Raw genomic sequence first — 111,997 nt, 5'->3', positions numbered from 1 at the left:
GGCGGTGGCCAGCATGACGGCCACCGTGTCCTTCATGTCGATCGCGCCGCGGCCCCACAGGTAGCCGTCCCGGATCTCACCGGAGAACGGGGGCACCTGCCACTCGGAGGCGTCGGCGGGCACGACGTCCAGATGGCCGTGGACCATCAGGGCGCCGCGCTCCGGATCGCGGCCGGCGATCCGGGCGATGACACTGGCCCGGCCCGGGGCGGACTCGATCAGCTCCGAGTCGATGCCCACCTCGGCGAGGCGGCCCACCACCCAGTCGGCACTCGCACGCTCGTTGCTGGTGGGGTTGGAGGTGTCGAACCTGATCAGTTCGGCGCAGAGGTCGATGACCTCGGCCTGGGCCTCGTCTGAGGCGGGGACCAGGGCGGCGGTGGGTTCGGGGGTGCTCATGCTGCTCCCACAGGGGTGGTGGCGGGGGCGTCGGGGACCGCGTTGTCCTCGTCGTCCTCGGTGGTGGAGGTGCCGTACGGCTTCACCCAGCCCAGCAGGCCGAGGACGCAGTACAGGACGAATGCGGTGGCCAGCGAGTTCAGGGCCGGTATGCCGCCGTCGTAGAACTTGCCGACGCAGAAGGCCACGATCCAGATGACGATGGACATCGGCACCCAGGTCGGCGAGGACTTCGGCAGGGTCTCGGCCTCGCGGGTGTCGTCCAGCGGCTTGCGCATCCGCTTCACGACCCAGTACTCGGCCACGATGATGCCGCCGATCGGCGGGATCGCGACGCCGAGGATGGTGAGGAACTCGGTGAAGTGGGTCATGATCCCGACCGCGGACAGGAGCGTGCCCGCGATGCCGAGGACGATGGTGACGGCGCCGCGGTGGATCCGCTTGCCGAAGACGACCTGGAAGAAGTTGACGACGCCGAGCGAGGATCCGTACAGGTTCCAGTCGTTGATCTTCGCCGTGGACATCAGGACCACGATGACGCCGAAGGCACCCGAGGTGGAGAGCACGATGTGCGAGACCTCGTTGCTCTTGACCAGGTGGCCCAGGAGCACGCCGGTCATGCCGACGATGTACTCGGAGAGGATCATCGAGGAGGCGCTCTGCACGAAGACGTGCGAGCCCTTCTTGTTGTAGCGGGTCATCTCCGGCGCGACGATGGCGCCGGTCATGAAGCCGCCCGCGATGGCGGTGGCGGCGACCGCGAGGGGAATCGTCTGGCCGGGCGGCGGCGAGTTGATCAGGTCACTGAGGGAGTGGTCCTTCAGCGTCGTGATGACCGACCACGCGACCATCGCGAAGAAGAGCGGGGTGACGATCTTCGCGAAGACGGCCATGTACTTGAAGCCGAAGATCACCAGGGCGGTGATGGCGATGCCGGCTATCACGCACCACATCCAGGACGGTCCGCCGACCAGCGCCGAGACGCTGTTGCCGAAGATCGTGTTCTGGACGCCGAACCAGCCGACCAGGCTGACCGCGATGACGAAGCTGACCAGCGCGGAACCGTTGCGGCCGAAGCCCACCCAGCGGGTCAGCATCGGGGTCGCGAGACCCTCGCGCATACCGGCCAGGCCGATCGCGAAGATCACGATCTCCAGGATGACCGCGCCGAGCGTGAAGGCGAGGAAGGCGTTCCCGAAGGTCATGCCGACGCCGATGGTGGCGCCGAGCGTGAACTGCGAGATCGACCCGGACTGGGCCAGCCACTGGAGCAGCATGGACCAGAAGCCGAACCGCTTGTCGCGCGGGACGCGCGAGAGCGAGTAGTCGTCGCTGCCGATGCTCTTGGTCTCGTTGACCGCGGCGTCGGCCGGAGGGGCGGCAGCCATCAGGACTCCTGGGGTGTGCGGCCGAGGGTCTGCAGGTGAGACAGCGACCCGTAGCGGTTGACGAGGTTGTCGAACTCCACCGCGTCGTGGAAGTCCAGGTGGCCCGCGCCGTAGGCCTTGGCGACCTCCACGGCGTAGCGGGCGGCGGACGCGATGTCGCTCTCATGACTCGCGCCCGTCTGGCAGCCCGGCACCGCGGCGGCCGAGGTGACCGCCAGACCGACCACGGGAGCGGCCGTGGCGGTGGAGGGCTGGAGGATCGAATTGATGTGGTGTGCACCATTACCGTACGGCGTGATGTCCTGTGTGGTCACCGGGTACGTGACCAACGGCTCACCGGTCACCACGGCCAGCAGCTCCCCGAGCTGCTCGCTCACCCGGAGCACCCAGCCCTCCTTGACGGTGGGCGACAGGGCGAGGCCCTTGTGGTTGATGATGCGGTTGCCCTTGGTGGTGTCGATGGAGAGCACGGCCTCCATGGCGTCCGTCACCTCGTGGCGGTTCATGGTGGCGATGTCCACGGGCGAGCCCATGAACGGCACCGGGTCGTGCGGCTCGGTCGGCGCGTTCGGGCAGATGTGGGTGGCGACGATCACATCGCCGGGCAGCACATCGCCGCGGCGGCGCATGTCGAGCAGCTTCGCGGCGGTGGCGACGGCGGAGACCGCCCCGTCGGCGTCGGAGACCAGGCCGGTCACCTCGGGCCGGGCGCCGATGCCGCCGAGCCGGCCGACCACACCCAGGGTGCGGGCGGTGCCCCCGGCCGTGCGCCCCCGGGAGCCGGGGATGCGGACCATCACGAAGTCCGTCGAGCCGCGCTCGCCGGTGACCGTGGTGACCTCCGCCGACGAGCCCTCGGCCCCCGCCGCGGCGTCGAGGTACTCGACGACCGTCTTGCCATTGGCCTGCGGGTCGTCGAGGAGGTCGACGATGTCCAGTACGTACTTCAACATGGGGGGCCTTTCTCGCGCATCCATCACACCCGTCCGGCGCCCGGCAGGGAGTAGGACGCCGGACGGGGTGCTGAGAGCAGATTCGGGATCCGATAGCGTTGAGCGCAACCATTTCCCGTTATTTGCAACTCGGGTCTGAAGGGTGAGATGACGATGGCGGACTTCGATCTGGACCGGCGGACGCCCGCCGGAGCCCTGCAAACCGTCGACCGGGCGCTTCTCGTGCTGCTCGCGTTCGAGCGGACCAGGCCCGACTGGGGCGTCACCGAGGTCGCCGAGGAGTTCGGCTGGGACACCTCGGTGGCCCAGCGGCTGCTCGCCACCCTCGCGGGCCGCGGCTTCCTGGTCTCCGACCCGGCCACCCGCCGCTACCGCATCGGCCCCGCCGTGCTGCGTCTGGGCAGGCTCTGGGAGCGCTCCGGATCGCTGGAGCTGCTCGCCGGGCCGGTCCTGGAGGAGCTGCGCCGGGTCACCGGCGACACCGTGCTGTTCTGCCTGCCGGACAGCTTCCACATGCGGTGCGTGGCGGCCGAGGAGGGCGAGACCGGGCCGCTGCGCTACTACCCCCTGGTCGGCGAGCTCTACCCGGCGCACGCCGGGGCGACCAGTAAGTCGTTCTACGCCTACCTGCCGGACGAGCAGCGCCACCGGCTCTTCCGGGGACGCCCGATGGCCCGGTTCACGGACCGGACGGTGACCGATCCGGACCTGCTGGAGCGGGAGCTGCTGAAGGTGCGTGCCCAGGGGTACGCCTGGACGGTCGGCGAGTACGACACCGGCATCGCGACCCTCGCCGTACCGGTCTTCCTCGGGCGCGAGCCGTACGGAAGCCTCAGCCTGGGCGGCGCGGAGGCGCGGTTCGAGGGGGCGCCGGAGAACCGGATCGACGCGCTGCGCAAGGCGGCCGACATGCTGGAGAGGCGCCTCACCCACCCGCCGCAACGCCCCAAGCCCCGGTCCCGCCGCACCAGCTGACCGGCGATCGGGCCCCGCTCCACCCGCACGACCTGAACCGAAGAGAACCCAAGAGGAACCCCGTGAATCTGCTCCTGCTCTCCAACTCCACCCAGCACGGCTGCGGTTACCTGGAACACGCCCTCGACACGGTGCAGGCGTTCCTGCCCTCCGGCGCCAGGCTGGCCTTCGTGCCGTACGCGCTCGCGGACTACACGACGTACACCGCGCGGGTCCAGGGCGCCCTGGAGCCGGCCGGCATCAGCGTCCGCGGTGTCCACGAGAACGCCGACCCGGTCGCCGAACTCGCCGCGTCCGACGCCGTGTTCATCGGCGGCGGCAACTCCTTCCGGCTGCTGAGCGCGCTCTACCGGACCGGGCTGCGCGACGCCGTGATCGAGGCGGTGCGCGACGGACTGCCGTACATGGGGGCCAGCGCCGGCACGAACATGGCGTCGCCCACCCTGCGCACCACGAACGACATGCCGATCGTGCAGCCGCCGTCCTTCGAGACGCTCGGCCTCGTCCCGTTCCAGATCAACCCGCACTACCTGGACCCGGACCCGGACAGCACCCACAAGGGCGAGACCCGCGAGGAACGGCTCACCGAGTTCCTGGAGGAGAACGACGTCCCGGTGCTCGGTCTGCGCGAGGGCTCATGGCTGCGGGTCAACGGGCGCCAGGCCCGGGTCCAGGGCGCCCGCCCCGCGCGGCTGTTCACCCGCGGCGCGCGGCCGCAGGAGTTCCCGGCGGGGACGGACGTCTCTCATCTGCTCACGACCGCACCGAGGTTCGACGCACCGGTGCGCTGAGGGACAGCACCAGATCGGCCTCGGCGGGCCGGCCGCTCGCGGGGTGGGCCGCCGGGTAGGCGCGCGGCGCGTATCCGGCGGCCGATCCGGCCAGGACGAAGCTGCCGCCGGCCGGGGCGGCGAGCGCGTACCGGCCCTCCGCGTCGGTCGTGGTGAGCCCGGCCTGCCGGCCCTGCCGGTCGATCAGGGTGACGTTGGCGCCGGCCACCGGGGTCCCGTCGGCTTCGAGGACCCGGCCGCGGAAGCCGGAGCCGGGGAGCGGGAGCGGGAGGCCGGACAGCCGGGCCGTCGCGTCGCCCGCGCTGCTCGCCAGCAGGACCGGCGCGGCGGCCGCCCGCTGCGACGGCAGGAACGCGGCCAGCACCAGTCCGGCCAGCACCGCACCCGTCGCGATCATGAACGAGGTGCGGAAGCCCTCCATGCTGGGCACCGCGACCGGCCCCATCTGTACGGAGGTGTGGGCCAGTACCATGCCGATCACCGCGCTGGACACCGAGGTGCCGATCGAGCGCATCAGGGTGTTGAGCCCGGTGGCCGCGCCCGTCTCCGAGGCGTCGACGGCCCCGATGATCAGCGCGGGCAGCGAGGAGTAGGCGAGCCCGATGCCGGCGCCGAGCACGACCGCGATGACGACGGTCTGCCAGGCGGCGCTCATCAGGCCGAGCCCGGCCCCGTATCCGATGGCGATGACCGCCATGCCGAGCATCAGCGTGACCTTGGGGCCGTACCGGGCGGACAGCCGGGCGTACAGCGGGGCGACGAGCATCATCGTCAGACCCAGCGGCGCCACGCACAGCCCGGCGACCACCATCGACTGGCCGAGGCCGTAGCCGGTGGACAGCGGCAGCTGGAGCAGCTGCGGCAGGACCAGCGAGACGGCGTAGAAGGCGACCCCGACCATGATCGAGGCGAGGTTGGTGAGCAGCACCTCGCGGCGTGCGGTGGTCCGCAGATCGACCAGGGGTGCGTCGCTGCGCAGCTCGAAGACGCCCCACAGCAGCAGCACCAGCAGGCCGGCGGCGACCAGTCCGAGGGTGGTGGGGGAGGTCCAGCCCCAGTCGCTGCCCTTGGTGATGGGCAGCAGCAGGAGGACCAGTCCGGCCGAGAGGCCGAGGGCGCCGGGGACGTCGAACCGGCCGGGGGCCCGCAGCTCGGGCTCCGGCACCGCGAGCACGGTCAGCCCCATGGCGAGCACGCCGAGGCCGGCCGAGCCGAAGAAGAGGGTGTGCCAGTCGGTGTGCTGGGCGACCAGGGCGGCGGCGGGCAGGGCGAGTCCGCCCCCCACGCCGATCGAGGAGCTCATCAGGGCCATGGCCGAGCCGAGCTTCTCGCGCGGCAGCTCGTCGCGCATGATGCCGATGCCCAGCGGGATGGCGCCCATGGCGAAGCCCTGGAGCGCGCGGCCCACGATCATGATCACGAGGTCGTCGGTGAAGGCGCATATCAGGGAGCCGACGACCATGACGGCGAGGCTGGCCAGCAGCATCCTCCGTTTGCCGTTGAGGTCCCCGAGCCGCCCCATGATCGGCGTGGAGACGGCTCCGGCGAGCAGCGTCGCCGTCATCACCCAGGTGGCGTTGGACGGGTCGGTGTCGAGAAGGGCGGGCAGGTCCTTGATGACGGGGACGAGCAGGGTCTGCATCACCGCCACGGTGATACCCGCGAAGGCGAGCACGGGGACGATCCCCTTGCCCGTCTTCGGCGTCCGCGGCGAGGGAAGCTCCGCGGGCTGCTGTTCGTGCGTCGTCTGTGGCATACGTGCGGCCTCCGGGCAGCGGGAGAGGGAGGGACGGGAAGGCGTGCGGGCCGTGCTGCGGGCAGCGTGGCCCGCCAAGTGTGTGCAGGGTGCAACCTTCCGCATGTCCGAGGTATTCCGGTGAACGGGGGGCGAACAGGACACGGCGGTGGCCGGGAGTGCGCCTCCGGCCGGAAACAGATGCCCGTCTGACCTTCCGTCAGATTGGAACGTGTTCTACTCTTGCGCCGTTCCAGTGGCTGCGACCGGCGAGGATCCGCATGGGCATCGGAATCACCGAAGAACACAGGGAGCTCGCGCAGGCCGTACGGGGGTGGCTCGCGCGGACCGTACCGCCCGGGGAAACCAGGAAAATTCTTGACGCGGACGCCCCCGCCGCCACCGGCGCACGCCCCGATCACTGGGACGGGCTGGCGGAACAGGGCCTGCTCGGCATCCATCTCCCCGAGGAGTACGGAGGCGGAGGCGGCGGGCTGCTCGATCTCGCCGTCGTCCTCGAAGAGGCGGGCCGGGCCGCACTCCCCGGCCCCTTCCTGGCGAGCGCCCTCGCCTCCGCGGTACTGCACGCCTCGGCGCCGGACACGTCCGCCCTGGTACGGGACCTCGCCGCGGGACGGCGCACCGGCGCCGTCGCCCTCGGCCCCGGCAGCCTCACCGCCGTCGAGCAGGAGGACGGCCATCTGCTCGACGGCGAACTCCCGCCGGTGCTCTCCGCCGCCGGGGCCGACCTGCTGCTGCTCCCCGCCGCCACGGTCACCGGCACCCGCTGGTTCGCCGTCGACACCGGCACCCGGGGACTGGCCGTACGCCCGCACCGCGGCGCCGACCCGACCCGCCCCACCGCGGAGGTCCGGGCCGAGGGCGTCCTGGTCCCCGCCGGGCGGCTGCTGCCCACCGACTCCGGACTCGTCCGCGACCTCGCCGCCGTCCTCTTCGCCGCCGAGGCCTGCGGCACCGCCGCCCGCTCGCTGGACACCGCCACCGAACACGCCAAGGTCCGCGAGCAGTTCGGCCGCCCCATCGGACAGTTCCAGGGCGTCAAACACCTCTGCGCCGACATGCTCGTACGGGTCGAACAGGCCCGCGCGCTGGTCTGGGACGCCGCCCGCGCGGCCGACGAGGCACCGGAGGTACGGGGCATGGCCGCGGCCCTCGCCGCGTCGACCGCCCTGGACGCCGCGTACACCTGCGCCAAGGACGCCATCCAGATCCTCGGCGGGATCGGCTTCACCTGGGAGCACGACGCCCACCTGTACCTGCGCCGCGCCCTGGTGGCACGCCAGCTGCTGGGGTCAGGGGACGTCCACCGGCAGCGCGCCGTCCGGCTCGCCGCGGCCGGGGCGCGCCGCGAACTCACCCTGGAACTCCCGGCGGAGGCGGCCGCACACCGCGCGGCGGCCCGCGAGGCCGTCGCCGCCGCCCGGGGCCTGGACCCGAAGGCCGCCCGCCGCGCCCTCGCACCCACCGGCTACGCCGCCCCACATCTGCCCGCGCCCTACGGCCTGGACGCCGGACCCGTACAACAGCTCGCCGTGCAACAGGAGTTGCGCGAACAGGGCGTGAAGCTGAGCGACCTCCAGATCGCCACCTGGGTGGTGCCCTCCCTCCTCGCACACGGAACGCCCGAGCAGCAGGACCGCTATCTGCTGCCGACCCTGCGCGGCGAACTCCTGTGGTGCCAGCTGTTCTCCGAACCCGAAGCCGGCTCCGACCTCGCCTCGCTGCGCACCCGGGCCGAACGCACCCCGGAGGGCTGGCGGATCAACGGCCAGAAGGTGTGGACGAGCGCGGCCCAGTGGGCCGACCACGGCATCCTGCTCGCCAGGACCGATCCGGACGCCCCCAAGCACCAGGGCCTCGGCTACTTCCTCGTCGACATGAAGAACACCGAGGGCATCGACATCCGCCCGCTGAAGGAGATCACCGGGGACTCCCTCTTCAACGAGGTGTACTTCGACGACGTCATGCTGCCCGCCGACGCCCTGGTCGGCGAGGCCGGCGGCGGCTGGCAGGTCGCCCGCAACACCCTGGGCAACGAACGCGTCCACATGGCCGACCAGATGACCTTCGACACCGGCCTCGAAGCCCTGATCGACCGCTCCGCCGGACTCGACGGCGCCTGCCGGGCCCGGATCGGAGCACTCGCCGCCGAGGCCCACGCGCTGGCCTGCATCGGGCTGCGCACCACGCTGCAACAGGTCTCCGGCCTCGAACCCGGCGCCGGCGCCTCGGTACGCAAGCTCATCCAGACCGCCCACCAGCAGAAGGTCGCCGAACTCGCCCTCGAACTCCTCGGCCCCGCGGGCGCGGTGGCCGAGGGACCGGGCGAACGGGCCGTCCACGGATTCCTGATGTCCCGCTGCCTGACCATCGCGGGCGGCACCACCCAGGTCCAGCTCAACGTCGTCGCCGAGCGCATCCTCGGCCTGCCGAGGGACTGAGAGGGGCCACCGCCCCTCCGAAAGGACACAACACCATGACAGCGAAGGCCGCGAAGGCATACATCGTCGGCGTAGGGATGACGAGGTTCGAGAAGCCCGAGACCCGCGACTGGCAGTACTGGGACATGGCGAAGGAAGCGGGCACGGCCGCGCTCACCGACGCCGGTGTCGCGTACGAGGACGTCCAGCAGGCCGCCGTCGGCTACTGCTTCCAGGCCTCCACCGCCGGACAGCGCGCCGTGTACGAACTCGGACTGACCGGGATACCCGTCTACAACGTCAACAACAACTGCGCCACCGGCTCCACCGCGCTGATGATGGCCCGGCAGTTCGTCGAGGGCGGCGGCAGCGACTGCGTCCTGGCGCTCGGCTTCGAGAAGATGGCGCGCGGATCGCTCGGCGGCGGCGGGTCCGACGGCGGAGCGGGTGATTTCAAGACGTCCCCGGTCGCCCGCCACTACGGGATCATGGCCGCCGGACACGGCTTCGAGATGACCCCGCCCACCGCCCAGATCTTCGGCAACGCGGCCCGCGAGCACATGAAGAAGTACGGCACGACCGAGGCACAGCTCGCCGCCGTCGCGGCCAAGAACCACCGCCACTCGACGGGCAACCCGTACGCCCAGTTCCAGGCCCCCTACACGGTCGACGAGGTCCTCGCGGCGAAGCCGATCCACCACCCGCTGACCCGGCTCCAGTGCTCACCGACCTCCGACGGCGCGGCCGCGGCCGTCGTCGTCTCCGGGCGCTTCGTCGAGGAGCACGGGCTCGGCGACCGGGCCGTCGAGATCGCCGCCCAGGCCATGACGACCGACACCGGGGACTCCTTCGCCTCCGGGACCTGCATCGACGCGGTCGGACTGCCCATGTCACGGGAGGCCGCCCGCCAGGTGTACGAGAGCGCGGGCATCGGAGCCGACGACCTCGACGTCATCGAACTCCACGACTGCTTCTCCATCAACGAACTCCTCACCTACGAGGCGCTCGGGCTGTGCGGCGAGGGCGAGTCCGGGGCGCTCGTCGAGTCCGGCGCCACCACCCACGGCGGCCGCTGGGTGGTCAACCCGTCGGGCGGCCTGATCTCCAAGGGGCACCCGCTCGGCGCCACCGGAATCGCCCAGGCCGCCGAACTCACCTGGCAGCTCAGGGACGAGGCCGGCGCCCGCCAGGTGCCCGGCGCCCGCACCGGACTCGCCCACAACATCGGGCTCGGCGGCGCGGCCGTGGTGACACTTCTGCGCCGCTGAGGACGCGAGGGTCCGCGGGGCCCGGTGGGGCGCCGGTCCCACACCCCCGGACCGGGGCCGGTACGGTCCGGAAACCGATGTACGGGGTGCCGGGCGGCTGCGAGTATGACGCCATGGTTGACGTCTCGACGCCCACACGCCGTACCCCCCGGACCCGTACCCGCACGTGGGCGGTGGTGTTCGCCGCCTGCGTCGGCCAGTTCCTCGTCGTCCTCGACGTGTCCGTCGTCAACGTGGCCCTCCCGTCCATGCGCACCGACCTGGGGCTGAGCACCGCCGGACTCCAATGGGTGCTCAACGCCTACTCGATCGCGTTCGCCGGATTCATGCTGCTCGGCGGGCGGGCCGCCGACATCTACGGCCGCAAGCGGATGTTCCTGGTCGGCCTCGGCCTGTTCACCGCCGCCTCCCTGGCCGGCGGCCTCGCCCAGGAGGGCTGGCAGCTGCTCGCCGCCCGCGCCGCACAGGGGCTCGGCGCCGCCGTGCTCGCCCCCGCGACCCTCACCCTGCTCACCGCGGCCGTCCCCGAAGGACCCGCCAGGACGAAGGCCATAGGCACCTGGATGGCGGTCGGCGCGGGCGGCGGCGCGACCGGCGGACTCATCGGCGGGGTGCTCACCGACACGCTCTCCTGGCGGTGGGTCCTGCTGATCAACGTGCCGGTCGGCATCCTCGTCCTGACCGGCGCCGCGATCTGGCTCGCCGAGGGCCGGACGGGCGAGCGCAGCCGTATCGACCTCCCGGGCGCACTGCTCGTCACGGCGGGCCTCGCCTCCATCGCCTACGGCATCGTGCAGACCGAGGAGTCGGGCTGGACCGCGTCCGCCACCCTCGTCCCGCTGCTGGCCGGACCGGCACTGCTCGCCCTGTTCGTCCTGGTGGAGTCCCGCACGAAGAAGCCGCTGATGCCCCTGAGGGTGCTCGGCGCGCGGGCGGTCGCCTCGGCGAACGTGGCGATGCTCGTGATCGGCTCGGCGACGTTCTCCATGTGGTACTTCATGACCGTGTACGCGCAGAACGTGCTGGGCTACACCGCGCTGGAGGCCGGACTCGCCCTGATGCCCACCTCGGTCGCCGTCGTCGTCGGCTCCAAGTGCGCCCCGCGGCTGATGGCCCGCGTCGGAGCGAAGAACCTGGCGCTCGTCGGCACGGTGGTCGCCGCCGCGGGCTTCGGCTGGCAGTCCACGATGACCGCCGACGGCTCCTTCCTCACCGCGATCTGCCTGCCCGGCGTACTGATGATGGCCGGCACCGGCCTCGCGGCCACCCCGCTCGCCTCCCTGGCCACCTCGGGCGCGGCCCCCGGCGAGTCCGGCCTCGTCTCCGGACTCGTCAACACCTCCCGCACGATGGGCGGCGCACTCGGCCTGGCCGTGCTCTCCACCGTCGCCGCGGCCCGCACGGCCGGCGGGACGGGCCCCGCGGACCTCACGGCCGGCTACGCCCTGGCCTTCCGCACGTCGGGCTCGGTGCTGCTGGGCGGCCTGCTGCTGATGATCCTCTGGCTGCCGCGCCACCGGTCGGTGCGGCGCTGAGGCCGCCTCCCCTGCACCGCCCTCAGAGCCACCCCTGCTGCCGCGCGGCCCGGACCGCCTCCATCCGGTTACGGGTGGAGGTCTTGCCGATCGCGGACGACAGATAGTTGCGCACCGTCGACTCCGACAGGTGCAGCTTCACCGCGATGTCCGCGACCGTCGCCCCGTCCACCGACGCCATCAGCGCGTCGCGCTCCCGGGCGGTCAGCGGACTCGGCCCCGCGCTCAGCGCGGCGGCGGCCAGCGCGGGATCGATGACGGTCTCCCCGGTCAGCACCCGCCGGATCGCCACCGCGAGCTCCTCGACCGGCCCGTCCTTCACCAGGAACCCCGCTGCCCCGGCCTCCATCGCACGCCGCAGATAGCCGGGCCGGCCGAACGTGGTGAGGATCAGCACCCGGCAGTCCGGCACCTCGTCCCGCAGATCGGCGGCCGCGTCCAGACCGCTGCGCCCCGGCAGCTCGATGTCCAGCAACGCGACGTCGGGCCGCGTGGCGACGGCCGCCGCCACGATCTCGTCCCCGGCCCCCACTTGGGCCACCACCTCGATGTCCGCCTCAAGACCGAGCAGCAGGGCGAGCGCGCCCCGCATCATTCCCTGGTCCTCGGCGAGCAGTACTCGTACGGACTTCGTCGGCCGGTGGTCCTGCGGCATCTCGTTCACGGGGGACAGGGTATGGCGGGCGGGGTGCCGGGGCGCGTTATCCGGCCCGGGGCGCCCGGCCGACGGCGTAACCCGGGGTGTGGGTCTGCCGCCGGCCAGGTGGCGTCGGCTCAGAGCAGCGCGTGCGGGTACTGCTCGGCGCGGTGCTGGAAGGCCAGAACCGCGGGGTTCTGGACGACGCCGTCGCGGATCTCGATCGCCCGGCTGAGGGTGCGGTCACCTTCCCAGCCGGCCGGCCCTTCGAGGACCGGCCGCAGGAACGGGATCAGCGCCTCGCTGTTCTCCCAGGTGGCCGCGTCCCACAGGTAGGAGGGGCTGTGGTCCACGGCGTAGTAGTGGACGTTGTCGCCGACGGTGAACATCGGCTCGTCGAAGGTCGTGGGCCGGGCCCAGGCGAACCCCATGCCCTCGTCGCAGGAGACGTCGATGACGAGGGTGCCGGGCGCGAGCTTCGGCAGATCCTCCTGTATCAGGAACATCAGCGGCGCCGCGGTGTCCTGGAGGACGCAGTTGACGATGATGTCGTGCCCGGCGAGGAACTCGGCCAGCGGCTCCGGGCCGTCCTCGGTGAGCGCGATGCTGCGCCGCGGGTCCAGGGTGTCGTCGGCCACGTCGTGGTCGAAGCGCACGATCCGAGCCGAGTGGATCGGTGAGCTGACGGCGGTGGTGCCGCGGGCGGTCAGCACGTCCACGTCGTGCACGCCCAGCGCGCTGAGCGCGGTCACCGCGCCGCGGGCGGTGGCGCCGAAGCCGATCACCGCCGCACGCCGACGGCGCCCGTAGTCACCGGTCGCCCCGGTGAGCTGCATGGCGTGCAGCACCGACGAGTAGCCGGCCAGCTCGTTGTTCTTGTGGAACACGTGCAGGCCGAATCCGCCGTTCCGGGTCCAGTGGTGCATCGCCTCGAAGGCGATGACCGTGAGCCTGCGGTCGATGGCTGCCTGCGTGACCTTCTCGTCCTGCACGCAGTGCGGCCACCCCCACAGCACCTGCCCGTCCCGCAGCTCCGCCAGATCCTGGTGCAGCGGTTTGGCCAGCAGGATGACGTCACACTCTGCGATCAGGTCGTCACGTGAGCGGAAACCGGCGACGTGCGGCGCGAGCTGCTGGTCCGGGACACCGAAGTGCTCTCCGTAATCGGTCTGCAGATAGATGCTGGAGCGGAGGTCGGCGTCGATGCGTTCGAAGTGCGCCGGGTGGATCGGCAGGCGGTGTTCGTTCTCTTTGCGAGCCTGCGACATGATTCCGAGCTTGAGCTGCTGCAAGATACCCCTCTGATTGCTACCTGTATAACATCCCCTCGAAGCGCGCGGACGTGGTCGGCGGCGCTCCTCCTCGGGACCGGGTGCCCTGATGAGCGCCCGTCCCAGGCCCTTCGGCCGACAGGCGAGGAGGCGCCGGATCAGCGCGGAGCGTCCGGCAGGCCGTCGATGACCCGGCGGGCCCTGCTCACCGCGCGCCGTCTCCTCGCCCGTGAGGCGGGTGATCTCCGCCCGTGGCGGCGGGCCGCAACTCACCTTCTCTCAAGGTCCGTTGTCATCCCCAGGTCTGACCCGGCTCCGCGCGGCGCGACCGGAGCCGCCCATCGGAACGCGAGCTGCGGCTGACTTCACGGCCCGCCCGCGCCGAGACGATGGAGCGGTCCCCAGGACGCAGTACCGCTACGGACGAGCGAGTGCCGTGAGCGTCGCCGGATCCAGTACGGCGGTGTCCGGCCTCGGCACCCGTGGGACAACCGACAGCGAGAGGGGGTACCGAAGATGGCCACGTTGCGGAGCCTGGACCCGATGACGCCGATGTTCGCGCAGTTCAAGGAGGAGACCGGGCCCGTCGTCCTGGCCAACACCTTCGTCGTTCCGAAGGAGAGGACGGAGGCGTTCCTGCCGCTCTTCCGCAGGCAGGCGGAGTTCATGAAGGCTCAGCCGGGATTCGTGTCCCTGCGGATGCACAAGGGGACGGCGGGCAGCCGGCTTCTGATGAACGTCGCCGTCCGGGAGTCGACCGAGGCGCTCGCCAGGGCGTTCGGCAGCCCGGAGTTCCAGCGCATGGCGGCCGAGTTCCCCGACGACATCGTGTCGTACCCGCACGTCTTCGAGCAGATCGACGTGTGACACGGCAGCCACCCATCCACGCACCGCGCCGGGTCACCGAGGCCGAAGGCGACCCGGCGGACCATGGCTTTGCCGCCGGCGGGAACCGTGTTCGTGAAATCGCCATCAGACAAGCCGTACCGGCGGAACGCCTGAACTGGAGCTTTGGCAACTGCCGTTGGGGCTGGACCCATTAAGTACTACGTATGTTGGGCGCGCTCCAGGCGTGTGGCGGTAACAGAATGAGCGCGGCATGCCGGATGACTGCGCTCTCCTACAGTGATTGCTGGGTGTTTCACTTGTCCGGAACCGAGCCCGAAGCACTGGCGCACGGGATACCCGCTCCCGCACGGGGTGAGGTGCGGCGGAAGTTACTGCGCGACCGGGGACAGACGGCTGTGGAGTATCTGGGGGTGATCACTGTTGTCGCCCTGATCGTGCTGGCCCTGACCATGAGCGGAGTCGGCGGCAGCATCGCCAGTCGTATCGAGGCGCAAGTCTGCTCCCTCGCCGGCTCCAGCTGCGGGTCGAGCGGCGGTGGCAGCGGAGACCCGTCGGATGAAGTGGTGAAGCACGGGGGAGCCAAAGCGAGTGTTCCGAAGCCGAAGAGAGGTGCTCAGCCCGGTATTTCGGAGCCGGCCGAGCCGCCTCTGCCAGGTGCCTCGGAGCTGGGGGCGTCTCCTTCGCCGAGCGTTTCTAAGCCGGCGGTGACCCCTCACCCGGGCGTTCCGGATCCGCCGAAGGACCCTCGACCGGGCGTTTCGAAGCCGGCGGTGACCCCGCATCCGGGCGTCTCGGCTCCGCGGAAGGCTCCTCTGCCGAGTATTTCGAAGTCGAGGGTGACTCCTCATCCGGGCGTTTCGAAGCCCCGGACGGGCTGACCGGCGAAACCAGGGCCCCGTGACCCATCACGTACGAGCCCGACCGGGCGCGTCCTTGGTGGTCCGGGTGCCCTGAGAAGTTATCTCATGCGGCCCGGCCGCGCGCTTGACATGCGGGTGGCAGGGGAGCGGACTCTGTCGCATGATCACGCCATGACGAGTCCTGCTTCCTTCCGTGACCGGACCAACTGGTCCGGCAGCTCCTATGAGGTGGGGGTATCGGTCTGCGGTCTCATGATCCGACGCTATCCGCCCGAGAACATCAGTCCTGCAAGAAGTCCTCGAACTCCCAGGAGTGCCCCGGCGCGTGGTCGACGAACAGCGTGCAGGCCTGCTGTTGTAGAGGGGCAAGGGCAGGGTCGACCCTTTCGCACGGCTCGGCACAGACGTAGGTGAAGTGGTCGCCGTCCCAGCGCACCCATACGTCGAAGGCGTCGCGTCCCATGTCCTCCAGGTGGGCGGCGTGCTGGTCGGTATGTCCCTTGGCCAGTTCGCAGACAAGCGAGTGGGGCAGTCCTCCCGCACTACCCGACTGCTGATGCGCCTGCGCGGTGTCGAACCAGGGTGGAAGGGCGTGCGCATTGCAGTGGATCACCGTTGGGCCTCCGGTTGAGGGGACGTGGGACCCGGTCCGTGCGGCGCGCGGCAGCACACGGACGGGGAGGGGGCTCGGGAGCGCCGTACCCGGCCACGGCACGGCGAGACCGGACGGGCCACCCGGCGAGCGTCACCAACAGGCCGGCGGCCGGATCGAGCACGGTGAGCACATCGGGCCCCCCGGCCTCCAGCCGCGCCATCGCGTGGTCCTGCTGGTCCGGGTCGTGTGCCCACGCCCGTAGCCCGTTCGGGACGGCGGGGCTCCGAAAGCCGATCGGCCGGACGTCCCGCGTGCCGGACGGCTGGGGCTCGGGCGCGCCGACCCCGTCCGCGAGCCGATGCGCCTGCCGGCGCAGCCACCGGAGCGCGAGCCGGCGGTTCGGGAGGGTGGCCCTGCCGAGCGAGACGGCCCTCCCACCGGACGTCGCGGTGATCTCCGCCGTGTAGGGGACGCCGTTCACGCGGCGCGCTCCCCGGTCGGGAGTGCGAGCAGCGCTTCGGCTGCCGCCTCCGCGAAAGCCGCCGACTCGGCCGTATCTGACTGTAGTTCGGCAATCGCCCGGTCCAGCTCGGCGCGGAACAGCGCGCGGGTTTCGGGGTCCGACGCGATGCGGTCCAACTCGGCGTCCAGGTCGTGCGTCGGGATGCTCACAGCACCTCACCCCGACTCCGCGCGTTGCACCGCGCGTTCTGGGCGCGCAGCCGCTCTATCGGGTCCGCGGGACGTACGTGCTCGGGCTCGGCCTCCCACTCCTGCCCGCCGCACATCGGTCGCAGTGACCAGTACGGGCCGGCGAGCCCTCGGAACTCCCCGACCTTGTTCGCGCGGGCCATGTCCACCATGAGTGTGCCGGGGGTGGGTGCGTGGGCCGGTTCCTGTCCATCCGTGGGAACGTTGTGCGCACTCATCGCCGCTCCTCTCCGTAGCGGTTTCGCTACTCAGGGCGTCCAGAGTGGCCTAGAGTTGGAGTGTCCTCAACTTGGCTGTTTTGCTTGATGAGTTAGGAACTCACGTGGTCAACCGGAAGGCATTGGACCCCGAGACTTCGCCGGCGCAGGCGTTTGGCCAGCGCTTACGGCAAGCGCGGGACGAGCGGGGGTGGACGCAGGACGAGCTGGCCGTACGCATGGGCCTGACCGGGTCGCATGTTTCCGCTGTCGAAACTGGCCGCCGCCCACCAACTAACCGCTTCGCGCGCAGTGCTGACAGAGCACTCGGCACCGGAGACAAGTTCGAGCGAATGACCCGTGCCCTCAAAAACACCTCGCTCCTGGAGGGGTTCACGGACTTCGTCACCCACGAGGTGCGAGCCGCAGAGATCAGGCTGTTCGAGCTCGGGATCGTTCCGGGCCTCCTCCAGACTCCGGAGTACGCGGCAGCGATCACTACGGGTGCCGTGCGGCGCGGAGCGATCACGGAGCAGCAGGCGGAAGAACGGCTGACGCTCCTCACGAAGAGGCAGGCATCACTGGAGCGGACGCCTCCACCGCTTGTGTACGTGGTCCTTGACGAGAGCTGTATTCGCCGGGTGGTGGGCGGCCCTCGTGTCATGGCGGAACAGCTCGACCGGCTCACCGCGTTCGCCGAGCTGCCGTCCACCGTCGTACAAGTCGCTCCGTTCGACCTTGGTGAGCGGCGGTCGTTCGACTTGCCCGTCCACTTGCTGACTTTGCCGGACCGGGCTCAGCTCGCTTATGCCGAATCCGCACAGCAAGGCCGACTGGAACGGGATATGCGGTTCGTGCAGCCTCTGTTGACGGCCTACCATCAACTACAGGCCGAAGCGCTGTCCCAAGCGACATCCGTGGCCATGATCCAGAAGGTAAGAAAGGGCACCCCGTGACGACCGAATCCCCCCGCTGGTTCAAGTCCTCCTACAGCAGTAACGGCGGCGCGTGCGTTGAGATCGCAGCCAATCTTGCCGTCTCGCGCGGCGTCGTCCCCGTCCGCGACTCCAAGGATCTGAGCGGCCCCACTCTGGGTCTTCGTGCCGACGCGTTCTCCTCGTTCGTGGCGGGCGTCAAGGCCGGAGATTTCGGCGCCGTCTGACTGCGCACCAGGCGTGCACCGCCCCTTCCGTGCACGTCCCAACAGTAGAAACCCCGTCACGGTCCCGAGCCGGGAGCATGGCGGGGTTCTTTCTGTCTCGCTTACGCCGAGTCCGCTCAGTGGGACGCGTGGGAGCGCGATATCTGCGTCTTGCGGCTCTGTTGACAGCCCTGCCATCGTTTACAGGTCGGAGCGCTGTCCCAAGCGACCTCCGTGGCCATGATCCAGAAGATGAGAAGGGGTACCCCGTGACGACCGAATCCCCCCGCTGGCTCAAGTCCTCCTACAGCAACAACGGCGGTTCCTGCGTCGAGTGGGCGCCGGCGCACGCGTCCGTTACGGGCGTCGTCCCCGTCCGCGACTCCAAGGATCTGAGCGGCCCCACTCTGGGTCTTCGTGCCGACGCGTTCTCCTCGTTCGTGGCGGGCGTCAAGGCCGGAGACTTCGGCACCATCTGAGCAACGATTCAGCGCCGCCCCATCGTGCCCCGCACGGTGGGGCGGCGCTGCGCTGCGACGCGAGTCCACCCAACAGGGCTTATTTCAAGGCCGGGTTGACGGTTCGCCCGCTGCCGCCGGTGGGGACCTGTTCCTGATGACCTGCACAAAGTGGGTGCCCTCGGAGCCACCCTTGCTGCCGCGCGGCCCGGACTGCCTCCCCTCGGTGGCTGGAAGTCGCTATCCGATCTTGTGCCAGGTGTGATCTCGGTTACCCTCGCAGGGATGGAATGGAGGGCTCTTGATGACTCGGGGCTGGGAAGCTGATGCCTCTTCGCCGCTGGCGCGCCGCCTGGGGAAAACTCCCGCAGAACTCGGGACCACGGGCGGTGAACAGGGATGCCCGGACATCTGGGAACTGGAGAACGGTGACATCGCCGTCGTGGGCCGTGACCTCACCGACTCCTACCTGACCCGCCTTCCTCCGGGACTTGTCGTCGCCCCGGACGAGCGGATCGTTGTCATCCCGCGCAGGACAGCCGTTGCGGCTAAGGCGGACATCCCTGATGCGTAGCCCACGGGCCGACAGCCCTGGTCGGCGTCTCGGGCTGGACGCCTACATGGAGGACTTCGACCGCTATTTCTGGCGTTCCGGCCCCGAGGGGTTCTGGAAGCTCGAACGGCAACAGGAATTCCGGGAGCCCGGGGTGGAAAGCTGGGAAGCGTTCCGTCGGGGGCACTGGGACGAATCCCTGAAGCTGATCGAGGGACAGCGGGGTCATTACGAGAAGTACTTCCGGCGAATCGCCGGATGCGGATTCGCCCTCCACCGTGTTCGTTGCGTAGAGGAGCCCATCTCTCCGTACCTCCAGTGGGAACTCCATCTGCTGCACCTTAAGGCCCAGTACGGGGAGGACACGAAAGTACTTGCCGGGGATGGAATCCGCTTATACGAAGGACAAGGTTCACTTTCTGAGATCGTCGTCCTTGGTTCCTCGGTGATGTATGAGGTGCTCTATGACGACGAAGGGAAACTCGCCGGCGGCATCCGCTTCGACGATCCGCGTGACATCTCCGAGTGTCGGCAGGCGATCCAGGAGATGCATCGGTTTGGTGAGCCGTTGGACGATTTCTTCAGCGGTCACGTCGCCCGGTTGCCTCCGCCGAACGTGACCGATGAGAAGGTCTGAGGTGTTGTGCTCGGAATGTGGCGGAGCTTTCGGGTTTAGAGCATGAGAGTTTCAGTCGAATGTCAATCACGACTTAAAGGCTATATGTGCGCATCGTCCTGATTTCATACTCTGCGGAAGGGTTCGCCCTCCTGCACAGAGTTTGCGAGCAGGCCGGACACCTGCCCGTCGCCTATCTGCATGCGCGATCACTGCGCCCGAGCGGGCCAACGCGCAGCGGTGCCGGCGATGTCGTGCGCGGGATCGTCGATGCGCTGCCGGGCGGGATGGATCTGCTGATCCCGGGCCGGAAGAACGCGCTGCCGCACATCGTCGAGGGGTATCAAGCCGATCTCATCGTCTGCTACGGCTTCCCGTGGAAGTTGTCATCGGCGATCATTCAGTCTGCGAATCTGGGCGCGATCAATGTGCACACGTCTATGCTGCCGAAATATCGAGGTCCTATTCCGATCAATTGGGCGATCAGGAACGGTGATCGGGAAATCGGTGTCAGCATTCACTGGATGGAGAGTGAATTCGACTCCGGTGGGATCCTGGCTCAGGAGTCCGGGATCGCTTTGCGTGACGATGTTGTCCCCGGGGTGTTGTGGGGAGAAGTCGACCGATATATCGAGCGGCTTCTGCCTCTCGCGCTCTCACAGGCCGTAACAGGTTTCCCCGGTACGCCGCAGGACGAGGAGTCCGCCACGTACGCGGGATGGATGGAACCCGAGTTCTCGTGGATCGACTGGGGCACCGCCAGGGAAGCGGTCCACAACCAGGTGCGTGCCATCAGGTTCGGCAGTTCGGGAAAATCTGGCCCGGTTGCCACGGTGGCTGACCGCAGGCTGCGGGTCATACGCACGTCGTTGCAGCCGGCGGACGGAATCAAGATGATGTGCGGGGACGGACCCGTGTGGATCACGGAGTCCGTGCCCGTGGCGGATTCTGCATCCTGAACGGATACCGAACCGCCGCCTATCAGGTCGGGCCGGGCGGCGTTACCTGAGTCAGGGCACGGCGGTACCGTGTGAGCTTGTCTCTGATCACCGTCGTCCACGGGTGCTCCGGACCGAGTACTCGCTCGCGCCATTCCCTGACGACCGTCGCCTGTTCGACTGCCTCCCGGTACTCGCCCACGGCGTGCAGGACACTGCTGAGCAGGCTTCGTGCCGCTAGCGTGATGGGGTAGTCGGTTCCGAAGCGGTGTTCGTGCGCTGCCAGCGCACGGCGGGCCAACGGCAGCGCTTCGGCGTGGTGTCCGATGTTGAACAGCGCTCCCGCGCAGTTGAGTTCGGCCGACAAAGTGATCGGATGGTCTGCGCCGAGCTCACGGAGGCAGTCGGCGACCAGGGCTGGTCCTACCGGTGCCTCGCGCTCCAGATTTGGCCCGGGGGGCAGTTCGAGCAGGCACGCCCTCGCCTCCAGCGTCAGCGGGTGCCACGGGCCCAGCATGGCGGCTCGCCCGGCCGCAGCCCGATGCATCAACTGCACTGCTTCCGCAGGCCGGTCGAGCCACGTCAGCGGACGGGACAGGTGGAGGCAGGTGGTCAGGGTAGCCGGTGCCTCGGGACCGCAGACCCGTTCGAGGTCGTCGAGCAGACTGCGGTGGATATTCGCCGCCTCCTCAAGGTGTCCCAGACGATCGGTCGCCTTCCCGATCCGCTGCCGCAGGCGCAGTACCAGGAGGTGATCACCGCCCAGTCGTCGGCGCACGAGATCCGTGGCCTGTTCGGCTGCGGCCAGCGCAGAGGCGTAGTCGCCGGAACGATGCTGGGCCGTCACCAGGAGCAGCGCGCAGGTGGCCGCAATCTCGACGGTGCCGACCGCGATCTCGGGCCAGGTGATCACGCGGCGAAGCAACGCCAGGACATGTGGTGCGAGAACCGTGAGTCGGCCGTCGCGTAAACCCCGTTCCGGTGACGCGGGTAGGCAACGCAACAGAAGTCCGGCCGCCGCTGCAGCGATTCGGTCGCGTTCACCGGCCGGGGTGACGCGCGCGACGCTGTCGAGAAGCACCCCGTGCGTGCGCAGGCAGCGGATGTCGCCGGGAACGAGTTCGGTGAGCGAGTGGTCGAGCAGTCCCCGAAGCGCCAGTTCCACCCGGTCTGCAGACAGCGGCAGATCGAGCCGGACGTCGGCCAGCAGCGACAGGGGCAGCGGGTCGCTCGACCAGCAGGCCAGTAGGCGGAGCAGGGTGACAGCCTCGGGCAGGTTCTGCCCGACCAGGGAGTTCAGCGAGAGCTGCCACGTTCCGCTCACCAGGTGACGTGAATCGTTGCTCGCGTCGGTGGCGCCTTGGTCGATCAGTTCGATGGGATCCTGACGCTCCTGCAGACGACGCCCGTACTCCTCCATCGTCCAGGGGGCGATCACCTGGTGGGCCAGGAACCCGCCGGCCAGGGTCAGAGCGAGTGGCAGGCGGCCGAGGCGGTCGGCAATGGCGGCCGCGTCGTCGGCGGAACCCGTTCCGGGTGCCAGATCGCGCAGAACCTGGGCCGCCTCGTCACGCGGCAGGACACCTACATGTAGCAACTCGGCGGCGGGCCACCAGTGGCCGGCTGCCTGCCGTGTGGTCACGAGGACGGTTCCGCGCGGGCTGGTGCGCAGCCACCCACCGTCGCGCAGCACCGCGGGGTCGTCGGCGTTGTCCAACACCAGCAACCATGGCAGGTCGGACCGGTCGAGATAGTCCCAGACCAAGTCCGCAGCCGCGCGCAGGCCGTTACGTGCGGCCAGCAACTCGCCTTCCCTGGCACCTCGGTCGGCGGCCACCGCGAGCATCCCGGCCCGCAGGGATGCCTGATCCGAAGCGTTGACCCACAGGCCCAGGCGTCGGCGTTCCCGTGTGGTGTGTTCGAAGAGTGCACACGCCACAGCCGTCTTGCCGCAGCCTCCCAGGCCGTGTAGGACAAACACGGTGTTTCCAGTGTCCTCGGTCGTCGCCTCCTTCAGGCGCCCGACGAGTTCGTGGCGATCCCTGAGGATGGCCGGTGCCCGGCCGATGGGCGGACGCCGCACCGAGTCCGGGCCGGTCCAGGCGGCGCCGTGATGGTGGTGCTCGATGATGTGCTGGTCGCCTGCTGCCTGGTAGACGCGCCCCTGGTCGGTGGCCTGGCCGTCGTTGCGGCCGGTCACCGCTTGTCGACGTTCAGGTCGTGGCCGGCCTGGTACACGCGTGAGCTGCCAGAAGCGGTTGCGCGTTGGGTGACGGACGCGGTGGTGTGTGTATGAGGCGCGAGTTCAGCCAGCAGGGAGCGTAGTTCCGCCGTCAGCTCGGGGTGGGTGACGAGGAGACGGCGGATGCGGCCTTGCCACTCTGCCGCGACTTCACGCTCGGTCCCTTCGTCACCGTCAGCTTGCGCATCTAGGAGGTCCTGGCGGGACGCGTCGAGCTGGGCAGCGACGTACTCCTCGTGGTCCGGCCGGGCGCGTCGCCACAGCGCGATTACCCCGTTTCGCATGCCGGCCCACGCGTCGGTTGCCAGCAGCGTCGCGATCGTCGTTCCGGCTGTACCCGCTAATAGGGTCATTTCCGCGTCCATCCTCTGCCCTCCCTCGATATGGCCCAGGCTGCAACTCTAGAGAGTCCATGGGGTGTCAGTACACCGGGCCGAGGATGGTGCTTCTCGCCGCTGTCGTCCCCGACCTGGGACGATCACTGCACCGAACCCTTGCAACGGCCTGTCGTTACTAGTGGCCGCAGCACCATCGGAGCGAGTACCCGGACGAGGCGGTCGCATAAGGCGACACACCCTTGGCGCCCTTGTCTCCATGCGGACAAGACTGACGCCACCGTAGGGTGGCGTTGGCGAGCGGCGAATCAGATAACAAGTAACCAGTCAGCAGCTTTCGGATCGACGGTTGGACAAGCGAGGGACCCGGCACACATCGACGGTCGCTAAACGACCGCTCAGCCGTCACCGGCCCCGTGCCGGCCGCGCCCGGTACACCGTGACCCGGCGGCCGTGCTCGCTGACCTCTGAGCAGCGGACGAAGTGCTCCTTGAGGACACGCCATTTGGTCCGGTCGCGTTCCGTACCGGCGGACGGCGCACCGTCGTCGCTGACGACCAGGATGCGGCCCACGGTCGGCATGGCCTCCGCTATCTGCGCAGGGGTGCCCTCCACTCCGTTCATGGTGCCGGATTCCAGCGCGTCCCGGACCAGTGCCAGATCCCTGATTCCGGTGAACGCGGCGGGCGAGACGAGGGCGGTGTCACGGCGCGCCGCGGGGATGTACAGCACCGCGTCCCCCGCCTCGTGGACCGCGGCGACGTCTTCGGCCGTGGCGAGCACGTCGTCGATCCGGCCGGCCGGATCGCGCAGTGACAGCTGGACGGGAAGCAGCCCGAGAAAGGCGAGGGCCATGACCGCGACGATCAGCCGGCGTGGTGGTGTGCGCAGACGGAGCGTGAGTGCGCGGCACGCCGCGCCGATGAGCAGGGCGAGCCCGAGGTAGCTGAACAGGACGTAGCGGGCGAGGTAGACGGGGTGGGCCAGCGAGGCCGCCAGCAGCAGGAGTTGGGGAACGGCGAGCAGGGGCGCGGCCATCGCCGTGAGCGGGACCCGGGTGCGGCGGGGCGTGCGGAGGTCCCTTCCCGGCCGGGCGAGCCAGGCGCAGAGGCCGCCCGCGAGAAGGGTCAGCAGGAGGCCGAGCAGTGTGCTCGGGCGGACCGGCGGGATCCAGGCGACCTGCCCCGTCTGGGTCCTGCTCGCCAGGATGAGGGGGAGCGTGCCGATCACGGCGGCGGACGAGGCGGCTGCCCAGCGCAGTACGGTCGCGCGGGGCGGACGGGACAGGGCCAGCGTCACGGCGTGTGCGAACAGCAGGAGCAGCGAGAACCAGTTGAGCAGGGCGGCCAGCAGCACCACCGTGCCGTACGCCGCCCAGAGCCCCGCGCCACGCCTGCCGGTCGCGTCGATCGCCTCCACGAGCAGCAGGCAGGCCAGTGCCGCACAGGCTGTGACCAGGGCGTACGAACGCCCCTCCTGCGCGTACTGCTGGACCGCGGGGATCAAGGAGAAGGCCAGGCCCGCGGCCAGTCCCGTGCACGGGTCGGCCAGCCGGGCGCCCAGGAGGGTGATCAGGGCGGCGGCGCCGGCCATCGCGAGGACGGAGGGCAGCCGCAGGGCGAGGAGGCTGTCCCCGAAGACGGCGAAGACGCCGTGCGCGAAGAGGTAGTAGAGGCCGTGGACGACCTCGGCCGTGTCCAGCAGGTGCCAGATCTCGGGGATGCTCCTGTGGGCCACCTGCCACGTCGCCGCTTCGTCACGCCACATGCTGTTCTCGCGGGTGATCCCCCACAGCCCGAGTAAGAGGCTGAGGGCCGCGGGACCGGCCGCGATTGTTGTTTTAGGCATGGCGAAGCTCCGGCTCGGCGTGACGGGGGAGGCGACCGGAACCCCTGACAGCCGTCGGAGGGCTCCGACTACCTGCAGCACGCTAAGCGGCGGCGGTGATCGGGGTCGTCACCTGCGCGGACGACCCCGGGGGCCGCGCAGGAGCTACGCGAGGCGGGTCCGGGTCCCTCGCAGGTGCTACGCCGGGACCGGCATCGGCCGTAGGCCGTAGTCCTCGGTGCCTGGAGTCCGGTTCCGGTTCGTGCCTCCGTTCCGGGCCCGGCCCTCAGCCCTGTGCGCCCGGGGCCGGCGCCGGGGCGGGAGCGGAATCGGCCTCGCCCGGCGCGTCCGCCGGGAGTTCCGCCGTCACCACGAAGCCGCCGCCCGGCCCCGGGCCCGCCTCCAGGGAGCCGCCCGCCGCCGCCAGGCGTTCGGTGAGGCCCTTCAGGCCCGTGCCGCCGGTGGCCGGGGCGGCCGTTGCCTCGGCGGTCGGGCCGGTGCCGTCGTCGGTGACCGTGAGCCGGACCCGGTCCGCGGTGCCGTCGATCACGAACGTGCAGGCGGTGGCGGTGGAGTGGCGCAGGACGTTCGTGACGGCCTCCCGGGCCACCCAGCCGAGCAGCGCCTCCGTCTGCGGTGCGAGCGGCGGGCCCGAGCGGCGGACCGTCGGTTCGACGCCGGCGGCGGTCAGCGCGGACCTGGCCCGGTCGAGCTCGGTGGCGAGGCTCCCCTCGCGGTAGCCGGTGACCGCCTCCCGGATCTCGGTGAGCGCCTGTCGGCCGACCGACTCGATGTCGGCGACCTGCTGGATCGCCTGGTCGATGTCGCGCTGCGCGAGCCTGCGCGCGGCCTCCGACTTGACGACGATCACGGAGATCGTGTGGCCCAGCAGATCGTGCAGATCGCGCGAGAAGCGCAGCCGCTCCCGCTCGACGGCGGCGCGGGCCAGCTCCTGGCGGGTGGAGCGCAGCTCCATCACCGTCTCCGACAGGGTGAGCAGCGCGGCCGTCACCGCACCGGAGATGAACGTGCCGTAGGCCAGCGTCCACGGCGTCGACGCGCTGTCCTCGTGCCACACCGAGACGAGGCAGGCGACCACGGCGAGCACGAGCAGACAGACCGCCAGCCAGTGTCTGCGCAGGACGGTCCCGCAGGCCAGCGAGAGCAGCGGGAAGAACAGGAGCCAGCTGCCGCCGTACCCGCCCGCGAGCCCCAGCGTGACGGCGGCCAGCGCGGCCAGCAGCACGTACGTCAACGGGCTTTCGCGCGCCCGCTTGTTGAAGCCCCTGACCACCACGGAGATGTAGAGGGAGTTGAAGGCGAACAGGCCGATGCCGCCGATCCAGGGATTGGGGGTGTCGCCCTGGAACAGATTGGAGAAGGCGCCCAGGCCCAGCAACAGCCAGGGGAGCAGGACGTAGGGTCCGGGAGGTCCCGGACGCCGGTGCTCCCTGCGCCACTGCCGTCGCTCCGCACGCCGCCTGCGCCGTACCTCGCGCGCCTGTGATCCGCTCCCGCACATGTTCACTCCCGTCACACGGTCCTCGCGGACCGACGGTACGAGACCACGGCGTACGTGCCGAACAGCAGCAGCCACGCGGCGAGTACGCCGACGGTCGTGGCGCCGGGCGCGTGGCCGTCGGTGGCCGCCCAGCCCAGTTCCGCGAACCGGTTGGCGGGGGTGAACCCGCCGAGGGAGCGCAGCCAGGCGGGGAGCAGTTCCAGCGGGAACCACAGCCCGCCGACGATCGCGAAGCCCATCAGGCACGCGACGTTGACCACGCCGGTGCCCTGCGGGGTCAGCCGGTAGCCGTTGCCGATTCCGAGCAGGGTGAAGGGCAGGGCGCCGATCCAGAGGAGCAGGACGAGCGCGGCCCACTGCCAGGCGCCCAGCCGTACCCCGTTGAGCAGCCCGCCGGCCAGCAGCACGGTGAGGATCGTCGGGAGCACCGTCACCGAACCGCTGACCGCGCGGCCCACGACCGCCTGCGCCGGGGAGAGCGGAGTGACCCGCAACTGCTGGAGCCAGCCCAGCGACTTGTCGGAGGCGACCCCCGTACCGATCGACATCGCGGAGCCCAGCGCCCCGTACGCGGCCATGCCGACCATCGCGGTGGTCTTCCAGCCGTCGACGCCGTCACCACCGCCGATGTTGGTGAAGAGGAGGTACATCATCACCGGCATCCCGGTGCCGAAGATCAGGAAGAAGCCGTCGCGCAGGGTCCGGCGGATTTCGAGCACGATGTACTGGAACATCAGACGGTCTCCTTGCGGCCGGTCCGGCTCTCCGGAGCGGCGGACGTGGAGGTGAGGGAGAGGAAGGCGGTCTCCAGCGTGGCGGGGGAGACCTTCAGGCCCCGGATCAGGCCGAGGCGGGCGAGCTCCACGACGGTGGCGTCCGAGTCGTCCGTGTGCAGCAGTGCGCGGTCCCCGGTCACCTCGACGGTGGCGACGCCGGGCAGCAGCTCAAGGCCCCCGGTGGGCCGGCCCGCCAGGTCGAAGGAGACCAGGTGGTGGCCGGCGGCGCCCTTGATGGCTTCACCGCTGCCGTCCGCGACGATCCGGCCCCGGTCGATGACGACGATCCGGTCGGCGTTCTCGTCGGCCTCCTCCAGGTAGTGGGTGGAGAAGATCACCGTGTTGCCGCGCCGGGCGTAGGCCCGCATCGACTCCCAGAAGCCGCGGCGTCCCTCCACGTCCAGGGCCGCGGTCGGCTCGTCCAGCACGATCAGTTCCGGATTTCCGGCCAGGGCGACGGCGAACCGGACCCGCTGGATCTGGCCGCCGGAGAGCTTGTCGATCCGCCGGTTCGCGTACTCCGCGACGCCCGCCAGTTCCAGCGCCTCGGTGATCGGCATCGGGTGCGGGTAGGTGGAGGCGACGAAGGCGGTCAGCTCGCGGACGGTCACCCGCTGGATGGGCCGCCCGTCCTGGAGCATCGCGCCGACCAGACCCGCCCTGACGGCCTGTCCGGGGGAGCGGTCCAGTACCCGCACACTGCCGGAGTCCGGCTCGTTCAGGCCGAGCAGCAGGCTGATGGCGGTGGACTTCCCCGCGCCGTTGCGGCCGAGCAGAGCGACCGTCTCCCCCCGTTCGACGGTCAGCCCGATCCCGTCCACGGCCCGCACGCTCTGCTCGGCCCTGCCGAAGGTCTTCACCGCCCCGGTGAAGACCACCGCGGCCCCGTTCCCCGTTGTCTGCTTCATGTCCATGACGCTACGGAGCCGGGGCCGGGCCCCGGCAGAGGCACATGTACGGACTCCGCGCTGACAAATGTCATCGTGCGGGCGGACGGGAACCGGGTGGCCGGATCGTGATCCCCAACGGAATCTGACACAACGTCAGGAGACTTCACAACTGCTGGGCGCTGCGTTATACATAGGGCCACCGGCTAGAACGCGTTCTAGAACGGACGCGGCTTCCGGTCCCGCACGACCTCGGTGCGGCCGACGGTGCGGACGGCCGCGCCGAGGTCTTCCCACCATCAAGGAGCAGCCCTCCCATGCCCATTGATGCCGCAGAGGCGGTTGCCGCCGAACCCCGCTCGACCTCGATCAGCTGGGACCACAAGGACATCCAGCTCTACCACCTGGGCCTCGGCGCGGGGACGGCCCCCGGCCGGCCCGACGACGCCACCGACCCGGACGAGCTCCGCTACACCCTGGAGTCCCGGCTCCACGTCCTGCCGAGCTTCGCCACCGTCGCGGGCGCCGGCCTCGCGATGGGCGGCGGCCTCGCGGCGCCCGGCGTCGACGTGGACCTCGCCGCCGTGCTGCACGGCGGCCAGTCCGTACGTCTGCTCCGGCCGATTCCCGTACGGGGCAACGCCGTTCAGAGCTCGAAGGTCGCCGCGGTGTACGACAAGGGCAAGGCGGCGGTCCTCGTGCTGCGTACCGAGGCCTCCGACGACGACGGCCCGCTGTGGACCAACGACGCCCAGATCTTCGTGCGCGGCGAGGGCGGTTTCGGCGGCGAGCGCGGCCCGTCGGAACGGCTCGCCCTGCCCGACCGCGCCCCCGACCGGGTGGTGGAGCGGCCGGTCCGGCCGGAACAGGCGTTGCTCTACCGGCTCTCCGGGGACTGGAACCCGCTGCACGCCGACCCGGAGTTCGCCAAGCTGGCCGGCTTCGACCGGCCGATCCTGCACGGGCTCTGCACGTACGGGATGACGCTCAAGGCGGTGGCCGACACCCTGCTGGACGGCGATGTGTCCCGCATCGCCTCCTACCGCACCCGGTTCGCCGGGATCGTCTTCCCCGGCGAGACCCTCCGCATCCGGATGTGGGCCGGTGACGGCCGGGTCCAGGTGGTGGTGACCGCCGTAGAACGCGACGACGCACCGGTCCTCGCCGACACGCTCGTCGAACACTCCTGAAGCACGCACCGCACGTACCGCACGTACCGACCCCGAGGGGAGCCGCACCATGCGCGCAGCCGTACTGCACGAGATAGGCCAGGACAAGCTCGAAGTCCTCGACGACGTCGAGGCGGTGGGCTTCGGCCCCGGCAAGGTCAGGCTCCGCATCCGGGCCACCGGGCTCTGCCACTCCGACGTCTCCGCGATGAGCGGGGTGCTGCCGCAGCCCGCCCCGTTCATCCCCGGCCACGAGGGCGCCGGTGAGGTCATCGACGTCGGCGACGGGGTCACCGGGCTGAGCGCGGGGGACCGGGTGCTGGTCTGCTGGCTGCCCGCGTGCGGCGCGTGTCCCGCCTGCAAGCGCGGCCAGACCCAGCTCTGCCTGGCCGGGTTCATGAACGCGGGCACCCCCAACTTCAAGCGCCCCGGCGGGGACGTCTTCGGCTTCGCCGGCACCGGCACCTTCACCGAGGAGGTCGTCGTCGGCGCGGGCTGCGCGGTGCCGATCCCCGACGACGTGCCGTTCGAGATCGCCGCGCTGATCGGCTGCGGGGTCACCACCGGCCTCGGCGCGGCCATCAACACGGCGAAGGTGGAGGCCGGTTCCTCGGTCGCCGTGATCGGCTGCGGCGGCGTCGGCATCTCCACCATCCAGGGCGCCAGGGTGCAGGGCGCCGCCCAGATCGTCGCCGTGGACCCGGTGGCCTCCCGCCGCGAGGCCGCGCTGCGGTTCGGCGCGACCGAGGCCGTCTCGCCCGACGAGTTCGCCGACGCCAAGCAGCGGATCACCGCGGGCGAGGGCTTCGACTACGTCTTCGAGGTCGTCGGCAAGTCGGTCACGGCCCGCACGGCGTACGAGAACACCCGGCGCGGCGGCACCCTCTGCATCGTCGGCGCGGGCGCCATGGACGACAACTTCCAGGTCAACATGTTCGAGCTGTTCTTCGACGAGAAGCGGATCCTGCCCTCCATGTACGGAGGAGGGGACGTGCTCCGGTCGTACGAGCGGGCCATCGCGCTCTGGCGGGCCGGCCGCATCGACCTCGAATCGATGATCACCCACCGGGTACGGCTCGACGGCATCAACGACGCCCTCGACCAGATGCGGACCGGCGAGTCGCTGCGTACCTGCATCGAACTCTGAACCACCGCCCCGCCCCCTCCCGAGAGGACCCCGAGATCCGATGTCACTACCCCTGGACGGACTGTCCGCGATCGTCACCGGCGCCGGCCGCGGCCTCGGACGCGCCGAAGCGCTGGAACTGGCGCGGCTCGGCGCGGCCGTCGTCGTCAACGACTACGGGCAGCCGGGCCGCGACGGCTCGGGCGAGGCGTCCGCCGCCCCCGCCGAGCAGGTCGCGCGGGAGATCCGGGCGGCCGGTGGCCGGGCGGTCGCGCACCTCGGCGACGTGTCCGACCACGAGCAGGCCCGCGCCCTGGTGGAACTGGCCGTCGAGACGTACGGACAGCTCGACGTCCTGGTCAACAACGCGGGCATCCTGCGCGACCGGATGATCTTCTCGATGACCGAGGACGAGTGGGACTCGGTCATACGGGTGCACCTCAAGGGCCACTTCAACACCACGCACTTCGCCGCGGCGCACTGGCGGTCCCGGTCCAAGGCGTCCGGCGGTCCGGTCTACGGCCGGATCGTCAACACCTCGTCGGAGGCGTTCCTGGCCGGTTCGGCGGGCCAGCCCAACTACGCGGCGGCCAAGGGCGGCATCGTCGGGCTGACCACTTCCACCGCGCTGGCCCTGGCCAAGTACGGCGTCACCGCCAACGTCATCTGCCCGCGCGCCCGGACCCGGATGACCGAGGACGTCTTCGCGGGTTTCGAGGAACCGCAGGACGGGCGGCTCGACGCGCTCGCACCCGAGCACGTCTCGCCGCTCGTCGGCTATCTGGCCTCCCCGGCGGCCGCCAAGATCAACGGGCAGCTGCTCGTCGTGCACGGCGGGATGGTCGCGATCGTCGAACGTCCCAAGGTGGCGGCGAAGTTCGACGCGGCGAAGGAGACGTTCTCCTTCGACGAGCTGGACGAGCTGATCTCCCCGTACTACGCGGACCGCCCGCCGAACGAGACGTTCGCGGCGGCGGAGGTGCTCGGCCTGAAACGGGGCTGACCACCGCCGCGCACCGCACACAGGAGCGCCCCCGCGGCCGACCGGCCGCGGGGGCACTCCCTCGCTCGTTTCCCTCGTTTGCCGTCCTGAGCGGTCAGGCGGCCCTGCTGCCCCCTTCGGGGGTGCGGCGGTGGCGGCCCAGCGGTTGTGCTGCCGAGTCGTCCGGCGCCACACCCCCTCGGTGCTTTCCGGCGCCGCCGGCTTCGGCCCGGTCCGCGTCCGCCCCCGGCGGATACGTCTGGGTCGTGTCGGTTCGGGCTTCAGACATGTGGGAAGTCACCCCGTTGTGATCGCTTACGTGCTTGTCTCCGAGGCCATCACGCCACCGTCACCCGAGCAGCGGTCACCGTCGGCGACCGCGGTGCCCGCGTACGTGAGCCCCGGTCCAACTTTAGACCGGCGGGTCTAACGAGGAGCGGTACGCCCCACGAGAGGAGCCTGCCCCAAGGGAACCGGTCTGCACACAGAAGGAGGCGCGACGGCCGCGGACGGTTGCATACCGCTTTGCGGATATCCGGCCGGGCACCGTCCCGCGGCCGGCTCCCCGTCGTCCGGTACCGCCAGGAACGCCACCGCGCAGGCCGTCTCCCCGTTCGCGTACGGAAGTCCGAGTACGCCCTCGTGGGACCAGACACCGCTGCCCGCCAGCCAGCCCTCGGGCACCGGGAGCTGGTGCAGCCGGCGGCCCGAGGGGCGCCACACCCCCACCCAGCTGCCCGCCGCCCCGTCGATCCGCAGGGCGACCGCGCAGTCCTCCGGCATCAGCATCTGTCCCGGCTGCACGGCGAACGGCGTCACCGCGGCATCCGGGAGCCGCAGACACTCCGGGAACCGCACCGGCAGACAGCTGCCCAGCACCCCCCAGCCGAGCCGGTCGTGCCCCGGCGCATCCGAGCGGATCAGCAGGAGACCGCTGTCCGGGTCGGCGAGCAGCAGCCGGTCGTCGCTGTCCGGCGCGATCTGGAGCAGCGGGGTCATCTCGCCGCCCCGCCCCAGGTCCACCGCGACCGCCTTCACCGGACCGCCCTGCGCCGGCTCCCGGTCCAGTGCCAGCAGCCGCCCGGCCCGGTCCAGCCAGACCCCGCCGGAGCAGCGCCCCGGCAGTTCCGCGATCCGCTCGGGCCCGGACGGGCCGCCCGCCACCAGCCAGAGCCCGGTGGAGTGCTCACCCGCCGCCAGGGCGTACGCGCTGACGCCGTCCGGCGAGGGCGGCAGCAGGGTCAGCTCCGCGCACTCGACCGCGCCCAGCGGCAGCTCACCGGTGCCGGGTCCGGTCGGGTAGAGCAGCGAGAGGGCGTGCCGGTCCGCGACCCGGCGCCGGATGAGCACCCGGCCGTCGGCGAGCGGCAGCACCTGCGAATCGGCCTCCTCCGGCTGGTTGAGCGGGAGCGGCACGGCGTACGGCTCCGGCCCGTCCAGCGTCCAGCGCTCCGGGAACCAGGCCGTGTCGGGGGCGCCGGCGGTGCCCGCCTCGCCGGTTCCGTACGCCTCGCCGCGGGCGGCCGTGAGCCGCGCCGCGTAGGCGCCGTTCGCCGTGATCGTGAACGCGGGCGGAGCGGTCGGCAGGACCGTTTCAGCGGGGCCCGGCGCCGGCACAGGCGGAACAGGCGGTTCCGCTGCGCCCGCCCCGGCGTCCTCCGTCGCGTCCGTCGCCGGATCCGGGGGCTCCGCGGCCCCTTCCGGGTTCTCGGACCCCGGCTCCCCCGTCTCGCCCGCTTCGACCGCCGCCGCGGTCCCGTCCTCGATGGCACAGGCAGTCATCGACTCGTCACCTCCGGCCACCGAAGCTAGTTTTCGCACTTGCTGCCGAACAACACGAGACCCCCCACTTCACACATATGGGTGGCGATGCCCGTATTCACCTGAGAGGGAGGGGGTGGTTGTGCTTCGCGATAAACGCGTGGCTAAGGTTAGGCACTCCTAAGTGTTGCCTGTGTGATCCACAACTGGAGCAAGTGATGTCCCTTCGACGCCGCGGCACCGCCGCAGTCGGCCTGGCCGTAGTCGCCGCCCTGTCCCTCTCCGCCTGCGGAAGCGACGACGGCGCGTCGGGCGGCTCGGGCAAGCCCGAGGCCGGTGGCGAGAAGAAGGCCGCGGTCGCGACGGGCGGCAAGGACTTCGGCGACGCGGCGAAGAAGACGGCGGAGTACGGCACCGACGCCCCGGCGGGCCAGTTCCCCCGCACGCTCACCCACGCCATGGGCAAGACCGAGCTCAAGGCCGCCCCGAAGCGCGTCGTCGTGCTCGACGTCGGTGAGTTCGACAACGTCGTGTCCCTCGGTGTGAAGCCGGTCGGCTACGCCCCCTCCGAGGGCGACGCGGCCATTCCCTCGTACCTCGAGAAGGACGCCGGCGACCCGAAGAACGTCGGCACGATCAACAACCTCAACCTCGAGGCGATCGCGGGCCTCAAGCCCGACCTGATCCTCGGCAGCCAGCTGCGCGCGGCCGACAAGTACGACGAGCTGTCCAAGATCGCGCCGACCGTGTTCTCCATCCGTCCGGGCTTCACCTGGAAGGAGAACTACCTCCTCAACGCCGCGGCGCTGGACAAGACCGCCAAGGCCAAGTCGGAGCTGGGCACCTACGAGGCGAACGCGGAGAAGCTGGGCGAGGACATCGGCCCGAAGAAGCCGACCATCTCCATGGTCCGCTACCTGCCGGACAAGATCCGCCTCTACGCCAAGGCCTCCTTCATCGGCACCATCCTCGACGACGCCGGCCTGCCGCGGCCCAAGAACCAGCAGATCGACGAGCTGGCCGCGGAGATCAGCCCGGAGAAGATCGACGAGGCGGACGCCGACTGGATCTTCACCGGTGTGTACGGCGACGTGAAGGCCACCAAGCGCGACACCGCCCAGTCCAACCCGCTGTGGAAGAACCTCACGGCGGTCAAGGAAGGGCGCGCCAAGAACGTCTCCGACGAGACCTGGTACCTCGGACTCGGCGTCACGGCCGCGAACCTGGTCCTCGACGACCTCCGCGCCGACCTCGTGAAGTAACGATTCATGACTGGCCGCCGCCCCGCCCGTACGGGGGCGGCGGCCATGGACCGCGGGGCACGGAGGACAGGTAGCCTTTCCTCCGTGCCCCGTCTGTCTGAAGTCATCGCCGAGCTCGACGCCCTCTGGCCGCCCGAGCGGGCCGAAGGATGGGACGCGGTCGGCACCGTCTGCGGTGACCCGGACGCCGAGGTCGACCGGGTGCTCTTCGCCGTCGATCCCGTCCAGGACGTCGTCGACGAGGCGCTGAAGCTCGGCGCCCAGCTGATCGTCACCCACCACCCGCTCTATCTGCGCGGTACGACGACGGTCGCGGCCGGCACCTTCAAGGGCCGCGTCGTGCACACGCTCATCAAGCACGACGTCGCGCTGCACGTGGCCCACACCAACGCCGACTCCGCGGATCCCGGCGTCTCCGACGCCCTCGCCGGCGCCCTCGACCTGCGCGTCGAGCGGCCCCTCGTACCGGACCCGACGGACCCCTCTGGCCGCCGGGGCCTCGGCCGGATCTGCACGCTCGACCACCCGCAGACCCTCGGCGAATTCGCCGCCCGAGCCGCCGCCCGGCTGCCCGCCACCGCGCAGGGCATCCGGCTGGCCGGCGACCCGGACACCCTCGTGCGCACCGTCGCGGTGAGCGGCGGATCCGGTGACAGCCTCTTCGACGCCGTGCGCGCCGCGGGGGTGGACGCCTTCCTCACCGCGGACCTGCGCCACCATCCGGCCTCAGAGGCCGTCCAGCACTCGTCGCTCGGCCTGGTCGATGCCGCACACTGGGCCACCGAATGGCCGTGGTGCGAACAGGCCGCCGCACAGCTCGACGCGATTTCCGACCGCCACGGATGGGACCTGCGGGTCCATGTCTCGAAGCAGGTCACCGACCCCTGGACCACCCACCACTCTTCTGGAGCCCCCAACTGAACGCCGCGCCCGCCGACCAGATCCGACTCCTCGACGTCCAGGCCCTCGACCAGCGCCTCGCCCAGCTCGCGCACAAGCGCAACACCCTTCCCGAGCACGCCGAGATCGACTCGCTCACGACCGACCTCGCCCAGCTCCGCGACCTCCTCGTCGCCTCCACGACCGAGGAGAGCGACACCGCCCGCGAGCAGATCAAGGCCGAGCAGGACGTGGACCAGGTGCGCCAGCGCGCCGCCCGCGACCAGCAGCGCATGGACTCCGGCAGTGTCACCTCGCCCAAGGACCTGGAGAGCCTGCAGCGGGAGATCGTCTCGCTGGCCAAGCGCCAGGGCGACCTGGAGGACGTCGTCCTCGAGGTCATGGAGCGCCGGGAGTCCGCGCAGGAGCGGGTCGCCGAGCTGACCGACCGGGTCGCCGCCGTCCAGGCCAAGGTCGACGACGCGACCGCCCGCCGCGACGCCGCGACGAACGGGATCGACGAGGAGACCGCGACGCTCACCAAGGAGCGCGAGGTCGTCGCCGGTTCCGTCCCCGCCGACCTGCTCAAGCTGTACGACAAGCTCAGCGCCCAGCAGGGCGGGGTCGGCGCCGCCCGCCTCTACCAGCGCCGCTGCGAGGGCTGCCGGCTGGAGCTCAACATCACCGAGGTCAACGACGTGAAGGCCGCGTCCCGCGACACGGTCCTGCGCTGCGAGAACTGCCACCGCATCCTGGTCCGCACCGCGGACTCGGGTCTGTAGTGACCCCGCCGCGCCAGTTCGTCATCGAGGCCGACGGCGGCTCCCGGGGCAACCCGGGGCCCGCCGGGTACGGCGCGGTCGTCATCGACCCGGTGACGGGGGAGACGCTGGCCGAGGCGGCCGAGTACATCGGCGTCGCGACGAACAACGTCGCCGAGTACAAGGGCCTCATCGCCGGTCTGCGGGCCGCGAAGGCACTCGTGCCGGACGCCTCGGCCGACGGCGGGCCGCGGGTGCACGTCCGGATGGACTCCAAGCTGGTCGTGGAGCAGATGTCGGGCCGCTGGAAGATCAAGCACCCGGACATGAAGCCCCTCGCCGCCGAGGCCGCCCGCATCCTCCCGGCTTCCGACGTCACCTACGAGTGGATCCCGCGCGAGAGGAACAAGCACGCGGACCGGCTCGCGAACGAGGCGATGGACGCGGGCAAGCGGGGCAGGCAGTGGGAGCCGTCGGCCTCGACGGCCGCCCTCGACACCCCCAGGTCCTCGGTGGCCGACGCCCTGCCGCCCGTCTCCGGCCCGCCGGGTGACGCGGCGGCCGGCGCCGCGCGGGCCAGGGCCGCGCTGAACCGGCCCGCCGCCGGTACCCCGCAGGTCGGCTGGGCCGCCGCCCCCGACCTGGGCGCGCCCGCCACCTTCCTCCTGCTGCGGCACGGCGAGACCGCCCTCACCCCGGAGAAGCGGTTCTCCGGCAGCGGCGGCACCGACCCCGAGCTCTCCGCCACCGGCCGCCGCCAGGCCGAGTGCGCCGCCGAGGCCTTCGCCGCCCGCGGCACGGTGCAGGAGATCGTCAGCTCCCCGCTGCGCCGCTGCCGCGAGACGGCCGGCGCGGTGGCGGCCCGGCTGGGCCTGGAGGTCCGGATCGAGGACGGCCTGCGCGAGACGGACTTCGGTGCCTGGGAGGGGCTGACGTTCGGCGAGGTCAGGGAGCGCCACCGCGCGGACATGGACGCCTGGCTCGCCTCCGCGAAGGCGGCGCCCACCGGTGGCGGCGAGAGCTTCGCCGAGGTCGCCCGCCGCGTCTCGGCCGCCCGCGACCGCCTCATCACCCGCCACGCGGGCCGCACGGTGCTCGTGGTCACGCACGTCACGCCCATCAAGACCCTGGTCCGCCTCGCGCTGGGCGCACCGCCGGAGTCGCTGTTCCGGATGGAGCTCTCGGCGGCGTCCCTGTCGACCGTGGCCTACTACGCGGACGGCAACGCCTCCGTGCGGCTCCTGAACGACACGTCCCACCTGCGGTAGTCACCCCGGGCGCACCGGCCCCGGACAGCACAGCGCCCCATCGGCCGGGGGGAGGCCGATGGGGCGCCGGCGGTTCCGGCGAGGCGGGGGATACCTGCCGGAACCCGGGTCACCCGGAGTCCGGGTCACGTCCCTGAAGGTCTCGTGCCCCGGTTGCCGGGGAGCATGCACACGAACTGAAGGATTTCGCCGCGACCGGCCGGGCGGCACGGTATTCGGGCCGCACGGTAGCCGGGGGAACCGGGGATCAGCCGCGCAGCGCCGCGGCCTCGGCCGCCAGCCGCTCCACCCGGGCCCAGTCCCCGGCCGCCACCGCGTCGGCGGGCACCATCCAGCTGCCGCCCACACAGCCGACGTTCGGCAGGGCCAGGTACGAGGGAGCCGAGGCGAGCGAGATGCCGCCGGTCGGGCAGAACCGGGCCTGGGGGAGCGGGGCGGAGAGCGCCTTCAGATAGGCCGTGCCGCCCGCCGCCTCTGCCGGGAAGAACTTCATCTCGGTGACCCCGCGCTCCAGCAGCGCGACCACCTCGGACGTCGTGGAGACACCCGGCAGGAACGGCACCCCCGACGCCTTCATCGCGTCCAGGAGGGCGTCCGTCCAGCCGGGGCTGACCAGGAATCGCGCCCCGGCGGCCACGGTGTCGGAGACGTTCCGGGGGGAGATCACCGTGCCGGCGCCGACCACCGCGTCCGGCACCTCCGCCGCGATGGCCTTGATCGCGTCCAGGGCCGCGGCGGTCCGCAGGGTCACCTCGATCGCCGGGAGACCGCCCGCGACCAGGGCACGGGCGAGCGGCACCGCGTCGGCGGCGTCCTCCAGGACGACGACGGGCACGACGGGGGCAAGGTCCAGCACGGAGGAGGTCATGACCTCATCCTGCCGCGAAGACAGCATTCCGCGCAACGAGCGTTGCGTATGCTGCAACGCAGACCGGGTCCGGGGTCAGTGGATCTCCGTCACCACGACATCGAGCTCCCACGCCCGCCCGGCCCGCGCGGGCGCCTGGGCCTCCACCGCGTACCCGAGATCCCGCAGGACGCCCACCAGCTCCGCGGGCCCCTTCGGCGCGGCACCCGACATCAGCAGATCGCGGACCATCCGGCCCTTCGTCGCCTTGTTGAAGTGACTGACCACCGACCGCTTCTCCACCCCGTCCACCAGCTGGGAGTGCAGCACCCGCACGCTCGCCGTGCGCTCCGCGACCGCGTCCTTCGGCTTCCACGCCGCCGCGTACGCGGACGACCGCAGATCCAGCACCAGGCCGTCCCCGGCCGCCTCCGGCATGACCTCCGCCATCGGCGTGCGCCAGAACGCCCCGAGCGCCCCGAGACCCGGCAGCCGCACCCCCATCGAGCAGCGGTACGGAGGAATCCGGTCGCCCACCCGCACCGCGCCCCACAGCCCGGAGAACACCAGCAGCGACTTCCCGGCCCGGCGACGGGCGGCGGTGTCCAGGGAGGCCAGATCCAGGGCGTCGTACAGCACCCCGGTGTACAGCTCCCCGGCCGGGCGGGTGCCCGCCGTCCGCAGCTCGACGTTCTTCGCGATCTCGCCGCGCAGGCCCTCGCTCAGCCCCAGCACCACACGGGCCTTCTCCTCGTCCGCCGCGGACAGCTCCACGAGAGCGTCCAGCACGGCGGCCCGCGCCGCGGCCAGGCCCGGCAGCGACAGCGACTCGGGCTTCAGAGGTGCTCCCCGCCCCGAGGCGGCCTTTCCCTCGGAGGGCGGCAACAGCACGAGCACGGCGGTTCTCCTTCGTACGTACGGAAAGGGGGCGACAGGCGTTGCGGACCGGTCCACAGCCCCCGGCGGTGTCGTCCGGGACCGTGAAAACCCCTCACGCCAGCGTACGGGGGAGTCACACCCCCGATCCCCGCCACCCGGGATGCCGCCCGCCCCGCCCCGCCATACGCTCGGTCCATGCCCCGCCGCCACCTCCACATGACCGGGAGTACCGGGTACGTGGTGGACGTGAAGGAGCAGGAGCCGATCACCGGCACCGTCCACATCGACGACCCGGCGATCGTCGGCCGGATCGAGGGCGGCACCACGAGGCTCCCGCTCGGGGAACGCCTGCGGGTACGGCTCACACAGGCGGATCCGGGCTCGGCGAAGGTGCTGTTCGCACCGGCGTGAGCGCGGCGACGACGGACCGCGGGTCATCGGCGTGGAAGCGGACGGTGTGCGCCTCGCCGCGTCCGCCGAGCGGCCGCACGAAGCCGAGCGGTGCGGTCAGCTCCACGGTCACCGTCGTCTGGCCGCCCACGGCGAGATCCAGCACCCCGTCCGCGTGCAGCTGAACCAACTTTCCCTCGGGGTAACGCCGTTCGACCCGGACCCTGCTGATCGCGGCGGCCGGCACCCGCAGGTCGAACAGCGCCCCGTACCGAATCCGCAGCGAGCCGTCCGCGCCCGCCACGTGCGGCCGGACCACGCACGAGGCGTGCAGCGCGAGCACCAGCAGCACCCCGTACACATCCACCACGAGTAGAATCCTGTGCACGACCGGCCAGGGGATCAGCAGCGCGAACATCACCGTCTCCACCACGGAGACGAAGAGCAGCCCGTACATCATCGCGGTCTGCGGCCCGGTGTACGGGGCGGCGAGCGCCCCCTCCGGCACCGCGTGCCGCCGCCGGAGCACCCACAGCCCCAGGCTGTGCAGGGCGCGCGCCTCGTGCCCGACGAGCCGGCGCACCTTCTCCGGTACGACGGTACGCAGCGCCGCACCCATCGCCGCCCGCCGCCCCGCGCCCGCCCGCCGGCCCGCGCGCCAGAGCCGCCCCAGCACCACGGCCTCCAGGACCAGGGCGGCCAGGACGGCCCCCTCGGCGCCGATCAGCACGGCGGCCGGTATCCGTACCCCGGCCAACAGGCAGACCGCCAGCGTCAGTTCGGCGGGTAGTACCCCCGCGACCACCAGCCGTGCCCCTCGCACCCCACTCACCGCGCCCCCTTCCCCTTCTTCTTCCCGTCCCTGCCCTCGCTCCTGCTCCTGCTCCGTACGGTCAGCGCGACCATCACGCGGCGCACCACCTCGGCCTGCGCGGGCGTGTAGTCCGCGAGCAGAGCCTCCCCGAAGCCGGTCATCGCCGGTCCGTCCGCCGGAATCGCGTCCAGCACCTCGTCGGGCGCGAGGGCGGCCATCCGGTCGGCCAGCGGTCCGATCCGGGGGTCGTCGGGGGGCGCCGTCGCGAGCGCGTCCAGTTGTTCGTACAGGGCGAGCACGGCCGGATCGCCCGCCAGCGGCCGCAGCGCGGCGTAGATCTCGCTGCCGCCGCTGATCGTGTCCAGCAGCAACAGGTGCTCACGGTCCTTGGCGGCGGCCGGGGAGCCGGTTGCCGGCGCCGCGGCCAGCAGCTCGGCCAGCGCGGGCGACACGGACTCCGTACCGTCCAGCGGCCCGTCCATCAGACCGGCCAGCCGCTTCCGCCGCTCCCGGATCTCCCGCTCCTGCCGGGCCAGATCGGCGTCCAGCTCACGCAGTACGTCACCGAGGTCGAGCCCGGCGTCACCGGCGAGGACCTCGCGCACCTCGTCCAGGCCGAGCCCCAGCTCGGTGAGCCGCCGGACGCGCGCCAGCAGCACGGCGTCGCGCACGCCGTAGGCGCGGTAGCCGTTGGCCCGGCGCGCGGGCTCGGCCAGCAGGCCGATGTGGTGGTAGTGCCGAACGGTCCGGGGGGTGACCCCGACGAGCGCGGCGATCTCTCCGATGCGCATGGCGCCAGTAGAAACCCTGACGCTGCGGCAAGGTCAAGCCACCCGGCCGTCCGGCGCCGCTGCTCGTCCGCGCGTCCTGCCCGTCTGTCTGTCCGCGCGTTCCGCCGGTATCTCGTACGATCGCGCCTTCGGCCCGGTGCCCGTGCCCCCGTGCCTCGTACGAAGGAAGGACCGGCGTGACTGACCTCGCGGCCCCGCCCGCCACCGACCGCTGCCGCCAGATCGTCACCGCCGCGCGCACGCTCCTGGAGCAGGAGGGCCCGGAGGCGCTCACCATGCGCCGCCTCGCGGCACGCGTGGGCATCACGGCGCCGTCGCTCTACAAACACTTCCCGGACAAGTCGTCGGTGGTGAACGCCCTGGTCGGCGCGATGCTGCGGGAGACGGCCGGGGCCCTCGAAGCGGCCGAGACCGCCGACCCGGGCTCCTTCCCGGCCCTGGCCACCGCTTACCGGACCCACGCCCTCGCCCACCCCCACCTCTACCGCCTCACCACCGGCCGCCTCCTCCCGCCGGACCTGGAGGAACGCGCCGTGGCCCCGCTCCTGCGCGCCCTCGCCGGTGACGAGGACCGGGCACGCGCGGCCTGGGCCTTCGCCCACGGCATGGTGACGATGGAGCTGAACGGCCGCTTCCCCGCGGGCTCCGATGTGCCGGCGGCCTGGGAGGCCGGGATCGCGGCCTTCGGCGCACTCCGCGCCTGACGCCTCCGCGCGATTCCGGGTCACCATCGGGCAGGTAGCATGGGCGCCACGGCAGACGAGCCGGGCGGACGGCCGCGTGAGGATCTTCGGACCCTCCCGAGGAACGTCCGGGCTCCACAGGGCAGGGTGATGGCTAACGGCCACCCGGGGTGACCCGCGGGACAGTGCCACAGAAAACAGACCGCCTTGGACTTCGGTCCTCGGTAAGGGTGAAACGGTGGTGTAAGAGACCACCAGCGCCTGAGGCGACTCAGGCGGCTAGGTAAACCCCACCCGGAGCAAGGTCAAGAGGGGCCGTCGCAAGAGGGCCCTGCGCGAACGTCCGAGGGCTGCCCGCCCGAGTTCGCGGGTAGACCGCACGAGACCGGCAGCAATGCCGGTCCTAGATGGATGGCCGTCTCCCCGGCCGCCGCGAGGCGACCGGGCGACAGAACCCGGCGTACAGCCCGACTCGTCTGCCGCTACCAGCGGTTCTGTCTTGGAGAGGTTCTCTCCGACTGCTCCCTGCCACGCCGGCGAGGCGTGACCGGGCCGGCCGCCGACGCCGCTCCCGACCCGAAGGGCCGTTCCGAGCGGTGATCAGGTCGGCTGTCCGTCTTCGCCCGCCCACCGGGCGCATGAGACGACCACGACGAGAGGCCAGAACGACTGCGCGAACGTGACGACGCGTTCGGCGGCCCCGGCCGAGCCGAACGCCAGGAGCGCGAGCAGGAACCACGCTCCCGCGAGCCACATCACCACGGTGGCTCCGGCGGACGGCATGGGCCGTAGGCCCCACGGCATGGTCCCGCCGAGGGGCGCGGACGCCCGCCGGAGCGACGCGGTCGCTCGTTCCGTCGGCAGTCGCAGGGCGGGGGCGCCGCGTCGCACGGCAAGGACCGGCCACATCGCCAGCAGCGCGAATCCCACGACCACCACGGCACCGTGCGCGAACGAGCCGCCGCTGGGCGGCGCCGGGAACAGCGCGAGCAGTATCGCCGACACCCCGCCGCCCGCCAGCGCCACCCGTCCGAAGGGCGCGGCCGGGCGCAGCCCGCAGGCGGTGACCATATGGCACATGCCGAGGGCCAGCAGGGCCGATGTCATCACCCAGTAGCCGGCGGCGCCGTCGGCGGCGAGGATGCTGATCGTCGTCGAATCCGGGTCGTATCCGGGTCCCTGAAGTTCCGCCGCGACCGACCAGCCCCCGACGAGAAGGATCGGAGCGCACACCGAGGAGAACAGGACCCACCAGGGGACAGAGCGCACCGGAGAACGATAGAACGCCCCCGGTCCGCGACGTGTGGTGTACACGCGGGCGGAAGTGGTCATCAGCCGTGTGGCCGTTTCCACCGGCCGGGGCGGAAGCCCCGCTGACGCTGCCTTCTCGTCTGGCACGGATGCCCAGCGCGGTCATCGAGGTGGCGAAGACGACGGTCAGGGCGACCGGGATATGGATCAGGAAGGCCCACGGCGGCGGTGGATACAGGTCTGCGAACTCCTTCGGCCGAGGGGAACCCGTCTGCTCAGGTCCCCCTCGCAGAGCCCCAACTCGCTGAGGGCACCCGCACCGTGTGTCCGGGACGGCGACCGGCTACGGTTCGGAACCGTCAGCAGCCATGACGCAGGGGGAGGGAAGGGACGTGCGTGAACTCGGTCCGTCCGAGGCAAGACTGCTGCGCGCGTGGTCGCAGGGCGTGGCGGGCGACCGGCGCGCGGCATCGGTCCCCGAGGTGCTGGAGCGGTGCCTCGCCGTGCAGGCACAGGACGCGAGGGCGGCGGCGCTCGGCGTCAGGGCGCGCGGCACCGGGCTGACCGAGGCGGACGTGCACCACGCGCTCGGCGCCGCGCGCACCGTGGTGCGGAGCTGGTTCATGCGGGGCACGCTGTACCTGGTCCCGGCCCGTGACGCGGTCTGGCTCCGCGAACTGCTCGCTCCGCAACTGCTGCGCCGCAGCGAGCGCCGGTACCGCGAGCTGGAGCTCGGGCCGGCCGAACTGGCCCTCGGGGAGCGGGTGATCACCGAGGCCCTCGCGGACGGCCCCCTGACCCGCGACGAGCTCGCGGCACGGATGAACGAAGCGGGCCTCCGGGCCACCGGGCAGGTCCCGTTCCACCTCGTCCGCCGGTCCGCGCTGCTCGGGACCGCTTGTTTCGGCCCGGTCCGGGAGGACGGCTCCGCCACCTACGTGCTCGCGAAGGACTGGCTGCCCGACTCGGCCGGCCCCTCGGGGGCCGACGCGGTCGCGGAGCTGCTGAGCAGATACCTGGCGGCGCACGGGCCGGCGACGGTGGCCGACTTCGCCACCTGGTCGGGGCTCGGGCTGCCCGCCGTCCGCCCGGTGTGGAAGAAACTGCTCGCGGCCGGTGCGACCGAACCGTGCCGCGTCGACGGCCAGGACGGCTACGCGCTGTCGGCCGGCGCACCCGCCGGTCCGGAGCCGACCGGCGATGTCCGGTTGCTGCCGGCCTACGACAACTACCTGCTGGGATTCACCGACCGCCGGCTGTCCGTCGAACCCGAGCACGCCCGTACGGTCTGGCCGGGCGGCGGCCAGATCAGCCCCACCGCGGTGGTGGACGGACTGGTCCGCGGAGTGTGGCGCCGCGACCGGACCCGTGGCGTCGCCCTGGACCTGTTCGCCGCCGCTACGGACGACGCCGGCGCGAAGGCCATGGAATCGGACTCGAAGGCCCCGGGCGCGAAGGCCCTGAACGTGGAGGCTTTCGACGCCGAGGTCCGCGACATCGCGCGCTTCCTCGCTGCGTGACCTCGGGCTGACCACCCCCCTCTACGGTCTCGGGAGATGTACCGCGACTGTCCCTGCCCCGGGGCACCCGCGCGGTCACCGGAACGGGCGCTGCCACCACGTGGCCCAGGCCGGCAGGGACGGCGCGGCCGTGCGGGGGCTCATTCGGTGGGCCTGTTCGCGCGGATCAGGGTCTGCTGGCCGTTGGCGACGAGCTTGCGTCCGCCGTCCTTCCGGACGCCGTACACCTCCAGCTGGCACACGGTCAGGGTGCGGCCTGACTTGAGGACGGTGCCGACCGCGATGGCGCTGGTGGCGCTGGTGGCGCCGGCGTGGACGTAACCGTGCTGCTGAGTCACTTCGGGCCGGGCCGGGAGCAGGATGTGGACGCGGCCGGGGCCGATTGTGTGAGGCGGGCGCCGAGGTGGGCCATGAGGCCCTGGCGGTCGAGACTGTCCTGGACGCGCTCGCGGATCGCAGGGCTCGCCTGCTCCCGCTGGGTCTGGTCTGCCACGTACGCGCTCTCCTTCAAGGTCGGCGATCCGCGGCTACCGGGCCGTCGTCGGCCCTGCCGCCATCGGCCTGAACTTCGAAGCCCTCGTCTTCGCCACCCCGCGCGGGGAGACCCCCGACACCGTCACCGCCTTCGAGGAGGCGGTCGCCGCCACTCCGCACGTCCTGCGGGCCCAGCGCCTCCTTGGCGAACCCGACTCCCTCCTGCGCCTCGCCACTGCCGACCTGGCCGCTTTCCAGCAGCTGTACGACCAGCGGCTCGCCCGACTGCCGGGGGTCCAGCGGCTGACCTCCACCCTTGTTATGAAGAACGTCATCGACGACCGCCCCCTGCCCGATCCGTCGTAGGACCCCTGGCGCCACCCGTGGGGCCCGCCCGCCCGTGCGAGTCGCTGGACTCGGCAGACCGATGGACACTGTTGTCCACGACATGTCCTCGACGACCTTGAGGAACGCACCCGCCAGGGGGGCCTGGAGGTACGTATGCCGCGGCCCCTGTGGACCGGCGCGATCAGCTTCGGGCTGGTCACGATCCCGATCAAGGTCATCAGCGCGACCGAGGACCACGCGATCCATTTCCATCAGATGCACCTGTCAGACATGGGCCGGGTACGGACCCGGAAGGTCTGCGACCTTGACGGCAAGACGCTGTCGCAGGACGAGATCGGCAAGGGGTACGAAGTCGCGAAGGGCGAGACCGTCCCGATCACGGACGAGGAACTCGACCAGATGCCGCTGCCGACCGCCAAGGCGATCGAGATCGTCGCGTTCGTCGGCGCGGACACCATCGACCCGGTCCGGATCGCCGACTCGTACTACCTCGCGGGCGACGGCCAGGTCGCCGCGAAGCCGTACCTCCTGCTCCGGCGGGCCCTGGAGCGCTCCGACAGGGTGGCCGTCGCCAAATTCGCCTGGCACGGCCGCGAGCGCCTCGGCACGCTCCACGTGCGCGACGAGGCGATCGTGCTGCACGTCATGCACTGGCCCGACGAGATCCGCAGCCCCGAGTCCCTCGCTCCGAAGGAGGTGGAGCTGGACGACAAGGAGATCGAGCAGGCGGTCCAGCTCACCGAGACCATGGCCGCCGACGACATCTCCGGCTTCCGGGACCACTATCGCGAGGCCCTGGAGGAGCTCATCGAGGCGAAGTCCGAGGGCAAGGAGGCTCCCGGGCCGGCCGAGGGCGCGGAGAAGGAATCCGGAAAGGTCATGGACCTGATGGCGGCCCTGAACGCCTCCGTCGAGGCCGCGAAGGAGAGCCGCGGCAAGGACGACGGCGACGCGACCGTGCACACGATGCGGTCGCGCGAGAAGACCCCGGCGAAGAGGGCCACGGCCAAGCGCGCCACGGCCAAGAGGTCCACGGCCAAGGAGACCCGGGCGAAGGGGGCCGCGACGAAGAAGTCCCACGCGAAGAAGGCCGCGGCCGGGGAGACCGCCGCGCAGAAGCGCAGCGCGTCCTGACCGGACCCCCGGACGGGGGCCGTACAGGCCCGGACAAGGTCCTACGGGGCCCCTTCGTCCGTCGCGAGCAGGCTCCGGATGCCGTCCCGTACGAAAGCGCGTGCCCGTTTCCCCCGCCGGACGCGCTCCGCGTCGCTGATCGGCACGGGAACCGCGTACCGGCGCTCGCGGATGTCGTGGACCAGGTCCTCGGGCGCGCCGAGGCCCAGCAGTTCCGTCAGGGCCTCGCCCTTCGTGATCATCCGCCCGTCGCGCAGCGTGACCGCGGAGCGGGCCAGGACCAGCGGGCCGAGGTCCACCCAGATGTCCTGGAGCCAGAGGTCAGGTCTGCCGGTGGCCGGGAGCCAGTACTCCTTCAGGTTGCGCCGGATGTAGTCCTCCAGCTGGCCCGGGAGGAGCGGCGGGAGCAGTTCTGCGGGCGGCGGGCCGTGCAGGACGAGTCCTCCGTCGAGCAGTTCCCGGCGGGTGACCGGTGTGACCGGGCGCTCCAGGACCGTGGCGTGTGCCCAGGTGACGTGGTCCGCCTCGGCCTCGGCGAGCGATTCCCTGGGCATGTACGAGCAGTGCAGCTGGGCCGCGGCCGGCTCCTCGTCCAGCAGCCGCTGGTGAATCTCCGCCAGCCGCCCCCTCCGGGCCGCGTCCGGCGGGCTCTCGACCACGGCGATGAGGTCGAGATCGCTCCGCCCCTCCTGGAAGTCACCGAGCGCGAGCGAGCCGTGCGCCCAGACAGCCACCGTGGGCACGGAATGCCGCACCTCGGTGACGAACCGCTTGAGCACCTGATCCGTTTCGGTCGCTGTCATGGCCAGGATTCTCGCAGAGCGCCCCCTCGTACGCCGGTGAATCCCCGTGTGTTCACGACCCGCTGCCGGAGGGCCTCGGATACGTGAACCCTGCCTGGCCCGGAGGGAGTTTGCGTCCTCGTCGCATCGCGGCCCGGGACCGCCGCGCCGCACCATCATGGGATGTGCACGACACTCCGTGCGTACGGAGCAGGGCACGGCGGTGGCCGGTACGGGGGTCCGGCCGCCGCCGCGCCCGGGGTTCAGCCAGTGCGGCGCCCCGAGATCCCCCTCGGCCGGCCGGCGCACGGTCGTCGGCATGCACCCGTCCGGGTGGAGCTGTCCGAGCTTCCGGCCGAGGCGTTCCCGCGGCGTCGACAACACCGTGTCGAGTCCGGCCTCCAGGTCGACGGGGTCAGTGACCGCTCGCGGCATGGCTCAGGACATTGACGACGCGGCCGTTCGGGTCGCGTACGAAGAAGCGGCGCACGCCCCATTCCTCGTCCCGCGGGCCGTACACGATCTCCGCGCCGGCGTGCACCAGCGCCGCGTGCACCGCGTCCACGTCCGTCACCTCCACGCTCATGTCCGGGGTGACCGGTGCCGTCTCGTCGGCGGTCATCACGCTGACCTGGGCGGTGGGTTGAGAGGGGGAGGCGAGGGTCATGATCCAGCCCTGGTTCATGACCTCCTCGAACCCCAGCAGCCCGTAGAACGCGGCATTCGCCCGCATGGCACCGACCTCGCCGTCGGGGCCCGAGCCCGCGCGGACGGGGATGTTCGGAACGACGCGGTGGACGGACATCGGCTACTCCTGTCACGTAACTGACTTCGTGTCACCGACCGTACGGGCCGCGCGAACAGCCGCGGATTCGGCCGCACCGGCAGGTCGTGCGGCTCATTCCCGACCAGGCGGTCTGCTTTCGGCCGCCAAGCGATCGGTTCAGAGGGTCAGTTGGGGCTGCCGACCTGGCTGGGTACGGTTTCGAGGGAGCGGAGCAGACGCTCACCGCGATCTTCGGCCATATCCAGAGTGGCCAGAACGGCCGGCGTCGAGATGCTCGGCAGGACGTAGTGGAGCAGGACCGAGATGCGCCGGCCGAGGTCCTCGCGGTTGGAGAGGACCTGGGACATCACCTGGATCCCCGAGAAGGATCCGGCCAGCATCTCCGCGGTCTCGCCCGGGTCGACGTGCGGCAGCAGCTCACCCTGGCCCTTCGCGGCCCGCAGCAGGTGCTCCAGCCGGTCTATCCAGGCGCGGAACGGTGTGCCACGGTCGAGGCCCTCCACGGCCTGGTCCATGGCCAGGCCGACGCTGGCCCGTACCAGCGGCTCGTGGCGCAGGCGGTAGGAGAGAATCATCCCCTGGTCCACCAGTTCCTGGAGCTTGGTCAGCTGAGGAGGCAACGGGTCGCTGTGCAGCTGTATGTCCATCACCCCGAGCGCGAGATCCTCCTTCGAGGCGAAGTGGAAGTACAGCGCGCCCTTGGTCACCCCCGCCCGCGCCAGGATCTCGCTGATGGTGGCGCTGCTGTAGCCGCGCTCGTCGAACACCTCGGCGGCCGCCACCAGGATCGACCGGCGGGTCTGGATCGCGCGCGCCTGTTGTGCCATCAGCTTCTCTCTAGTGGTGGCGGGGTCGGTGCCACATGGGGTTGGCTGGAAAGTAAAACCGGGCTGTCAGTATCTTACTGCGGGGCGGCTCGGCTCTATGACTCGGATCCTCCTGGGGGAACTTCATGGTTCAGATCACCTCACGCAGCGCTTCGGTGTCGGTCGAGGATGTCGGAGCCGAGGGGAACACCGGACACGCCGAGACGTCCTGCGGAGCCCCCGGCTCCGCCACCGCCGCCGGAATGGAGCAACCGGTGCGAAGAGGGAGCTCACCGGAGCACCTGAGACAGCTGGTCCACCGGCCCGACGCGCAGGACGTGTTCCCCACCGGACTGACGCGGCTGACCGACTCCCAGTTCTCGGTCTCGGCCCACTGGCCGCGGTCCCACCGCTTCTTCGCCCCGGTCGCGGGCCGCCACCAGGACCCCCTGCTGATCGCGGAGACCATGCGGCAGACCACCATGCTGATCGCACACGCCGAGTTCGGCGTACCCCTCGGAGACGCCTTCGTGATGTGGGAACTGCGGTACTTCTCCGAGGCCGGGCGCCTCGTTCTGGGCGAGGACCCCTGGGACATCACGGTGGACGTGTCCTGCTCCCGGATACAGCGCCGCGGCCGGAGCCTCGGCTCCATGCAGCTGGAACTCCTCCTGCACCGCCGCGGCACCGTGCTGGCCTCCGGCGGCGGGCGGATCAGCTGCACCTCGGCCAGGGCCTACCAGCGGGTACGCGGTCACCACAGCGCGACGCCCGACGCGCGCATACCCCTCCTGCCCGCCGTCGCACCGCGCACGGTGGGCAGGACCTCCGAGCGGGACGTCGTCCTCGCGCCCGCGGCGGCCCCCGGCACCTGGGCGCTGCGGCTCGACACCGGCCATCCGACCCTGTTCAGCCACGCCAACGACCACGTACCGGGCATCCTCCTGCTGGAGGCCGCCCGGCAGGCAGCTCAGGCGGCCTCTCCCGGCCGCACCTTCCTCCCGACATCGATACAGGCCGACTTCCTCCAGTACGTGGAACTCGACCGGCCCTGCTGGATCGAGGCCCTGCCCGTCCCCGCCGGCGGCACCCTGCCGGCCGGGGTACGCATACGGGCCGTCCAGGACGACGAACCCGCCTTCACCTGCATTCTCCGCACGCCGGATCTCCGCCAGACCGGCCTCAGTGACGCCCGGAGCCGCCGCTCATGACCACGCGCATCCTCATCACCGGCGCGGCCGGATTCGTCGGCAGCCGGGTGGCCGCCGCCGCCCGCGCCACACCCGGTGTCAGCCTCCGGCTGATGACCCACCGGACCGAGCTCGACGCCTCGGCAGCGACAGCCGCCGGCGTCGAGACGGTGTACGGGGACCTCGCCGATCCCGTGACGCTGCGCGGCGTCTGCGACGGCGTCGACGCCGTGATCCACTGCGCGTCGCACATCGGCTCCGGCGAACGGACCGCCCGGACCGTCAACGACCACGGCACCCGGGCCCTGGTCGATGAGGCCGTACGCGGTGACGTCGGCCGGATCGTCCAACTGAGCACCGCGTCCGTCTACGGCCGGGGCCCCTTCACGGGGCTGCTCCCCGGTACGGCCGAACCGGCCCCCGCCTCGGCCACCAGCCTGACCCGGGCAGCCGCCGAACAGCACGTCCTCGCGGCCGGGGGAGTCGTCCTGCGCCCGCACATCGTCCACGGGGAAGGGGACCGGTGGGCGATCCCCGGCCTGGTCGCCCTGCTGCGGTACCTGTCGGCCGGGCCGGTCGGCTGCGACGCCCGCCACTCGATGATCGACGTGGGGACGCTGGGCCGGGCGCTGCTCGGGGCGGCGCTCGCCCCGAAGCGCCCCTCCGGCGTCTACCACGTGAACCATCCGGAGCCGGTGACCTGTTCCGAGCTGCTGTCCGCGGTCCTCGCCGAGCTGGAGCTGCCGTGGGCGGGCACGGAGATCGGACTGGACGAGGCCCGCGCCCGGCTGGTCGGTGTCCCGTACGCCAAGCACCATTTCGAGATGCTCACCGTGGACCACTGGTTCGCCGACGAGCGGGTCTGGGAGGACTTCGGCTGCGTGCCGGGTCCGGACTTCCGTACGGCCTTCGCCGGGCACGCCCCCTGGTACCGGAAGTTCCTCAGCCGCTGATCCGGGTGCCCGTCCCGCTCACCCGTACCCGGGCGTCGCCCGCCCGCAGGGTGACGGTGAGCGTGCCGGGCCTGCCCATGTCCTCGCCCTGGTGAAGGGTCAGCCCGGCGGTGTCCGGGACCAGGGAGAGGGCGCGCAGGTACGCGCCGAAGGCGGCGGCCGCCGCACCCGTCGCCGGGTCCTCGACCACACCGCCGACCGGGAACGGGTCGCGGACGTGGAAGACGGTGTCCGACGCGCGCCACACCAGTTGCAGCGTGGTCAGGTCCAGCCGGTGCATGAGTGCTTCCAGGCGCGCGAAGTCGTAGTCGAGCGCGGCCAGCCGCTCACGGGTCGCGGCGGCCAGCACCAGGTGCCGGGCACCCGCGTAGGCGATACGGGGCGGCAGGGCCGGGTCGAGATCGGTGGCCGGCCAGTCCAGGGAGGCCAGCGCCTCCGTGAGATCGTCCGGGGCGATCTCCGTGACGTGGGGTTCCACGCTGGTGAGGGTGGCCCGCAGCTCGGCGCCCGCGCGGACGACGGTGACCGGCACCGGTCCGGCGGCGGTGGTGAACTCCAGGTCGCCGGGGCCGTCCCGTTCGGCGAGGGCCAGGGCCGTCGCGACGGTGGCGTGCCCGCAGAAGGGGACCTCGGCCTTCGGGCTGAAGTAGCGGATCGCGTAGCCGCGTGCGCCCGGTGCCGCCGCCTCGGTCCGCCCGGTCAGGAAGGCCGACTCGCTGTACCCCAGCTCCGCCGCCACGGCGAGCATCGCCGCCGCGTCCAGACCGGCGGCGTCCAGCACGACACCGGCCGGATTACCGCCCTCCGGGTCGGCGGAGAAGGCGGTGTAGCGCAGGATCCCGGGCCGGGCGAACTCGTTCATGTGCCGCACAACCGTGCCGCGGTCCGGGACATTCCCGCAGGTCCCGGACCGCGACGGCCGGGGTCAGTGGCAGTTCTTGGTGCCCTTGCCCGACTTCGTCCAGGAGCAGGAGTCCAGCTGCTTGCCGTTCGGCTTGATCAGCCGCGCCTTGTCACCGGTGTTGTTCCAGACGTACGAACCGCGGTTCCAGTACACATGGCCGGAGCTGACCTTGCCCCTGCCGGTGTGGACCTTCACGGTCTTGCCCGCGCTGACGTTGTAGCTGCCGAAGGTGAAGGTGAAGCCGGTGTTGTCCTTGAGCTTGTAGCCCTTGAGCTGCACCTTCGCCTTGGTGTTGTTGTGGATCTCGACCCACTCGGCGTTGAGGGACGCGTTGGAGCGGGTGTCCTTGCCGGGGCTGTCGTACTGGATCTTGCCGAGGTGCACTCCGCCCTGGTGCGAGGCGGCCGAGGCCGGTGCCCCGACGAGCAGCGAACCGGCGAGGGCGGTGGTTGCGGCCAGGGCGAGAGGCACCGCCGTGCGTATGCGCATGCTGTGTTCCTTATATGGAGTTCCGGTGAAGAGCAGTGAGCATAAGGGCAGCACGCGCTTGCCGGACCGGCCGGGGTGCCTTTCCGGCAGACGTTGGCCGTTCCGGTGTGATGTCTGATCAGTTCTGTCTGCCTACAGACCAGTTCGGACCGGATTCCCGACGCTTTCCGTCAGCCTCGGCCCACGTACGGCATGGCCGTCGCGAGCACCGTGGCGAACTGGACGTTCGCCTCCAGCGGCAGTTCCGCCATGTGGACCACGGTCCTCGCGACGTCCGCGGCCGCCATCACGGGCTCCACGGCCAGCTCGCCGTTGGCCTGGAGGATCCCGGTCCGCATCCGCTCGGTCATCTCGGTCGCCGCGTTGCCGATGTCGATCTGCCCGCAGGCGATCCGGTACGGGCGCCCGTCCAGCGACAGCGACTTCGTCAGGCCGGTCAGCGCGTGCTTGGTCGCGGTGTAGGCGACCGAGTGCGGGCGCGGCGCGTGCGCGGAGACCGAGCCGTTGTTGATGATCCGTCCGCCCTGCGGGTCCTGCTCCTTCATCCGGCGGTACGCCGCCTGCGCGCACAGGAACGCCCCCGTCAGGTTGACGTCGACCACCGTGCGCCAGTCGTCGTACGCGAGGTCCTCGACCGGCACGCCGCCCGGACCGAAGGTGCCCGCGTTGTTGAAGAGGAGGTCGAGGCGGCCGAAGGACTCGCGCACCGAGGAGAAGAGCGCGTCCACCTCCCCGGGGCGCGAGACGTCGGTGGGGACGGTGATCACCCGGGCGTGCTCCCCGGCCAGTGCGGCGGTCTCGGCGAGCGGTTCGGGGCGGCGGCCCGCCAGCGCCACCGACCAGCCGGCGCCGGTCAGGGCGAGAGCCACCGCGCGGCCGATCCCGGAGCCCGCGCCCGTGACCACGGCCGTCTTCGTCGCGGAGTTCAACAGATTGTTGCTCATGGTGCGGCAGCGTACGCCCAGGGTCCGGGCGGGGCGAAGAGCGCCGGCCGTCCACCCCGTCCCCTCTCAAAAGGTGCCTCCGGATGGCGGGTTCGCGCTCCGGAGGGTGATTCCGGCACCGGGTTCCGGCGATTCCCGGGATATCCGGCCCAGAGCTAATGATCATGGTCCTGGCCGCATATGCGGAGTTTGCCCCTGGGGACCCATTCCTGCCGTACTCCTCATCCCGGCGATGCCCGCGCGACGCGAGCACGACAACCGCCGGACGTGCTGGACCGGTGGACTTCCCCCCACCACACCAGTCAGGGGAGGGACAGATGACGCACTCATCGCACCAGCAGGAGCAGGAGTTGCGCGACGCCGCCCGGCACACGGGCCGCCGCCGTTTTCTCACCGTCACCGGTGCCGCCGCCGCGCTCGCCTTCTCGGTCGGCCTGCCGGCCGCGGGAGCCGCGGCAGCCGCCGAGCTGGACACCCGGCGGATCGGCGAGGACCCGTTCACCCTCGGCGTCGCCTCCGGCGACCCGCTGCCCGACTCCGTCCTCCTGTGGACGAGACTCGCGCCCCGCCCGTACGAGCCCGACAGCGGACTGCCCCGTGCCCGCGTCGAGGTGGTCTGGGAGCTGGCCCGCGACGAGCGCTTCACCCGGGTCGTCCGGCGCGGCTCCGCCACCGCCCACCCGGAGTTCCACCACAGCGTCCACGTGGAGGTCAAGGGGCTGGACGCCGGCCGCGTCCTCTACTACCGCTTCCGCGCCGGCAAGTGGACCAGCCCGGTGGGCCGGACCCGCACCGCCCCCGCCAACGGGGCCCGCAACAGCCAACTGCGTCTGGCCGCCGTGTCCTGCCAGGCCTACCACGACGGCTACTTCACCGCCTACAAGCACCTCGCCCAGGAGGACGTCGACGTCGTCTTCCACCTCGGCGACTACCTCTACGAGTACGCCGTCAGCGCGACCGGCGGGTCCCGCAACTACACCGACCGCACCCTGCCCGCCCTCTTCAACCGGGAGACGACCACGCTGGAGGACTACCGGCTGCGGTACGCCCTCTACAAGTCCGACCCCGACCTGCGCGCCGCTCACGCCGCGCACCCCTTCGTCGTCACCTGGGACGACCACGAGACCGAGAACAACTACGCGGGGGACACCCCCGAGAACGACGTACCGCCGGAGGAGTTCCTGATCCGCCGGGCCGCCGCCTACCGCGCGTACTGGGAGAACCAGCCGCTGCGCGCCCCGCAGCGGCCGACCGGCCCGGACATGAGGCTCTACCGGCGCCTGCAGTTCGGCCGGCTCGCCCAGTTCGACATCCTCGACACCCGCCAGTACCGCAGCGACCAGGCGTACGGCGACGGCTGGCAGACCCCCGGGCCCGAGTCCGAGGACCCCTCGCGCACCCTGACCGGCGCCGCCCAGGAGCGCTGGCTGATCGACGGCTGGCGCCACTCGCGGGCCACCTGGAACGTCGTGCCGCAGCAGGTCACCTTCGCCCAGCGCCGCGACGTACCGACCGACGCCTTCAAGCTCTCGATGGACTCCTGGGACGGCTACCCGGCGTCCCGCGACCGGATCCTGAAGGGTGCGGAGGCCGCCGGGGTGGCCAACCTGATGGTGCTGACCGGCGACGTCCACGTCGGCTACGCCTTCGACCTGAAGCGGGACTTCGACGACCCCTCGTCCCGCACCGTCGGCACCGAGATCGTCGCCACGTCCGTCACCAGCGGCAAGGACGGCTCGGAGAAGCCGGCCAACTGGAACAACCTGATGCGGGCCAACCCGCACCTGAAGTTCTACAACGGGCGCCGCGGGTACGCCGTCATCACCCTCCAGGAGCGGCAGGCGCGGGCCGACTACCGCACGGTGGCCGCCGTCACCACGCCCGGTTCCCCCGTCACGACGGCCGCCTCCCTCGTCACGGAGGTGGGCAACCAGGGCCTCACCCCGGCGTAGGGCCGACAGCGCCTAGAGCGCGTCCACCGGGTAGCGGACGCCGATGCGGTCACGTACCGCGTCGAGCGTCCGCATCACCGCGAGTGAACCGTCCAGCGGCACCAGCGGGGACTCCGTCTCGCCCGCCCGGACCGCCCGCATCACCTCCGCCGCCTCGAACTGCATCCCCGACAGGCCCTGCGGACCCGGCCCGGAGGTGATCTCCTCCGGCTCGCCGCCCGCCCGGTGCAGCACGAAGCTCCGCGGGTAGAAGAAGCTGTCCGGGAAGTCGATCCGCCCGGCCGTCCCGATGACGGTGGCCGCCGTCGGGTGGTGCCCGACGATCGAGCAGGCCAGCAGCGCGGTGGCGCCCGAGTCCCAGCCCAGCAGCATCCCGGTGTTCAGGTCGACGCCCTCCGGGGACAGCAGCGCGTCCGCCCGCACCCGGTCCGGCTCACCCAGCAGCAGGTGCGCGAACGACACCGGGTAGACCCCCAGGTCCAGCAGCGCACCGCCGCCCAGCGCGGGATCGCGCAGCCGGTGCTCGGCGCCGAAGTCACCGGCGAAGCCGAAGTCGGCCTGCACGGTACGGATCTCGCCGATCGCCCCGTCCCGCACCAGCTCGGTCATCCGCCGGATGACCGGGTTGCAGTACGTCCACATCGCCTCCATCAGGAAGAGGCCGCGGTCCCGGGCGAGCTTCACCAGCTCCTGCGCCTCGCGCTCGTTGAGCGTGAACGCCTTCTCGCACAGCACGTGCTTTCCGGCTTCCAGCGCGAGCGCGGCCGCCTCCCGGTGCGCCGAGTGCGGCGTGGCCACGTACACCACGTCGACCTCGTCGTCGGCGACGAGTTCGGCCCAGCTGCCGTACGCCCTCGGTATCCCGAACCGTTCGGCGAAGGCCTTGGCCGAGGCGTCCGTACGGGAGGCGACGGCCACCACCTCCGCATCGGGCATCGCCAGCAGGTCAGCGGTGAAAGTCGCCGCGATGCCACCGGTCGCCAGCACACCCCAGCGGACAGTTCTGCTCATGCATGCTCCCAAAAAGGTATCGACCATTCCGGCTGAGCTGAGAGCATAGAGGCGGATTCAACAACAATGGAGATGAGAATGCCGGAGAGCGGCGTCAGCCGGGCCCAGCACGCACACATGACCGACACCGGCGCCGGGACCGCGCTTCCCGCCGGGCCCGTCACCTCTCCACCCCGGCCGGCCGCCACGGCGGCGGCCCGGCGCACCGGACTTCTCGTCACCCTGGTCCTCGGCGGTCTGACCGCGCTGCCGCCGCTGTCCATGGACATGTACCTCCCGGCGCTGCCCGCCGTCACCGACGCACTGCACGCCCCCGCGTCGACCGTCCAGCTCACCCTCACCGCCTGCCTTACGGGCATGGCGCTCGGTCAGGTCGTCGTCGGACCGATGAGCGACCGCTGGGGCAGGCGCCGTCCGCTGCTCCTCGGCATGATCATCTACGTCATCGCCACCGCGATCTGCGTCTTCGCCCCGACCGTCGAACTCCTCATCGGCTTCCGGCTGCTCCAGGGCCTCGCGGGCGCGGCCGGCATCGTCATCGCCCGTGCGGTGGTGCGTGACATGTACGACGGCATGGAGATGGCGAGGTTCTTCTCCACCCTGATGCTGATCTCCGGCGTCGCGCCGGTCATCGCCCCCGTCATCGGCGGACAGGTCCTGCGGATCACCGACTGGCGGGGCATCTTCGCCGTCCTCACCGTGGTCGGCATCCTGCTCACCCTGGTCGTCTGGAAGTGGCTCCAGGAGACCCTGCCGGCCGAGGAACGCCACACCGGCGGCATCGGCGACGCGCTGCGCACCATGCGCGGGCTGCTCGCCGACCGCGTCTTCAGCGGCTACATGATCGCGGGCAGCCTCGCCTTCGCCGCGCTCTTCGCCTACGTGAGCGCCTCGCCGTTCGTCGTGCAGGAGATCTACGGCGCCTCGCCGCAGACCTTCAGCCTGCTCTTCGGCATCAACTCGGTCGGCCTGATCGCCGTGGGCCAGATCAACGGCAAGATCCTCGTCGGCCGGATCAGCCTCGACAAGGCACTCGGCTTCGGGCTCTCCGTCATCGTGCTGGCCGCGACGGCGCTGCTGCTGATGACGTCAGGCGTCTTCGGCGACGTCGGACTCGTACCGGTGGCGACCGGGCTCTTCGTCCTGATGTCCGCGATGGGACTCGCGATGCCGAACACCAACGCGCAGGCCCTGATGCGCACCAAGCACGCCGCCGGGTCCGCGTCCGCGCTGCTCGGCACCTCGTCGTTCCTGATCGGTGCCATCGCCTCGCCGCTCGTCGGGATCGCGGGGGAGGCGACGGCCGTACCGATGGCCGTCGTGCAGCTCGTGTGCGCGGTGGGCGCGATGGCGTGCTTCCTGGGGCTGTGCCGGCCCTGGCAGCAGGTGGCCGCGAGGCCGTGACGGGGGCAGCGGGCGGCCGTCAGTCCTCCGGGACCGACTTCGTCCGCGGGTAGCCGATCAGGTGCGGCCGGTCCTTCTCGTCCGTCCAGCGGAACAGGCCGACCCCCTCCGTGCCCTCCGCGGAGGGCACCCGCACGTTCGAGGACAGCGGGTCCGTCGTGCCGGAGGTGACCTCGACCTTGACCGGGTATCCGCCGCCGGCCAGCACGTCCGCCGCGTTGCGCACGCTCGTCGCCCCGTACGCCGTGCCGTCGTCGGTCACCGACGCCAGCGTCAGCGCCTTCGCGCCCGCGCCGTCCTCGAAGCAGTAGCCCTTCCTGGCGCTCAGGTCGAACGCGAGGTTCCCGGCCACCAGATAGCCGCCCGAGGGCGCGACGACGGCCTGCGGGTACTGGCCCGGTTCTATCGCGGGTTTGTGGCACGCCACCGAGACCAGTGGCTTGCCCGACTCCGCGTCGTGCACCGTCCACAGATCATGGGTCGCGGCGTTCTTCGACCTCTTGTCGAGCTTCCACTTCGCCAGCACCATGCCGGGGGCCACGGACGTCGGGACGCCGCTCTGCCGGTCGGTGCCCTTGGGCGCGACGTTCCTGCTGAACCAGCCGCCCTGCACCCAGAACTCCCGCGCACCGCTCACCAGCAGGCCCTTCGAGGTCAGCCCGCGTACCTCGGTGAGCTGCTTGCAGGACGGGCAGCCCTTCGGGTACTTCAGCGACTCGGCGGGGACCTTGCTGATCCGGCCGGTCTTCGGGGACACCACCACGCTGTTGCTCCGGCCGTCGCTGATCAGGATGCCGGGGCCGGTGGCGGTGACGGTCGGAACGGTGTTCCACGGCACCTCGACGCGCTGCCGGGAGCCGTCCTCCACGCTGTACACGTCGAGGGAGACGATCGTGGCGGGCGGGGTCAGCGCGTTCTCGCCGATCTTCCCGTACGACCAGGTCACGAAGTACTCGTGGTCGTCCGCGGTGACCGTCAGCAGCTTCGGGAAGTGGTTCGCGGCCGGTGGCCGCCACGCCTCGCCGCTCCAGCCGGCCCGCCCGGTGTCCGAGTCGATGGTCCGCAGCCGGAACTGGTACCCGGCGGCCCGCACCAGGTACGCCAGCCGCCCCGTCGTGCGGGAGACCGCGTAGTCGGGCGAGGTGCCGACGAGCTCCCAGCCACGCTGTGTCGTGTACGCGGACGGGACGGGCAGCCGGGTCGCGGGACCGGTGCTCTTCTTCACCGGCTCCTTCGCCTTGCCGTCACCCTTGCCGCCACCGCAGGTGGCCAGCAGAAGCAGCAGAGCGAGCACCAGCACTCCGGCGACCAGCGTCAGGCGCACGATCTTCTGTCTCATGGTCCCCCCGATGCGCAATCCCCGACGTCGCGCCGGTCAGCGTAGCAACTGGCCTGTGACGGTCCGAAGTTCGGTTCCACGGACGTTCCGCCCCCGTTCCGCACGGAGTGAGGGGCCGGTGGAGCCCGGCCCGGCTCCGCCTACACTTCGTCGGTGAACGACACCCTCCCCACCGCGGACTCCCTGCGTGCGGCACTGGCCGGACTCCTCGACGGGCTGCCGCCCAAGCAGGCCGTCCAGGCCGTCGACCGGCTCATCGCCAGCTACCGGGGGACCACCCCCACCGACGCCCCGCTGCTCCGCGACCGCTCGGACGTCGCCGCGTACGCCGCGTACCGGATGCCCGCCACCTTCGAAGCGGTACGGTCCGCCCTCCACGCCCTGCGCGAGGCCGCCCCTGACTGGGTGCCCGCCACCCACACCGACGTCGGCGGCGGCACCGGATCGGCGAGCTGGGCGGTCGCCGGGACCTGGGAAGGGCCCCGGACCACCGTCCTGGACTGGGCCGAACCCGCCCTCGCGCTCGGCCGCGAACTGGCCGCCGCCTCCGGCGTCCCCGCGCTGGACTCCGTCGAGTGGCGGCGGGCCCGCATCGGCACGGACCTCGATCTCGCCGCCACGGACCTGGTGACCGTCTCCTACGTGCTCAACGAGCTGACGCCGCAGGCCCGCACCGCACTCGTCGACGCCGCGGGCCGGGCGGCGCAGGCCGTGGTGATCGTCGAGCCCGGCACCCCCGACGGCTACGCCCGCGTCATCGAGGCCCGGGACCGGCTGATCACCGCCGGGTTCACCGTCGCCGCGCCCTGCCCGCACAGCGACGCCTGCCCCATCGAGCCGGGCACGGACTGGTGCCACTTCTCGGCCCGGGTGAGCCGCTCCTCGCTGCACCGCAAGGTGAAGGGCGGCTCACTGCCGTACGAGGACGAGAAGTTCAGCTACGTCGCGGCCACCCGCTTCACCCCGTCGCCCGTGGAGGCCCGGGTCACCCGCAGACCGCAGATCCGCAAGGGCCAGGTGCTGCTGGAGCTGTGCACCCGGGACGAGGCCCTCCAGCGGGCCACGGTCACCAAGCGGCACGGCGAGCTGTACCGGGCCGCCCGGGACACCGACTGGGGCGACGCCTGGCCGCCCCCGGAGCAGGCCGGCTAGCCGCGGAGCTCCTGGGTGCAGCACTTCACGCTGCCGCCGCCCTTGAGCAGCTCGCTCAGGTCCATCGGCACCGGCTCGAAACCGCGCGCCCGCAGCGGGTCGAACAGGCCCGTGGCGGCCTGCGGCAGCAGCACGTGGCGCCCGTCGCTCACCGCGTTCAGCCCGAGCGCGGCGGCGTCCGCCTCCTGAGCGATCAGCGCGCCGGGGAAGAGCCGGGCCAGCACCGCCCGGCTGCCCGGTGAGAAGGCGGCCGGGTAGTACATGATCTCGTCGGCCGCCTCGTCGAGCACGCTCAGCGCCGTGTCCAGGTGGTAGTAGCGCGGATCGACCAGGTCCAGGCCGATCACCGGCCGCCCGAAGAACTCCTGGGCCTCGTCGTGCGAGAGCGGACTCGACCGGAAGCCGCGCCCGGCCAGCAGATACGAGGAGGTCACGGCGAAGTCGCCCTCGCCCTCGTTGACATGGGCGGGCTCATGGATCTCGGTGAACCCGTTGTCGCGGAACCAGTCGCGGTGGGCGGCCGCCTCGGCGAACCGCTCCTGATACGCGAACCGGGCGCCCAGCACCCGGCCGTCGACCACGGTGGCCCCGTTGGCGGCGAAGACCATGTCGGGCAGCTCGGGGCGGGGCGCGAGCAGGTCGACGGTGTGGCCCAGCGCACGGTAGCGGTCGCGCAGGTCCTCCCACTGGGTCTGTGCCAGGGGGAGGTCCACGGGCTTGGTGGGGTCCATCCACGGATTGATGGAATACGTCACCCTGAAATGGGCCGGGGCGCACATCAGGTAGCGGCGGGGTGTGGCTTCACGAGGCAACGAGGGCTCCTCACGAATCGTCGCGGCGGCATTGGTGGCCGCTGCGGCCGGTGCGTCGCACGGGTGTGTGCGTGAGCCCATGGTGCGCCGTCCGGGGCCCGCCGCACAGTGAACCGATCGGGTGGTTCCCGAGGAGCGGTGAGCCCGGACGCCGCGCTCCGCCACGCACCGCACGGACTCGCGGCCCCTTGAAATACATCCGTCATTTACTGACAAGGGATGTGATGGTGCTCACCTCGTGCCGCCGATCTCCGCACCCCGCTTCGGGACTCTGGCCACCCGAAGCGCAGGATGGTGGGACGATGGACAGGGGCAACGCTGAGGTAAGGGGATAGATGGGCGCCGATTTCGGCCGTAGTCGCGGCTCAGAGAGCAAGTTTTCCCACTGGCTGCGCCGACGACCCAAAGCGCAGCAGAGCGAGGTCGACGACACCGCACGGGAGGCACTGCTCCTGGCTGTCGCAGAGGCCGGAATGCCGATCGCACCCGCGGCCCATCCGGTGGGCTACCGATGTTCGTGCGAACGCATGGGCTGCCCCACCCCGGCCCGGCATCCGATCTCCTTCGCCTGGCAGACGCAGTCCACCACCGACCGCCCCCAGATCGAGCGCTGGGCCCGCAGCCAGCCGCAGGCCAACTTCATCACGGCCACCGGCATGATCCACGACGTTCTCGACGTCCCGCTGTCGGCGGGCGCGCAGGCGCTGGAACGACTGCTCGCCGCCGGTATCGAGGTGGGCCCGGTGGCCACCTCCGGCGACGACCGGATGCTCTTCTTCACCGCGACGCGGGGTACGCCGGAGGACGAGGACGAGTGGTGGCCGTGCGAGCTGGACTGCCACCCCGAGACGATGGACGAGCACCCCGGTCTGCGGTGGCACTGCCGCGGCAGCTACGTCCTGCTGCCGCCCGCGCGACTTCCGGGCGAGCTGGACGTGCGGTGGCTGCGGGGTCCGGAGAACCCGCTGCCGGATCCGCTGACGCTGCTGGAGACGCTGACGGACGCGTGTGCGCGGTTCGTGGGGTCCGCGGAGCAGAGCGACGTCGACCACGAGTCGGTGGCCTGGCCGCTGAGCCGGTAGGCGGTGGCCTGGGCGTGACCGGATGACCGGATGACCGGGTGCCGGGTTCGTCCGGCGGCCGGTTTCGTCCTCAAACGCCGGACGGGCTGAAAGATGCCCTCAATCGCCGGGCGGGCTGGTTGTGCCGGGGTCGGCTGAAAAATGGCCGGGCTCGGTTCCCAGGCGGGGGTTACGAGCCCTTGGCCGAGGTCAGGCCCGGGAGGCGGTTCAGTACGGTCACCTTGCCCGTGCCGGCGCCCTTTTTCGGGACGTACACCAGCTGGCTGGAGACCCGCTCCTTCGTGAGGGTGCTCTTCACCTCGCCGGAGAGCAGCGCGCGCACGTCCGGGGTGACCGCCGGTCGCAGCCCCTTCGCCGCGGTCTGGCGCTCGAAGTGCTTACTGCTGAAGAAGACCAGCGCCCCGCCGTCTGCCGTCTCCAGGCCGAGCGGGCCGAACGCGCCGCTGTCCAGCGGCTGGTCGATGTACTGGTACGAGAACCCCGCCCGCCGGGTGTTCTGGCGGGCGGTGCGCCACAGCGAGGTGGACGTCCCGGGGGCGAACACGTCAGGCGTCCCCTTCTGCAGGTAGCCCGTGTACTGCTCGCTCAACTCCTCCGGGGACACCACCAGCCCGGTGCTGTCCGCCGGAACCGGCCTGGCCCGGCCGTCGCCGTCCTTCGCGAAGCGCGGCAGCCGCGACGGGGCGACGACCGACAGGTAGACGGCCTTCCACCCGGCTCCGGGACCGGACTTGACGAAGACGAGCAGCCAGCGGGTGTCCTGCTTGCCGCTGTCCTGATCCCGGTTGGAGTCGGTGTCCGCGAGGAACCACCGAGGCCAGCCGGCCTTCTTGGGGATGACGTAGGTCGCGTCGGTCAGCTCCAGCGACCGGTGGTTCGCGTTGCCGTTCGGGCTGTTCTTCCGCCGGGCCGTCAGCCCCGCCTGGTTGATCGCCCCGAGCGAGCCGCCGACCCGGTCCTCGTCCAGCGCCGGATCGTAGGCCTTGTCCGCCGCGTTGTACGCGGTGGTGAAGGCCTTCAGCGCCTGCGCGGCCTCAGCTCTCGTCGCCGCCGGCACGACTTCCAGCTCGCCGTGCACCGTCACGCACCCGCTCGCCGTCATGCTCAGCACCGCCGCCACCGCGAGCCCCGTCGCCGGCCGAACCGGCCTCAGACTTCTCATCCGTTGCTCTCTGCGCCTTCTGATCCGTCGCCCCCACTGACCGTGCGAACCCTACCGGGGCGAGGAACAGCGCGAGCGTGGGGATCAGATACAGCGCCCACACCGTGATCTGAAGAACCGTCGGGTCGGGCTGGAAGTTGAAGGTGCCCTTCAGCAGCGTGCCGTACCAGCTGTCCGGCGGAATCGCGGAGCTGATGTCGAACGCACGGTTCTGCAGACCGCCGAGGAACTCGGCCTCCTGGAGGTCGTGCACACCGTAGGCGAGCACACCCGCCGCGACGACCACCAGCATGCCGCCGGTCCAGGTGAAGAACTTCGCCAGGTTGATCTTCAGCGCACCGCGGTAGAACAGCCAGCCCAGCACCACCGCGGCGGCGATGCCCAGCACCGCGCCGATCATCGGGTGCCAGCCGTCGTCCGCCGCGTGCACCGCACGCCACACGAACAGCGAGGTCTCCAGGCCCTCCCGGCCCACCGCGAGGAGCGCCGTGGCGACGAGTGCGCCGGTACCCATCGCGAGCGCCGCGTCGAGCTTGCCGTGCAGCTCCGCCTTCAGGTGCCGGGCGGTGCGCCGCATCCAGAAGACCATCCAGGTGACCAGGCCGACCGAGAGGATCGACAGCGAACCGCCCAGCGCCTCCTGCGCCTTGAACGTCATCTCCTGGGAGCCGAACTCGAGCCCCGCGCCGAACGCCAGGCTGACGACGATCGCGATGCCGACCCCGACCCAGATCGGCAGCAGCTTGTTCCGGTTGCCCGTCTTGACCAGATAGGCGATGAGGATGCAGACGACCAGGCTGGCCTCAAGGCCCTCGCGCAGGCCGATCAGGAAGTTACTGAACACGATTCGGGTCCCTTTCCGCTTCGGGGTACTTGAGAGCGACTACGAGAACAGCGCACGGCCCCACCAGTCGTCCTTGTCGCGGACGCCCGGCGGGACGGCGAAGTGCGCGGAACCCACGTGCTGGATGTACTCGTTGAGTGCGTCGTGTGCCGCCAGGCGGCGCTGGAGCGGCACGAACCCCTTGCGGGTGTCGCGCTGGTAGGCGAGGAAGAACAGCCCGGCGTCGAGCCGGCCCAGCCCGTCCGTGCCGTCGGTGAAGGAGTAGCCGCGCCGCAGGATCGTCGCCCCGGCGTTGCTGTCCGGGTGCGCGAGCCGTACGTGGGCGGTCGGCAGCATCGCCTTCAGGAACGGCTCGTCGCGCTCCTTGGCCTTGCCGACCGGGGCGCCCTCGCCCTTGTCGCGGCCGAAGACGTCCTCCTGCTCCTGGAGCGGGGCACGGTCCCAGGTCTCGATGTGCATCCGGATGCGCCGGGCCACCAGGTAGGAGCCCCCGGTCATCCAGCCCGCCCGGTCCTTCCCGCCGACCCAGACGTGCTCGTCCAGGGCCGCGGTGTCGCTGCCGGCGATGTTCCGGGTGCCGTCCTTGAAACCCATCATGTTGCGGGGGGTCTGTGCGCCGGGCGTCGTCGAGGACGTCTTGCCGAAGCCCAGCTGGGACCAGCGGATCGCGGTGCGGCCCATGCCGATCCTGGCCAGGTTGCGGATCGCGTGCACCGCCACCTGCGGGTCGTCCGCGCAGGCCTGGACGCACAGGTCGCCGCCGCTGCGGGCCGCGTCGAGGTTGTCGCCGGGGAACCTGGGCAGATCGACGAGCGCGTCGGGCCGCTTGTCCTCCAGGCCGAACCGCCCCTTGGCGAACAGCGAGGGACCGAAGCCGATGGTGAGCGTCAGCCGGGACGGCTTGAGCCCCAGGGCCTCGCCCGTGTCGTCCGGCGGGGCCTCGGCCAGGCCCCCGTACGCCCCGTCACCGACCGCGTGACCGGCCGTCATCCGCTCGGCGGCCCGGGTCCACTCCTTGAGCAGCGCGACGAGTTCGGTCCGGTCCTTCGTGGTCACGTCGAACGCGGCGAAGTGCAGCCGGTCCTGGACGGCGGTGGCGATTCCTGCCTGGTGCGCACCGTGGAACGGCACCGCCGCGCCGCTGTCCGCGGCCGGGACCGGCGCGTCGTCGGAGCGGACCGCGGCGACGGTGCCTCCGGCCGCCACCGCACCGAGCGCGAGCCCGGCGCCGCCCCAGCCGAGCAGCGCCCGCCTGGAGGGGGCGCCGCCGGGGCCCCGCGCGGCCGGAGCCCCGGAATCCGGGTCCCCGGCGTCGGCCGTGTTCTGCGTCTCCTCTGACATACCCGGAACCCCTGTCCGTATCGCTACTTGGTCACCGCGGCGGCGAGCCTGGAGAGCGGCTCGGCCAGCGCGTTGACCGCGTCGGACAGGTCCTTGCGGTCCGCCTTGCCGACCTTCTCGTAGGAGGTGAACGCGTAGGAGGTCTTGTCCTTGCGGTAGGTGTCCAGCAGCTTGTTCAGCTCCGCGAACCGCTTGTCCAGGGTGGCCGACAGCGCCGCGTCGTTCTTCGAGGCGATCGGCTTCAGCAGCTCGTAGGACTTCTCGGCGCCCTCGACGTTGGCCTTGAAGTCGACCAGGTCGGTGTGGCTGTAGCGCTCTTCCTCGCCGGTGACCTTGCCGGTCGCGACCTCGTCGAGGAGTTCCTTGGCGCCGTTGGCCATCGAGGTCGGGGTGATCTCGGCCGTGCCGACCCGCTTCTGCCAGTCGAGCAGGTCCTTGTAGAGGGTCGGCGCGAGGGCCTTCTCCTCGGCGCCCAGCTTCTTGTCCTGCCACAGCGCCTTCTCCAGGCGGTGCCAGCCGGTCCACTTCTGGCCGTCCTCCAGGCCGTCCGCGCGGACGTCGACCTTCGGGTCGATGTCACCGAAGGACTCGGCGACGGGCTCGGTCCGCTCCCAGCCGAGCCGGGAGTCGGCGTAGACCTTCTTGGCGGCCTCGATGTCCCCGGCGGCGACCGCGTCCGTGAAGAGCTTGGCCTTCGGCAGCGTCTCGTCGGCCTGGTCCTGGACGTAGGTGCGGTAGGCGGCGACGGCCTTGTCCATCTCGGGGCTGCGCTTGGCCGCGGTGCCTCCGCTGACCTCCAGCTTCTGCCGGATGCCGTGGCCCTTCATACCGGGCTTGCAGGCGATCTCGTACGAACCGGCCTTGATCTCCGCCGTGATGGTGGCCTTGGTGCCGGGGCCGATGTTCTCGCGCTCGGCGACGATGCGGTCGTCCGGGAACAGGACGTAGACCTCGGTGACCTTGGAGCCCTTGTTCTGCACGGCCAGTTCGACGTGCCCGGCCGGCAGCTTCTTCTTCGACACCTCGCAGGAGTCGTCCTTCGCGACGACCTGGACGGCGCCGTCACCCTTCCCGTCACTCTTCTCGGCGCAGCCCGTGACGGCGGTCAGAGCGGCCACGGTGGCGGCAGCGGTGACGACGGAGAGACGAACGGCTCGCATACGGGCTCCACATGAGGATGAAGAAGAAGGATGAGGGTGAGGGAGAGGAAGGCTGAAGGAGAAGAAGGGTAAGGCCGGACAAAGGCTGGTGAGGCGGACCTAACTTAACCGACCCTTACCTGACCGACACCCACGCGCGCAGTGATTCAGCTCTCACTGCGCGGGCGCGGGAACGGGGTGATCACGACCGACCCATGGGCGAGCCCGGCAACGGTAAAGCGATGGTCAAGCGGTCCGGTCCGGCACGACGAGCGGCACCCCGGTCCGCGGGTGCGGGAACACCTCGACCGGCTGCCGGTAGACCTCGCCGAGCAACGCACTGGTGAAGACCTCCGCGGGCGGGCCCGCCACCGCGATCCGCCCGTCGCGCAGCACGGCGGCCCGGTCCGCGTACGCGGCGGCCAGTCCCAGATCGTGCAGCACGACGACGACCGCGTCCCCGGCGGCGGCCCGCTCCCGGCAGATCCGCAGCACCAGTTCCTGGTGGCGCAGGTCGAGCGCGGCGGTCGGCTCGTCGAGCAGCAGCAGCGGGGCGCGCTGCGCCAGCACCCTGGCCAGCGCGACCCGGGCCCGCTCGCCGCCGGACAGCGCGGAGAACGGGCGCGCGGCGAACTCGGTGACCTCGGTGGCCGCCATCGCCGCGCGGACCGCCGGATCGTCCTCGTCCTCGCGTTCCGTACCGGCCCAGGGCGCCCGCCCCATCCGTACGACGTCCTCCACCGGGAACGGGAAGGAGAGCGCCGCGGACTGCGGCAGGACGGCCCGGCGCAGGGCGAGTTCGGGCGCGGACCAGTCGGTGACCGGCCGCCCGTCGATCCGTACCGCACCGCTCTCCGCGGGCAGGTCGGCGGCGAGCGCGGCCAGCAGTGTCGACTTGCCGGCCCCGTTGGGGCCGACGAGCGCCAGCACCTCGCCCGCGTGCACCGTCAGCTCGATGGAGTCGAGCACCTGGCGCCCGCCCAGCCGGACCCGCAGCCCGTGCACCTCGGCGACCGGGGCGCCGGGCGCGACCGGGGCCGGGGCCCGGCGGCGGTCGCGTACCGGGAAGAGATTCCGCAGCGTCCTCATGCCCAACCACCTTGCTTGCGACGGGTCCTGCGCAGCAGCCAGAAGAAGAACGGGCTGCCGAAGAGCGCGGTCAGTACGCCGAGCGGCAGCTCGGCCGGATCGGCGACGGTACGGGCCGCGAGATCGCCCGCGACCAGCACCAGCGCACCGCCGAGCGCGCTGCCGGGTACGAGGAAGCGGTGCCCCGGGCCGTTCGCCATCCGCAGCAGGTGCGGCACCAGCAGCCCCACGAACGAGATGATCCCGGCGACCGCCACCGCGGCGGCGGTCAGCAGTGCCACGACGAGTACCAGCACGACGCGGAGCCGTTCGACGTCCACGCCCAGGTGCCGGGCGGGCCGCTCGCCGAGCGCGAGCAGGTCCAGCTTGCGCGCGTAGAACGGCGCGAGGACGAGTCCGAGCACCGCGCACGGCAGCACGGCCAGCACCTTGGGCCAGGTGGCCTGGGCCAGCGAACCGAGCTGCCAGAAGGTGATCTGGGTGATCTGCGCGTTGTCGGCGAAGAAGATGAACAGCCCGATCAGCGCGCCCGCGAAGGCGTTGACGGCGATGCCGGTGAGGATCAGCGTCACCACCTCCGTCCGGCCGCCCGACCGCGACAGCGCGTAGACGAGCAGCACGGTCAGCAGTCCGGCGGCGAACGCGCAGACGGTGATGGTCCAGTTGCCGAAGAAGCTCAGCCCCAGCGCGATCGAGGCGACCGCGCCGACCGCCGCACCCGCCGAGATCCCGATGACGCCCGGCTCCGCGAGCGGATTGCCGAACACCCCCTGCATCAGGGCGCCCGCGCAGCCGAGCGACGCCCCGACCAGCAGGGCGAGGACGACCCTCGGCAGCCGTACGTTCCACAGGACGCTCTCGCCGACCCGGTCCAGGGCGTGCCCGCCGAGCCCGACCCGGTGCTGGACGGAGGCCAGGACGTCGCCGAGCGGGACGCGGTAGGCGCCGAGCCCGGCGGAGAGCAGGCAGCAGACGGCCAGGGCCGCGAGCAGCCCGACGGTCAGGGTGACGGCGGTGGAGCGGCGGGCCGGGGGCGCGCTCGTTTCCGGGGCCTTCGCCTCGGCCGGCCGGGTGCGTTCCTCGTGCGGGGTGCTCACTTGGCCGCTCCGTCCTTCGGGTGGAGCTGGGCCACCAGTTCGCTCAGCACCCGGTCGGTGCGCGGCCCGTAGTTCAGCAGCACCCCGTCGTCGACGGAGAGGATGCGGCGGTCCATCCCGGCCGGGGTCTCCGCGACGCCGGGGATCTTCACCAGGCCGTCGACACCGCCGACCGAGTCGAGCCCCTTGGACATCACCAGGATCGCGTCGGGGGCCGCCTTGGCCAGGGCCTCGCTGGTGATGGCGGTGAAGTCCTTCTTCAGCCCGGACGCCTTGCCCGCGTCGACCGCGCCCGCCGCTTCGAGCAGCGAACTCGCGCCGGACTCACGGCCGCCCAGCAGATAGACGGAGGCGGAGCCGCGCAGATAGAGGAAGGCGACCCGCGGCTTCTTGGCCCCGTCGGCCGGTGCGGGCACGGACTTCCGGACGGCGTCGACGCGGTCCTGGGTGCGCCGCTTGAGCGCGCTGCCGGACTTCGGTACGCCCAGGGCGGCCGCCACCGTGTCGATCCGGCGGCCTACGTCGGCGAGTTCCGTGGCCGGTTCGACGACGACGAGCGGAATCCCGGCGTCCCGGATCTGGCCGATGGCCTCGGCCGGGCCGGTCGTGGTGTCCGCGAGGACGACGGTGGGCCGCAGGGACAGGACGCTCTCCGCCGACACGTCGTGGGCGCGGGTCACCACGGGGAGCTTCTCGGCCTGCTCGAAGGTGGCGGTGATGTCGCGGGCCACGACCTGCTTGCCGAGGCCGAGGGTGAAGACGATCTCGCTCAGGCTGCCGGTCAGCGGCACGATCCGGTCGGCCGAGGTGACCGTGGTCCGCTCGCCGTCCGCCGATGTCACGGTGACGGGCAACTCCGGTGCCGGCGCGGTGGCCAGCGGCTCGATCCGGTCGGCGTCCGCGGCCGTGGCGGCCCCGGCGCCCGCCGTCCTCGCCGCGGGAGTCCCCGTCCCCCCGCAGCCGGTGAGCAGCACGGCCGTCGCCAGGGACAGGGCGGCCGTCAGGGCGCCGGTACGCCCGCGCCCGGGTTGACCGGCGTCCCGGGCCGGCCGGGCGAAGTCCTGCGAGAAGCGCACTGGGCACCGTCCTGTCGTTCTGCGGCGTGCAGTTGGGAGTGGATTGCGAGGAATGTGACGGAAGGGGGGTACCGGCACGAGATGTGAATACCTTAGGTTAGCCTTACCTTATCTTCTAGGCCTCGGAGGGGTCCATGCCGCCGTTCAGACCTGCCCGCGCGCTCGCCGTCGCGCTTCTCGCGGTACTGCTGGGAGCCCTGCTCCCGGCCACCGCCGCGCAAGCGGCGAGCCGAACGGTGCAGGGCGGCCGGCTGGACTGGGGCATCAAGTCCTCCTTCCAGAGCTACGTCACGGGCCCCATCGCCCAGGGCAGCTGGAACCTCACCGGCGGCGCGGCCACGGTCGGCGGCAGCCAGTTCCGCTTCCACTCCGCCACCGGCTCCTACGACCCGGCGAGCGGCGCGCTCAGCTCCGGCTTCTCGGGCGGAGTCCGCTTCACCGGACACAAGAAGTCCGACGGCTCCGACGAGCTGGACCTCACGATCAGCCGCCCCACCGTCCGCATCCAGGGCGGCAGCGGCACCCTGTACGCGGACATGGTCAGCAAGGACCGGGGGAGCGGCCGGGTCACCTCCGCCGCCCGGGTACCGCTGGCCACGCTCGGTCTGTCCGGGATCGACATGAGGGGCGGCTCCACCCCCGTCGCCCTCAACAACGTCCCGGCGACGCTGACTTCACAGGGCGCGAAGTCCTTCGCCGGCTACTACACGGCCGGTACGCCACTGGACCCGGTCAGCCTCTCCGTGGACACCACCGCCCCGGCCGCGAAGCCCGCCGCGACCAAGACCCCCGCGAAGAAGCCCGCCGGCACCGCGAAGTCGGAGGAGACGGCGGGCCGCTTCGAGGACGCCGCCGTGGACTGGGGCGTGCGCCGCACCTTCCGGGAGTACGTCACCGGCTCGATCGGTCAGGGGAAGTGGACCCTGGCCGGGGGCGCCCAGGACGGCGGCGCGCTCTTCCGCTTCCCGAAGGGACAGGGCACGTACGACGCGAAGAAGCAGACCCTGGCCGCCGCCTTCGCGGGCCGCGTCCGCTTCACCGGGGCCCATGACCTCGATCTGACGCTCTCCCGGTTCGCGGTGGGGCTGAAGGCGGGCCGGGGCACGCTCAGCGCCGACGTCCGGACCGGGGGCGACACCCGCGAGGCCGTGCCGCTCATCACCTTCACCGCCGAGGACTTCGTACCGAAGGACGGCCTCGCGGTCCTCACGGAGGCCCCCGCGAAGCTGACCGCCGACGGCGCGAAGGCCTTCGGCTCCCTCTACAAGGCGGGCACCGCGATGGACCCGGTCTCCCTCGCCGTCGCCGTCGACGCGAAGGCGAAGCTGCCCGCACTCCCCGACCTGGGCAGCGACCCCGCACCCTCGGCGCAGCCGTCGGACACCCCGTCACCGAAGAGCTCCGCGGCCGCCGCGGCAGCCGTGGCGTCCGTGGCGGACGACGGCTCCCCGACCGCCCTGTACCTGACCCTCGGCGGCGTCGGCGTGCTCGCCGCGGCCGCGGCCGGCGTGCTGTTCCTGGTGCGCCGCAACCGCTCGAAGCCGGGCACCCCCGCCTGACCTCCGTAGCCCTCCCTCCCCGCACACCACCCCCGTTGATCACCGCTCATCCCCGAGGAGACCACCCACCATGGCAGCCACCCGCCGCCCCATAGCCCTCGCCGCAGCCGTCGCCACCGCTGCCGCCCTCGGCACCGCCTTCGCCCTCCCGGCGTTCGCCGCCGGACAGTCCGCCCAGGACGGCGCCACCGCTGCCGCCCCGGCCATGGAGCTGAAGGACGGCACGCTGGACTGGGGCTTCAAGGAGTCCTTCCGCAAGTACATCGGCGCCGCCGGCAAGATCACGGTCAAGGACGGCGCCACCCAGGCCGCGGGCAACGGTGTGTTCACCTTTGTCAACGGCAAGGGCACGTACGACATGACCACCCACGGCACCGACACCGCCTTCGAGGGCGGCGTCAACTTCTCCGCCCACGGCGGCGTCCTCGACATCACGCTCTCGGACGTCAAGCTGTCCACCGCCGGTACGGGCGGTGCGATCACCGCCGACGTGGCGACCCCGCAGGGCACCCGGAACGACGTAGCGGTCGCGGACCTCGACCTGTCGGCCGTGAAGCCCGGTCAGGGCGCGGGCGGGGCCATGGTCTTCAAGGACATCCCCGCGAAGCTGACGAAGGCGGGCTCCGACGCCTTCAACGGCCAGTACCAGGCGGGCGAGGTCCTCGACCCGGCCACGCTCACGGTGAAGGCGGTCGCTGCCCCGACCGGGAAGCCGACGGACCCGGCCGAGCCCACCGGGAAGCCGACCGATCCGGCCGAGCCGACCGACAAGCCGACCGTGAAGCCCACGGACAAGCCCACCACGCAGCCCACGCGGCCGGCGCCGAAGCCCTCCCCGAGCGTCACGGCCACCGACAAGCCGGCCGCAGAGCCGGGCGCCATCGTCGACGGCACCCTGAACTGGGGCGTCAAGGCCTCCTTCCGTACGTACGTCACCGGCCCCATCGCCCACGGCAAGGTCGAGACGACGGGCGGCGCGACCGCCTCCGGCGACGGCTACCGCTTCCCCGACGCCACCGGCCACTTCGACGCCGGCAAGCAGACCCTGAACGCCGGGTTCGACGGCAAGGTCCGCTTCCTGGGTCACCAGGAGGACGGCGCGTACACGCTCGACCTCGCCCTGAGCAACCTGGAGATCCAGGCCGACGGGACCAAGGGCAAGCTCATCGCCGACGTGTCCACCAAGGACCGCGAGACGAAGAAGGTCGCCGCCTACACCGGTCTCGCTGTCGCCGACCTCAAGCTGCCCGCCGGCGGACTCGCCGCCAAGAACGGCGTGGTGACCCTCTCGGCCGTTCCGGCGACCCTCACCTCCGACGGCACCAAGGCCTTCGGCGGGATGTACCGGGCGGGTGAGCAGCTCGACGCGCTGACCGTCTCGGTCGCCCTGGACAAGGACGCCGAACTCCCGTCCGGCGAGAGCGCGACCGGCGGCTCGTCCACCACGGGCGGCACGTCCACCACGGGTGGCACGGGCGGTTCGACCACCGGCGGCACCGTGGGCGGCGGCGGTACGGTCGGCGGCTCCGGCGCCCTCGCCGCCACCGGCTCCGACGTCCCGGCCGGCGCGCTGATCGCCGCCTCGGGCCTCATCGTGGCGGCCGGCGCCGGAGCGGTCGTCGTGGCACGCCGTCGCCGCACCGCCTGATCCCGCCGCACCGCGCGACTCCACCGCCCGGGTACCGGCCCTCTTGCGGGGCAGGCACCCGGGCGGTGCTTCAATGCGCACGTGAACGACTACGACGTACCCGCCGGCATCGACGTACTGCGCGTGTTCTGCGGTCCCGACGGCCGGCACGGCAACGCGCTCGGGGTCGTACGCGACGGGCGCGACCACCCCGACGAGGCCTCCCGGCAGGAACTCGCCCGGCGACTCGGCTTCAGCGAGACCGTGTTCGTGGACGACCCGGAACGCGGGCACCTGGACATCTACACCCCGGGACTCCGCCTGCCGTTCGCCGGGCACCCGGTGGTCGGCGCCGCGTGGCTGCTCGACCTGGAGGTCCTGGAGCTGTCGGTGGGGGAGGTCTTCGCCCGCCAGGACGGCGAGTTCAGCTGGATCACCGCCCGCCCCGAGTGGGCCCCGCCGCGCACGCTGGAGCGGTACGGCTCCGCGGCCGAGGTCGAGGCGCTGACCGGCCCGCCGCCGGGCGAGGGCCGGCTCTACGTATGGGCCTGGGAGGACGAGGCGGCCGGCCGGGTCAGGGCGCGGGCGTTCCCCCGGCGGGGCGACGGCATCGACGAGGACGAGGCGACGGGGGCGGCCGCGCTGCTGCTCAGCGCCCAGCTGAACCGCGCCCTGAACATCAGGCAGGGCCGCGGCTCCCAGATCCTCACGGCCCCCGCCCCGGACGGCACGGTGGAGCTCGGCGGCCGAGTCCTCCTGGCGGTCCAGGGGTGAATCAAGCCCGCCCGGCAGGAAAATCAGGCCCGTTCGGCAGGAAAATCAAGCCCGCCCGGCGGGTGAATCAAGCCCGTCCGGCGATTGAGGACAAAAAGACGAAGCGGCGGGGCGCCCCGGCCGACAATTCCGGTCACCGCCCCGCCGCCGAGCGCCAAGCGCTACGCACTCAGCGGAAAGGCCTCCCCCAGCTCCCGGAACACCGCGGTGTTCAGCGCGAACGCGCGCTTGCACTCGTCCACGATCCGCTGCTTCTCCAGGTCGTCCGCGTTCACCGCGTCCAGCAGCTCGCGGTAACCCCGCTTGAACGAGGCGGGGTTGGCGATCCCCTCGAAGACGTAGAACCGCACGCCGTCACCCTTGCGCTCGAAGCCCCAGGTCCGCTCCGCCTTGTCGCGGATGATCTGGCCGCCCGACAGGTCGCCCAGGTAGCGGGTGTAGTGGTGCGCGATGTACCCCGCGGGCCAGGTGCGGGCGCACTCGGCGACCCGGTCCGCGTACGCGGCGGTGGCCGGCAGCGGCTCCAGGCCCTCACGCCAGTCCGCGCCGCGCAGGTGGGCCAGATCGCGCTCCAGCTCGGCGGTGCGCATCAGCTCGGGCTGGATGAACGGACCGGCGACGGGATCGTTGCGCAGCGCCTCGGCGCCGTCCTCCAGGGCCCGGTACACGAACCACAGCTGCTCGGTGTAGCGCGTGTACGCGTCCACGCCGAGGCGTCCGCCGAGCAGGTCGCTCATGAACGTCGAGGTCTCCGCCTCGGTGTGCTGCTCGTGCGACGCGGTACGGATCAGCGTGGAGAAGGGCGTGGCGGTGACGGTTGCGTCCAAGGCGGGCCTCCGGGGACCAAGGGGGACGGGAAGTCCAGAAAGACACGGAAATATCGGCCTGCCGCGGCGGTGTACCGCAGCGCGGACCGATGTTCCGATCTTCCTACTTAGGCTTACCTAAGTCAACTGCTTCCCGACGCCCTGTCGGTAAAACGTACCCCGATCCGGCCCGGACACACGGACACACGGACGTGCGGAGAACGCGAAGAGGCGGACGCACGAAGAACGGCCGCCCGAGGGGGCGGCCGTTCTGTGCGGAGAGGGGGCGGTGCGGTTACGGGAGCGTGAGGATCTCGGCCCCCGTCTCCGTCACCACCAGCGTGTGCTCGAACTGCGCGGTGCGCTTGCGGTCCTTCGTCACCACGGTCCAGCCGTCGTCCCACATGTCGTAGTCGTGCGACCCGAGCGTCAGCATCGGCTCGATGGTGAACGTCATGCCGGGCTTCATCACGGTGGTGGCGTGCTCGCTGTCGTAGTGCGGAATGATCAGGCCGGAGTGGAACGAGGAATTGATCCCGTGCCCGGTGAAGTCCCGCACCACCCCGTACCCGAAGCGCTTCGCGTACGACTCGATGACGCGGCCGATCACATTCACCTGGCGGCCCGGCCGGACCGCCTTGATCGCCCGCTTCAGCGACTCCTCGGTGCGCTCCACGAGTAGCCGCGACTCCTCGTCCACGTCACCGCAGAGGTAGGTGGCGTTGTTGTCGCCGTGCACCCCGTTGATGTACGCCGTCACATCGAGGTTCACGATGTCGCCGTCGCGCAGCACCGTCGAGTCCGGGATGCCGTGGCAGATCACCTCGTTGAGGGAGGTGCAGAGCGACTTGGGGAAGCCCCGGTAGCCCAGCGTCGACGGATAGGCGCCGTGGTCGCACATGAACTCATGGGCGACCCGGTCGAGTTCGTCCGTCGTGACGCCCGGGGCGATGAGCTTGGCGGCCTCACCCATCGCCTGCGCGGCGATCCGCCCCGCGACGCGCATGCGCTCCACGGTCTCGGCGTCCTGGATCTCCGGGCCGGTGTACGGCGTCGGAGCGGGCTTGCCCACATACTCGGGGCGCCGGATGTTTCCGGGCACGGAACGGACGGGAGTGAGCTCCCCTGGTACAAGCAGCGACTGGCCAGACATGCCAGCGAGTCTAGGGCCTGCCCTTCGGGCCTTGCCGGGCTCGCTGGGTCCGGTACGCATGAGACAGGCCCCAACCAGCGGGTATGGGGCAGCATGGCACCGAGGAAAGGAGCCGACGATGGCCCTGTTCAAGAAGCGCACGGTCGGCAAGCCCGGCGAGTGGTACTACTGCCTGGAGCACAAGAAGGTCGAGGAGGGCCCCGAGTGCCCCGCCAAGGACCGCTTCGGCCCGTACACCTCCCGCCAGGAGGCCCAGCACGCCATGGAGACCGCGCAGGAGCGGAACCTGGAGTGGGAGAACGACCCCAAGTGGCACGACCGCCAGGGGCCGGACGAGAACCCGAACGGCTGAGGGCGCGGGCCCGGGGCGCGGCGGGCGGGGCTCAGCCGGTGGCGGTGGCCACCGGGCCCTCCTCGTTCCGCGCCGCCCGCCTGCGCAGCGCGTCCTCGTCCGTCGCGGAGTCGTACGTCAGCAGCTTCGGGAGCGCCGCCGCCAGCAGCGCCACCGAGGCCACGCACGCCACCCCGCCGGACCAGACCGCGGACCGGGTCCCCGTCCACCCCGCCATGCCACCGGCCCGCACCTGGCCCAGCTGCGGGCCGACGCTGTACGAGAGCACCTCGATGCCCGCCAGCCGGCCCCGGAGCTCCTCCGGGATGGTCTGGTTCCAGATGGTGGAGCGGCCCAGCCCGCTGAGCATGTCGCCCGCGCCGGCCACCGCCAGGCAGACCAGCACCAGCCACACGTTGCCGAACCAGCCCGCCGCCGCGATGGCGAGCCCCCAGACAGCGGCACCGAACACCACGAACAGGCCGTGCCTGCGCACCCCTCTGGTCCAGCCGCTGGTCAGGCCCAGTACCAGGGACCCGACCGAGCCGGCCGCGTACATCAGCCCCAGCGACCACGCGGCGTCCAGCTCGTCGCTGAGGAACGGGAAGATCGCGTTCGGGAAGGCGAAGAACATCGCCGCCATGTCGATCGCGTACGTCCCCAGCAGCACGGGACGGCTCCAGGCGTAGCGCGCGCCCTCCGCGATGCCGCGCAGCGACGGCTTCTGCCCCTTCTCCACGGGCGGAGCGCGCGCGAGCCCGCGGCACAGGAGCACGGAGACGGCGAACGTGACGACGGTGACCGTGTAGGCCGTGGCGTGTCCGGCGTACGCCACCACCACACCGGCCAGCGAAGGACCCATGATCGCGCCGATCTGCCAGCGCAGCGAGTTCAGCGCGGCCGCCGCGGGCAGCTGGTCGTGCGGCACGATCCGGGCCATCAGCGAGTCCAGCGCGGGCCGCTGGAGCCCCGCGAGCGCGGAGACGCCCCCGGCCACCACGTAGAGCGGCCAGAGCATCGGGTCGGGCAGGGCCGCGTTCACCAGGAGGACGAGCGCGAGCAGCCCGAGTCCCGCCTCGGTGGCCAGGATGACCTTGCGGCGGTCGGCGGAGTCGGCGAGCGCACCGCCGTAGAGGCCGAACACGACCAGTGGCACGAGCTCCACCGCGCCCATGGCGCCGACGGCCAGAGGGGACCCGGTGAGGTCCTTGATCTGGAGGGGCAGCGCGATCAGCGCCATGGAGCTGCCGAAGAAGGTGATGAGCCCCTGCAGCCACAGCAGCCGGAAGTCCGCGGAGGACCGCCAGGGCGAGAGGTCGGGAAGAAGCGCGGCCAGCCTGGCGGCGAGCGAGGGACGAGAGGTCACGAGGGGTCATGGTCCGCCGGGATACGTGCCCGGTGCAAATGTGTTTCGAAACCGCGGGCCGGGCCGGGCGCCGCCGCGCCCTGGCGCCGCCCGCCCGCTCGGCTCACCAGCGCGGTGGCGGGGGAGCCGTCAGCTGGTCGGCGAGCCGGGACAGCCGGTCGCGGAAGTGCCGCCGGCCACGCCGCACGGGTGCGCCGTTCTCCCCCGCCGCCGCGCTGACCAGGTGCTGGACCGTGTCCAGGTCCACGTCGTCGCCCGCCACGGACAGCGCCTCATGGGCCAGGCCCCGGACCTCCGGATCGCCGTTGTCCAGCGAGAGCACCGTCACCCCCGCCCGGCGCGCGTCGTGCACCCGTTCCAGCAGGCCCTCGCCCGGCGACTCCGGCACCACCACGAGCAGGGTCTCGCCCCGCCCGGCCGCCTCGATCCGGCCCAGCCCGACCGCCAGGTGGGCCGGGGCCCCGGGCTCCACCCGGTGACGTACCAGCGTGGGCGTCAGCTCGGGCAGCCCCGACCAGGCCGACTCGTCGACCAGATGCGCCGCCAGGTGCCACGGCTCGTACACCTCGGTCCCCACCAGCAGCAGCCCGCCGCCGTGCGGGACGACGGACGACCGCAGCGTCCCGGCGAACCGCCGGGTGGCGGCCGGCCACTCGGTCCCGGCGAGCACCTCACGCAGCAGCGCCACCCGTACGGCATCCATGGCCCGGCATCCTGCACCACACGCCGGGCCCCGCGCGGGGGAACGGCCGCGAAATCATCCGGACGGGGCCGGGGACGTGCGGGGCCGGAAACGTGATCCGGATCGCGGTCCGGCGACGGAGCGGCCCCTCCCCACCTGGAAGTACTGTCGGGGCCATGACTACGAATGACAGCGGCAGCGCGCCCAAGCCCCCGGCCAAGGACCCCTGGGACCTCCCCGACGTGTCCGGCCTCACCGTCGGCGTACTCGGCGGCACCGGCCCGCAGGGCCGCGGACTCGCCTACCGGTTCGCCCGCGCCGGACAGCAGGTCGTCATCGGCTCCCGCGCGGCCGACCGCGCGCAGACCGCCGCCGAGGAGATCGGCCACGGCGTCCGGGGCGCGGACAACGCCGCGTGCGCCCGCGACAGCGACGTCGTGATCGTCGCCGTGCCGTGGGACGGGCACGCCAAGACCCTGGAGTCGCTGCGCGAGGAACTCGCCGGGAAGCTCGTCATCGACTGCGTCAACCCGCTCGGCTTCGACAAGAAGGGCGCCTACGCGCTGAAGCCAGAGGAGGGCAGCGCCGCCGAGCAGGCCGCCGCCCTGCTGCCGGAGTCCCGGGTCACCGCCGCTTTCCACCACCTCTCGGCCGTGCTGCTCCAGGACGAGACGGTCGAGGAGATCGACACCGACGTACTGGTGCTGGGCGAGGCCCGCGCCGACACCGACGTCGTCCAGGCGCTGGCCGGCCGGATCCCCGGGATGCGGGGCATCTTCGCGGGCCGGCTGCGCAACGCCCACCAGGTTGAGTCGCTGGTCGCCAACCTGATCTCGGTCAACCGCCGCTACAAGGCACACGCGGGGCTGCGCACCACCGACGTGTGAGCCGCGCCTCTGCCGGCCCCACCCCGCTCGGAGCGTCCGGGGGCATGGGGGACACTGGACGGGACCACGCGCCATCCCCCGACAGGAGCCGTCCCCATGCCCCGCCTCGCTCTCTACGCCGTAGCCGTCTGCGTCCTGGCCGTCGTCGCGGCCGTGATCTCCTTCGTGGAGGGCAGCTGGCTCCTCGGGATCGTCTGGGTGCTCCTGGTCGGCCTCTCGTCCAACATGGCCTGGTACTACCTGCGCCGGCGGCGCGCCGCCGCCGAGAACGCCGCCTAGCCGTTCAGCGAGCAGACCGCGTTCGGCGTCTGCCAGAACCGGTAGGCGTCGAGACCGCAGTACGTGTCGAAGTGGCTCACGCCGAGCGAGCGCAGCAGTGCGTCGACCATGTCGAAGAACGCCGCGTTCACGCCGGGGACCCACAGCAGGGCGAAGACCGCGATCAGCCCGAACGGGGCGAACGGCTCCACCTGGCGGCGCACCGAGTGGGAGAGCCAGGGCTCGATCACCCCGTAGCCGTCCAGACCCGGCACCGGTACGGAGTTCAGGATCGCCGCCGTCACCTGGAGCAGTGCCAGGAAGCCCAGCGCGTACCGGAAGGCGGCCGGGACGCCGTCCAGCGCGTCCAGCCAGAACGGCGCCGTGCACACGATCGCGAACAGCACATTGGTCAGCGGGCCCGCCGCCGAGATCAGGCTGTGCCGCCAGCGGCCGCGGATCCGGCCGCGCTCGATGAACACCGCGCCACCGGGCAGGCCGATCCCGCCCATGATCACGAACAGCACCGGCAGCACGATGCTCAGCAGGGCATGGGTGTAGCGCAGGGGGTTGAGTGTGAGATATCCCTTGGCGCCGATGGAGATGTCGCCGCTGTGCAGCGCGGTCCTGGCGTGGGCGTACTCGTGGAGGCAGAGGGACACGACCCAGGCCGCCGTGACGAAGAGGAACGTCGCGAACCCGGGCCGATCGGCGAAGTCCGTCCACACCGCCCACCCGGACACCGCCGCGACGGCTGCGATTCCGAGGAAGACCGGGCTGATCCCTTGGCGCTCGTTGGTGGGCATGAGCCGACCCTAGACGCCGCCGAGTACGCGGTCGACGAATCGCCGACCGCGGCGGCAGTCACCCCCGTCGCGGGCCCAAGAACACAGCGCACTGCCTTTGGAGGGTATGGGGCCCGCGGTCATGATCGCTCTGCCGTTGCTCAGGCGAGCTGGTGTTCCCAGCGGAGCGACGGGTTGTCGTCGATCCAGTACGTGTGGGAGTCGCGCGTGATCCGGAGCCGGACGGTGGTGATGTCCGGGCTGCCCGCACTCTGCCATGCGGTCAGCGCCTGCTCGATGTCATTCCACAGGGCGGCTGGTCCACCCTGGCGGACTGTCCACCCGCCGCCGTTGGCGGTGAACTCGGCGAAGGACTCGCGCTCCGGGTCGAAGAGGTACCGGAGCTGGGCACCTTCGAGCGTTTCAGCGCGGACGAATTGCGCGCCCGGTGCGGCGAGCTGGGCGAGGAAGGCCGGCATCCATTCCGCAAGCATGGTCGGCGGTACTTTCGTCGCCCGCTCGCTGTCGGCGTACGCCGTGCGCGCGGACAGGTCGCCGGATACCGGCAGGGTGGCTTGGGACCGTGCCTGCATGAACGAGGAGCGGCCGATGATCCGGCCCTCGGCAGTGCCGTCCTCGCCCACGACGACCTTGGCCAGGCCCGTGCCGTAGTGCCAGGACCCCCCGACGGTGGCCAGCACAATGCCGCCCGGTTTGGTCTGCCTGATCCAGGTGAGGGGGATACGCCGGACGGCGCAGGTGGCAATCACACGGTCATACGGTGCCCGGCGCGGGTGACCGAGAAGTCCGTCCCCGGTCACGGTCCACGTCGAGAACCCGGCGGCTTCCAGCGCGCTGTCGGCGCGGGCCGACACCTCGGGGTCCACCTCGACCGTCGTTACGTTGTCCTCGCCGAGCCGGTGACACATCAGGGCCGAGGAGTAGCCGGTTCCCGTGCCGATCTCCAGTACCTGATGCCCGTCCTCCACCTCCAGGTTCTCGATCATGTCCACCACGGTGACCGGGGTGGTGGATGACGAGGTGGGGGAGCCTGTCACCGGATCGCTGATCTGGTCGGCGGTCAGGTGGCCGTCGAGTTGAGTGGTCAGTGACCGGTCACTGTAGGCGATATCGACCCACCTGCCCGGTTCGGTTCCGAGCGCGGATACCGGACGCCATCGGCCGCCCTCCTCGGTCAGGAACACTCCGGGGTTCAGGAACACCTCGCGGGGTACGGCTTCCACTGCTGCGCGCCACTCCGGTGTGGTGAGCACACCAGCCTCCTCCAGACGATCGGCCAGCGCACGCCGCTCGGGAGCGGTATCGGTCATGAGGTATCTCCTCGTGTCAACAGGTCGGCGAATGCCGCGGACATCTCCAGCCCGGTGCTTTCCTCCAGCCACCCCCACTGGCCGTTCGGATTCAGCTCCAGCCACCAGTAATCTCCCGCCCGGTCCACGGCAAGATCAAAGCTCCCGGACACCAACCCGAAGTGATCCAGGTAGGTCAGCAGCGCCTTGCCCACCTGGGCGGGCAGGTCCACCACCGTGTAGGAGAGGGCGGAGTAGTCCTTGCGCCAGTCCAGAAGGCCGGAGTCGATGCGCACGGCAAACACGCGTCGGCCGACCACCAACACCCGGACGTCGGCCACCTTGTCCACGCGGGCCTGGAACAGGTGCGGCGTAACGCATACGCTCTCGTCGATCTCGTCGGCGGTTACGGGTTCGGCCCATCCGGTGACCGGCACCTCGTTGCGCTCGTACCGAGTCCACCGCAGCGTCTTGAAGATCACCCGGCCGTGGTCGGCCATGAACGCGCGTGCCTCGCTGGGGTCGTTGGTCACGAGAGTCGGCGGCACGGTGAGGCCGAGCCGCTGTGCGACTGCGAGCTGAGTGGGCTTGTAGTCGGCGGCTGCGTTGCGTTGCGGTTGATTGATCCATAGAGGGCCGTCGAGGGAGTAGAGGACGCCCCCCAGCCCATACCTGACCTGTGCCGCCGCGAACCGTGCGTCGTTGTCTTCCAGGTGCTGGAACGCGGGCCAGACAGGCCGACGCCAGTACACCGAACGCACCTCGGCCAGGTCCATGGTCCTCGACGGGGTACGCACCTGCCCGGCGATGGAGACCGGGCAGGTGCCGAACCGGGCCGAGACCGTCAGGTCCGCCCCGATGTCAGCAGGGTTGAACCTGACCACCGGCACACTTCGCCGGTTGAGCTGGGTGATGACCATGTCGGCGGTGATGTCGTCCGCCTCGGTGGCCACCAGGACCGGCCTCTCCTCGGTCGCGGCCATCAGTCCTGTGCGCTGTCCTGGTCGTGGCCCGAGTCGGGCGCCGAGTCCGAGTTCGTGGTTGTCGAGGTCTCAGTACCCTTGCTGGTGCCGTGCTTGCCCATCTCCACTACGCGGCCGGCGCGGTCGCGGAACACACCGAGCTGTGTGACGGGGTCGACCGTGACGGAGACGTGCGGGACGCGGACAGTGGCCGGATAAGGGGCGAGTCGACCGACACCCCACGGGCGCATTGCGGTTTCGCTTGCGATGGTCATCGAGTCTTCTCCTGCTTGGTGAGTTGAAGCGGAGCAGCGCGTTCGGCAGCCCCGGTTTCCGGCGGTCTTGTCAGATTTGCCGGAGGGTGATGAGCACGGTTCCGCGGCCGTCCAGCACGTCCCCCGACCTCAATGAGCCCCTGGAGCCTCATCAGCTCAAGTGCCCCGGTGAGCTTCGGAACCGTGTTCTTCGCGATGCACCGTGCCGTTGCCTTCCGGGTTCCTCGTCCCGATGGTCATAGATGTAGGTGACTCATCGTCACGTGTCGCTGCTCGCCAAGGGGTTCAGTGCGAAGCTAGACCTACCCAGAGCCAACCTCCAAGAAGATTGCGCGAGTTTGCAGTACGGAGATTGACTCGCTTGAACGCCTCCTCGACCATCGGTGTGCCGCAATCCCGTGCAAGGCAGACGACAGGAGAGCAGCCATGCAGCTACGGTTCCTGGGCAACAACTCCAAGGTGGGCGACTGCCCGACCCTCTACGCCACCGACCGTGACACCTACCTCGTCCAGGGGTGGAAGATCTTCGCGAACGATCTCCTGGCACAGCTCGACCTCGGCGAGGGCGAGACGGCCGTGGAGGTCCCCACCGAACTGTTCGAGCACCTGGAGAAGGACGGCCACCTCTCTGGCGAGTTCAGGCGCCTTGAGGACCCCCTCATGGTCCTCACGCCGGGTGGTACGTACGTTGTGCAGGGGCGGGAGGTGGCTGATCCCGAGGCCCTGTCCCAGATGTCGATTCCTGACTACGAGACCGTGGTCGAGGTTTCCAAGGCCGCGATCACAGCCCTACTGGAGGAACCACGTGGAGCTGATCTCCAGCACCGAGCGCAACCGGCTCATTGAGTCCGTCGCGCACGATGCTTTCCATCTGGAGCTGAGGGACGACTACTCGGTGCCGTTGGAGGACGGGCCGTATGAGAAGTGGCTCGGGGGGGTAGTCGACGACGACTTCATGGGCCCGTGGCTATCGATGATTCGGCAGCTCACCCAGGGGGGCAAGACTGTTCGGCGTGTCCGTGTCGTGACCGAGCCGCACGCCCCGTATGTCCGCTGGGAGCACGAAGGCACACCCCTCAACGAGAAGGCCGGTGAGCAGATCCGGTGGCTCCCGAGGCATGAGCTGCCCGAGGGCCTGTCCTTCCCCCTGGCCGGGAAGGACTGGTGGCTGCTCGATGACAGGCTCTTGGCCGTAGGTCACTTCGACGGCTCAGGGAGGGTCCTCGGGTCCGAGCTGGTCGACGACCCCGAGACCGTCGCCGAATGCATTCGAGTACGGGACTTGCTCTGGGAAACGGCCATCCGGCACTCCGAGTACAAGCCCTGACCGATCAGTGAGCAACCAGGCAAAGGAGACCCGAGAGGCGTTGGGTGCCCGGCTGCGTGGATACCGCAAGGACGCGGGCTTCACCAGCGGCCGGGCGTTCGCTGGCGCCACCGGGTGGCAGGAGTCCAAGGTCTCCCGGATCGAGAACGGTAAGCAGAACGCGAGCGAGGAGGACATCCGTGCCTGGTGCCAGTTGACGGGGCACGAGGCCGATCTTGCTGACCTGATTGCCGTCATCCGCCACATGGACGAGATGTGGATGGAGTGGCGTCGACAACTGGAGGAGGGAGCTGAAAAGCGCCAGCAGAAGTCCATCCCGCTCTACCGGAAGACCAAGGTGTTCCGGATCTGGGAGCCCAACGTTATCTGGGGCACCATCCAGACCGCGGCGTACGCCGGGAACATCTTTGATCAGGCATCCAGCTTGTACGACACCCCCACTGACACCGATGCGGCAGTGGCTAAGCGAATCGAACGGCAGGGCTACCTCTATACCGGGGATCGGATTTTCAACGTGCTCCTCGGTGAGCAGGCGCTCTACGCGAACCACGGCGGACCGGAGGTCATGAAGGCCCAACTCGATCGATTGATGAGTGTCCTTACACTGCCCCGGCTCAGCTTGGGTATCGTCCCGCTCTCTGCCCCACTCGGAATCTGGATCGGTCACGGATTTTCGATGTTCGACGGCAAGCTCGTCATGGTGGAGACGTTCTCCGCGGAGATGTCCGTGACTGCCCCAGGGGAGGTCGAGACCTACATGAAGGCATTTGAGCTTCACCGGCGGATCGCGGTGTACGGGCATAGCGCAAGGAATCTAATTCTGGCTGCTATCGAGCACTTCCACCGAATGTGAGAGGAAACCGTGGCTGTAATCCCTAACTGGCGCACGAGCACCTATACGAAGAGCGATTCCTGCGTGGAAGTCGCAGATAACGGCCCTGCCGCAGTCATGGTCCGGGACACGAAGGGCAGGCACCTCGGAACACTCCTCGTTCCGCCCACTGCCTGGTCTGAGTTCGTTGAATTCAGCAAGGCCGTCAAGCTCTGACTGCCGTCTCGCCGGCCCCCTCTCCCAGGAGGGGGCTTCGCTGTATATGGAGGCCGAGGATGGTGCCGGGCGATCATCGCTTCTTCCAGAAGGCCATCAGCTCGGCCAACGCCCGGATGATCTCGGGTCGTTCGGACGCCGTCGCGTTGTGGAGCGCGATGATCAATGACGCCAGGAACATCAGCATGAGCAATCCGACGAACGCGAGCAGTACGTACGGCGTCGAGATGGCCAGGTCCTGCATAACGGCCCACATGTCGTCCCTCCCGAGACGGGTTGGCCGTCGTCTCCGAGAGGGGTAAGCCGCAGAGCGGCAAACCTCAACGAAGCAGACGGGTGTCTGCCAAGACACAGTGCCCGTCGACTGTGCGCCACGCCGTGATCGGCAGAGCTATTCGTTGACGTCGAAATGACCATTAAAGCTGATACTGCACGGGCCCTTTCCGAGGCAAATCAACCTCGGCAGGCTGAGCCCGTCGCTTCGCCAGAGGGTGCGAAATCCGGACTGCGAACTTGACTGCTACGTACACAATCGACTGTCCGACTTCAATAGCGAAGAGCTGGAGGCCATGGCCTTGCTCATCGGGCTCGGTTGCGCTGACCTGACTCTTCTCGCCGTGGTTCTCGGCCCACTCGATCATCGTGTGCACCGCCGACCTTGCATACAAAGCGGTTGAGTCGGCAGATGGGGATGGTGTCGAATAAAGTGGCCCGGTCGAGCCATTCTGATCCTTCGGGAAGTCCGACGGAACGCAGACCGAAGCGGACACGCAGAGGTCGTGAGGACCCAGGCTTCCCAGCCGCGGCGCTCGGCGTGGGTCATGCGCCCCTTGAGCTGACGCCCTGACCGGCGAAGTCCGTCCACACCGCCCGGCGGGAGCGGACGGGCGGCGAGCCCCGACCGTACAGGCGACACGGCCAAAACGTCTGGCATCCTGCCGGTGGTTCCGTAAAGGGTGGGGGCATGACAGGCAGGACGGCGGACGGCCCGCGCTCATCCGGCCGGGCCGCGGTCCCGCACCCGGCCCCGGTCACGGAGAATAGGCGCGTGCGCTACAGCATCCTCGGTACCACCCAGGCACTCCGCGACGACGGCACGGCCGTCGCCGTCGGCGGGGCGCGGCTGCGCGCCCTGCTCACCGTCCTCGCGCTGCGGGCCGGCCGGACGGTGCCCGCGGCCGTGCTCGTCGACGAGGTGTGGGACGGGGACCCGCCCGCCGACGCGCCGGGTGCGCTGCAGGCACTCGTGGGCCGGCTCCGGCGGGCGCTCGGCCATGCGGCGGTCGCCTCGGCGGAGAACGGCTACCGGCTGGCCGCCGAACCGGACACCGTCGACCTGTACCGCTTCGAGCGCCTCGCGGGGGAGGGGACACGGGCCCTGGAGGAGGGCGATCCGGCGAAGGCCGTGACACTCCTCGACGACGCGCTGGGCCTGTGGCGCGGACAGGTCCTCGCCGATCTCCCCGACCGGCACGCCGAAGCGGCCCGCTGGACGGCCCGCCGGCTCGACGCCCGACGCACCCGCCTCACCGCCCTGCTCGCCCTCGGCCGGGCCGAGCAGGTGCTGCCGGAGCTGGCCGCGCTCTGCGGCGAGCACCCCATCGACGAACCGCTCCAGGCGCTGCGGCTGCGCGCCCTGCGCGACGCCGGACGCACCGCCCAGGCGCTGGCCGCGTACGAGGAGGTGCGCACCGTGCTCGCCGACCGGCTCGGCACCGACCCGGGCGCCGAACTGGGTGCGCTGTACGCCGAACTCCTGCGCCAGGAACCGGCCCGCCCGGCGATACCCGCAACCCCGAACGCCAACCGGGCCTCTCCCGCCGCCCGGCCCGGCAACCTCCGGGTCAGACTCACCAGCTTCGTCGGGCGCGAGAGCGACATCGACACCCTGCGCGGCGATCTCTCCGGCGCCCGTCTCGTCACCCTGCTCGGCCCCGGTGGCGCCGGCAAGACCCGGCTCTCCCAGGAGGCCGCCGAATCCGTCGACCCCGCCACCTGGCCGGACGGGGTCTGGATGGCCGAGCTCGCACCGGTCGAGGACCCCGACTCCGTGCCGGAGGCCGTCCTCACCGCCCTCGGCGGCCGCGAGACCGTGCTGCGCGGTGCGGGCGCGGAGGAGCTCCGGGCCGTCGAACGGGGCGGGGGAGCCGAACCGCTCGCCCGGCTCACCGAACACTGCTCCGGGCGCCGCATGCTGCTGCTCCTGGACAACTGCGAGCACGTCATCGAGGCCGCCGCAGCCCTCACCGACCACCTGCTGGCCCGCTGCCCGGAGCTCACCGTTCTCGCGACCAGCCGCGAACCCCTCGGTGTACCGGGGGAGTTCGTCCGGCCCGTCGACCCGCTGCCCGACCCGATGGCGCTGCGCCTGTTCGCCGACCGGGGGGCCGCCGCGCTGTCGGGCTTCCGGGTCGACGCGGACGAGCGCACAGCGGCGGCCGTCGCGGAGATCTGCCGCCGCCTGGACGGGCTGCCGCTCGCCATCGAGCTCGCCGCCGCCCGGCTCCGGATGCTCACCCCGCGCCAGATCGCCGACCGGCTCGACGACCGCTTCCGCCTGCTGACCGGCGGCAGCCGCACCGTACTGCCGCGCCAGCAGACCCTGCGGGCCGTCGTCGACTGGTCCTGGGACCTCCTGCACGAGGACGAACGCACCGCCCTGCGGCGGCTGTCGGTCTTCTCCGGCGGCTGGACCCTCGCCGCCGCGGAGGCGGTCTGCGCGGACCGGCCGCAGGACGCGCACGACGTCGCCGCGGTGCTCGGCTCGCTCGTCGACAAGTCCCTCGTCGTCGCCGCGCCCGCCGCGGACGGCCAGATGCGCTACCGCCTCCTGGAGACCGTCGGCGAGTACGCCGTCGAACGGCTCGACGAGGCGGGGGAGCGGGAATCCGTCGAACGGCAGCACCTGGTGTTCTTCCGGGAGCTGGCCCGTACCGCAGACCCCGAACTCCGGGGCCCCGGTCAGCTCGCCGCCATCGAACTGTTCCAGCGCGAGTACGAGAACCTGCGCACCGCCCTGCGCCACGCCGTCGCCGCCCGCGACGAGCAGGAGGCCCTGTGCATGGTCATCTCGCTCTCCTGGTTCTGGCAGATACGCGATCTGCGCGCCGACGCCCTGCAGTGGGCCGAGGCCGCCGCCGCCCTCGGCCCCGACCCGTTCGCCCCGCCCGCCGTCCCCGCGCCGTCCCTCCACGCACGCTGCATCGACGCGCCCCCGCCGGTGGGCCCCGAGCTGCTCCAGGAGGCGCGGCGCCAGGTCGCGCTGGTCCAACTGGTCAGCATGGACCACGCGATGGACGAGTTGGTGAGCGGCGAGGGCATGGAGCGGCTGCGCGTCATCGCCGCCACCTACCGGGCCGGCCAGCCGCAGACCTGCCGCGCCCCGGCATCGCTGTGGTTCTTCGCGGTCCTGCTCACCGGGGACGTCGGCGGCCTGCGCGCGATGCTGGACGAAACGGTCCGGGCCGCGCGGGGGTTCGGCTACGAGTGGGAGCTGGCGGCAGCGCTCCAGATGCGCGCCAACGTGCTGGCCAACCGGCCCGACTGGTCGGGCGAGGCACGCGCGGACGCCGACGAGAGCCTGGAGGTGTTCCGCCGCCTCGGGGACGACTGGGGCACGGCCGAGTCGCTCTCCTCGCGCGGCGAGGCCAACGAGAAGACCGGCGACTACACCCGGGCGGCCGATGACTACCTGGCCGCCGTCGGATACGCGGAGAAGCTCGGCGCCCACGCCCAGGTGCTGGTGCTCCGCACCCGCTACGCCTCCGTGCTGACCGAGCTCGGCCGCGGCACGGAGGGCGAGGCGATCCTGCGGGATGTGCTCGCCGAGGCCCGGTACGCGGCTCATGGCGCGAGGTCGTTCGCCCGGCTCTTCCTGGCCATGTGGCTGGGCCGGTCCGGCCGTACCGCGGAGGCCCGCGAACACTTCGCCACCCTGCGCGAGGAGTTCCATTCGGAGACCCGGGCGGTCTTCGACGGATTCGTGCTGGGCGGTGTGGCCTGGCTGGACAACCTGGACGGGCGCTACGCGGACGCCCTCACCGGGACCCTGCGCTCGCTGGCGCGCGCCGACGACCCGCTCGCGCAGATGGTGGCGCCGCAGATGGCCGTGACCCACCTGGTCGGCGCCGCGCGGGCGCTGGGCGGACTCGGCGGGGAGCGCCGGGCCGCCGTCGCGGCGCGGCTGCTGGGCGCCTGCCGGGGCCTGCTGCCCGACGGGCATGTGCCGACGTCGATCGAGCGGGAGAGCTCCACGGCGGCCGAGGAACTGGCCCGTGCCGTCCTCGGGGACGCCGCCTTCGCGACCGCGTACGCCGAGGGCGGCGGCCTCTCCCTGAAGGAGGCCGCCGCCCTCGTCGAGCCGTACCGGGACTGAGGCGTGCCCGGCTGCCCGGTCAGGTGCGCTTGCGGAACTTCGAGACCGCCAGCGGGGCCGTGATCGCGGTGATGCCCACGGCCCAGACGAGGGTCATCCACACGGAGTGGCCGAGCGGTCCGCCGGTCATCAGGCCACGCGCCGCGTCGGCCAGGTTGGACAGCGGGTTGTAGTCGGTGAAGGTCTTCAGCCAGCCGGGCATCGTGGTCGGCGGGGCGAAGATCGAGGATCCGAACTGAAGCGGCATCAAGATGAGGAATCCCATCGCCTGGACCGACTGGGGCGTCTTGAGGGACAGCCCGAGCAGGATGAAGATCCACATGATCGCGGCGCCGAACGCCGCCGACAGCACCACCGCGGCCAGCAGGCCGGGCACCGAGCTCACCTGGAGCCCGAGCGCGAAGCCCATGCCCAGCAGGATCGCCGTGGCGACCATCATCCGGCCCAGCTCGACCACGATCTTCGCGATGAGCACCGACGAGCGGGCGATCGGCATCGTGCGGAACCGGTCCATGACCCCCTTGTGGAAGTCGTCGTTGACGCCGGTGCCGACCGCGGTCGCGATGTTCATGCCCATCATCGCCATCAGACCAGGTATGACGTAGTTGATGTACGTCTGCCGGTCACCGCCCAGGCTCGCGCCGACGGACCCGCCGAAGACGTACACGAACAGCAGGGTGAAGACGATGGGCATCAGGAGCACATCGAACATCGACTCCGGATCCTTCTTGATCTGGAGCAGGTTGCGCCGCATCAGTGCCCCGATGTGCCGCATGTTGCCACGCAGCCCGATCCGGCCCTCGTCGTGGAGCGGCTTCGCCGGGGCGGCACCGGCCGAACCGGCGGGAGCGGGCTTCAGAGTCGTCGTGCTCATGCCGCGACCTCCTCGTGGATCGTGTCGGTGGGGGCAGAGGTCTTCTCGCCCGTGATGGCGAGGAACACCTCGTCCAGGCTGGGCAGCGCGGTGGCGACGTGCGCCAGCGAGAAGCCCCGGGTGCCGAGCAGGCCGATGACGGCGGTGAGCTGCTCGTCGCTGAGGATCGGTACGTACAGCAGCCCCTCGTCCGGGACCGCCTGCGCGCCCGAGACCCCGTCGAGACCGGCCTCCCGCAACGCCTGTGCCATCTCCGCCAGTTCGGACGGGTCCGAGGGCCGGATCTGCAGGGTGCGGCCGCCGACCCTGGCCTTCAGCTCGTCGACACCGCCACGGGCGATGATCTTGCCGTGGTCGATGACGGTGAGCTCGCCGGCGAGCTGTTCGGCCTCTTCCATGTACTGGGTGGTGAGCAGCACGGTCGCCCCCTCCGCGACCATCCTCTGCACCTCGTCCCAGACCTCGTTGCGGGTCCGGGGGTCGAGCCCGGTCGTCGGCTCGTCCAGGTAGAGCACGGACGGGCTGCCGATCATGGACGCCGCCAGGTCCAGCCGGCGCCGCATACCGCCCGAGTAGTCCATGGCCGCCTTCTTCGCCGCGTCGGTGAGCGAGAAGCGCTCCAGCAGCTCGTCGGCGCGGGACCGGGCCTTCTTGCGCGGCAGATCGAGCAGCCGCCCGATCATGTAGAGGTTCTCCCAGCCGGAGAGCTTCTCGTCGACCGAGGCGTACTGCCCGGTCAGACCGATGGTGCGGCGCAGCTGGCGGGGCTGCTTCACCACGTCGTAGCCCGCCACGACCGCGTGTCCGGCGTCGGGCAGGATCAGGGTGGACAGGCAGCGTACGAGCGTGGTCTTGCCGGCACCGTTGGGGCCGAGCACTCCGAGGACGGTGCCCTCGCGTACATCGAGGTCCACGCCGTCCAGAGCTTTGGTCGAGCCGTAGTGCTTGACCAGCCCCCGTACCTCGACGGCGTTTCCGCCGTTCCTGGGGTTCTTGTCGATTCGCGTCATGCCCACCATCAGAACAGCCGCCACCGACAGGCCGCCGACAGCGGGCCGACAGCCCGCCGATGGGGGAAGTCGGCGGGCTGTCGGTGGTGCCGGCAGTGGTCGTCCGGCCGGTGGGGTCCGGTCAGTGGAAGGTGTGCTCCGGCGCCGGGAAGGTGCCGCCGACGACCTCGTCCGCGTACGCCTTCGCGGCGTCGCCGAGGATCTGGCGCAGGTCGGCGTACTGCTTGGTGAAGCGCGGCACCTTGCCGCCGGTCAGCCCGACCATGTCGGTGTAGACCAGCACCTGGGCGTCGGTGTCCGGACCGGCGCCGATGCCGACGGTCGGGATGTGCAGGGTGCGGGTGACCTCGGCGGCCAGCTCGGCCGGTACGAGTTCCAGGACGACGGCGAACGCGCCCGCGTCCTGCACGGCCTTGGCGTCGCGCAGCATCTGCTGGGCGGCCTCCTCGCCGCGGCCCTGCACCCGGTAGCCCATCGCGTTGACGGACTGCGGGGTCAGGCCGATGTGCGCCATGACCGGGATGCCGGCGTCGACCAGCAGCTTGATCTGCTCGTGGCTGCGCTCGCCGCCCTCCAGCTTGACCGCGCCGACCCCGGACTCCTTGATCAGCCGGGTGGCGTTGCGCAGGGCCTGGACAGGGCCCTCCTGGTACGCCCCGAAGGGCAGGTCGGCGACGACGAGGGCGCGCTTGGTGCCCCGTACGACGGCGGCGGAGAGGATGGCGATCTCGTCCATCGTGACGGGCACGGTGGTCTCGTAGCCGAGGTGACAGTTGCCCATCGAGTCGCCGACGAGCATGACCGGGATGCCGGCCTCGTCGAAGACGGACGCGGTCATCGCGTCATAGGCGGTGAGCATGGGCCACTTCTCGCCGCGCTCGGTGGCGGCGGCGATGTCGTGGATGGTGACGCGGCGGTTGCTCTTGCCTCCGTACAGCGCCTTGCTGCTGTCGGTGGGGGCTCCCGCGGGGGGTGTGGCGGACTGGTTCTGCGCAGCCTGAAGCGACATGGCCAACGGCTCCTTCGTCATCTCGAGGCACCCTGACGGTGTCCCCGGATCCCCTCCATGGTGGCATCCCGGAGCCGGTCACGGGAAGTGGGCCCGCGCACGTGGCCCGGACGGCGGTACGGCGGCGGGTTCCCACCCGGTAAAGACTTTCCAATACGAGACGGTCTCGTATCGAAATGAGGTTAGGCTCTTCGCCATGTCCATACCGTCCGGCGCTCCCGCCGTCGTGCCCCAGGTCCCGGAGGCGGTCCACCGCCGCCGCTGGGCGATCCTCGTTGTCCTGATGTTCAGCCTGCTCATCGTGGTGCTGGACAACTCGATCCTGAACGTCGCCGTCAAGACGATCGCTTCCCCCGCACCCACCGGACTGGGGGCCACCCAGAGCGAGCTGGAGTGGGCGATCAACTCCTACACCCTCGTCTTCGCCGGACTGCTCTTCACCGCGGGCCTCCTCGGCGACCGCCTCGGGCGCAAGAAGGTCCTGCTCTTCGGCATCGTGTTCTTCGGCATCGGCTCGGCCTTCGCCGCCATGTCCGACTCCCCGGGTGAACTCGTCGCCTGGCGCGCCGTGATGGGCTTCGGCGCCGCGTTCGTGATGCCGGCCACCCTCGCCGTCCTGATGAACGTCTTCGAGCGCGACGAGCAGCCCAAGGCCATCGGCATCTGGGCCGGCAGCGTCGGCCTCGGCATCGCGATCGGCCCGATCACCGGCGGGCTGCTCCTCGAACACTTCTGGTGGGGCTCGATCTTCCTCGTCAACGTCCCCGTGGTGGTCATCGCGCTGATCGCGATGGCGGTGCTCGTACCGGACTCCAGGGACCCGAAGCCGGGCCGTCTCGACCCGATCGGTGTGGTGCTCTCCATCATCGGCCTGGTGCTGCTGGTGTACGGCATCATCCGCGGCGGCGAACTGGCCGACTTCACCGACGTCTCCGTGCTCCTGCCGGTCATCGGCGGTCTGGCCGTCCTGGTGGTGTTCGTCCTCCACGAGAAGCGCAGCAGCAGCCCGGCCATCGACATCACGTACTTCAGGAAGCCGGCCTTCTCGGCCGCCGTCGCCGCCATCGCGCTGGTCTTCTTCGCACTGATGGGCGTGACGTTCTTCTCCGCCTTCTACATGCAGAGCGTGCGGGGCTGGAGCGCCCTGCAGTCCGGGCTGCTGATCCTGCCGCTGGCCATCGCCCAGATGGTCTTCGCGCCCAGGGCCCGGCTGGTCGTCGCGCGGTTCGGCGCCCGTGCGGTGTGCACCGTCGGCATGCTGCTGGTCGCCGTCGGGCTGGCGGCGTTCGCGCTGTTCGACGCCGACACGCCCGTCTGGCTGATGTGTGTGGTCTTCTTCGTGCAGGGCACGGGCATGGCCCATGTGATGCCGCCGGTCACCGTCGCCGTGATGCAGGCGCTGCCCCGCGAGAAGGCCGGCTCCGGCTCGGCCGTCAACAACACGTTCCGGCAGGTCGGCGGCGCCCTCGGGATCGCCGTCCTCGGATCGGTGCTGTCCGCCGTCTACCGCGGCGACATCGAGGGGCACCTCGGCACGCTCCCGGCCGCCGCCAGGGACACCGCGGCGGAGTCGATCGAGGCGACGCTCGGCATCGCGGAGAAGATGGGCCCCGCGGGCGCCCCGCTGGTCGCCGCCGCGCACGACGCCTTCCTGAACGCCATGCACGTCACGGCCCTGAGCTCGGCCGTCGTCGCCCTGATCGGAGCGGTCGTGGTCGCGCTGTTCCTGCCGGGCAGGACGCCCGCCGCGCAGCCGCCCGCGCCGGGCGGCACGCAGGACGAGCCGACGGTGCCCGCGCCCGCGGCGCGGTGACGCGGGCGGCCCCGCGCGGCTGACGGCGCGCGGCTGACGGACCCGGCCGGTGCCCCGATCCGGCCGGGTGCTGCCGGGCGCCGTCCGTTCGGGGAGAATCGGGGGCGGCGAAAGGTGGTTCCACGTGCAGGCTCAGGCATCGGACCGGGGCGAGCGGGCTCCGGGCGACCGGGGCCGCGACCGCGACCGCGGCCCCGGCGACGACCGGGAGCCCCGCCGCGGCCGCCCGCGCAGCGCGGCGGCCGAGCGGGCCATCCTGGACGCCGTCGTCGAGCTCCTGGAGGCCGGCGAACCCCTCGCCGGCCTGTCCATCGAGCGGATCGCCCGCACCGCCGGCGTCGGCAAGGCCACCATCTACCGGCGCTGGACCGACAAGGAGGAGCTCTTCGTCGACGTCCTGCGCGACATCGAGCCCCCGGAACCCGAGGTCTCCGGCACCCGCGGGATCGGTGACCTGCGCGTCCTGCTGGAATCGATGCGCAGGCGCGGCCTGGCCCAGCGTTCCTCCGTACTGCTGCACAACGTCTTCGCCCAGATGAAGAGCCATCCCCGGCTCTGGTCCGAGTACCAGTGCACCGTGATAGCGCCGCGCCGCGTCGCCATGCTCGCGGCCGTCCGGCGCGCCGTCGACGCCGGCGAACTGCGCGACGACACGGACGTGGAGCTGATGGACGACCTGTTCCTCGGCCCCATGCTCGTACGCACCATCCACCGGCCGGACGCGCCGCTGCCCGAGGACCTCGCCGACCGCATCATCCAGCTGCTGGTCGAGGGCGTCGGGCCGCGGCCACCGGGCAACGGACCCGGCGAAGCCGCGGAACGGCGCTGACGCGCCCGGACCACCACGCGTGTGATCCTTCTGTCACAAGCCCCCGCGGACCGCCCCCGGCCGGAACCCACCGCACCCCCTTGTTCGTCCTGCTGGCAGTACGGCCGTCATCGACGGCGGGAAACGCATCGCTCATCGCCTAGGGTCGTTGGCGCGGCGATGTGCACGGCAAGGCAGTGAGGACAGCGCGATGGTGCAGGCGTACAGGGCGGACACCGGGAACGGCAGCGCGGGACCGCAGCCCTCCGGATCCCGTTTCCGGGACCTGCGCGACAGGCTGGTCCGGGACCCGGGCATCTGGCGGCGCGGGCTCGTCCTGGCGGGCTGCTCCATCCTGCTGACCTTCGTGATGCTCCTGCACTCCCACATCCCGAACGCCATCGGCAACCTGGGCAGCCTCACCGAGACGTTCCTGCCGTGGATCGCCGTCTTCGTACCGGTGCTGCTCGTGCTGGGCCTGGTGCGGCGCTCCGCGACGGCCCTGATCGTGCTGCTGCTCCCGATCGTGGTCTGGTTCAACGTGTTCGGCGGACTGCTCACCGACAAGTCGGGCGGGGGCGGCGATCTCACCGTCGCCACCCACAACGTCAACGCGGACAACGCCGACCCCTCGGGCACCGCCCAGCAGGTCGCCGGCTCCGGCGCCGACGTCATCGCCCTTCAGGAGCTGCCCGCCGGCCAGGTGAAGACGTACGAATCGGCGCTCGCCGCCCGCTTCCCGTACCACTCGGTCCAGGGGACCGTCGGCCTGTGGAGCAAGTACCCCATCAGCGACACCCGCCCGGTGGACATCAAGATGGGCTGGGTCCGGGCCATGCGGACCACCGTCGCCACGCCCGAGGGCAAGGTCGGCTTCGTCGTCGCGCACCTGCCCTCGGTACGGGTCAAGCTGCACGCCGGATTCACCGCGAACCAGCGCGACCAGAGCGCCGACGCACTAGGCGAGGCCATCGCGGACGAACGGCTCGACCGGGTCGTCCTGCTCGGCGACCTCAACGGCACCATGAACGACCGCTCGCTCAACGCGGTCACCTCGCAGATGCGCTCCACCCAGGGCGCGGCCGGTGACGGCTTCGGGTTCAGCTGGCCCGCCTCGTTCCCGATGGCCCGGATCGACCAGATCATGGTGAAGGGCGTCGACCCGGTGTCGTCCTGGACCCTCCCCGCCACGGACAGCGACCACCTCCCGATCGCCGCCCGCGTCAATCTCTGACGTCAAGCCCGTGACGTCAGCCGGGCTCTGAAGTCACGGTCTGTTTACGGGTCTCCCCCGCGGGAGGGAGCGCCCGTTTACCTCCCGGCATAAACCACCTGAGAGTATTTGTTCCGATCAGGGACCGAGGCCGACCGGCGATGGAGCCGGTGAGCCGCTGTGTGCTCGGGCGCCCGCGCCCGGCAGCGCCGCCACGCCCCGGTTCCCTCCTGCACCCCGTACCGCGGCCGGCCCCGTCCGCCGCGGCGGCCGGGGCTCCCTTCGGAAAGGTCTCTCCTCATGCCTCTGGCTCTGCTCGCACTCGCGGTGAGCGCCTTCGGCATCGGTACCACGGAGTTCGTGATGATGGGCCTGCTGCCCGATGTCGCGGACGATCTCGGCACCTCCGTCCCCACGGCGGGCTACCTCGTGTCGGCCTATGCGATCGGTGTGGTGCTCGGCGCCCCACTGCTCACCGCCCTCGGCTCCCGCATCCCGCGCAAGCGGATGCTCCTGCTGCTGATGGCGCTCTTCACCGTCGGCAACCTCGCCTCCGCGTTCGCCCCCGACTTCGGCTGGCTGGTCGCGGGACGCGTCCTGGCCGGGCTGCCGCACGGCGCGTTCTTCGGCGTCGGCGCGGTCGTCGCCGCCCGGCTGGTCGCCGACGGGCGCCAGGCACGGGCTGTGGCGACGATGTTCCTCGGCCTGACCGTCGCCAACATCATCGGCGTGCCCGCCGCCACCCTGCTCGGCCAGCACCTCGGCTGGCGGGCCACGTTCCTGGTGGTCGCGGTGATCGGGCTGTGCGCGATGGCCGCGCTCGCCCGCCTCGTCCCGCGGATCCCGGTGGAGGCCCACCACGACGTCCGCCACGAGCTGCGGGCCCTGGGCAACCGGCAGGTGCTGCTCGGCCTGCTCACCGCCGTCTTCGGCTTCGCCGGGGTCTTCGCCGTGTACTCCTACCTCTCGGCGATGACGACCGAGGCGATGGGCTTCGGCGAGTCCTCCGTGACGCTGGTGCTGGCGCTCTTCGGCATCGGCATGACCCTGGGCGCGCTCGCCGCCGGCCCGCTCACGGACCGGGCACTGCGTCCGACCCTGTACGGATCGCTGGGCGCGCTCGCGGTCGTCCTGGTGGTCTTCCCGTTCGCCGCCCATGTGCAGTGGGCCGCGCTGGTGATGGTGGTGCTGCTGGGCGGGGTCGGCTTCATGACGACGACGCCCTTGCAGATGCTCGTCATGAACAAGGCCAAGGACGCCCCGACCCTGGCGTCCGCCTCCAACCACTCCGCGTTCAACCTGGCCAACGCGGGCGGCGCGTGGCTCGGCGGGATGGCCATCGCGGCCGGCTGGGGCTGGACGTCCCCGGCCCTGGTCGGCGCGGTCCTGGCCGTCGCGGGCCTCGCGGTGGCGGTCACGGCGGGCGTACTGGACCGTGACCGCACACCGTCGAGGGTGGTGGCCCGCGCGGAGGCGACGGTGGCCGAGCGGAGCCCGGCCGCGTCGAGCCCGTCCGGCGATTGAGGACGAACCGTCAGCCGGACGGGCCCGACGCCCCGCCCTCCCGGCGTCAGCCGGACTCGCGCCAGCGGTTCGTGATCGGCAGCCGCCGGTCCTTGCCGAAGCCCTTGGGCGAGATCTTCGTGCCCGGCGGGTACTGCCGCCGCTTGTACTCGGCCGTGTCCACCATCCGCAGCGTCTTCGCCACCAGCGCCGGATCGAACCCGGCCGCGACGATCGCGTCGAGACCCTGGTCCCGGTCGACGTACATCTCCAGGATCCGGTCCAGCACGTCGTAGTCGGGCAGCGAGTCGGTGTCGACCTGCCCCGGACGCAGCTCCGCGCTGGGCGGCTTGGTGATGGAGGCCTCCGGGATCGGCGGGGTCTGCCCGCGCTCCTCCGCGGCCCGGTTGCGCCACTTCGCCAGCCGGAAGACCGACGTCTTGTAGACGTCCTTGATCGGCCCGTACGCGCCGACGGAGTCGCCGTACAGCGTCGAGTAACCGACCGCCAGCTCCGACTTGTTGCCCGGCGCCAGGACGATCTGCCCCTCCTGGTTGGAGACGGCCATCAGCATCGTGCCGCGCAGCCGCGACTGGAGGTTCTCCTCGGCGAGACCGGTGAGCCCCAGCGACCCCATGTACGCGTCGAACATCGGCTCGATCGGTACGGTCCGGAAGTTCAGCCCGGTACGCCGTGCCAGCTCGGCCGCGTCGCCCTTGGAGTGGTCGGAGGAGTACTTCGACGGCATCGAGATGCCGTACACGTTCTGGGCGCCCAGCGCGTCGCAGCCGATCGCCGCGACCAGCGCAGAGTCGATCCCGCCGGAGAGCCCGACGAGCACGCTGCTGAAGCCGTTCTTCGCGGCGTACGCGCGCAGGCCCACGACGAGCGCCGAGTACAGCTCCTCGTCGTCGTCGAGCCGGTCCGCGTACCCTCCGGCCAGCTCCGCCTCGTACGGCGGCAGCGGCTTCTCGGAGAGGACCACGTGGTCGATGCGCAGCCCGTCGTTCACCACACCCGACGGGGCGTCGGCCGCGGCCGCCGGCAGATCGAGATCGATGATCACGCTGCCCTCGGCGAACTGGGGGGCACGGGCGATCACTTCGCCGCGCTTGTCGACGACGATCGAGTCACCGTCGAAGACCAGCTCGTCCTGGCCGCCGATCATCGCCAGATAGGCCGTGGTGCAGCCGGCCTCCTCGGCCCGCTTGCGGACCAGTTCCAGCCGGGTGTCGTCCTTGTCCCGCTCGTAGGGCGAGGCGTTGATCGAGAGCAGCAGCCCGGCCCCGGCGGCGCGTGCGGCCGGTACCCGGCCGCCGTCCTGCCACAGGTCCTCGCAGATCGCGAGCGCGACATCGATCCCGTGCACCCGCACCACGGGCATCGAGTCGCCCGGCACGAAGTACCGGAACTCGTCGAAGACGCCGTAGTTGGGCAGGTGGTGCTTGGCGAAGTTCAGCGCGATCCCGCCGCGGTGCAGCACCGCGGCGGCGTTGCGCGGGGACCCGGCGGGCTGGCCGTAGCGCGGCGCCGGGGACTCGGAGCGGTCGAGGTATCCGACGACGACCGGCAGTTCCCCGAAGCCCTCCTCGTCGAGACGGGCGGCGAGCGCGCGCAGCGCGTCCCGCGACGCCTCGACGAAGGACGACCGCAGGGCCAGGTCCTCGACGGGGTAACCGGTCAGCACCATCTCGGGGAACGCCACCAGGTGGGCGCCCTGCTCGGCGGAGTGCCGGGTCCAGTGGAGGATCGCCTCGGCGTTGCCGGCGAGGTCACCGACGGTCGAGTCGATCTGATTCAGTGCGAGGCGTAGTTGAGGCACGCCGCCCAGTGTAATCGTCTGACTGACGCGATGTCCTGGCGGGCCGCGCGGGAAGCCGTGCGGCCCGCCGGGGAGGCGGTCAGCGGCGGTAGCCGACGACCGTCATCATGCCCGCCTCCGCGTGGTACAGGTTGTGGCAGTGCAGCATCCACAGCCCCGGGTTGTCGGCGTCGAAGTCCACCGTCAGCGACTGCCGGGGCAGCACGATCGCGGTGTCCTTGCGGGCCCCGGACGCGCTCCCGGCCAGCGCGAACGTGTGCCCGTGCAGATGGACCGGGTGCCACATCGAGGTCGCGTTCCGGAACTCCAGCCGGACCCGCTCCCCGGCCCGCACCGGATGGCGCTGGTCGGCGCTGTACGGCTTCCCGTCGAAGGCCCAGTCGTACGCCGCCATCGAACCGGTCAGCCTGATCCGCACCGTCCGGTCCGGCTCACGGACGGGCAGCGCCACGGACGCGTCCGGGGTCAGCCGGTCGGCCGTCACCAGCTGACCGGCCAGCTCCTTCGGCTGCACGGAGGCGGCGGGAGCCGCGCCCGTCCCGGTACGGAGCAGCGCCCTCGCGGACGCCTTCTTCCCCTCGGCCAGCGCGGTCAGCGGGAACACCCCGTCCCCGGCGGTCACCAGCACGTCGTACCGCTCGCCCATGCCGATCAGCAGGGCGTCCGTCGTGGTGTGCCGGACCGGGAAGCCGTCGGTGTGCGTGACCGTCATCCGGTGGCCGCCGAGCGCGACGCGGAACGCGGTGTCACCGCCCGCGTTGATGATCCGCAGCCGGATCCGGTCGCCCGGCCGAGCGGTGAAGGCGGACGGGTCTTCCGGAGTACGGCCGTTGACCAGGTAGTACGGGTAGCCGACATCGCCCGCGTCGCCGCCCAGCAGCTTGCTGGTGGCGCCCATGAGCATGCGCGAGGGACCGGTCCCGGCACCGGCCGACGGCGTGGCCCCCATCGCGTGCCCGCTGTGGCCGCTGCCCTTGGTCAGCTCCTGGAGCACCGCGTCGGGGGTGGAGCCGTCCACCCCGTCGAGCCAGTCGTCCAGGACGACGACCCACTCCTTGTCGTACGACAGCGGCTCTTTCGGGTCCTCGACGATCAGCGGCGCGTACAGCCCCCGGTCCAGCTGGACGCCCGAGTGCGGGTGGAACCAGTAGGTGCCGGGGTCCGGCACCGCGAACCGGTAGGTGAAGTCCTTGCCCGGTTCGACGGCCCGCTGGGTCAGCCCGGGGACCCCGTCCATGTCGTTGCGCAGGGCGAGCCCGTGCCAGTGCAGCGAGGTCGACTGCGGAAGGTGGTTGGCGAGGGTGAGGGCGAGCGTGTCGCCCGCGGTGACCCGCACCTCCTTGCCGGGCAGCCGGTCCCCGTAGGCCCAGGTGCTGACGGTGTGCCCGCCGCCCAGGTCGAGCCGGGACGGGGTGGCGGTCAGGGAGACCTCGCGTACGGGACCGGCGCCCCGGCGCTTCTCGGCCGCCGCGACCTCGGGGCCGTCGGGGGCCACGTATCCCTCGGGGACGGCCGTGCCGGACGGCCCCGCGTGGTTCATGCCGGAGTGGCCGGTGCTCGCGGCGCCGTCGGAGCAGGCGGCGAGAACTCCGGTACCGGCAAGGGCGATCGATGCGCCGAGGACGGCGCGGCGGGTGTGCTGAGCGGGCATGGCTGAGTGCACCTCAAAGATGTTGTCGGTGTGCTGAAAGGGCGGACGGGGGCGCGGTGCGCCTATATCCGCAGTACCGACAGACCGGTGAGGACGGCCTTGCGAGGCCGTGGTGGGGGAGGGGGCCGCGGCTGCCACGGCTCACGGGCCGGGGAGGTTCCCGGCACGCGGTCCACGGGCCGCCGCGCCACCCTGAGCGCGGTGAGCAGGGCGAGGCCCCAGACGGAGAGCACGGCGAGGCAGACGGCCATCGGGTCCATGCCCCGCATCGGCGCCGGACGGTCGTGGCGCGGGTGATCCAGGTGCGTGGCGTCCGTGGCGTCCCTGGTCGCCGTGCGCTCCGTGTGCTCCGAGCGCTCCGAGCGCTCCGAGCGCTCCGAGCGCGAAGCGGCCGTGGCGTCCATGGCCGTCGCGTCCGCGCCCGTCGCGGCGGCGGCCATCGAGTGCGAGGCAGCCGTCTCCGCGGCACCCTGCCCGCTGTGCTCCGCCGGGTGACCGACGGTGTGCATGGTGAAGATCCCGAAGAGCAGTGCGGCGAACAGCAGCAGCTGCCCGTACCTCGCACTCCTCGTCCCGAACATGCCGGCCACACTACCCCTACCGGGTATATGAACGGCTGTGGCCCGCCACCCCGCGCGGCGGGTGGGCGGGCGGCCGGGCCGTCGGGCCGTACGCGGTGCGGGTCAGTTGGGGGAGTAGACCTTCTCGGCCCAGCCGGCGATCTGGTCGTCGGAGAGGTGCTGCGCCAGATCGGCCTCGCTGATCATGCCGATCAGCTTCTTGTTCTCGACCACGGGGAGCCGCCGGATCCGATGGTTCTGCATCTCCCGCAGCACGTCCTCCACCTCGGCGCCCGCGTCGATCCAGCGCGGCGTGCTCTGCGCGAGGTCGCCCGCGGTCACCTTCGCGGGGTCCCGGCCCATCGCCACACAGTCGACCACGATGTCGCGGTCCGTGAGGATGCCGATCATCCGGTCCTGCTCACCGCTGGCCGAGATGGGCAGCGCCCCGACCTTGTGCTCGCGCATCAGCTGGGCGGCGCGGTCGAGGGTCTCGTGCGCCGGGATCCAGGTGGCGCCGGTGTGCATGATGTCCTTGGCGGTGGTCATGGGGGCTCCTCCTGCGTGCCGGTGGACACTGCCGTACGCCCCCGAGCGAACCCATCGTCATGGGCCCGTTCGGGGTACGCGACCGCTATCACCCGTTCGGGTGCATTTGCGCCGCCGGGGAACCTCGGGGAGTCCTTCAGGTGCGGGGTGCCGAGCCCCGCTCCGCCAGCATCCCGGCCATCGCGTCCAGCTCGGACTGCTGGGCCTCGACCATGCCCTGGGCCAGCCGCTTCTCCACCTTCACGGTGCACAGGCGCGCGCAGCCGCGGGCCATGTCGATGCCGCCCTTGTGGTGGTCGGTCATCAGCTGGAGATACAGGATCTCGGCCTGCTTGCCACTGGCCTTGCCGAGCCGGCCGAGCTCGGTACGGGTGGCCATGCCGGGCATGAGGGACCCGTCGTGGGCCTGGTAACCGTCCCCGTGCCCCGACATCCCCTCCATCCCGTCCATATCGCCCATGTCATGTCCCTCGTGCCCACCGGCACCACTGGCTTCACCGGCCCCACCGGCCATCCATGCCATCGGCTCCTGCCCGGCGGCCACCTTGGGCAGCTCCCACAGATCCAGCCAGCCGAGCAGCATGCCCCGCTGGTTGGCCTGGGTGTTGGCGATGTCGTACGCGAGACGGCGCACGTCCTCGTCCCGTGTACGGTCCCGCACGATGAAGGACATCTCCACGGCCTGCTGGTGGTGGACCGCCATGTCCTGGGCGAACCCGGCGTCCGCCGAGTCCGCCGCGGGCGTGCGCGGGGCGGTCGTGGTCGCGTGGTGGTCCGCCCCGTCGTCCCGTGCGGAGGCCACCGTCGCGGCGCCCGCGAACAGCACCGCGAGTGCGACGGCGGAACCCGCCACCCACCGGGTGCGCCGGGTGCGCTCCGTAACCACCGTCACTCCGCCCCCCGCCCGCCGGTGCACGCCGCGCCCGGCTCGGGCGTCTGCGGCCCCTGCACGTACGTGGAGAAGAACTGCGCCACCCGGGGGTCGTCGGCGCCGTCCACCGTGACCTGCTTGCCCCAGGCGCTCAGCATGATCGTGCCGGCCTGGTCCTTGTACGGGCTCATCAGCGAGTACGGGGTCTTCTCGACCCGCTCGGCGAGCTTGTCCAGGTCCGCGGCCGGGGCCTTGTCCGTGTACGTCACCCACACCGAACCGTGCTCCAGCGAGTGCACGGCGTTCACGTCGGGGATCGCCGTCTTGTATACCTCGCCGTCGCAGTTCATCCAGACGGGGTTGTGGTCACCGCCGACCGGGGGCTTCATCGGGTACGTGACGGTCTCGGTGACGTGGTTGCGGGTCAGCTTCTTCGCGTCCCACGTCTTCTCGCCCGCGATCGTGCCGTCGGCCGCGTCCTTGCCGTCCGACCCGTGCTGCTCCGACACCTTCGCGTCGGCGGACTTCTGGTCCGCGGAGGCCTCGGACCTGTCGAGCAGCGTGTAGGTGCCGAAGGCGACGAGACCTGCGACGACGACGGCGCTGAGGCTTATGGCCACCACACGGTTGCGGTGGTCCCGCGTACGGTCGGTGTTGCGCATCTGCTCTGTGCGAGTCCTGGGGTCGTGGCTCTCGTGGCTCATGTCGTGGGTCCTTCTGCGAAGGGGCGATGAGGGTCTGGAACGGGTCGGAAATCCGGTGCGCGCAGGGCGGTTGTGGGGCCGCCGCATCCCGTGCACGCCATGGCCGACGATCGTAGTGGGTGGCCGCGTGCTCCATCTCACGTCGTGTGCGTAATCTGGGTGAAATCCCGGGTCGTGATACTGGAGTTTCCCCCCTACCCCGGGCGGTGGTGCACGGACCGTCTGAACTGCAAGGATGTGGCTATGGACAAGCAGCAGGAATTCGTCCTCAGGACACTTGAGGAGCGCGACATCCGGTTCGTCAGGCTGTGGTTCACCGACGTGCTCGGTTACCTCAAGTCCGTGGCCGTGGCCCCTGCCGAGCTGGAGCAGGCGTTCGACGAGGGGATCGGCTTCGACGGCTCGGCCATCGAGGGCTTCGCCCGGGTCTACGAGTCGGACATGATCGCCAAGCCCGACCCGGGCACGTTCCAGATCCTGCCCTGGCGTGCGGAGGCCCCCGGCACGGCCCGGATGTTCTGCGACATCCTGATGCCGGACGGCTCGCCGTCCTTCGCCGACCCGCGCTACGTGCTCAAGCGCATCCTGGCCAAGACCTCCGACCTGGGTTTCACCTTCTACACCCACCCGGAGATCGAGTTCTTCCTGCTGAAGGACAAGCCGGTCGACGGCAGCCGTCCCACCCCGGCGGACAGCTCCGGCTACTTCGACCACACCCCGCAGAACGTCGGCATGGACTTCCGCCGCCAGGCGATCACGATGCTCGAATCGATGGGCATCTCGGTCGAGTTCAGCCACCACGAGGGAGCCCCCGGCCAGCAGGAGATCGACCTGCGGTACGCGGACGCGCTCTCCACCGCCGACAACATCATGACGTTCCGCCTGGTCATGAAGCAGGTCGCGCTGGAGCAGGGCGTGCAGGCGACGTTCATGCCGAAGCCGTTCTCCGAGTACCCCGGCTCGGGCATGCACACCCACCTTTCCCTCTTCGAGGGCGACCGCAACGCGTTCTACGAGTCCGGCGCCGAGTACCAGCTCTCCAAGGTCGGCCGCTCCTTCATCGCGGGCCTGCTCATGCACGCCGCGGAGATCTCCGCCGTGACCAACCAGTGGGTCAACTCCTACAAGCGCATCTGGGGCGGCTCCTCCCGCGCCGCGGGCGCCGGCGGCGAGGCCCCCTCGTACATCTGCTGGGGCCACAACAACCGCTCCGCGCTGATCCGGGTCCCGATGTACAAGCCCGGCAAGACCGGCTCGGCCCGCGTCGAGGTCCGCTCCATCGACTCCGGCGCCAACCCGTACCTGACCTACGCGGTCCTGCTGGCCGCCGGCCTCAAGGGCATCGAGGAGGGCTACGAGCTCCCGGCCGGCGCCGACGACGACGTCTGGGCCCTGTCCGACGCCGAGCGCCGCGCGATGGGCATCGAGCCGCTCCCGCAGAACCTGGGAGAGGCGATCTCGCTCATGGAGAAGAGCGAACTGGTCGCAGAGACGCTCGGCGAGCACGTCTTCGACTTCTTCCTGCGCAACAAGAAGCAGGAGTGGGAGGAGTACCGCAGCGAGGTCACGGCCTTCGAGCTGAAGAACCTGCTGCCGGTGCTGTAGTCGCAGTTCAGCGGCTTGGAGAGCACAAAGCGGGCGGGTCGCCCGGTTCAACCGAAGCGACCCGCCCGCAGCCATGATCAGCTCTGGGCCGTCTAGGGGCCGTGGGGCCCGGACGAGCGGCCCAAGTACACCTTGTCCATGGCGATGCGGGCCCGTCCCTCGCTGCTCGGAAGCAGGTGGGTGTAGGTCCGCAGGGTGAACCCAGGGTCGGTGTGCCCGAGGTACGTACTCAGCGCCTTGATGTTCTCTCCGGCGTCCAGGAGCACAGAGGCGTAGAAGTGCCGCAGTGCGTGCATTCCGTGCTCCCTCGCGGCCGTATGGCGCTTGCCCGGTTCTGCCGGCGGGATGACCTCGGCCGCGACGAGAGCAGACTTCCACAGCCGAGTGTTGAAGTCGGTACGCCGTACCGCGCCCTTCCCGTCCGGCCGGATGAAGAGAAGGCGCTTCGTGACCGGCTTCCCGTCCGGGCGTGCCCACGGCAGAGTCACGGCCACGGGAGGGAAGTTGGCCAGGTGCTTCTTCAAGGCGTCGGCCACATGAGGCGACAGAGGAACGTCCCGCACCTTCTGACGCTTGGGGAGGGCGAACACCAACTCGCCCTGGAAGACCTTGACTTGGCTTCCGACGTGCACCCAGCCTGCGCCGAATCGGACCTCCTCCTCCGCTAGGCCGAAGATCTCACCTTGACGAAGGCCGCAACCCGCACCGAGATCGACCATGGCGCGGTACTGCTCGGGCAGCGCGGCCTGTACCGCAAAGACCCGGTCCGCAGTCCAGGGCACGACCTGGTGCGGGTTCCGTGCCGGGGCCCGCACGGTGCTGGCGCTGCAAGGGTTCTTGCGCATGTACTCGTCGTCCACGGCAGCGTTGAGGATCGCTGAGACGCTGGAGAAGATGACGCGCCGATATGAGGTTGCCGGGATAGCCCGCTCCAGCTCGGCCAGCCAATCGCGGATGTGCTCGGGCTTGAAGGAACCGAGAGGTCGCGACCCGAGGTAGGGAAGTGCGTGCAGTCGGATCTGCGAGTTCACCGACTCCCGAGATGCCGGGTCCGAGGTCTGCGCCTTGAGCCAGCGCTCGGCGTACTCCCGGAAGGTGGTCTGGGCCAACTTCGGGTCAACGTAATGCCCGCTGTCCATGTCCGAGGCGGTCTTGCTCAGCCAGGCTTCGGCCTTGCGCTTCTGCTTGTCGGGGAAGCTCTTGGATTTCTCGGTGCCGTCGGGGCCGATGTAGCGGGCGCGGTAGCGCAGGCCGATGCCGTGGCGGTCGGTCTTGACGCGTACGGGTTTGCCGCTGGGTCCGGGTTCGGTCTTGTACCAGCGGTCTTGGATGTGTCCGGCCATCAGGCGGCTTCCTTGTCCATGAGGGTGGCGACCCAGGCGCGGACGTCTTCGGGGTCGTAGCGCAGATGCCGGCCGACGCGGAAGCCGCGGGGACCGGTGTCCTTGCGGCGCCACTGGTAGACCGTCTCGACGGGCACGCCCAGGAGGTCGGCCAGGTCGAGCGGGGTCAGGTAGCGGTCGGGAAGAGGTCGCCTCATGCCCACACCTCCACCGCGTCGAGGTGGTCCAGGTCTTCGAGTTCGGCCCGTGCTTCGCGGGCGGTGGTGCGGCCGGTCTGGATGTCGCGGGCGATGGTCGCGGCGAGCCAGGATTCGCCGGGGGTGTGGCCGTGTCCGGCGTAGGTCCAGTGGGCGAGGGTCAGTGTGGAGCCCTCCGGAGCATCGTCCGGGTCGGGCAGGCCCCGTTCGCGGCGTTCCTGGCGGGCCCGGTAGTCGGCCCTCACCTGGCGGAGTGCGCCGAGGGTGGTGGAGTAGGCGCGGGACTTGGTGGAGAAGTGGCCCCTAAAGCCGAGCATGTGGGCCCAGCGCCACAGCATCCGGTCCGGGTAGGCGTCGTCCAGGACGTAGCAGGCTTCGATCAGGTGGCGGGCGTGGTCGGGCAGGTCGGTGAGCTTGTCCAGCTCGCCCAGCTCCCCGATGCGGCGGTCCACGGTGCCGGTGGTCTCGGCTGCCTTGGTGGCGTACTTCGCCACGTACGCGGCCACCGCCTCCTCCGACAGATCCTCATTCGCACTCCCGGCACCGATGGGTCGTACGTCCACCTGCGTGCCCCATGCCAGCGTCCGAGCGGGGTGGTCGCCGGAGGCCGGGAGCGGGACCGTGGCACGGGTGGCAGCCGCCTGGATCGCATCGGTCAGCAGGGCGACGCTGGCCCAGCCCGGGGGCGGGGTCTCGGGTCCGTCTGGGCCGTCGAGTCGGACGATGGCGTGGAAGTGAACCGCGCCCCGCTTCTGGAACTCTGCGACCTTCCCGAAGGACACCCGGCAGACCTCGGCAGCCTCATTCTGGGAAAGGCCGGCGCGGGCCGCGATCTCCCGGCGGAGGTAGATGGTGAACCGTCGCCAGAGGTCCCCGGCGTGGTTGTTCCACAGCACCGCCCCCGCGTAGTCGTACGTGCCAGGGCTCAGCGCTGTGCCCAGGAGCGGGGAGCCTTCGGGGTGGTCGGTGCCGCACCGGCAGACACTCCGGGTGGGCCGGTTGTGGACCGGGCCGAAGCTCGGGGCCGTGAGGGTGGCGAAGACCTTGGGATGCGTGCGCACCGTGACCGGAGTCCCCTTGGCCACGTCACCGGTGAGCCCGGCGCGGATGAGGTGGAAGGTGTCCCCGGCGTAGGTCCAGGCGCAGGAGGGGCACCGGGAGGCCCGCCGGTTCCCGCACGCGACACGGAGCCGTCCGCCCGGTTCGCTCTGGGTGCTGTAGGAGTAGAGCACCTGCCCCGACTTGGCGTCGCGGGTGGTGGTCATGCCTTCCAGGTGGATCGGGTCCGAGCAGCCACCGGTACGGCGGACCTGCTCCTGCCACCGGTCAAAGCCAGGGGCGTTGGCGACCCGTAAGAGGTCGGCCAGCGTCAGCGGGTCGGTGCCCACGATGGCGGCGGTCCCGGCCACAGCCTCCGGGGGGACGGGGAAGGAGGTCACTGGTCGTCCTCCTTCGGGTAGCCGTGCCCGACGGGCGGGTAGAGGCCGCGCACCTTGGCGTCTTCCTCGGCGTAGTAGGCGTCATCGACCACGGTGAAGAACCGGGTGTAGGGGCGGACGTCGTGGGCGTCGAGGTACATGCCGATCTGCTCGGTCAGCATCTCGTCGGCCCACTCGGCCGCGTCGGGGCGCTCACCGAACAGGGCGTCGTCGAAGAGGCTCACGCGGCCACCGCCACGGAGTCGGAGACCTCGGCGGTCAGGCGCTCGATGTGGGCGAGGAGGCGGGCGCGGGGCCGGGGGGTGATGGTGGCGTGCACGACGGAGCGGGCGGTGTGCTCCTCCAGCCCGGAACCGTTGCAGACCCAGCAGAACACCGAGAGGTGGTCGTCCTCACCGGCCCAGCCGGACCCGGCGCACTCCGAGCAGTCCGCCCACGGGCGGGAAGTCAGGAAGTACAGGCACTCAGCCGGATCGGCACACCGCGTCTCCTCACACGCCGGGCAGGCCCGACCCGGCACCGAACGACGCACAACCACAGCAGAAGCAGGCATGATGGAATCTCCCTGATTGGGACAGGGGGGCGGCGCGCTTGCTTGGCGGTAGGAGCGCCGCTCCCTGGCTGTTCCTGGCATGACCAGGACTTTTCGGGGTTCTATGCGCGCTGGATTCGACGGTCTGCGATCGACCGCACCGGCGAACACATCCCTAGGGTTCCCTAGGTCACCCTAGGGAGTCAAGGGGTACGCTAGGGATGTCGCCAACCGAGACGAGGGAGCTGACGAAATGTCCGATCAGGCAGGCAATCGAGCGCCGTATGCGCGGATTGCCGCCCACTACGCGGAGCTGATCACGTCCGGCAAGCTGGAGCCGGGGTCGCTTCTTCCCAGCATCAAAAACCTGGCGCAGGAGTGGAAGGTCAGCACCGCGACCGCCGAGAAGGCGTTGCGTCAGCTTCGTGCTGATGGGCTCGTAAGAGGGATCCACGGGATCGGAACAGAAGTTCTGGACCACCCAGCCCCGATGTCCTCGGGAGCGCAGCGGCAGGACCGAGGGCGCCACAGCGGGTCAAGTTGGGGATCCGGCGAACGGTCCGACTCCCACCAGGCCACCATGGTGTCGGCACCCGCAGATGTGGCGCGAGTATTGGACATCGAACCCGGCTCGGATGTGATCAGGCGACGCCGCGTGTACCGCGACAGGCACGGGATCGTCGCGCACTCCACATCGTGGATCCCTGCCCGGTACGCGGAGCTGATCCCGGAGTTGGTGGAGAGCGAACGCCTGACCGGGGGAACGTCGCTACAGCTCATCGCTAAAGCCACCGGCCGACCGATCACTCACCGGATCGACACTGCGTCAGCACGTCAACTGACTCCCGGGGATGCGGAACTCTTGGAGCTGGACTCCACTAATCCGCCGGCGGAACCGGTGGTCGTAATGACTGCGAAATTCGTCGACAGCGAGAGCAACGTTGTGGAATACGGCATTGACCTCGGAGGGCCTGGCCGTACGTGGCGCACGGAGTCGGAAGTCGGCCAGTGATGACCGATGTCAGCGCGCCCCGGCCGGTCTGCGTCCTCATGGCAGGACTGCCAGGCTCAGGCAAGACCACGCTCTCACGTGCACTTACAGCCCGCGGCTTCGTCAGGCTTTGCCCGGATGAAGAGATGTTCCGGCGACACGGCGTTTACGGTGTGGACTTCCCCCGAGGGGTCTTTCCTATCCTCGAACGCCCGATCCTAGAAGAGATCTCCGAGGAGCTGCGAGAGCAACTCAGTTCTGGGCGGGACGTGGTGGTGGACCACGGCTTCTGGACCCCCGAAGACCGGGATTGTTGGCGTTCGATCGCTACCAACGCTGGCGCGAGCACAGTCCTGGTCTACCTCGAAGCGGACCACGAAGAACTCTGGTCCCGCGTGAACAAGCGGAATGCCCAGCATGAGGACGACCCCAATTCGATCTACTTCGCCGAGAGTGACTTGCTCCGCTACCGAACCCGCTTCATACCTCCGCAGCCGAACGAGCCGCACATTGTCTATAACGGCGACCTCGGGCCGATCCTCAAGGCACTGGAAGCAGAGCGCGAGTAGCCCATCGGTAGCACCTGGCGTTTGACCAACCCAGTTACAGGTTTCTCTACCTCATCAAGGCACCCGGCTGCGCTCCGCTCCGCCGGGCGCGCTTCCCGGCTCTGGCTGCGCCCGCGCTCCTGCCTTCGGCCCGCTCGGCGCTGCCGCCGCCGACGCGCGCCCGCTGTGTAGGCCCGTGGGGCATGAGACGAGAACCAAGCCCGCGGCTTCAAGAGGATGCCTCCGGCGGGGGCGCTCAGACTCCGGGATGGGACGGGGCACCGTTCGCGAGTGCCGGCCGGAGCGTGGTGAGCGTTGTGGGGCTCCCATCCCGACCACCTTCGACCCAGGCAGAGCCGAGCAGTCGCGGCCCAGGGCGTCAAGGTCGTTCGTACAGTGGCGCGCTCCACCTTGACGCCCTGAACCACGACCGCTCCACGGTGTGTGGGTCGAAGGCGGACGGGATGGGAGCTGGGGCGAGTGGTGGGTTGAGGTGGGTGGCGATCTCGCAGCCCGAAACTCCGCTTCACAAACCAATGGCGTGGAGAGGTGCGCAACAGTAACTTGGCACCAAGTAAACGGCGTTAGGGTGCTAAATGGACTTCACCGACCAAGTGGGACGACTAGCGAGAGCGCATCAGCTTGGTGCCGACCTGTCGGACAGCCTCCAGGCTTGGAGCGACAGCAAGGTATGTAGCGCCCAAGCCGTCATTGCGGCAGACCGCCTCAGCTGGGAACTGAGGCTCCGAGTGCCGCAGGCTCCGCCACTTGCAGAGTGGGGCTTCCGTTTCGGTGAAGCGATCAACCATCTTAGATCCACGCTGGACAATCTGATCGTCGCGGTCGCGCGCCAGTCTGGTGTTACGGACGAGAAGCAGCTCAAAGGTCTTATGTTCCCGATCTGCGACAGCCTCAAGCAGTGGAAGGAGCCTCAGAAGAAACTGAGCTGTTTGCCGGACTGGTGCCGCGACACCCTAGAGCAGCTACAACCTCTTCAGCGCCTGGTGCACGGTGGCAGCCTTGAGGAAGATCTTCTAAGGATCTTGCGCGATCTCGATAACAGGACCAAGCATCACCTCCAGGTCAAGCCTGCTCTGGCACCTCAGTCCATCCACCACTCGCCAACGGTCGAGTTTGAGACCGAGGAGGGGGCAGCCGCTAGTGTGCCGCCTAACACTGAGCTTTTCGTTGCGCTCTTTGAGGACGGCGCTGTACTGCTTCGGCATCGAACCAAAGGTCGCATTAAGGCCGTCCAGGGTCACTACAGTCTGACGGCTCAGGTTCAGGTCATCCTGCCTGATGGGCGCGCTTTCGGTGTCACGGAACTTCTGGCGGCGCTATGGCAGTACACGCAGCTTGTCATGGACTGTGTTGTTGGTGCCGCTGAGCAAGAGGGCGAACCCGAGGGCTAGCGCCATGGCGACGGAGCGTTCCTCCGGGCCGTCTCGGGGCCGTGGAAGGGTGCTCAGCGATGACCAACGCTGACAGTGGATGACGGCTCATCCGCAGGTCATGGCGTTACCCACGTAGATAGCGGCAGGTCCCGAAACTAGCAATTCAGTTCCTGCGCAACAAGAAGCAGGAGTGGGAGGAGTACCGCAGCGAGGTCACGGCCTTCGAGCTGAAGAACCTGCTGCCGGTGCTGTAACCGCCGGCCGGCGGCTTGGAGAACACAGTGCGGGCGGGTCGCCTGATTCAGCAGAGGCGACCCGCCCGCAGTCGTGATCAGCTCTGGGTCGGCTAGGGCGTGTGTGAGGTCGTGATCACCCTGGTGTCGGGGTGAGGTCGTTGATCCAGATCATGGATGCCCGCAGGTGGAGTCCGGCATCGTAGCTC

108 protein-coding genes, 1 other RNA gene and 4 pseudogenes (1 of these 113 cut by a window edge) are annotated in these 111,997 nt (G+C 70.8%); 51 read left to right on the top strand and 62 right to left on the bottom strand.

Annotation, left to right across the window (positions count from 1 at the left end; genetic code table 11):
- The 3 genes in view from ACIQM0_RS00565 to ACIQM0_RS00555 are tightly spaced (each overlapping or abutting the next) and all read right to left on the bottom strand, a layout consistent with a single transcriptional unit that may run on beyond the window.
- Positions 1-399 carry the beginning of a M20/M25/M40 family metallo-hydrolase gene (locus tag ACIQM0_RS00565; RefSeq protein WP_363027072.1) on the bottom strand. 930 nt of this gene lie to the left of the window's left edge, so the window shows 399 of its 1,329 coding nt (coding positions 1-399); the start codon lies at positions 397-399; its stop codon lies beyond the left edge, outside the window.
- Entirely contained in the window at positions 396-1,787 is a 1,392-nt protein-coding gene (locus ACIQM0_RS00560) for a cytosine permease (RefSeq protein WP_363027070.1), read from the bottom strand. The genes ACIQM0_RS00565 and ACIQM0_RS00560 overlap by 4 nt, the downstream gene beginning before the upstream one ends.
- Entirely contained in the window at positions 1,787-2,740 is a 954-nt protein-coding gene (locus ACIQM0_RS00555; protein ID WP_363027068.1) for a DUF1177 domain-containing protein, read from the bottom strand. Before ACIQM0_RS00555 ends, ACIQM0_RS00560 begins: the two co-directional genes overlap by 1 nt.
- Positions 2,741-2,887: 147 nt before the next feature.
- Between ACIQM0_RS00555 and ACIQM0_RS00550 the strand changes: the two genes are divergently transcribed.
- Positions 2,888-3,715, top strand: coding sequence for an IclR family transcriptional regulator (locus ACIQM0_RS00550; RefSeq protein WP_401281853.1), 828 nt, complete (start codon positions 2,888-2,890; stop codon positions 3,713-3,715).
- A 62-nt stretch (positions 3,716-3,777) separates the two neighbouring features.
- Positions 3,778-4,506, top strand: a complete 729-nt coding sequence (gene pepE / locus ACIQM0_RS00545) for a dipeptidase PepE (RefSeq protein ID WP_401281850.1) — start codon at positions 3,778-3,780, stop codon at positions 4,504-4,506.
- Here pepE and ACIQM0_RS00540 read toward each other — a convergent pair.
- The gene (locus ACIQM0_RS00540; RefSeq protein WP_401281847.1) at positions 4,469-6,262 is read right to left on the bottom strand and encodes an MFS transporter; all 1,794 of its coding nucleotides are present in this window, start codon (positions 6,260-6,262) and stop codon (positions 4,469-4,471) included. The genes pepE and ACIQM0_RS00540 overlap by 38 nt on opposite strands.
- 260 nt (positions 6,263-6,522) lie before the next feature.
- Here ACIQM0_RS00540 and ACIQM0_RS00535 point away from each other — a divergent pair, with 260 nt between their 5' ends.
- From ACIQM0_RS00535 to ACIQM0_RS00525, 3 genes are all read left to right on the top strand, one after another.
- On the top strand, positions 6,523-8,703 hold the full coding sequence (locus tag ACIQM0_RS00535) for an acyl-CoA dehydrogenase (protein WP_401281844.1): 2,181 nt from the start codon (positions 6,523-6,525) through the stop codon (positions 8,701-8,703).
- Between the two features lie 35 nt (positions 8,704-8,738).
- On the top strand, positions 8,739-9,950 hold the full coding sequence (locus ACIQM0_RS00530) for a lipid-transfer protein (protein ID WP_363027059.1): 1,212 nt from the start codon (positions 8,739-8,741) through the stop codon (positions 9,948-9,950).
- Between the two features lie 113 nt (positions 9,951-10,063).
- Entirely contained in the window at positions 10,064-11,485 is a 1,422-nt protein-coding gene (locus tag ACIQM0_RS00525) for an MFS transporter (protein WP_401281841.1), read from the top strand.
- 22 nt (positions 11,486-11,507) lie between these two features.
- Here the strand turns inward: ACIQM0_RS00525 and ACIQM0_RS00520 are convergent, their stop codons facing one another.
- Positions 11,508-12,140 (bottom strand): response regulator, encoded by a 633-nt coding sequence (locus tag ACIQM0_RS00520; RefSeq protein ID WP_401283346.1) that lies wholly within the window; start codon positions 12,138-12,140, stop codon positions 11,508-11,510.
- A 119-nt stretch (positions 12,141-12,259) separates the two neighbouring features.
- Complete coding sequence (locus ACIQM0_RS00515) at positions 12,260-13,414, bottom strand: N(5)-(carboxyethyl)ornithine synthase (protein ID WP_401281838.1); 1,155 nt, start codon at positions 13,412-13,414, stop codon at positions 12,260-12,262.
- A gap of 495 nt (positions 13,415-13,909) precedes the next feature.
- Between ACIQM0_RS00515 and ACIQM0_RS00510 the strand changes: the two genes are divergently transcribed.
- Positions 13,910-14,260: an antibiotic biosynthesis monooxygenase family protein gene (locus ACIQM0_RS00510; protein ID WP_401281835.1), complete on the top strand. Its 351-nt coding sequence runs from the start codon at positions 13,910-13,912 to the stop codon at positions 14,258-14,260.
- A 1,122-nt stretch (positions 14,261-15,382) separates the two neighbouring features.
- Here the strand turns inward: ACIQM0_RS00510 and ACIQM0_RS00505 are convergent.
- The 3 genes from ACIQM0_RS00505 to ACIQM0_RS00495 form a co-directional block, all read right to left on the bottom strand.
- Positions 15,383-15,715 carry a hypothetical protein gene (locus ACIQM0_RS00505; protein ID WP_401281832.1) on the bottom strand — a complete coding sequence of 111 codons (333 nt, stop codon included), beginning with the start codon at positions 15,713-15,715 and terminating at the stop codon, positions 15,383-15,385.
- Positions 15,716-16,174: 459 nt separating this feature from the next.
- Positions 16,175-16,369: a hypothetical protein gene (locus ACIQM0_RS00500; RefSeq protein ID WP_401281829.1), complete on the bottom strand. Its 195-nt coding sequence runs from the start codon at positions 16,367-16,369 to the stop codon at positions 16,175-16,177.
- Positions 16,366-16,626, bottom strand: coding sequence for a hypothetical protein (locus tag ACIQM0_RS00495; RefSeq protein WP_401281827.1), 261 nt, complete (start codon positions 16,624-16,626; stop codon positions 16,366-16,368). The genes ACIQM0_RS00500 and ACIQM0_RS00495 overlap by 4 nt, the downstream gene beginning before the upstream one ends.
- Before the next feature lie 104 nt (positions 16,627-16,730).
- Here ACIQM0_RS00495 and ACIQM0_RS00490 point away from each other — a divergent pair, with 104 nt between their 5' ends.
- The 6 genes from ACIQM0_RS00490 to ACIQM0_RS00465 all read left to right on the top strand — a co-directional run bounded on the left by ACIQM0_RS00490 (position 16,731) and on the right by ACIQM0_RS00465 (position 20,332).
- Positions 16,731-17,561 carry a Scr1 family TA system antitoxin-like transcriptional regulator gene (locus tag ACIQM0_RS00490; RefSeq protein ID WP_401283344.1) on the top strand — a complete coding sequence of 277 codons (831 nt, stop codon included), beginning with the start codon at positions 16,731-16,733 and terminating at the stop codon, positions 17,559-17,561.
- Entirely contained in the window at positions 17,558-17,767 is a 210-nt protein-coding gene (locus tag ACIQM0_RS00485; RefSeq protein ID WP_401281824.1) for a DUF397 domain-containing protein, read from the top strand. Before ACIQM0_RS00490 ends, ACIQM0_RS00485 begins: the two co-directional genes overlap by 4 nt.
- Positions 17,768-18,015: 248 nt before the next feature.
- Positions 18,016-18,225: a DUF397 domain-containing protein gene (locus ACIQM0_RS00480; RefSeq protein WP_401281821.1), complete on the top strand. Its 210-nt coding sequence runs from the start codon at positions 18,016-18,018 to the stop codon at positions 18,223-18,225.
- Between the two features lie 283 nt (positions 18,226-18,508).
- Complete coding sequence (locus ACIQM0_RS00475) at positions 18,509-18,778, top strand: hypothetical protein (protein ID WP_401281818.1); 270 nt, start codon at positions 18,509-18,511, stop codon at positions 18,776-18,778.
- A gap of 46 nt (positions 18,779-18,824) precedes the next feature.
- Positions 18,825-19,394, top strand: coding sequence for a DUF6879 family protein (locus ACIQM0_RS00470; protein WP_401281815.1), 570 nt, complete (start codon positions 18,825-18,827; stop codon positions 19,392-19,394).
- A gap of 86 nt (positions 19,395-19,480) precedes the next feature.
- Positions 19,481-20,332, top strand: coding sequence for a methionyl-tRNA formyltransferase (locus ACIQM0_RS00465; RefSeq protein WP_401281812.1), 852 nt, complete (start codon positions 19,481-19,483; stop codon positions 20,330-20,332).
- Between the two features lie 22 nt (positions 20,333-20,354).
- Here the strand turns inward: ACIQM0_RS00465 and ACIQM0_RS00460 are convergent, their stop codons facing one another.
- The 6 genes from ACIQM0_RS00460 to ACIQM0_RS00435 form a co-directional block, all read right to left on the bottom strand.
- Positions 20,355-22,511, bottom strand: coding sequence for a tetratricopeptide repeat protein (locus ACIQM0_RS00460; protein WP_401281809.1), 2,157 nt, complete (start codon positions 22,509-22,511; stop codon positions 20,355-20,357).
- Positions 22,508-22,918, bottom strand: a complete 411-nt coding sequence (locus tag ACIQM0_RS00455) for a hypothetical protein (protein ID WP_401281806.1) — start codon at positions 22,916-22,918, stop codon at positions 22,508-22,510. Before ACIQM0_RS00455 ends, ACIQM0_RS00460 begins: the two co-directional genes overlap by 4 nt.
- Before the next feature lie 375 nt (positions 22,919-23,293).
- On the bottom strand, positions 23,294-24,736 hold the full coding sequence (locus ACIQM0_RS00450) for a glycosyltransferase family 39 protein (protein WP_401281803.1): 1,443 nt from the start codon (positions 24,734-24,736) through the stop codon (positions 23,294-23,296).
- A 265-nt stretch (positions 24,737-25,001) separates the two neighbouring features.
- A complete protein-coding gene (locus tag ACIQM0_RS00445) occupies positions 25,002-26,237 on the bottom strand; it encodes a sensor histidine kinase (protein WP_401283342.1) in 1,236 nt (411 codons plus the stop codon).
- Positions 26,238-26,248: 11 nt separating this feature from the next.
- Positions 26,249-26,971 carry an ABC transporter permease gene (locus tag ACIQM0_RS00440; RefSeq protein ID WP_401281801.1) on the bottom strand — a complete coding sequence of 241 codons (723 nt, stop codon included), beginning with the start codon at positions 26,969-26,971 and terminating at the stop codon, positions 26,249-26,251.
- On the bottom strand, positions 26,971-27,921 hold the full coding sequence (locus ACIQM0_RS00435; RefSeq protein WP_401281798.1) for an ABC transporter ATP-binding protein: 951 nt from the start codon (positions 27,919-27,921) through the stop codon (positions 26,971-26,973). Before ACIQM0_RS00435 ends, ACIQM0_RS00440 begins: the two co-directional genes overlap by 1 nt.
- A gap of 296 nt (positions 27,922-28,217) precedes the next feature.
- Between ACIQM0_RS00435 and ACIQM0_RS00430 the strand changes: the two genes are divergently transcribed.
- From ACIQM0_RS00430 to ACIQM0_RS00420, 3 genes are read left to right on the top strand one after another with little or no spacing between them, the layout of a single operon-like run.
- Positions 28,218-29,090, top strand: a complete 873-nt coding sequence (locus ACIQM0_RS00430) for a MaoC/PaaZ C-terminal domain-containing protein (protein ID WP_401281795.1) — start codon at positions 28,218-28,220, stop codon at positions 29,088-29,090.
- A gap of 49 nt (positions 29,091-29,139) precedes the next feature.
- Entirely contained in the window at positions 29,140-30,216 is a 1,077-nt protein-coding gene (locus tag ACIQM0_RS00425) for a Zn-dependent alcohol dehydrogenase (RefSeq protein ID WP_401281792.1), read from the top strand.
- Between the two features lie 40 nt (positions 30,217-30,256).
- Positions 30,257-31,198, top strand: a complete 942-nt coding sequence (locus ACIQM0_RS00420; protein WP_401281789.1) for a 3-oxoacyl-ACP reductase — start codon at positions 30,257-30,259, stop codon at positions 31,196-31,198.
- 94 nt (positions 31,199-31,292) lie between these two features.
- On the opposite strand, the gene ACIQM0_RS00415 is transcribed toward ACIQM0_RS00420, so the two are convergent.
- On the bottom strand, positions 31,293-31,466 hold the full coding sequence (locus ACIQM0_RS00415; RefSeq protein ID WP_401281786.1) for a hypothetical protein: 174 nt from the start codon (positions 31,464-31,466) through the stop codon (positions 31,293-31,295).
- Positions 31,467-31,603: 137 nt separating this feature from the next.
- The gene (locus ACIQM0_RS00410; RefSeq protein ID WP_401281784.1) at positions 31,604-32,959 is read right to left on the bottom strand and encodes a hypothetical protein; all 1,356 of its coding nucleotides are present in this window, start codon (positions 32,957-32,959) and stop codon (positions 31,604-31,606) included.
- Positions 32,960-33,156: 197 nt separating this feature from the next.
- On the opposite strand from ACIQM0_RS00410, the gene ACIQM0_RS00405 reads away from it, so the two are divergent.
- The 4 genes from ACIQM0_RS00405 to ACIQM0_RS00390 all read left to right on the top strand — a co-directional run bounded on the left by ACIQM0_RS00405 (position 33,157) and on the right by ACIQM0_RS00390 (position 37,108).
- Positions 33,157-34,200 carry an ABC transporter substrate-binding protein gene (locus ACIQM0_RS00405; protein WP_401281781.1) on the top strand — a complete coding sequence of 348 codons (1,044 nt, stop codon included), beginning with the start codon at positions 33,157-33,159 and terminating at the stop codon, positions 34,198-34,200.
- 84 nt (positions 34,201-34,284) lie between these two features.
- Positions 34,285-35,121: a Nif3-like dinuclear metal center hexameric protein gene (locus ACIQM0_RS00400; protein ID WP_401281778.1), complete on the top strand. Its 837-nt coding sequence runs from the start codon at positions 34,285-34,287 to the stop codon at positions 35,119-35,121.
- Positions 35,118-35,861 (top strand): zinc ribbon domain-containing protein, encoded by a 744-nt coding sequence (locus tag ACIQM0_RS00395; protein ID WP_401283340.1) that lies wholly within the window; start codon positions 35,118-35,120, stop codon positions 35,859-35,861. Before ACIQM0_RS00400 ends, ACIQM0_RS00395 begins: the two co-directional genes overlap by 4 nt.
- The gene (locus ACIQM0_RS00390) at positions 35,861-37,108 is read left to right on the top strand and encodes a bifunctional RNase H/acid phosphatase (RefSeq protein WP_401281775.1); all 1,248 of its coding nucleotides are present in this window, start codon (positions 35,861-35,863) and stop codon (positions 37,106-37,108) included. The genes ACIQM0_RS00395 and ACIQM0_RS00390 overlap by 1 nt, the downstream gene beginning before the upstream one ends.
- Before the next feature lie 247 nt (positions 37,109-37,355).
- Here the strand turns inward: ACIQM0_RS00390 and eda are convergent, their stop codons facing one another.
- Both eda and yaaA read right to left on the bottom strand, forming a co-directional pair.
- Positions 37,356-37,976 carry a bifunctional 4-hydroxy-2-oxoglutarate aldolase/2-dehydro-3-deoxy-phosphogluconate aldolase gene (eda, locus tag ACIQM0_RS00385; protein WP_362956989.1) on the bottom strand — a complete coding sequence of 207 codons (621 nt, stop codon included), beginning with the start codon at positions 37,974-37,976 and terminating at the stop codon, positions 37,356-37,358.
- A gap of 75 nt (positions 37,977-38,051) precedes the next feature.
- The gene (yaaA, locus tag ACIQM0_RS00380; protein WP_401281772.1) at positions 38,052-38,852 is read right to left on the bottom strand and encodes a peroxide stress protein YaaA; all 801 of its coding nucleotides are present in this window, start codon (positions 38,850-38,852) and stop codon (positions 38,052-38,054) included.
- A gap of 216 nt (positions 38,853-39,068) precedes the next feature.
- Between yaaA and ACIQM0_RS00375 the strand changes: the two are divergent.
- Positions 39,069-39,245 (top strand): annotated as a pseudogene (locus tag ACIQM0_RS00375) (RNB domain-containing ribonuclease); the annotation flags it as partial.
- Here ACIQM0_RS00375 and ACIQM0_RS00370 read toward each other — a convergent pair.
- The gene (locus tag ACIQM0_RS00370; RefSeq protein ID WP_401281769.1) at positions 39,196-40,056 is read right to left on the bottom strand and encodes a hypothetical protein; all 861 of its coding nucleotides are present in this window, start codon (positions 40,054-40,056) and stop codon (positions 39,196-39,198) included. The pseudogene ACIQM0_RS00375 and the gene ACIQM0_RS00370 overlap by 50 nt on opposite strands.
- Positions 40,053-40,829 carry a MerR family transcriptional regulator gene (locus ACIQM0_RS00365; protein ID WP_401281766.1) on the bottom strand — a complete coding sequence of 259 codons (777 nt, stop codon included), beginning with the start codon at positions 40,827-40,829 and terminating at the stop codon, positions 40,053-40,055. Before ACIQM0_RS00365 ends, ACIQM0_RS00370 begins: the two co-directional genes overlap by 4 nt.
- A 176-nt stretch (positions 40,830-41,005) precedes the next feature.
- Here ACIQM0_RS00365 and ACIQM0_RS00360 point away from each other — a divergent pair, with 176 nt between their 5' ends.
- Entirely contained in the window at positions 41,006-41,533 is a 528-nt protein-coding gene (locus ACIQM0_RS00360) for a TetR/AcrR family transcriptional regulator (RefSeq protein WP_401281763.1), read from the top strand.
- 56 nt (positions 41,534-41,589) lie between these two features.
- Positions 41,590-41,991, top strand: an RNA gene (gene rnpB, locus ACIQM0_RS00355) — RNase P RNA component class A.
- A gap of 121 nt (positions 41,992-42,112) precedes the next feature.
- Here the strand turns inward: rnpB and ACIQM0_RS00350 are convergent.
- Positions 42,113-42,781 (bottom strand): DUF998 domain-containing protein, encoded by a 669-nt coding sequence (locus ACIQM0_RS00350; protein ID WP_401281761.1) that lies wholly within the window; start codon positions 42,779-42,781, stop codon positions 42,113-42,115.
- Between the two features lie 374 nt (positions 42,782-43,155).
- Between ACIQM0_RS00350 and ACIQM0_RS00345 the strand changes: the two genes are divergently transcribed.
- Positions 43,156-44,283, top strand: coding sequence for a winged helix DNA-binding domain-containing protein (locus tag ACIQM0_RS00345; protein WP_401281759.1), 1,128 nt, complete (start codon positions 43,156-43,158; stop codon positions 44,281-44,283).
- A gap of 140 nt (positions 44,284-44,423) precedes the next feature.
- Here ACIQM0_RS00345 and ACIQM0_RS00340 read toward each other — a convergent pair.
- Positions 44,424-44,776 (bottom strand): annotated as a pseudogene (locus ACIQM0_RS00340) (PaaI family thioesterase).
- A gap of 23 nt (positions 44,777-44,799) precedes the next feature.
- Between ACIQM0_RS00340 and ACIQM0_RS00335 the strand changes: the two are divergent.
- Both ACIQM0_RS00335 and ACIQM0_RS00330 read left to right on the top strand, forming a co-directional pair.
- Positions 44,800-45,123 (top strand): annotated as a pseudogene (locus tag ACIQM0_RS00335) (Lrp/AsnC family transcriptional regulator); the annotation flags it as partial.
- A 135-nt stretch (positions 45,124-45,258) separates the two neighbouring features.
- A complete protein-coding gene (locus ACIQM0_RS00330) occupies positions 45,259-46,239 on the top strand; it encodes a Ku protein (protein ID WP_401281757.1) in 981 nt (326 codons plus the stop codon).
- Positions 46,240-46,280: 41 nt separating this feature from the next.
- Here ACIQM0_RS00330 and ACIQM0_RS00325 read toward each other — a convergent pair whose 3' ends face one another.
- The 3 genes from ACIQM0_RS00325 to ACIQM0_RS00315 form a co-directional block, all read right to left on the bottom strand.
- Positions 46,281-47,042: a nucleotidyltransferase domain-containing protein gene (locus ACIQM0_RS00325; RefSeq protein WP_401281753.1), complete on the bottom strand. Its 762-nt coding sequence runs from the start codon at positions 47,040-47,042 to the stop codon at positions 46,281-46,283.
- A 394-nt stretch (positions 47,043-47,436) separates the two neighbouring features.
- Positions 47,437-47,826, bottom strand: a complete 390-nt coding sequence (locus tag ACIQM0_RS00320) for a VOC family protein (protein WP_401281750.1) — start codon at positions 47,824-47,826, stop codon at positions 47,437-47,439.
- A gap of 146 nt (positions 47,827-47,972) precedes the next feature.
- A complete protein-coding gene (locus tag ACIQM0_RS00315; protein WP_363029180.1) occupies positions 47,973-48,635 on the bottom strand; it encodes a ScbR family autoregulator-binding transcription factor in 663 nt (220 codons plus the stop codon).
- A 125-nt stretch (positions 48,636-48,760) separates the two neighbouring features.
- Here ACIQM0_RS00315 and ACIQM0_RS00310 point away from each other — a divergent pair, with 125 nt between their 5' ends.
- Both ACIQM0_RS00310 and ACIQM0_RS00305 read left to right on the top strand, forming a co-directional pair.
- A complete protein-coding gene (locus ACIQM0_RS00310) occupies positions 48,761-49,825 on the top strand; it encodes a ScbA/BarX family gamma-butyrolactone biosynthesis protein (protein ID WP_401281746.1) in 1,065 nt (354 codons plus the stop codon).
- Positions 49,822-50,757: an NAD-dependent epimerase/dehydratase family protein gene (locus tag ACIQM0_RS00305; RefSeq protein WP_401281743.1), complete on the top strand. Its 936-nt coding sequence runs from the start codon at positions 49,822-49,824 to the stop codon at positions 50,755-50,757. The genes ACIQM0_RS00310 and ACIQM0_RS00305 overlap by 4 nt, the downstream gene beginning before the upstream one ends.
- Here the strand turns inward: ACIQM0_RS00305 and ACIQM0_RS00300 are convergent.
- The 3 genes from ACIQM0_RS00300 to ACIQM0_RS00290 all read right to left on the bottom strand — a co-directional run bounded on the left by ACIQM0_RS00300 (position 50,747) and on the right by ACIQM0_RS00290 (position 53,094).
- Entirely contained in the window at positions 50,747-51,619 is an 873-nt protein-coding gene (locus ACIQM0_RS00300) for a PhzF family phenazine biosynthesis protein (RefSeq protein ID WP_401281740.1), read from the bottom strand. The genes ACIQM0_RS00305 and ACIQM0_RS00300 overlap by 11 nt on opposite strands.
- Before the next feature lie 63 nt (positions 51,620-51,682).
- Entirely contained in the window at positions 51,683-52,150 is a 468-nt protein-coding gene (locus ACIQM0_RS00295; RefSeq protein ID WP_401281737.1) for a lamin tail domain-containing protein, read from the bottom strand.
- A 170-nt stretch (positions 52,151-52,320) separates the two neighbouring features.
- Positions 52,321-53,094, bottom strand: a complete 774-nt coding sequence (locus tag ACIQM0_RS00290; RefSeq protein ID WP_401281735.1) for an SDR family oxidoreductase — start codon at positions 53,092-53,094, stop codon at positions 52,321-52,323.
- Between the two features lie 317 nt (positions 53,095-53,411).
- Here ACIQM0_RS00290 and ACIQM0_RS00285 point away from each other — a divergent pair, with 317 nt between their 5' ends.
- Complete coding sequence (locus tag ACIQM0_RS00285; RefSeq protein WP_401281732.1) at positions 53,412-55,046, top strand: alkaline phosphatase D family protein; 1,635 nt, start codon at positions 53,412-53,414, stop codon at positions 55,044-55,046.
- Between the two features lie 12 nt (positions 55,047-55,058).
- On the opposite strand, the gene ACIQM0_RS00280 is transcribed toward ACIQM0_RS00285, so the two are convergent.
- Positions 55,059-56,057, bottom strand: a complete 999-nt coding sequence (locus ACIQM0_RS00280; protein ID WP_401281729.1) for a Gfo/Idh/MocA family protein — start codon at positions 56,055-56,057, stop codon at positions 55,059-55,061.
- A gap of 78 nt (positions 56,058-56,135) precedes the next feature.
- Between ACIQM0_RS00280 and ACIQM0_RS00275 the strand changes: the two genes are divergently transcribed.
- Positions 56,136-57,461, top strand: a complete 1,326-nt coding sequence (locus ACIQM0_RS00275; protein ID WP_401281726.1) for a multidrug effflux MFS transporter — start codon at positions 56,136-56,138, stop codon at positions 57,459-57,461.
- A gap of 19 nt (positions 57,462-57,480) precedes the next feature.
- Here ACIQM0_RS00275 and ACIQM0_RS00270 read toward each other — a convergent pair whose 3' ends face one another.
- Entirely contained in the window at positions 57,481-58,800 is a 1,320-nt protein-coding gene (locus tag ACIQM0_RS00270) for a hypothetical protein (RefSeq protein ID WP_401281723.1), read from the bottom strand.
- A gap of 153 nt (positions 58,801-58,953) precedes the next feature.
- Between ACIQM0_RS00270 and ACIQM0_RS00265 the strand changes: the two genes are divergently transcribed.
- Positions 58,954-59,952, top strand: coding sequence for a small ribosomal subunit Rsm22 family protein (locus ACIQM0_RS00265; protein WP_401281720.1), 999 nt, complete (start codon positions 58,954-58,956; stop codon positions 59,950-59,952).
- Here the strand turns inward: ACIQM0_RS00265 and ddaH are convergent.
- Positions 59,949-60,845, bottom strand: a complete 897-nt coding sequence (ddaH, locus tag ACIQM0_RS00260) for a dimethylargininase (RefSeq protein WP_401281717.1) — start codon at positions 60,843-60,845, stop codon at positions 59,949-59,951. The genes ACIQM0_RS00265 and ddaH overlap by 4 nt on opposite strands.
- 254 nt (positions 60,846-61,099) lie before the next feature.
- On the opposite strand from ddaH, the gene ACIQM0_RS00255 reads away from it, so the two are divergent.
- A complete protein-coding gene (locus ACIQM0_RS00255) occupies positions 61,100-61,846 on the top strand; it encodes a bifunctional DNA primase/polymerase (RefSeq protein WP_363029157.1) in 747 nt (248 codons plus the stop codon).
- A 169-nt stretch (positions 61,847-62,015) separates the two neighbouring features.
- On the opposite strand, the gene ACIQM0_RS00250 is transcribed toward ACIQM0_RS00255, so the two are convergent.
- The 7 genes from ACIQM0_RS00250 to ACIQM0_RS00220 form a co-directional block, all read right to left on the bottom strand.
- Positions 62,016-62,948: a hypothetical protein gene (locus tag ACIQM0_RS00250; protein ID WP_401281714.1), complete on the bottom strand. Its 933-nt coding sequence runs from the start codon at positions 62,946-62,948 to the stop codon at positions 62,016-62,018.
- A complete protein-coding gene (gene efeU, locus ACIQM0_RS00245) occupies positions 62,881-63,852 on the bottom strand; it encodes an iron uptake transporter permease EfeU (protein WP_363029153.1) in 972 nt (323 codons plus the stop codon). Before efeU ends, ACIQM0_RS00250 begins: the two co-directional genes overlap by 68 nt.
- Before the next feature lie 39 nt (positions 63,853-63,891).
- Positions 63,892-65,193 carry an iron uptake transporter deferrochelatase/peroxidase subunit gene (gene efeB / locus ACIQM0_RS00240; protein ID WP_401281711.1) on the bottom strand — a complete coding sequence of 434 codons (1,302 nt, stop codon included), beginning with the start codon at positions 65,191-65,193 and terminating at the stop codon, positions 63,892-63,894.
- 23 nt (positions 65,194-65,216) lie between these two features.
- Positions 65,217-66,353 (bottom strand): iron uptake system protein EfeO, encoded by a 1,137-nt coding sequence (gene efeO, locus ACIQM0_RS00235; protein WP_401281708.1) that lies wholly within the window; start codon positions 66,351-66,353, stop codon positions 65,217-65,219.
- Between the two features lie 225 nt (positions 66,354-66,578).
- The gene (locus ACIQM0_RS00230; RefSeq protein ID WP_401281705.1) at positions 66,579-67,421 is read right to left on the bottom strand and encodes a heme ABC transporter ATP-binding protein; all 843 of its coding nucleotides are present in this window, start codon (positions 67,419-67,421) and stop codon (positions 66,579-66,581) included.
- On the bottom strand, positions 67,418-68,518 hold the full coding sequence (locus tag ACIQM0_RS00225; protein WP_401281702.1) for a FecCD family ABC transporter permease: 1,101 nt from the start codon (positions 68,516-68,518) through the stop codon (positions 67,418-67,420). Before ACIQM0_RS00225 ends, ACIQM0_RS00230 begins: the two co-directional genes overlap by 4 nt.
- Positions 68,515-69,594: a hemin ABC transporter substrate-binding protein gene (locus ACIQM0_RS00220; RefSeq protein ID WP_401281699.1), complete on the bottom strand. Its 1,080-nt coding sequence runs from the start codon at positions 69,592-69,594 to the stop codon at positions 68,515-68,517. Before ACIQM0_RS00220 ends, ACIQM0_RS00225 begins: the two co-directional genes overlap by 4 nt.
- Positions 69,595-69,728: 134 nt before the next feature.
- Between ACIQM0_RS00220 and ACIQM0_RS00215 the strand changes: the two genes are divergently transcribed.
- From ACIQM0_RS00215 to ACIQM0_RS00205, 3 genes are all read left to right on the top strand, one after another.
- A complete protein-coding gene (locus ACIQM0_RS00215; protein WP_401281697.1) occupies positions 69,729-71,153 on the top strand; it encodes an HtaA domain-containing protein in 1,425 nt (474 codons plus the stop codon).
- Between the two features lie 70 nt (positions 71,154-71,223).
- The gene (locus ACIQM0_RS00210; RefSeq protein WP_401281694.1) at positions 71,224-72,801 is read left to right on the top strand and encodes an HtaA domain-containing protein; all 1,578 of its coding nucleotides are present in this window, start codon (positions 71,224-71,226) and stop codon (positions 72,799-72,801) included.
- 81 nt (positions 72,802-72,882) lie between these two features.
- Positions 72,883-73,554, top strand: a complete 672-nt coding sequence (locus tag ACIQM0_RS00205) for a PhzF family phenazine biosynthesis protein (protein ID WP_363029141.1) — start codon at positions 72,883-72,885, stop codon at positions 73,552-73,554.
- A gap of 161 nt (positions 73,555-73,715) precedes the next feature.
- On the opposite strand, the gene ACIQM0_RS00200 is transcribed toward ACIQM0_RS00205, so the two are convergent.
- Positions 73,716-74,381, bottom strand: coding sequence for a heme oxygenase (biliverdin-producing) (locus ACIQM0_RS00200; protein WP_401281692.1), 666 nt, complete (start codon positions 74,379-74,381; stop codon positions 73,716-73,718).
- Positions 74,382-74,655: 274 nt separating this feature from the next.
- A complete protein-coding gene (gene map, locus ACIQM0_RS00195) occupies positions 74,656-75,513 on the bottom strand; it encodes a type I methionyl aminopeptidase (protein WP_385039662.1) in 858 nt (285 codons plus the stop codon).
- Between the two features lie 118 nt (positions 75,514-75,631).
- Here map and ACIQM0_RS00190 point away from each other — a divergent pair, with 118 nt between their 5' ends.
- Entirely contained in the window at positions 75,632-75,865 is a 234-nt protein-coding gene (locus ACIQM0_RS00190) for a hypothetical protein (RefSeq protein ID WP_401281689.1), read from the top strand.
- 31 nt (positions 75,866-75,896) lie between these two features.
- Here the strand turns inward: ACIQM0_RS00190 and ACIQM0_RS00185 are convergent, their stop codons facing one another.
- Positions 75,897-77,210, bottom strand: coding sequence for an MFS transporter (locus tag ACIQM0_RS00185; protein ID WP_401281686.1), 1,314 nt, complete (start codon positions 77,208-77,210; stop codon positions 75,897-75,899).
- A 103-nt stretch (positions 77,211-77,313) separates the two neighbouring features.
- Positions 77,314-77,913, bottom strand: coding sequence for a hypothetical protein (locus ACIQM0_RS00180; RefSeq protein ID WP_401281684.1), 600 nt, complete (start codon positions 77,911-77,913; stop codon positions 77,314-77,316).
- 155 nt (positions 77,914-78,068) lie between these two features.
- On the opposite strand from ACIQM0_RS00180, the gene npdG reads away from it, so the two are divergent.
- Both npdG and ACIQM0_RS00170 read left to right on the top strand, forming a co-directional pair.
- A complete protein-coding gene (gene npdG / locus ACIQM0_RS00175; RefSeq protein WP_363029129.1) occupies positions 78,069-78,779 on the top strand; it encodes an NADPH-dependent F420 reductase in 711 nt (236 codons plus the stop codon).
- Between the two features lie 96 nt (positions 78,780-78,875).
- On the top strand, positions 78,876-79,058 hold the full coding sequence (locus ACIQM0_RS00170) for a hypothetical protein (RefSeq protein ID WP_401281681.1): 183 nt from the start codon (positions 78,876-78,878) through the stop codon (positions 79,056-79,058).
- On the opposite strand, the gene ACIQM0_RS00165 is transcribed toward ACIQM0_RS00170, so the two are convergent.
- The 4 genes from ACIQM0_RS00165 to tgmA form a co-directional block, all read right to left on the bottom strand.
- Positions 79,055-79,843: a site-2 protease family protein gene (locus ACIQM0_RS00165; RefSeq protein WP_401281678.1), complete on the bottom strand. Its 789-nt coding sequence runs from the start codon at positions 79,841-79,843 to the stop codon at positions 79,055-79,057. The two genes, ACIQM0_RS00170 and ACIQM0_RS00165, sit on opposite strands and share 4 nt — an antisense overlap.
- A gap of 140 nt (positions 79,844-79,983) precedes the next feature.
- Complete coding sequence (gene tgmC, locus ACIQM0_RS00160) at positions 79,984-81,153, bottom strand: ATP-grasp peptide maturase system methyltransferase (protein WP_401281676.1); 1,170 nt, start codon at positions 81,151-81,153, stop codon at positions 79,984-79,986.
- Positions 81,150-82,115, bottom strand: a complete 966-nt coding sequence (gene tgmB / locus ACIQM0_RS00155) for an ATP-grasp ribosomal peptide maturase (protein ID WP_401281674.1) — start codon at positions 82,113-82,115, stop codon at positions 81,150-81,152. Before tgmB ends, tgmC begins: the two co-directional genes overlap by 4 nt.
- Positions 82,115-82,369 carry a putative ATP-grasp-modified RiPP gene (gene tgmA / locus ACIQM0_RS00150; protein ID WP_401281672.1) on the bottom strand — a complete coding sequence of 85 codons (255 nt, stop codon included), beginning with the start codon at positions 82,367-82,369 and terminating at the stop codon, positions 82,115-82,117. The genes tgmB and tgmA overlap by 1 nt, the downstream gene beginning before the upstream one ends.
- 426 nt (positions 82,370-82,795) lie before the next feature.
- On the opposite strand from tgmA, the gene ACIQM0_RS00145 reads away from it, so the two are divergent.
- Genes ACIQM0_RS00145 through ACIQM0_RS00130 form a run of 4 tightly spaced genes read left to right on the top strand, consistent with a single transcriptional unit; the run spans position 82,796 to position 84,744 of the window.
- Complete coding sequence (locus ACIQM0_RS00145) at positions 82,796-83,215, top strand: hypothetical protein (protein ID WP_401281669.1); 420 nt, start codon at positions 82,796-82,798, stop codon at positions 83,213-83,215.
- Entirely contained in the window at positions 83,175-83,696 is a 522-nt protein-coding gene (locus ACIQM0_RS00140; protein ID WP_401281666.1) for a DUF6879 family protein, read from the top strand. Before ACIQM0_RS00145 ends, ACIQM0_RS00140 begins: the two co-directional genes overlap by 41 nt.
- A 7-nt stretch (positions 83,697-83,703) precedes the next feature.
- On the top strand, positions 83,704-84,549 hold the full coding sequence (locus ACIQM0_RS00135) for a helix-turn-helix domain-containing protein (protein ID WP_401281663.1): 846 nt from the start codon (positions 83,704-83,706) through the stop codon (positions 84,547-84,549).
- Between the two features lie 9 nt (positions 84,550-84,558).
- Entirely contained in the window at positions 84,559-84,744 is a 186-nt protein-coding gene (locus ACIQM0_RS00130; RefSeq protein ID WP_401281660.1) for a DUF397 domain-containing protein, read from the top strand.
- A 73-nt stretch (positions 84,745-84,817) separates the two neighbouring features.
- On the opposite strand, the gene ACIQM0_RS00125 is transcribed toward ACIQM0_RS00130, so the two are convergent.
- A complete protein-coding gene (locus ACIQM0_RS00125) occupies positions 84,818-85,000 on the bottom strand; it encodes a hypothetical protein (RefSeq protein ID WP_401281657.1) in 183 nt (60 codons plus the stop codon).
- 792 nt (positions 85,001-85,792) lie between these two features.
- On the opposite strand from ACIQM0_RS00125, the gene ACIQM0_RS00120 reads away from it, so the two are divergent.
- Positions 85,793-89,119, top strand: coding sequence for a BTAD domain-containing putative transcriptional regulator (locus ACIQM0_RS00120; protein WP_401281654.1), 3,327 nt, complete (start codon positions 85,793-85,795; stop codon positions 89,117-89,119).
- Positions 89,120-89,138: 19 nt separating this feature from the next.
- Here ACIQM0_RS00120 and ACIQM0_RS00115 read toward each other — a convergent pair whose 3' ends face one another.
- The 3 genes from ACIQM0_RS00115 to panB form a co-directional block, all read right to left on the bottom strand.
- Positions 89,139-89,993, bottom strand: coding sequence for an ABC transporter permease (locus ACIQM0_RS00115; RefSeq protein WP_363029106.1), 855 nt, complete (start codon positions 89,991-89,993; stop codon positions 89,139-89,141).
- Complete coding sequence (locus ACIQM0_RS00110; RefSeq protein WP_401283338.1) at positions 89,990-91,012, bottom strand: ATP-binding cassette domain-containing protein; 1,023 nt, start codon at positions 91,010-91,012, stop codon at positions 89,990-89,992. The genes ACIQM0_RS00115 and ACIQM0_RS00110 overlap by 4 nt, the downstream gene beginning before the upstream one ends.
- Positions 91,013-91,124: 112 nt before the next feature.
- Entirely contained in the window at positions 91,125-92,012 is an 888-nt protein-coding gene (gene panB / locus ACIQM0_RS00105; protein WP_401281651.1) for a 3-methyl-2-oxobutanoate hydroxymethyltransferase, read from the bottom strand.
- A gap of 196 nt (positions 92,013-92,208) precedes the next feature.
- Between panB and ACIQM0_RS00100 the strand changes: the two genes are divergently transcribed.
- From ACIQM0_RS00100 to ACIQM0_RS00085, 4 genes are all read left to right on the top strand, one after another.
- Entirely contained in the window at positions 92,209-93,825 is a 1,617-nt protein-coding gene (locus ACIQM0_RS00100; protein ID WP_401281648.1) for a DHA2 family efflux MFS transporter permease subunit, read from the top strand.
- Between the two features lie 124 nt (positions 93,826-93,949).
- Entirely contained in the window at positions 93,950-94,654 is a 705-nt protein-coding gene (locus ACIQM0_RS00095) for a TetR/AcrR family transcriptional regulator (RefSeq protein ID WP_401281645.1), read from the top strand.
- Between the two features lie 190 nt (positions 94,655-94,844).
- On the top strand, positions 94,845-95,867 hold the full coding sequence (locus ACIQM0_RS00090; protein WP_401281642.1) for an endonuclease/exonuclease/phosphatase family protein: 1,023 nt from the start codon (positions 94,845-94,847) through the stop codon (positions 95,865-95,867).
- A gap of 279 nt (positions 95,868-96,146) precedes the next feature.
- Complete coding sequence (locus tag ACIQM0_RS00085; protein ID WP_401281639.1) at positions 96,147-97,370, top strand: MFS transporter; 1,224 nt, start codon at positions 96,147-96,149, stop codon at positions 97,368-97,370.
- A gap of 46 nt (positions 97,371-97,416) precedes the next feature.
- Here ACIQM0_RS00085 and ACIQM0_RS00080 read toward each other — a convergent pair whose 3' ends face one another.
- The 6 genes from ACIQM0_RS00080 to ACIQM0_RS00055 form a co-directional block, all read right to left on the bottom strand.
- A complete protein-coding gene (locus ACIQM0_RS00080; RefSeq protein ID WP_401281637.1) occupies positions 97,417-99,171 on the bottom strand; it encodes an NAD+ synthase in 1,755 nt (584 codons plus the stop codon).
- A gap of 79 nt (positions 99,172-99,250) precedes the next feature.
- On the bottom strand, positions 99,251-100,822 hold the full coding sequence (locus tag ACIQM0_RS00075; protein ID WP_401281634.1) for a multicopper oxidase family protein: 1,572 nt from the start codon (positions 100,820-100,822) through the stop codon (positions 99,251-99,253).
- Between the two features lie 62 nt (positions 100,823-100,884).
- Positions 100,885-101,403: a hypothetical protein gene (locus tag ACIQM0_RS00070; protein WP_401281631.1), complete on the bottom strand. Its 519-nt coding sequence runs from the start codon at positions 101,401-101,403 to the stop codon at positions 100,885-100,887.
- Between the two features lie 102 nt (positions 101,404-101,505).
- Positions 101,506-101,931 (bottom strand): CBS domain-containing protein, encoded by a 426-nt coding sequence (locus ACIQM0_RS00065; RefSeq protein WP_401281629.1) that lies wholly within the window; start codon positions 101,929-101,931, stop codon positions 101,506-101,508.
- Positions 101,932-102,067: 136 nt separating this feature from the next.
- Positions 102,068-102,817, bottom strand: coding sequence for a DUF305 domain-containing protein (locus ACIQM0_RS00060; protein ID WP_401281626.1), 750 nt, complete (start codon positions 102,815-102,817; stop codon positions 102,068-102,070).
- A 2-nt stretch (positions 102,818-102,819) separates the two neighbouring features.
- Positions 102,820-103,506, bottom strand: coding sequence for a DUF3105 domain-containing protein (locus ACIQM0_RS00055; protein ID WP_401281624.1), 687 nt, complete (start codon positions 103,504-103,506; stop codon positions 102,820-102,822).
- Between the two features lie 243 nt (positions 103,507-103,749).
- Here ACIQM0_RS00055 and glnA point away from each other — a divergent pair, with 243 nt between their 5' ends.
- Positions 103,750-105,111 (top strand): type I glutamate--ammonia ligase, encoded by a 1,362-nt coding sequence (gene glnA / locus ACIQM0_RS00050; protein WP_123526403.1) that lies wholly within the window; start codon positions 103,750-103,752, stop codon positions 105,109-105,111.
- A 92-nt stretch (positions 105,112-105,203) separates the two neighbouring features.
- Here the strand turns inward: glnA and ACIQM0_RS00045 are convergent, their stop codons facing one another.
- The 5 genes from ACIQM0_RS00045 to ACIQM0_RS00025 are packed head-to-tail and all read right to left on the bottom strand — an operon-like array spanning position 105,204 to position 108,643.
- Complete coding sequence (locus ACIQM0_RS00045) at positions 105,204-106,454, bottom strand: tyrosine-type recombinase/integrase (RefSeq protein ID WP_401281621.1); 1,251 nt, start codon at positions 106,452-106,454, stop codon at positions 105,204-105,206.
- On the bottom strand, positions 106,454-106,651 hold the full coding sequence (locus ACIQM0_RS00040; protein ID WP_007457675.1) for an AlpA family transcriptional regulator: 198 nt from the start codon (positions 106,649-106,651) through the stop codon (positions 106,454-106,456). The genes ACIQM0_RS00045 and ACIQM0_RS00040 overlap by 1 nt, the downstream gene beginning before the upstream one ends.
- Positions 106,648-108,090: a replication initiator protein RepSA gene (gene repSA / locus ACIQM0_RS00035; RefSeq protein WP_401281618.1), complete on the bottom strand. Its 1,443-nt coding sequence runs from the start codon at positions 108,088-108,090 to the stop codon at positions 106,648-106,650. The genes ACIQM0_RS00040 and repSA overlap by 4 nt, the downstream gene beginning before the upstream one ends.
- Positions 108,087-108,314: a hypothetical protein gene (locus tag ACIQM0_RS00030; RefSeq protein ID WP_401281615.1), complete on the bottom strand. Its 228-nt coding sequence runs from the start codon at positions 108,312-108,314 to the stop codon at positions 108,087-108,089. Before ACIQM0_RS00030 ends, repSA begins: the two co-directional genes overlap by 4 nt.
- Positions 108,311-108,643, bottom strand: coding sequence for a hypothetical protein (locus ACIQM0_RS00025; RefSeq protein ID WP_401281613.1), 333 nt, complete (start codon positions 108,641-108,643; stop codon positions 108,311-108,313). Before ACIQM0_RS00025 ends, ACIQM0_RS00030 begins: the two co-directional genes overlap by 4 nt.
- Before the next feature lie 232 nt (positions 108,644-108,875).
- Here ACIQM0_RS00025 and ACIQM0_RS00020 point away from each other — a divergent pair, with 232 nt between their 5' ends.
- The 4 genes and pseudogenes from ACIQM0_RS00020 to ACIQM0_RS00005 all read left to right on the top strand — a co-directional run.
- Positions 108,876-109,634: a GntR family transcriptional regulator gene (locus ACIQM0_RS00020; RefSeq protein ID WP_401281610.1), complete on the top strand. Its 759-nt coding sequence runs from the start codon at positions 108,876-108,878 to the stop codon at positions 109,632-109,634.
- Positions 109,634-110,182 (top strand): AAA family ATPase, encoded by a 549-nt coding sequence (locus tag ACIQM0_RS00015; protein WP_401281608.1) that lies wholly within the window; start codon positions 109,634-109,636, stop codon positions 110,180-110,182. The genes ACIQM0_RS00020 and ACIQM0_RS00015 overlap by 1 nt, the downstream gene beginning before the upstream one ends.
- Before the next feature lie 575 nt (positions 110,183-110,757).
- Positions 110,758-111,573 carry a hypothetical protein gene (locus tag ACIQM0_RS00010; RefSeq protein WP_401281605.1) on the top strand — a complete coding sequence of 272 codons (816 nt, stop codon included), beginning with the start codon at positions 110,758-110,760 and terminating at the stop codon, positions 111,571-111,573.
- 149 nt (positions 111,574-111,722) lie between these two features.
- A pseudogene (locus ACIQM0_RS00005) lies at positions 111,723-111,809 on the top strand (glutamine synthetase); the annotation flags it as partial.
- Between the last annotated feature and the right edge of the window lie 188 nt (positions 111,810-111,997).

The sequence above is a fragment of the Streptomyces sp. NPDC091387 genome, from assembly GCF_044756945.1.
Classification (GTDB): Bacteria; Actinomycetota; Actinomycetes; order Streptomycetales; family Streptomycetaceae; genus Streptomyces.
The sequence above is the reverse complement of the archived record's forward strand: the minus strand, read 5'-3'. Positions and strand labels throughout refer to the sequence as shown.

Coding starts and splice junctions, on each gene's coding strand:
- ACIQM0_RS00560 (WP_363027070.1), bottom strand. CDS start 1,787: ATGGCTGCCGCCCCTCCGGCCGACGCCGCGGTCAACGAGACCAAGAGC.
- ACIQM0_RS00555 (WP_363027068.1), bottom strand. CDS start 2,740: ATGTTGAAGTACGTACTGGACATCGTCGACCTCCTCGACGACCCGCAG.
- ACIQM0_RS00550 (WP_401281853.1), top strand. CDS start 2,888: ATGACGATGGCGGACTTCGATCTGGACCGGCGGACGCCCGCCGGAGCC.
- ACIQM0_RS00540 (WP_401281847.1), bottom strand. CDS start 6,262: ATGCCACAGACGACGCACGAACAGCAGCCCGCGGAGCTTCCCTCGCCG.
- ACIQM0_RS00535 (WP_401281844.1), top strand. CDS start 6,523: ATGGGCATCGGAATCACCGAAGAACACAGGGAGCTCGCGCAGGCCGTA.
- ACIQM0_RS00530 (WP_363027059.1), top strand. CDS start 8,739: ATGACAGCGAAGGCCGCGAAGGCATACATCGTCGGCGTAGGGATGACG.
- ACIQM0_RS00525 (WP_401281841.1), top strand. CDS start 10,064: ATGGTTGACGTCTCGACGCCCACACGCCGTACCCCCCGGACCCGTACC.
- ACIQM0_RS00520 (WP_401283346.1), bottom strand. CDS start 12,140: ATGCCGCAGGACCACCGGCCGACGAAGTCCGTACGAGTACTGCTCGCC.
- ACIQM0_RS00510 (WP_401281835.1), top strand. CDS start 13,910: ATGGCCACGTTGCGGAGCCTGGACCCGATGACGCCGATGTTCGCGCAG.
- ACIQM0_RS00495 (WP_401281827.1), bottom strand. CDS start 16,626: ATGAGTGCGCACAACGTTCCCACGGATGGACAGGAACCGGCCCACGCA.
- ACIQM0_RS00475 (WP_401281818.1), top strand. CDS start 18,509: ATGACTCGGGGCTGGGAAGCTGATGCCTCTTCGCCGCTGGCGCGCCGC.
- ACIQM0_RS00470 (WP_401281815.1), top strand. CDS start 18,825: ATGGAGGACTTCGACCGCTATTTCTGGCGTTCCGGCCCCGAGGGGTTC.
- ACIQM0_RS00455 (WP_401281806.1), bottom strand. CDS start 22,918: ATGGACGCGGAAATGACCCTATTAGCGGGTACAGCCGGAACGACGATC.
- ACIQM0_RS00450 (WP_401281803.1), bottom strand. CDS start 24,736: ATGCCTAAAACAACAATCGCGGCCGGTCCCGCGGCCCTCAGCCTCTTA.
- ACIQM0_RS00445 (WP_401283342.1), bottom strand. CDS start 26,237: ATGTGCGGGAGCGGATCACAGGCGCGCGAGGTACGGCGCAGGCGGCGT.
- ACIQM0_RS00440 (WP_401281801.1), bottom strand. CDS start 26,971: ATGTTCCAGTACATCGTGCTCGAAATCCGCCGGACCCTGCGCGACGGC.
- ACIQM0_RS00435 (WP_401281798.1), bottom strand. CDS start 27,921: ATGAAGCAGACAACGGGGAACGGGGCCGCGGTGGTCTTCACCGGGGCG.
- ACIQM0_RS00430 (WP_401281795.1), top strand. CDS start 28,218: ATGCCCATTGATGCCGCAGAGGCGGTTGCCGCCGAACCCCGCTCGACC.
- ACIQM0_RS00425 (WP_401281792.1), top strand. CDS start 29,140: ATGCGCGCAGCCGTACTGCACGAGATAGGCCAGGACAAGCTCGAAGTC.
- ACIQM0_RS00420 (WP_401281789.1), top strand. CDS start 30,257: ATGTCACTACCCCTGGACGGACTGTCCGCGATCGTCACCGGCGCCGGC.
- ACIQM0_RS00415 (WP_401281786.1), bottom strand. CDS start 31,466: ATGTCTGAAGCCCGAACCGACACGACCCAGACGTATCCGCCGGGGGCG.
- ACIQM0_RS00410 (WP_401281784.1), bottom strand. CDS start 32,959: ATGACTGCCTGTGCCATCGAGGACGGGACCGCGGCGGCGGTCGAAGCG.
- ACIQM0_RS00405 (WP_401281781.1), top strand. CDS start 33,157: ATGTCCCTTCGACGCCGCGGCACCGCCGCAGTCGGCCTGGCCGTAGTC.
- eda (WP_362956989.1), bottom strand. CDS start 37,976: ATGACCTCCTCCGTGCTGGACCTTGCCCCCGTCGTGCCCGTCGTCGTC.
- ACIQM0_RS00365 (WP_401281766.1), bottom strand. CDS start 40,829: ATGCGCATCGGAGAGATCGCCGCGCTCGTCGGGGTCACCCCCCGGACC.
- ACIQM0_RS00330 (WP_401281757.1), top strand. CDS start 45,259: ATGCCGCGGCCCCTGTGGACCGGCGCGATCAGCTTCGGGCTGGTCACG.
- ACIQM0_RS00325 (WP_401281753.1), bottom strand. CDS start 47,042: ATGACAGCGACCGAAACGGATCAGGTGCTCAAGCGGTTCGTCACCGAG.
- ACIQM0_RS00320 (WP_401281750.1), bottom strand. CDS start 47,826: ATGTCCGTCCACCGCGTCGTTCCGAACATCCCCGTCCGCGCGGGCTCG.
- ACIQM0_RS00315 (WP_363029180.1), bottom strand. CDS start 48,635: ATGGCACAACAGGCGCGCGCGATCCAGACCCGCCGGTCGATCCTGGTG.
- ACIQM0_RS00310 (WP_401281746.1), top strand. CDS start 48,761: ATGGTTCAGATCACCTCACGCAGCGCTTCGGTGTCGGTCGAGGATGTC.
- ACIQM0_RS00305 (WP_401281743.1), top strand. CDS start 49,822: ATGACCACGCGCATCCTCATCACCGGCGCGGCCGGATTCGTCGGCAGC.
- ACIQM0_RS00300 (WP_401281740.1), bottom strand. CDS start 51,619: ATGAACGAGTTCGCCCGGCCCGGGATCCTGCGCTACACCGCCTTCTCC.
- ACIQM0_RS00295 (WP_401281737.1), bottom strand. CDS start 52,150: ATGCGCATACGCACGGCGGTGCCTCTCGCCCTGGCCGCAACCACCGCC.
- ACIQM0_RS00290 (WP_401281735.1), bottom strand. CDS start 53,094: ATGAGCAACAATCTGTTGAACTCCGCGACGAAGACGGCCGTGGTCACG.
- ACIQM0_RS00285 (WP_401281732.1), top strand. CDS start 53,412: ATGACGCACTCATCGCACCAGCAGGAGCAGGAGTTGCGCGACGCCGCC.
- ACIQM0_RS00280 (WP_401281729.1), bottom strand. CDS start 56,057: ATGAGCAGAACTGTCCGCTGGGGTGTGCTGGCGACCGGTGGCATCGCG.
- ACIQM0_RS00275 (WP_401281726.1), top strand. CDS start 56,136: ATGCCGGAGAGCGGCGTCAGCCGGGCCCAGCACGCACACATGACCGAC.
- ACIQM0_RS00270 (WP_401281723.1), bottom strand. CDS start 58,800: ATGAGACAGAAGATCGTGCGCCTGACGCTGGTCGCCGGAGTGCTGGTG.
- ddaH (WP_401281717.1), bottom strand. CDS start 60,845: ATGGGCTCACGCACACACCCGTGCGACGCACCGGCCGCAGCGGCCACC.
- ACIQM0_RS00255 (WP_363029157.1), top strand. CDS start 61,100: ATGGGCGCCGATTTCGGCCGTAGTCGCGGCTCAGAGAGCAAGTTTTCC.
- ACIQM0_RS00250 (WP_401281714.1), bottom strand. CDS start 62,948: ATGACGGCGAGCGGGTGCGTGACGGTGCACGGCGAGCTGGAAGTCGTG.
- efeB (WP_401281711.1), bottom strand. CDS start 65,193: ATGTCAGAGGAGACGCAGAACACGGCCGACGCCGGGGACCCGGATTCC.
- efeO (WP_401281708.1), bottom strand. CDS start 66,353: ATGCGAGCCGTTCGTCTCTCCGTCGTCACCGCTGCCGCCACCGTGGCC.
- ACIQM0_RS00230 (WP_401281705.1), bottom strand. CDS start 67,421: ATGAGGACGCTGCGGAATCTCTTCCCGGTACGCGACCGCCGCCGGGCC.
- ACIQM0_RS00215 (WP_401281697.1), top strand. CDS start 69,729: ATGCCGCCGTTCAGACCTGCCCGCGCGCTCGCCGTCGCGCTTCTCGCG.
- ACIQM0_RS00210 (WP_401281694.1), top strand. CDS start 71,224: ATGGCAGCCACCCGCCGCCCCATAGCCCTCGCCGCAGCCGTCGCCACC.
- map (WP_385039662.1), bottom strand. CDS start 75,513: ATGTCTGGCCAGTCGCTGCTTGTACCAGGGGAGCTCACTCCCGTCCGT.
- ACIQM0_RS00190 (WP_401281689.1), top strand. CDS start 75,632: ATGGCCCTGTTCAAGAAGCGCACGGTCGGCAAGCCCGGCGAGTGGTAC.
- ACIQM0_RS00180 (WP_401281684.1), bottom strand. CDS start 77,913: ATGGATGCCGTACGGGTGGCGCTGCTGCGTGAGGTGCTCGCCGGGACC.
- npdG (WP_363029129.1), top strand. CDS start 78,069: ATGACTACGAATGACAGCGGCAGCGCGCCCAAGCCCCCGGCCAAGGAC.
- ACIQM0_RS00170 (WP_401281681.1), top strand. CDS start 78,876: ATGCCCCGCCTCGCTCTCTACGCCGTAGCCGTCTGCGTCCTGGCCGTC.
- ACIQM0_RS00165 (WP_401281678.1), bottom strand. CDS start 79,843: ATGCCCACCAACGAGCGCCAAGGGATCAGCCCGGTCTTCCTCGGAATC.
- tgmC (WP_401281676.1), bottom strand. CDS start 81,153: ATGACCGATACCGCTCCCGAGCGGCGTGCGCTGGCCGATCGTCTGGAG.
- tgmB (WP_401281674.1), bottom strand. CDS start 82,115: ATGGCCGCGACCGAGGAGAGGCCGGTCCTGGTGGCCACCGAGGCGGAC.
- tgmA (WP_401281672.1), bottom strand. CDS start 82,369: ATGACCATCGCAAGCGAAACCGCAATGCGCCCGTGGGGTGTCGGTCGA.
- ACIQM0_RS00145 (WP_401281669.1), top strand. CDS start 82,796: ATGCAGCTACGGTTCCTGGGCAACAACTCCAAGGTGGGCGACTGCCCG.
- ACIQM0_RS00125 (WP_401281657.1), bottom strand. CDS start 85,000: ATGTGGGCCGTTATGCAGGACCTGGCCATCTCGACGCCGTACGTACTG.
- ACIQM0_RS00115 (WP_363029106.1), bottom strand. CDS start 89,993: ATGAGCACGACGACTCTGAAGCCCGCTCCCGCCGGTTCGGCCGGTGCC.
- ACIQM0_RS00110 (WP_401283338.1), bottom strand. CDS start 91,012: ATGGTGGGCATGACGCGAATCGACAAGAACCCCAGGAACGGCGGAAAC.
- panB (WP_401281651.1), bottom strand. CDS start 92,012: ATGTCGCTTCAGGCTGCGCAGAACCAGTCCGCCACACCCCCCGCGGGA.
- ACIQM0_RS00100 (WP_401281648.1), top strand. CDS start 92,209: ATGTCCATACCGTCCGGCGCTCCCGCCGTCGTGCCCCAGGTCCCGGAG.
- ACIQM0_RS00090 (WP_401281642.1), top strand. CDS start 94,845: ATGGTGCAGGCGTACAGGGCGGACACCGGGAACGGCAGCGCGGGACCG.
- ACIQM0_RS00085 (WP_401281639.1), top strand. CDS start 96,147: ATGCCTCTGGCTCTGCTCGCACTCGCGGTGAGCGCCTTCGGCATCGGT.
- ACIQM0_RS00075 (WP_401281634.1), bottom strand. CDS start 100,822: ATGCCCGCTCAGCACACCCGCCGCGCCGTCCTCGGCGCATCGATCGCC.
- ACIQM0_RS00070 (WP_401281631.1), bottom strand. CDS start 101,403: ATGTTCGGGACGAGGAGTGCGAGGTACGGGCAGCTGCTGCTGTTCGCC.
- ACIQM0_RS00065 (WP_401281629.1), bottom strand. CDS start 101,931: ATGACCACCGCCAAGGACATCATGCACACCGGCGCCACCTGGATCCCG.
- ACIQM0_RS00055 (WP_401281624.1), bottom strand. CDS start 103,506: ATGAGCCACGAGAGCCACGACCCCAGGACTCGCACAGAGCAGATGCGC.
- glnA (WP_123526403.1), top strand. CDS start 103,750: ATGGACAAGCAGCAGGAATTCGTCCTCAGGACACTTGAGGAGCGCGAC.
- ACIQM0_RS00045 (WP_401281621.1), bottom strand. CDS start 106,454: ATGGCCGGACACATCCAAGACCGCTGGTACAAGACCGAACCCGGACCC.
- ACIQM0_RS00040 (WP_007457675.1), bottom strand. CDS start 106,651: ATGAGGCGACCTCTTCCCGACCGCTACCTGACCCCGCTCGACCTGGCC.
- ACIQM0_RS00025 (WP_401281613.1), bottom strand. CDS start 108,643: ATGCCTGCTTCTGCTGTGGTTGTGCGTCGTTCGGTGCCGGGTCGGGCC.
- ACIQM0_RS00020 (WP_401281610.1), top strand. CDS start 108,876: ATGTCCGATCAGGCAGGCAATCGAGCGCCGTATGCGCGGATTGCCGCC.
- ACIQM0_RS00015 (WP_401281608.1), top strand. CDS start 109,634: ATGACCGATGTCAGCGCGCCCCGGCCGGTCTGCGTCCTCATGGCAGGA.
- ACIQM0_RS00010 (WP_401281605.1), top strand. CDS start 110,758: ATGGACTTCACCGACCAAGTGGGACGACTAGCGAGAGCGCATCAGCTT.